Origin of the sequence: Cedecea selenatireducens (assembly GCF_042138895.1) — a bacterium.
Classification (GTDB): domain Bacteria; phylum Pseudomonadota; class Gammaproteobacteria; order Enterobacterales; family Enterobacteriaceae; genus Cedecea; species Cedecea selenatireducens.
Genome location: NZ_JBHIKW010000007.1, coordinates 173015 through 259395 on the forward strand (window position 1 = coordinate 173015; position 86381 = coordinate 259395).

74 protein-coding genes, 1 other RNA gene, 2 pseudogenes and 1 other annotated feature (1 of these 78 cut by a window edge) are annotated in these 86381 nt (G+C 55.3%); of the genes and pseudogenes, 29 read left to right on the forward strand and 48 right to left on the reverse strand.

Translation table 11 applies throughout. The annotated features are described in order from the left end of the window. The 13 genes from emrB to ACE38U_RS13680 all read right to left on the reverse strand — a co-directional run. Positions 1–397: the 5' portion of a multidrug efflux MFS transporter permease subunit EmrB gene (gene emrB, locus ACE38U_RS13620; protein ID WP_038479549.1), read on the reverse strand. 1142 nt of this gene lie to the left of the window's left edge; only the first 397 of its 1539 coding nucleotides appear in the window; it begins with the start codon at positions 395–397; its stop codon lies beyond the left edge, outside the window. A gap of 15 nt (positions 398–412) precedes the next feature. Then, positions 413–1585, reverse strand: a complete 1173-nt coding sequence (gene emrA / locus ACE38U_RS13625) for a multidrug efflux MFS transporter periplasmic adaptor subunit EmrA (protein ID WP_038479552.1) — start codon at positions 1583–1585, stop codon at positions 413–415. A 135-nt stretch (positions 1586–1720) separates the two neighbouring features. Continuing rightward, the gene (gene mprA, locus ACE38U_RS13630; RefSeq protein ID WP_038479555.1) at positions 1721–2251 is read right to left on the reverse strand and encodes a transcriptional repressor MprA; all 531 of its coding nucleotides are present in this window, start codon (positions 2249–2251) and stop codon (positions 1721–1723) included. Between the two features lie 455 nt (positions 2252–2706). Beyond that, on the reverse strand, positions 2707–3885 hold the full coding sequence (locus ACE38U_RS13635; RefSeq protein ID WP_038479558.1) for an MFS transporter: 1179 nt from the start codon (positions 3883–3885) through the stop codon (positions 2707–2709). 154 nt (positions 3886–4039) lie between these two features. Continuing rightward, a complete protein-coding gene (gene proX / locus ACE38U_RS13640) occupies positions 4040–5032 on the reverse strand; it encodes a glycine betaine/L-proline ABC transporter substrate-binding protein ProX (protein ID WP_375529926.1) in 993 nt (330 codons plus the stop codon). Between the two features lie 56 nt (positions 5033–5088). Next, positions 5089–6168, reverse strand: coding sequence for a glycine betaine/L-proline ABC transporter permease ProW (gene proW / locus ACE38U_RS13645; RefSeq protein WP_038479565.1), 1080 nt, complete (start codon positions 6166–6168; stop codon positions 5089–5091). After that, entirely contained in the window at positions 6165–7364 is a 1200-nt protein-coding gene (proV, locus tag ACE38U_RS13650) for a glycine betaine/L-proline ABC transporter ATP-binding protein ProV (protein WP_176981200.1), read from the reverse strand. The genes proW and proV overlap by 4 nt, the downstream gene beginning before the upstream one ends. Before the next feature lie 255 nt (positions 7365–7619). Further along, entirely contained in the window at positions 7620–8810 is a 1191-nt protein-coding gene (locus ACE38U_RS13655) for an alginate lyase family protein (RefSeq protein ID WP_375529927.1), read from the reverse strand. Between the two features lie 35 nt (positions 8811–8845). Then, on the reverse strand, positions 8846–9808 hold the full coding sequence (gene nrdF, locus ACE38U_RS13660) for a class 1b ribonucleoside-diphosphate reductase subunit beta (RefSeq protein WP_038479574.1): 963 nt from the start codon (positions 9806–9808) through the stop codon (positions 8846–8848). Positions 9809–9842: 34 nt separating this feature from the next. Beyond that, complete coding sequence (gene nrdE / locus ACE38U_RS13665) at positions 9843–11987, reverse strand: class 1b ribonucleoside-diphosphate reductase subunit alpha (protein ID WP_375529928.1); 2145 nt, start codon at positions 11985–11987, stop codon at positions 9843–9845. Continuing rightward, the gene (gene nrdI / locus ACE38U_RS13670; protein ID WP_008458227.1) at positions 11960–12370 is read right to left on the reverse strand and encodes a class Ib ribonucleoside-diphosphate reductase assembly flavoprotein NrdI; all 411 of its coding nucleotides are present in this window, start codon (positions 12368–12370) and stop codon (positions 11960–11962) included. The genes nrdE and nrdI overlap by 28 nt, the downstream gene beginning before the upstream one ends. Then, a complete protein-coding gene (nrdH, locus tag ACE38U_RS13675; RefSeq protein WP_038479580.1) occupies positions 12367–12603 on the reverse strand; it encodes a glutaredoxin-like protein NrdH in 237 nt (78 codons plus the stop codon). The genes nrdI and nrdH overlap by 4 nt, the downstream gene beginning before the upstream one ends. A 1010-nt stretch (positions 12604–13613) precedes the next feature. Beyond that, positions 13614–14045: a carboxymuconolactone decarboxylase family protein gene (locus ACE38U_RS13680; protein ID WP_038479583.1), complete on the reverse strand. Its 432-nt coding sequence runs from the start codon at positions 14043–14045 to the stop codon at positions 13614–13616. Between the two features lie 87 nt (positions 14046–14132). On the opposite strand from ACE38U_RS13680, the gene pdxR reads away from it, so the two are divergent. Continuing rightward, positions 14133–15509 carry a MocR-like pyridoxine biosynthesis transcription factor PdxR gene (pdxR, locus tag ACE38U_RS13685; protein ID WP_176983122.1) on the forward strand — a complete coding sequence of 459 codons (1377 nt, stop codon included), beginning with the start codon at positions 14133–14135 and terminating at the stop codon, positions 15507–15509. A 72-nt stretch (positions 15510–15581) separates the two neighbouring features. On the opposite strand, the gene ACE38U_RS13690 is transcribed toward pdxR, so the two are convergent. Next, complete coding sequence (locus ACE38U_RS13690) at positions 15582–15911, reverse strand: DUF883 family protein (RefSeq protein ID WP_038479586.1); 330 nt, start codon at positions 15909–15911, stop codon at positions 15582–15584. Positions 15912–16071: 160 nt separating this feature from the next. Between ACE38U_RS13690 and ACE38U_RS13695 the strand changes: the two genes are divergently transcribed. Continuing rightward, positions 16072–16416, forward strand: a complete 345-nt coding sequence (locus ACE38U_RS13695; RefSeq protein ID WP_038479590.1) for a DUF2002 family protein — start codon at positions 16072–16074, stop codon at positions 16414–16416. Between the two features lie 44 nt (positions 16417–16460). On the opposite strand, the gene ACE38U_RS13700 is transcribed toward ACE38U_RS13695, so the two are convergent. After that, complete coding sequence (locus ACE38U_RS13700; protein ID WP_038479593.1) at positions 16461–16916, reverse strand: L-alanine exporter AlaE; 456 nt, start codon at positions 16914–16916, stop codon at positions 16461–16463. A 351-nt stretch (positions 16917–17267) separates the two neighbouring features. On the opposite strand from ACE38U_RS13700, the gene ACE38U_RS13705 reads away from it, so the two are divergent. Beyond that, on the forward strand, positions 17268–17555 hold the full coding sequence (locus ACE38U_RS13705) for a DUF2623 family protein (RefSeq protein ID WP_038479596.1): 288 nt from the start codon (positions 17268–17270) through the stop codon (positions 17553–17555). A gap of 113 nt (positions 17556–17668) precedes the next feature. Here ACE38U_RS13705 and ACE38U_RS13710 read toward each other — a convergent pair whose 3' ends face one another. The 3 genes from ACE38U_RS13710 to ACE38U_RS13720 all read right to left on the reverse strand — a co-directional run bounded on the left by ACE38U_RS13710 (position 17669) and on the right by ACE38U_RS13720 (position 18774). Next, complete coding sequence (locus tag ACE38U_RS13710) at positions 17669–17848, reverse strand: GDFGVC terminal motif YodC-like protein (RefSeq protein WP_176983121.1); 180 nt, start codon at positions 17846–17848, stop codon at positions 17669–17671. Between the two features lie 90 nt (positions 17849–17938). Continuing rightward, on the reverse strand, positions 17939–18463 hold the full coding sequence (locus ACE38U_RS13715) for a rhodanese family protein (protein ID WP_375529929.1): 525 nt from the start codon (positions 18461–18463) through the stop codon (positions 17939–17941). Positions 18464–18471: 8 nt separating this feature from the next. Continuing rightward, a complete protein-coding gene (locus ACE38U_RS13720) occupies positions 18472–18774 on the reverse strand; it encodes an ArsR/SmtB family transcription factor (RefSeq protein WP_038479606.1) in 303 nt (100 codons plus the stop codon). A 67-nt stretch (positions 18775–18841) separates the two neighbouring features. Here ACE38U_RS13720 and ACE38U_RS13725 point away from each other — a divergent pair, with 67 nt between their 5' ends. Together ACE38U_RS13725 and ACE38U_RS13730 are read left to right on the forward strand one after the other, a co-directional pair. Then, a complete protein-coding gene (locus ACE38U_RS13725; protein ID WP_038479609.1) occupies positions 18842–19453 on the forward strand; it encodes a histidine phosphatase family protein in 612 nt (203 codons plus the stop codon). A 592-nt stretch (positions 19454–20045) separates the two neighbouring features. Further along, entirely contained in the window at positions 20046–24125 is a 4080-nt protein-coding gene (locus tag ACE38U_RS13730) for an autotransporter outer membrane beta-barrel domain-containing protein (RefSeq protein WP_375529930.1), read from the forward strand. A 70-nt stretch (positions 24126–24195) separates the two neighbouring features. Here the strand turns inward: ACE38U_RS13730 and ACE38U_RS13735 are convergent, their stop codons facing one another. Then, entirely contained in the window at positions 24196–25161 is a 966-nt protein-coding gene (locus tag ACE38U_RS13735; RefSeq protein WP_375529931.1) for an AraC family transcriptional regulator, read from the reverse strand. An 81-nt stretch (positions 25162–25242) separates the two neighbouring features. On the opposite strand from ACE38U_RS13735, the gene ACE38U_RS13740 reads away from it, so the two are divergent. Next, on the forward strand, positions 25243–26274 hold the full coding sequence (locus ACE38U_RS13740) for an SDR family oxidoreductase (RefSeq protein ID WP_375529932.1): 1032 nt from the start codon (positions 25243–25245) through the stop codon (positions 26272–26274). On the opposite strand, the gene ACE38U_RS13745 is transcribed toward ACE38U_RS13740, so the two are convergent. Beyond that, a complete protein-coding gene (locus ACE38U_RS13745) occupies positions 26246–26389 on the reverse strand; it encodes a hypothetical protein (protein ID WP_158399825.1) in 144 nt (47 codons plus the stop codon). The two genes, ACE38U_RS13740 and ACE38U_RS13745, sit on opposite strands and share 29 nt — an antisense overlap. A gap of 178 nt (positions 26390–26567) precedes the next feature. On the opposite strand from ACE38U_RS13745, the gene ACE38U_RS13750 reads away from it, so the two are divergent. Then, positions 26568–26969, forward strand: a complete 402-nt coding sequence (locus ACE38U_RS13750; RefSeq protein WP_375529933.1) for a type II TA system antitoxin MqsA family protein — start codon at positions 26568–26570, stop codon at positions 26967–26969. Here ACE38U_RS13750 and ACE38U_RS13755 read toward each other — a convergent pair. Continuing rightward, positions 26966–27898 carry a LysR family transcriptional regulator gene (locus ACE38U_RS13755; protein WP_375529934.1) on the reverse strand — a complete coding sequence of 311 codons (933 nt, stop codon included), beginning with the start codon at positions 27896–27898 and terminating at the stop codon, positions 26966–26968. The two genes, ACE38U_RS13750 and ACE38U_RS13755, sit on opposite strands and share 4 nt — an antisense overlap. Positions 27899–28020: 122 nt before the next feature. Here ACE38U_RS13755 and ACE38U_RS13760 point away from each other — a divergent pair, with 122 nt between their 5' ends. Then, entirely contained in the window at positions 28021–28701 is a 681-nt protein-coding gene (locus ACE38U_RS13760) for a nitroreductase (RefSeq protein ID WP_375529935.1), read from the forward strand. Positions 28702–28750: 49 nt separating this feature from the next. On the opposite strand, the gene ACE38U_RS13765 is transcribed toward ACE38U_RS13760, so the two are convergent. The 3 genes from ACE38U_RS13765 to cbpA form a co-directional block, all read right to left on the reverse strand. Further along, positions 28751–29110, reverse strand: a complete 360-nt coding sequence (locus tag ACE38U_RS13765; RefSeq protein WP_038479625.1) for a KPN_00521 family repetitive protein — start codon at positions 29108–29110, stop codon at positions 28751–28753. A 149-nt stretch (positions 29111–29259) separates the two neighbouring features. After that, positions 29260–29565: a chaperone modulator CbpM gene (gene cbpM / locus ACE38U_RS13770; RefSeq protein WP_038479628.1), complete on the reverse strand. Its 306-nt coding sequence runs from the start codon at positions 29563–29565 to the stop codon at positions 29260–29262. Further along, positions 29565–30485 (reverse strand): curved DNA-binding protein, encoded by a 921-nt coding sequence (cbpA, locus tag ACE38U_RS13775; RefSeq protein ID WP_375529936.1) that lies wholly within the window; start codon positions 30483–30485, stop codon positions 29565–29567. The genes cbpM and cbpA overlap by 1 nt, the downstream gene beginning before the upstream one ends. A gap of 285 nt (positions 30486–30770) precedes the next feature. On the opposite strand from cbpA, the gene ACE38U_RS13780 reads away from it, so the two are divergent. From ACE38U_RS13780 to oqxR, 3 genes are all read left to right on the forward strand, one after another. Further along, positions 30771–31040: a type II toxin-antitoxin system TacA family antitoxin gene (locus ACE38U_RS13780; RefSeq protein WP_375529937.1), complete on the forward strand. Its 270-nt coding sequence runs from the start codon at positions 30771–30773 to the stop codon at positions 31038–31040. A 3-nt stretch (positions 31041–31043) separates the two neighbouring features. Then, on the forward strand, positions 31044–31568 hold the full coding sequence (locus ACE38U_RS13785; protein WP_038479633.1) for a GNAT family N-acetyltransferase: 525 nt from the start codon (positions 31044–31046) through the stop codon (positions 31566–31568). Positions 31569–31834: 266 nt separating this feature from the next. Beyond that, on the forward strand, positions 31835–32314 hold the full coding sequence (oqxR, locus tag ACE38U_RS13790; RefSeq protein WP_008458195.1) for an efflux pump transcriptional repressor OqxR: 480 nt from the start codon (positions 31835–31837) through the stop codon (positions 32312–32314). Between the two features lie 103 nt (positions 32315–32417). Here the strand turns inward: oqxR and oqxB are convergent, their stop codons facing one another. Together oqxB and oqxA are read right to left on the reverse strand one after the other, a co-directional pair. Continuing rightward, entirely contained in the window at positions 32418–35570 is a 3153-nt protein-coding gene (oqxB, locus tag ACE38U_RS13795; RefSeq protein ID WP_375529938.1) for a multidrug efflux RND transporter permease subunit OqxB, read from the reverse strand. A gap of 23 nt (positions 35571–35593) precedes the next feature. Continuing rightward, on the reverse strand, positions 35594–36772 hold the full coding sequence (gene oqxA / locus ACE38U_RS13800; protein WP_375529939.1) for a multidrug efflux RND transporter periplasmic adaptor subunit OqxA: 1179 nt from the start codon (positions 36770–36772) through the stop codon (positions 35594–35596). Positions 36773–37107: 335 nt separating this feature from the next. On the opposite strand from oqxA, the gene ACE38U_RS13805 reads away from it, so the two are divergent. Beyond that, positions 37108–37458 (forward strand): helix-turn-helix domain-containing protein, encoded by a 351-nt coding sequence (locus ACE38U_RS13805; RefSeq protein ID WP_038479642.1) that lies wholly within the window; start codon positions 37108–37110, stop codon positions 37456–37458. An 88-nt stretch (positions 37459–37546) separates the two neighbouring features. On the opposite strand, the gene symE is transcribed toward ACE38U_RS13805, so the two are convergent. Continuing rightward, entirely contained in the window at positions 37547–37885 is a 339-nt protein-coding gene (gene symE, locus ACE38U_RS13810) for an endoribonuclease SymE (RefSeq protein ID WP_375529940.1), read from the reverse strand. Between the two features lie 287 nt (positions 37886–38172). On the opposite strand from symE, the gene ACE38U_RS13815 reads away from it, so the two are divergent. Together ACE38U_RS13815 and ACE38U_RS13820 are read left to right on the forward strand one after the other, a co-directional pair. Next, a complete protein-coding gene (locus tag ACE38U_RS13815; RefSeq protein ID WP_375529941.1) occupies positions 38173–38625 on the forward strand; it encodes a GNAT family N-acetyltransferase in 453 nt (150 codons plus the stop codon). 107 nt (positions 38626–38732) lie between these two features. Further along, positions 38733–39041, forward strand: a complete 309-nt coding sequence (locus ACE38U_RS13820; RefSeq protein ID WP_375529942.1) for a DUF3892 domain-containing protein — start codon at positions 38733–38735, stop codon at positions 39039–39041. A gap of 404 nt (positions 39042–39445) precedes the next feature. Here ACE38U_RS13820 and ACE38U_RS13825 read toward each other — a convergent pair whose 3' ends face one another. Both ACE38U_RS13825 and ACE38U_RS13830 read right to left on the reverse strand, forming a co-directional pair. After that, positions 39446–40057: a hypothetical protein gene (locus tag ACE38U_RS13825; protein ID WP_375529943.1), complete on the reverse strand. Its 612-nt coding sequence runs from the start codon at positions 40055–40057 to the stop codon at positions 39446–39448. Beyond that, positions 40047–41378 carry an AAA family ATPase gene (locus ACE38U_RS13830; protein WP_375529944.1) on the reverse strand — a complete coding sequence of 444 codons (1332 nt, stop codon included), beginning with the start codon at positions 41376–41378 and terminating at the stop codon, positions 40047–40049. Before ACE38U_RS13830 ends, ACE38U_RS13825 begins: the two co-directional genes overlap by 11 nt. Before the next feature lie 309 nt (positions 41379–41687). Between ACE38U_RS13830 and ACE38U_RS13835 the strand changes: the two are divergent. Next, positions 41688–42789 (forward strand): annotated as a pseudogene (locus ACE38U_RS13835) (IS3 family transposase). A 151-nt stretch (positions 42790–42940) separates the two neighbouring features. Here the strand turns inward: ACE38U_RS13835 and ssrA are convergent. From ssrA to smpB, 7 genes and pseudogenes are all read right to left on the reverse strand, one after another. Beyond that, positions 42941–43304: a transfer-messenger RNA gene (gene ssrA, locus ACE38U_RS13840) on the reverse strand. A 117-nt stretch (positions 43305–43421) separates the two neighbouring features. Next, entirely contained in the window at positions 43422–44612 is a 1191-nt protein-coding gene (locus tag ACE38U_RS13845) for an HlyD family type I secretion periplasmic adaptor subunit (protein WP_176982878.1), read from the reverse strand. Further along, positions 44593–46800 carry a type I secretion system permease/ATPase gene (locus ACE38U_RS13850; RefSeq protein WP_038479667.1) on the reverse strand — a complete coding sequence of 736 codons (2208 nt, stop codon included), beginning with the start codon at positions 46798–46800 and terminating at the stop codon, positions 44593–44595. Before ACE38U_RS13850 ends, ACE38U_RS13845 begins: the two co-directional genes overlap by 20 nt. Further along, positions 46797–48203, reverse strand: a complete 1407-nt coding sequence (locus ACE38U_RS13855) for a TolC family outer membrane protein (RefSeq protein ID WP_375529945.1) — start codon at positions 48201–48203, stop codon at positions 46797–46799. Before ACE38U_RS13855 ends, ACE38U_RS13850 begins: the two co-directional genes overlap by 4 nt. A gap of 81 nt (positions 48204–48284) precedes the next feature. Continuing rightward, positions 48285–53978 (reverse strand): BapA/Bap/LapF family large adhesin, encoded by a 5694-nt coding sequence (locus ACE38U_RS22425; protein ID WP_445986271.1) that lies wholly within the window; start codon positions 53976–53978, stop codon positions 48285–48287. Further along, positions 53973–60854: pseudogene (locus tag ACE38U_RS22430) on the reverse strand (Ig-like domain-containing protein); the annotation flags it as partial. The gene ACE38U_RS22425 and the pseudogene ACE38U_RS22430, both read right to left, overlap by 6 nt. Positions 60855–61636: 782 nt before the next feature. Continuing rightward, positions 61637–62119: an SsrA-binding protein SmpB gene (gene smpB / locus ACE38U_RS13865; RefSeq protein ID WP_038479670.1), complete on the reverse strand. Its 483-nt coding sequence runs from the start codon at positions 62117–62119 to the stop codon at positions 61637–61639. 153 nt (positions 62120–62272) lie between these two features. Here smpB and ACE38U_RS13870 point away from each other — a divergent pair, with 153 nt between their 5' ends. Next, complete coding sequence (locus ACE38U_RS13870; RefSeq protein ID WP_038479681.1) at positions 62273–62710, forward strand: type II toxin-antitoxin system RatA family toxin; 438 nt, start codon at positions 62273–62275, stop codon at positions 62708–62710. Beyond that, positions 62700–62990: an RnfH family protein gene (locus ACE38U_RS13875; RefSeq protein WP_375529947.1), complete on the forward strand. Its 291-nt coding sequence runs from the start codon at positions 62700–62702 to the stop codon at positions 62988–62990. Before ACE38U_RS13870 ends, ACE38U_RS13875 begins: the two co-directional genes overlap by 11 nt. 58 nt (positions 62991–63048) lie before the next feature. On the opposite strand, the gene bamE is transcribed toward ACE38U_RS13875, so the two are convergent. The 3 genes from bamE to nadK form a co-directional block, all read right to left on the reverse strand. Continuing rightward, on the reverse strand, positions 63049–63393 hold the full coding sequence (gene bamE / locus ACE38U_RS13880) for an outer membrane protein assembly factor BamE (protein ID WP_008458182.1): 345 nt from the start codon (positions 63391–63393) through the stop codon (positions 63049–63051). A 219-nt stretch (positions 63394–63612) separates the two neighbouring features. Then, positions 63613–65274, reverse strand: coding sequence for a DNA repair protein RecN (recN, locus tag ACE38U_RS13885; protein ID WP_375529948.1), 1662 nt, complete (start codon positions 65272–65274; stop codon positions 63613–63615). A 209-nt stretch (positions 65275–65483) separates the two neighbouring features. After that, positions 65484–66362 carry an NAD(+) kinase gene (gene nadK / locus ACE38U_RS13890; protein ID WP_008458177.1) on the reverse strand — a complete coding sequence of 293 codons (879 nt, stop codon included), beginning with the start codon at positions 66360–66362 and terminating at the stop codon, positions 65484–65486. Between the two features lie 123 nt (positions 66363–66485). On the opposite strand from nadK, the gene grpE reads away from it, so the two are divergent. Beyond that, positions 66486–67064 (forward strand): nucleotide exchange factor GrpE, encoded by a 579-nt coding sequence (grpE, locus tag ACE38U_RS13895; protein ID WP_138089243.1) that lies wholly within the window; start codon positions 66486–66488, stop codon positions 67062–67064. A 48-nt stretch (positions 67065–67112) separates the two neighbouring features. Here grpE and ACE38U_RS13900 read toward each other — a convergent pair whose 3' ends face one another. Together ACE38U_RS13900 and ACE38U_RS13905 are read right to left on the reverse strand one after the other, a co-directional pair. Next, complete coding sequence (locus tag ACE38U_RS13900; protein ID WP_038479696.1) at positions 67113–68399, reverse strand: HlyC/CorC family transporter; 1287 nt, start codon at positions 68397–68399, stop codon at positions 67113–67115. A gap of 25 nt (positions 68400–68424) precedes the next feature. Continuing rightward, entirely contained in the window at positions 68425–69213 is a 789-nt protein-coding gene (locus tag ACE38U_RS13905) for a cytochrome C assembly family protein (protein WP_038479699.1), read from the reverse strand. 167 nt (positions 69214–69380) lie between these two features. Here ACE38U_RS13905 and ffh point away from each other — a divergent pair, with 167 nt between their 5' ends. The 5 genes from ffh to rplS all read left to right on the forward strand — a co-directional run bounded on the left by ffh (position 69381) and on the right by rplS (position 72873). Next, positions 69381–70742, forward strand: coding sequence for a signal recognition particle protein (ffh, locus tag ACE38U_RS13910; protein WP_176982871.1), 1362 nt, complete (start codon positions 69381–69383; stop codon positions 70740–70742). A 113-nt stretch (positions 70743–70855) separates the two neighbouring features. Continuing rightward, positions 70856–71104: a 30S ribosomal protein S16 gene (rpsP, locus tag ACE38U_RS13915; protein ID WP_038479704.1), complete on the forward strand. Its 249-nt coding sequence runs from the start codon at positions 70856–70858 to the stop codon at positions 71102–71104. Positions 71105–71122: 18 nt separating this feature from the next. Beyond that, positions 71123–71671, forward strand: coding sequence for a ribosome maturation factor RimM (gene rimM / locus ACE38U_RS13920; RefSeq protein ID WP_038479707.1), 549 nt, complete (start codon positions 71123–71125; stop codon positions 71669–71671). 46 nt (positions 71672–71717) lie between these two features. Next, entirely contained in the window at positions 71718–72485 is a 768-nt protein-coding gene (gene trmD, locus ACE38U_RS13925; protein ID WP_375529949.1) for a tRNA (guanosine(37)-N1)-methyltransferase TrmD, read from the forward strand. Between the two features lie 40 nt (positions 72486–72525). After that, positions 72526–72873, forward strand: coding sequence for a 50S ribosomal protein L19 (rplS, locus tag ACE38U_RS13930; RefSeq protein ID WP_038479713.1), 348 nt, complete (start codon positions 72526–72528; stop codon positions 72871–72873). Positions 72874–72947: 74 nt separating this feature from the next. On the opposite strand, the gene ACE38U_RS13935 is transcribed toward rplS, so the two are convergent. From ACE38U_RS13935 to yfiR, 3 genes are read right to left on the reverse strand one after another with little or no spacing between them, the layout of a single operon-like run. Then, positions 72948–73433, reverse strand: a complete 486-nt coding sequence (locus ACE38U_RS13935; protein WP_038479716.1) for an OmpA family protein — start codon at positions 73431–73433, stop codon at positions 72948–72950. Then, the gene (dgcN, locus tag ACE38U_RS13940; protein ID WP_375529950.1) at positions 73430–74674 is read right to left on the reverse strand and encodes a diguanylate cyclase DgcN/YfiN; all 1245 of its coding nucleotides are present in this window, start codon (positions 74672–74674) and stop codon (positions 73430–73432) included. The genes ACE38U_RS13935 and dgcN overlap by 4 nt, the downstream gene beginning before the upstream one ends. Continuing rightward, positions 74667–75185: a regulatory sequestration protein YfiR gene (gene yfiR / locus ACE38U_RS13945; protein ID WP_375529957.1), complete on the reverse strand. Its 519-nt coding sequence runs from the start codon at positions 75183–75185 to the stop codon at positions 74667–74669. Before yfiR ends, dgcN begins: the two co-directional genes overlap by 8 nt. A 491-nt stretch (positions 75186–75676) precedes the next feature. On the opposite strand from yfiR, the gene aroF reads away from it, so the two are divergent. The 3 genes from aroF (at position 75677) to ACE38U_RS13960 (ending at position 78829) form a co-directional block, all read left to right on the forward strand. Beyond that, positions 75677–76747, forward strand: a complete 1071-nt coding sequence (gene aroF, locus ACE38U_RS13950) for a 3-deoxy-7-phosphoheptulonate synthase AroF (RefSeq protein WP_038479723.1) — start codon at positions 75677–75679, stop codon at positions 76745–76747. Between the two features lie 10 nt (positions 76748–76757). After that, complete coding sequence (gene tyrA, locus ACE38U_RS13955; RefSeq protein ID WP_176982869.1) at positions 76758–77879, forward strand: bifunctional chorismate mutase/prephenate dehydrogenase; 1122 nt, start codon at positions 76758–76760, stop codon at positions 77877–77879. A 77-nt stretch (positions 77880–77956) separates the two neighbouring features. After that, the gene (locus ACE38U_RS13960) at positions 77957–78829 is read left to right on the forward strand and encodes an SMP-30/gluconolactonase/LRE family protein (protein WP_038479729.1); all 873 of its coding nucleotides are present in this window, start codon (positions 77957–77959) and stop codon (positions 78827–78829) included. Between the two features lie 37 nt (positions 78830–78866). On the opposite strand, the gene pheA is transcribed toward ACE38U_RS13960, so the two are convergent. From pheA to bamD, 4 genes are all read right to left on the reverse strand, one after another. Further along, positions 78867–80027: a bifunctional chorismate mutase/prephenate dehydratase gene (gene pheA / locus ACE38U_RS13965; protein WP_038479732.1), complete on the reverse strand. Its 1161-nt coding sequence runs from the start codon at positions 80025–80027 to the stop codon at positions 78867–78869. Positions 80028–80048: 21 nt separating this feature from the next. Then, positions 80049–80173, reverse strand: a sequence feature (Phe leader region). Beyond that, positions 80125–80172, reverse strand: coding sequence for a pheA operon leader peptide PheL (gene pheL / locus ACE38U_RS13970; protein ID WP_193216298.1), 48 nt, complete (start codon positions 80170–80172; stop codon positions 80125–80127). (Overlaps the previous feature by 48 nt.) A 108-nt stretch (positions 80174–80281) precedes the next feature. Beyond that, positions 80282–80626, reverse strand: coding sequence for a ribosome-associated translation inhibitor RaiA (gene raiA, locus ACE38U_RS13975; protein ID WP_008458158.1), 345 nt, complete (start codon positions 80624–80626; stop codon positions 80282–80284). A 268-nt stretch (positions 80627–80894) separates the two neighbouring features. Beyond that, positions 80895–81632, reverse strand: coding sequence for an outer membrane protein assembly factor BamD (bamD, locus tag ACE38U_RS13980; RefSeq protein WP_038479735.1), 738 nt, complete (start codon positions 81630–81632; stop codon positions 80895–80897). A 133-nt stretch (positions 81633–81765) separates the two neighbouring features. Between bamD and rluD the strand changes: the two genes are divergently transcribed. The 3 genes from rluD (at position 81766) to clpB (ending at position 86178) form a co-directional block, all read left to right on the forward strand. After that, complete coding sequence (rluD, locus tag ACE38U_RS13985; RefSeq protein ID WP_038479738.1) at positions 81766–82746, forward strand: 23S rRNA pseudouridine(1911/1915/1917) synthase RluD; 981 nt, start codon at positions 81766–81768, stop codon at positions 82744–82746. After that, entirely contained in the window at positions 82743–83474 is a 732-nt protein-coding gene (gene yfiH / locus ACE38U_RS13990; RefSeq protein ID WP_038479741.1) for a purine nucleoside phosphorylase YfiH, read from the forward strand. Before rluD ends, yfiH begins: the two co-directional genes overlap by 4 nt. Before the next feature lie 130 nt (positions 83475–83604). Beyond that, positions 83605–86178 (forward strand): ATP-dependent chaperone ClpB, encoded by a 2574-nt coding sequence (gene clpB / locus ACE38U_RS13995; protein WP_375529951.1) that lies wholly within the window; start codon positions 83605–83607, stop codon positions 86176–86178. The last annotated feature ends 203 nt before the right edge of the window (positions 86179–86381 follow it).

The window sequence follows — 86381 nt, forward strand, 5'->3', positions numbered from 1 at the left end:
GAGGATAGTTGCTCAGCAACAGGCTCTGCGACAGCGGGATCAGCGGCCCGGCAACAATCCCCTGAATCACGCGGAAGAAGATAAGCATCGTCAGGCTGTTCGACATGCCGCACGCCCAGGAGGCAATAGCGAACAGCACGGTCGACCACAGGAACAGCTTCACTTCACCGAAGCGTTTTGCCAGCCAGCCGGTTATCGGGATTGAAATGGCGTTGGCCACCCCAAATGAGGTGATAACCCACGTGCCCTGGCTCAGGGATGAGCCCAGGTTACCGGCAATGGTCGGGATAGCCACGTTAGCGATGGTGGAGTCCAGCACCTGCATAAAGGTCGCCAGCGACAGGGCGATGGTCATAATGACCAGTTGGGCCCCTTCTAGCGGTTTTTGTTGTGCCATACGCCCTCCGCTCTATTAACCCGCATTGGCCTGAATAATCTGGTCAATAAGCTGGTTAGCTGGCGCCAGATTCAGCTCACGCGCGTTACTTTCGTACGCTGGCGTGCTGCGGGTCTGGGATGACAGCACGCTCCCGTCGCGGTTGCTGGTATCGACGTTCACCAGCGTGGACAGACCGATGCGCAGCGGATGCTGTTCAATCTGTTTGGCGTCGAGTTCGATACGAACCGGCAGGCGTTGAACCACTTTGATCCAGTTCCCGGTGGCGTTCTGCGCTGGCAGCAGCGAGAAGGCGCTGCCGGTGCCCATATCCAGGCCGACAACTTTACCGGTGTACTTCACTTCGTCGCCGTAGATATCACTGATGACGGTGGCAGGCTGGCCGATGCGCATATGTGCCAGCTGGGTTTCTTTAAAGTTAGCGTCCACCCACAATCCGCTGGCCGGCACGATGGCCATCAGCGGCGTGGACGGGCTGATTTGGGCGCCAACCTGCACGGCCCGGCGAGAAACATAGCCGGTCATTGGGCTGACGATTTTAGTCCGCTGCAGCGCCATCCAGCTGTTGCGAACTTCGGTGGCCGCCTGCTGAACGGCAGGCTGTTCTTCCAGCTTAGTGCCGAGGATCATTGCCTGGTTAGCATTGTATTGCTGAACGGCAACGTCCAGTTGAGCCTGAGCGCTGGTCACCGCATCACGGGCGTGCTGCAATTCTTCGCGGCCAATCAGGTTGGCGCTGCCCAGCGGAATACGGCGGTTCAGGTCGGTTTGTGCCTGAGCCAGCGCGGTTTTCTGCAGTTCGATGTTCGCCTGATACTGCTTGCTGTTGATCATCAGCTGGCGAGTCTGGCGCACGCTTGAGGCCAGCTGAGTTTTGGCTTTCTCAAACGCCTGCTCGGCATCGGCACCGTCGAGGCTGACTAGTACATCACCCTGTTTTACAAAATCGGTATTGTCTGCCCAGACTTTGGTCACGCTACCGGAGACCTGGGCCATGATCTGCACCTGATTTCCTGCGACATAAGCATCATCGGTCTCTTCAAAGTGACGCAGCACCAAAAACCAATAGATTCCATATGCCACGGCAATAATGACAAAGAGCAAGGTCAACAAGATCAGGGCACTCTTACGTTTGCCTTTCTTGTTAGCCGGTTGCTGCGGGGCTTGAGTCTCCGCATTTGCGCTCATGCTAATCTCCACCTGTTTATTATTATTTCCGGTCAGCTGAGCCGACCTGTTAGACCTGACAGGCCAGCAAGGAGATTGCTGGCCTGAGAGTAGTTGTGACATCGGATTGTTGTCGGACGTGCAGACGGTGACAGCTTAGCTCAGTGCTTCAAGGATCACTTTGTCCTCTTCCATCTGGTCGAGGCGGTTGAGCAGCTTACGGGTGATCATTTCCAGCTGCTCTTTTTCGCCGGCGTCGAGCGCGGACCACAGCTGATGCAGGCAGTTATGCTGCGGCGGCAGCACCTGGCGCAGGAATTCGTGACCTTTTTCGGTCAAATGCAGATGCAGGCAGCGGCGATCGTTATCGCTTTCACGGCGTTCGATCCAGCCGCGTTTTTCCAGCTCATCGGCGATACGGGTCGCGTTGGTGCGGGATGAACCCAGCGCGCAGCTCAGTTCAGAAGGCTGAATGCTGTGATTTTCCTGGGACTCAAGGGTAATGAGTGCCATGAATAAGGTCTCGTTGATCCCCTGCGCCTTTAGCATCTTATTGCGGTTTTCCAGCAGTTTACCCTGCATGTGCATACAAAGACGCGTCAACAGAACCTCCTGGTACGGGAACTCCTGATAACGTTTGGCGCGGAACTTCAGCATTTGTTCTATGGGCGTGAACGAACTATCCATTTTGGCATAACCTCATTAGTTGCAGCCGATATAGTAACGATGGTGACAAATAAAGTAAATGCATTATTTATACGTTTATATGCGCTTGTATACGTTTATATACGTTTGGTTGTTGCCACCATCGGCGTAAACCACGCTAAGCCATAGCCCAGAGCGCTAAGCAGCGTGGGGGAAGAAAATGGGTTTCGAGTAGGGTAACGACGTTTAACGGCATCGAAGCCGGAGGCTGATGCCTTGAGGACAGGAGAAATGGCGATGGAAAAGCTGCTTTTCAGTCTGACGAACAGTTTCGCCCTGTGGCGATTGTCGGCTGAAACAGTTGCGGGTCTATCCATATACGGTGTTAATAAATAACCTGCGTTAATGTCACTCGAATTAGTAAACGGGGACAACCTTAACAGACTGTCCCCGTCATTACATCTTCAATTTCCCTTACGGGCAGTGGCGATATCGAGCTAATCGGCCTGCCGCTGGTATCCGCGCCACCACACTACCAAATTTAGTAGGGCGACGCTGGCGCCGGCGATACACACGCCATTCCAGCCCGCATGTTGGTAAGCACTCGCTGAAATCAAAGAGCCCGCCGCGCCGCCGATGAAATAACTGGTCATGTAGCCGGCGGTCAGTCGGTTACGCGCTTCCGGCATCATGCGGTAAATCAGACTCTGGTTGGTGATGTGAACGCCCTGCACGGTCAGGTCCAGCACCAAAATACCAATAATCAACGCGATGGCCGAGAACTGACCGAAGGCGATCGCGACCCACGAGAGCAGCAGCAGCAGCAGGCCAATGGTGGTGGTGTGGTGTCCTTTGCCCTTATCGACCAACCCGCCAGCGGGGCGAGCACCGAGCGCGCCTGCGGCGCCTGCCAGACCGAACAGGCCGATAACGCCTTCGGAATAGTTAAACGGCGGCGAGGCCAGCAGGAACGCCATTGAGGTCCAGAGAATACTGAAGTTGGCGAAGGTCAGGCAGCCCAGCAGGGCGCGGGTGCGCAGCAGGCTATTTTTGATAAACAGACTGAAGATAGAGCTCAGCAGCTGCGGATAGTTGAGGTGGCTGTCCTGCTTCACCTGCGGCAATCCGCGCCACAGGGCGAGCGCCATCAGCGCCATCAGCACGCTGGCAACCCAGTAAACGGTGCGCCAGCCGCCAAGGCTTGCCAGCAAACCGGCCACGGTACGCGCCAGCAGGATCCCAAGCAGCAGCCCGCTCATAATCGTCCCGACAACTTTTCCGCGTTTTTCCGGTGCCGCGAGCGTGGCGGCAAACGGCACGAGAATTTGTGCCACCACGGAGAAAAGTCCGGTCAGCGCGGTGCCCAGAATCATCATCCACAGGGACTGGCTGGTGGCGGTGATCAGCATCCCGCCTGCCGCCAGCAGCGTCATAAAGACGATAAGCCCACGACGCTCAAACATGTCGCCAAGCGGAACCAGCAGCAACAGCCCGGCCGCATAACCAAGCTGTGCCGTTGTGACGATGAAACCTGCCTGGTTTACCGAGAGTGAGAAGGCGTTTGCGATGGTATCGAGCAGCGGCTGCGCATAGTAGTTGCTGGCCACCGCGAGGCCGGTCGCGACGGACATCAGGACGATCAGCGCCGGGCTGAGTCCGTGAGTATTGTTTTTCATTATTATCTTCAACTTGCCAAAGAGAGGTCTGAATAATAGCGAAAAATTATGTCAGCAGTAGGGAAGGTGGGTGTCGGATCGTGCGGTGATTGACCCTCACCCCAGCCCTCTCCCTGGAAGGGAGAGGGAGAAATAAAGGGAGGTGAGGGGAGATTTATTTCGCCGCCAGCGCCTCTTTCACCCAGCCGTCAAACTGCGCCTGGTGCGCTTTGATCCAACCGTCCACGTGGCCGTTAACATCGGCTTCGGAAGACTTGCCGTTATGCATCATCGCGTTCTGAGCATTAATGTCCGCCAGCGGCAGCTTCATGAGGGCAAACAGCTTCGCGGCCTGCGGGTTCTTCTCGGCCCATGCCTTGTTGGCGACAATGTGCATGGTGCTCACCGGGAAGCCGTAGTTCGCGCCGTTAGGCAGTTTGGTATCGATATCTTTCTGCACGCCCGGCAGGGAAGAGAACGGCACCTGCAGCCAGACCACGTCTTTACCTGGCTTCAGCACGTCGCTTACCCAATAGGGGGTCCAGGTGTAGTACAGCACCGGCTTGCCTTCTTTAAAGCGAGCGATAGTGTCGGCCATCATTGCCGAGTAGTTGCCGTGGTTGACGGTAACGGTGTTCGCCAGCTTGTAGGCTTCATTCTGGTGATTAATCACCGCCTCACAGCCCCAGCCCGGCGTACAGCCCATCATGTCGGCTTTGCCGTCGCCGTTGCTGTCGAACAGTTTGGCGATTTTCGGGTCTTTTAGCTGCTCAATGTTGGTGATGTGGTACTGGTCAGCGGTTTTCTTGTCGATGAGGTAACCCTGAGCCGCGCCGGTCACGAAGGTGCCTTCGCGGTAGAGTTTCTTGTCACCGCCTGCGGCGGCGTACATATCATCATGCAGCGACCGCCAGTTAACGGCGGTAAAGGTGGCGTCGCCGGCGGCGATAGAGGTGTAGCCGACGTTATAGTCCACTTCACTTGGCTTATTTACGGTGTAGCCCATTTTTTCCAGCGCGCGGCTCACCAGCAGCGTCTGGAAGCTCTCCTCAGAGATGGTGCTCTGTATCGGCTGAACGGTGATGCCTTTGCCCGGCAAGTCTGCCGCAAAAGCGCTGGTGGAAACGAGTGTCGCAAGAGCTGTGGCTAAAATAGCGTTGTGTCGCATCGTTATTCCTTTTTAATGGTGATGGGGCGAGGGGCGACCCGAGGCCGCCGCCAGGCTTATTTAATGAAGGGACGAGTCAGGAGACCCAGCGGGCCGGTGGTGTACCAGCGGCGGTTGCCACGGGAGCGGGAGTCGCGCCCTATAGACTGGGTCAGGCGGTCGAGAATAATGGCAAGGATAACAATCCCCACGCCACCGACCGTTGCCAGGCCCATATCGAGACGGCCAATACCGCGCAGAACCATTTGACCCAGGCCGCCAACGGCGATCATCGAGGCGATAACCACCATCGACAGCGCCAGCATCAGCGTCTGGTTAACCCCGGCCATAATGGTCGGCATTGCCAGCGGGAGCTGGACTTTGAACAGCATCTGGCGCGGGCTGGCGCCGAACGAACGTGTGGCCTCGACCAAATCTGCCGGCACCTGCTTAATCCCGAGGATAGTCAGGCGCACAATCGGCGGCAGGGCGAAGATAATCGTCACCACTACGCCCGGCACGTTACCGATGCCGAACAGCATTACGATAGGCACCAGGTAAACGAACGCCGGGGTGGTCTGCATCGCATCCAGCAGCGGGCGAATAATCTTCGCCGCCCGTTCGCTACGCGCCAGCCAGATCCCAAGCGGCAGGCCGATGACCATACAGAACAGCAGGGCGGTAAGCACCAGCGCCAGGGTAACCATCGCCTGAGACCACGCGCCAATCGCGCCAATGGCAATCAGGGAAATCAGCGTCGCGACGCCCATCCCGAGGCTGGACATCTGCCAGGCGATCAGCGCGAAGACGATAATCGCCACCGGCGCAGGCATACCTAACAGCAGCTGCTGGAAGCCGCTAAGAATGTAATCCACCGGCACGCGAATGCCCTGGAACACAGGGCGGAAGTGGATCACCACCCAGTCGATCCCCTGCGTCACCCAACTGTCGAGCGGGATCAGCGTTTTGTGGAACGGATCGAGAATATTAAAATGCTCTGGTGCCGCTGCCGGGGCGGAGTTCAGCCAGTCGGCACCCCCGCTGGTGGCTGCATCCGACGCCGGAGCGCCCCATGCGTCTGCAGAGCTTGCGGCCTGATTGGTTGCGGCGTCGGTCGCCGCGCTGCCGTTATCCCATGGATTAGTTGCGTCACTCATTGATTTGCCCCCTCACGATCTAATGCCTGAAGCAGCACCCCTTTTGAGATGATGCCCACGTACTGCCCCTCTTCACTGACTACCGGCACCGCACACGGGGCCTGGCCGACATGAGAGAGCAGATCGCTCAGTGAGGTTTCGGCGGAAACCGCCTCCGGGGAAGCCAGGTACGCATTGTCCAGTCCCTCGCCCGCAGCCAGTGCCGCTTTCAGCGAATCGGTAGAGACGATACCGAGGAATTTCTGCCCACGTTCAATGACATAGCCATATTCGCGGTCATCATCCTGCAGCAGCTTAAGCGCCGAGCGTGGCCCAAAGCCTGTGGTTTTACGCAGCAGGCCAGCCGGGCTACGGCGGGCAATATCTTTGGCGCTAAAGACCTGGCTGATGTCCACGCCGCGGAAGAAGGTGCGCACATAGTCGTTAGCCGGATTATTCAGAATTTCATCCGGTGTGCCGACCTGCACCACTTCACCGCCCTGCATAATGGCAATGCGGTCGCCAATGCGCATGGCTTCATCGAGATCGTGGGAAATAAAAACGATAGTGCGCTGGTGTTTCGCCTGCAGCTTAATTAATTCGTCCTGCATTTCAGTTCGAATTAGCGGATCGAGTGCCGAAAAGGCTTCATCCATCAGTAATATATCGGGATTAATAGCCAGCGCACGGGCTAAACCAACACGCTGGCGCATGCCGCCGGAAAGCTCATCGGGATACGCGTTCGCGTAATTCTCCAGTCCGACCTGACGCAGGGCATCCAGCGCTTTTTCCTGGCGTTCTTTGACCGGCATTCCTGCGAGTTCCATGCCGAATGCGGTATTATTTAATACCGTCATGTGTGGCATCAGAGCAAATGACTGGAAGACCATTGAGATCTTATTTTTGCGCACCTCACGGAGTTCAGATTCCGATATTTTGGCAATGTCGATGCCGTCAATCAGTACCTGTCCGCGGGTGGGTTCAATCAGGCGATTGAGAAGGCGAACCATGGTGGATTTCCCTGAGCCGGATAACCCCATGATGACAAAAATCTCGCCTTCTTCAATGGCCAGACTGGCGTCTTTTACGCCAAGCGACAGACCCGTTTTTTCCAGTAATTCACTCTTGGAAATGCCTTTCTCTATGTATTTGAATGCGCGCTGTGGATGTTCGCCAAATACCTTATATAAATTCTTCACTTCTAATTTAATTGCCATGCAATATACGGCTTCCTGTATTTGATTTATTTATAGATGTTTCCTGGTGGAAATATTGACCTGTATATACCCTAACATACTAAGAATCTGAGGCAACCCTCGGTTTTGTGATATGAAAATATCTATCCCTTGAATATGGGAGAAATTTCCCATGAACGCTGGGCTGAGCGTGGATTAATGTGGTGAGATATTTTTTGTCAATGTGGGGAATATTCAGCCTGAATGGGATGCATTCAGGCTGAAATGACGGGAATATTACGGTTTTGATATTAAGTTTATAACGGCGGTTTTATTTCGATTTAGCAGCCATTTTGCCTTGTCCTGTAAGGTATTATTTTCCCGCCAGGCATGTGCGGCAGTGACAATATTTTCCAGCGCTTCATCAGGCTTGAACGGCTCCATATTGGGGTAAGGCCACGGAGTCTGGCTATCGACAAACCCGGCGATATACAGGTAGCCATTTTGCAGGCTGTGCTCGCCGCTTTTCGCCTGCCAGACGTTGACCCCAACCTTTTCACCCAACAGCCCTAACGGGTTCCAGGCATCCAGAATAAAGTTGCTGTAATGCCAGGAGCGCGTGCGCTCAATTTCCGTCACCGGCACGCCTTTGGCGTCAAACTGAACCGGAATACGCTGAGTGGCAGAAATCAAACGCTGTTTTGCCGCGTCTTTATCCCCCAGCCACAGGGCAATGGCGGCGGCCTGAACGTCATACCAGGTACCGTGGTTATTTTCAGCGGCGGCCTCTTTCCTGCCGTTTTCGCTGGTGGTCAGCCACTGATAATAATCGCGATACCATTGCCTGAGCCCGTTCCAGGTTTTTTCGTCCAGCTGGCCGCCGTCTTGCAGCAGTTCAATGGCGTCGATCAGCCGCACAAAGCCACGCCCGTCGAGAATGCCGGTACCGCGCACGCCTTTTCGCCCCGGAATGCTCTGGGCGTTAGCGAGATTCGGCGTCATCCGGGTTTCCGGCGTGATAAACCAGTTCACCAACTGCTGGCGGGCTTTTGCCGCATACGCCGCGTTGCCGGAAAGCTGCCAGGCCAGCGCCAGATTCCAGACGTCGTTGGTCATGCCGTTTAGCCGGGCTTTGTCGCTTTGCTTGCCGACTGCAGCAGGGTTTATCTGGCCATCTTTTCGCACCCACGGCAGGCCGTCGGGGGCTTTTGGGTCAGGCCACCAGTAGTCCGAAAAGCTGTAATATTCATGAGGATCGCCCGCCGGAGATCCGGGGCTTTTTTGGGTGATGCTGTAGAGCGGATGAATAAGCGCCTGGTCGGCTTTATGTTTGAGGGCTTGCCAGGCGGGCATCAGAGCCGGGTTTTGCTGGCTGATTTCTTGCTTACTGTGCGCCAGCTGTGCCATATCCAGCAGCAGCGGCGCGCTAAAGGCTAACGGTGCGCTGCCGCAAAGCAGCGCGAAAAGAGAACAACGAAATAACGACATAGGCCACCTCGCAAAAAAGCTCAGCGGCCAGACTACTAGAAATCCCAGTCCTCGTCCTCGGTTTCCACCGCTTTGCCCATCACGTAAGAAGAGCCCGAGCCGGAGAAGAAATCATGGTTCTCATCGGCATTCGGCGACAGCGCGGCGAGGATGGCCGGGTTAACTTCCGCCATTTCAGCCGGGAACAGCGCCTGGTAACCCAGGTTCATCAGCGCCTTGTTGGCGTTGTAGCTCAGAAATGCTTTCACCTCGTCTTCCCAGCCCAGCTCGCGGTAGAGCGTTTCGCTGTACGCCAGCTCGTTATCGTAGAGATCCATCAGCAAATCGAGGGCAAAATTTTGCAGCTCGGTCTGGCGTTCCACACTCTGCTGGGCCAGCGCTTTCTGGTACTTATAGCCGATGTAATAGCCGTGTACCGCCTCGTCGCGAATGATGAGCCGGATGAGATCGGCAGTATTAGTCAGCTTGCCACGGCTGGAGTAATACATCGGCAGCCAGAAGCCGGAGTAAAACAGGAAGGATTCGAGGAACACGCTGGCAATTTTCTTTTTCAGCGGATCGTTGTCCCGGTAATGGCCCAGAATAATCGCGGCTTTACGCTGCAGGGCGTCGTTTTGCTCGCTCCAGTCGTAGGCGGCGTCCACGTCTTTGGTCTGGCAGAGCGTGGAAAATATCGAACTGTAGGAGCGGGCGTGCACCGCCTCCATAAAGCTGATATTCGACATTACCGCCTCTTCGTGTGGGGTCAGTGAATCGGCCATTAGCGCGGGGGCGCCTACGGTATTCTGAATCGTGTCCAGCAGCGTCAGCCCGGTAAACACACGGATAACGAGCTGCTGCTCCTGGTCGCTGAGCGATTGCCAGGCCGGAATGTCGTTAGAGAGCGGCACCTTCTCCGGCAGCCAGAAGTTGCTGGTCAGGCGGTTCCAGACCTCGAGGTCTTTCTCGTCCTCGATTTTGTTCCAGTTGATGGCGCTTACGCGCGTCAGTTGCGTCATTTTCTTTCCTTGTACTTTCGCGTGGTACTTCGCGTTATAGCGCGCAGGACACGCAGCCCTGCACCTCGGTGCCTTCCAGCGCAAGCTGCCGCAGACGAATGTAATAGAGCGTCTTAATGCCTTTCTTCCAGGCATAAATTTGCGCTTTATTAATGTCGCGGGTGGTGGCGGTATCGCGGAAGAACAGCGTCAGCGAAAGCCCCTGGTCAACGTGTCGGGTGGCCTCAGCGTAGGTGTCGATGATTTTTTCCGGGCCGATGTCGTAGGCGTCCTGATAAAACTCAAGATTGTCGTTGGTCATAAACGGCGCGGGGTAGTACACGCGTCCGGTTTTGCCCTCTTTACGGATCTCAATCCTGGACACAATCGGGTGAATGCTCGAGGTTGCGTGGTTGATATAAGAGATAGATCCCGTCGGCGGGATAGCCTGCAGGTTCTGGTTGTACAGGCCGTATTCGCGCACGTCGTCGCAGAGCTGCTGCCATTGCTCACGCCCCGGAATGGCGATGCCCGCCTGGGCAAATAACGCACGGACTTTCTCCGTTTTCGGCTCCCACGTTTGCTCCAGGTACTGGCAGAAGTATTCGCCGCTGGCATAGCGCGATTGTTCAAAGCCTGCAAAACGCTGGTTCCGCTCACGGGCTAATGCGTTGGAAGCACGAAGCGCGTGCCAGGTGATGGTGTAAAAATAGATATTGGTGAAATCCAGCCCTTCAGGAGAGCCATAGGCGATACCTTCACGCGCCAGATAGCCGTGCAGATTCATTTGCCCCAGGCCAATGGCGTGGGAGGCTGCATTACCCACCTCAATCGATGGCACCGAGCGAATGTGGCTCATGTCCGACACCGCCGTCAGGCCGCGAATGGCCGTGTCTATCGTGCGGCCAAAATCCGGTGAGTCCATGGTATGGGCGATGTTCAGCGAGCCGAGGTTGCAGGAGATATCTTTGCCAATCTGCGCGTAATCGAGGTTTTCGTCATAGCTCGAGGCGCTGTTCACCTGCAAAATTTCCGAGCACAGGTTGCTCATGTTGATACGCCCGGCAATTGGGTTCGCCCGGTTGACCGTGTCCTCAAACATGATGTACGGGTAGCCTGACTCAAACTGGATCTCCGCCAGCGTCTGGAAGAAATCACGGGCGTTAATCCAGCTTTTACGGATGCGGTCGTCGTCCACCATTTGCTGATAAAGATCGTTGACGCTGATGTCGCCAAACGGCTTGCCGTAGATTCGCTCTACGTCATAAGGCGAAAACAGCGCCATCTGCTGATTGGTTTTGGCGAGCTGGAAGGTGATATCCGGGATCGTGACGCCAAGCGACAGCGTTTTAATGCGGATCTTTTCGTCGGCGTTTTCCCGCTTGGTATCCAGGAAGCGCAGAATATCCGGGTGGTGAGCGTTGAGGTAAACCGCGCCTGCGCCCTGGCGAGCGCCAAGCTGATTGGCGTAGGAAAACGCGTCTTCCAGCATTTTCATTACCGGGATCACGCCTGATGACTGGTTTTCAATGCGTTTGATGGGCGCACCAGATTCACGCAGGTTGGAGAGCAGGAACGCTACGCCGCCGCCGCGCTTGGAAAGCTGAAGCGCAGAGTTAACCGCGCGGCCAATCGACTCCATATTGTCTTCGATGCGCAGCAGGAAACAGGAAACCAGCTCTCCCCGCTGCTTTTTACCGCAGTTGAGGAAGGTCGGCGTGGCGGGCTGAAAACGGCCGCTTAGCATCTCGTCCATCAGGCGTGCGGCGAGTGGCTCGTCCCCCTGAGCGAGAGTCAGCGCTACCATGCAAACGCGATCCGGAAAATGTTCCAGATACTGTTTCCCGTCCCAGGTCTTCAGGGTGTAGCTGGTGTAGTACTTCCACGCGCCTAAAAAGGTCTGAAACTGGAAGCCGCTGCCGTGGGCGCGGTCAAACAGCTCAAGGACGAACTGGCGGGAGTAGCGGGTCAGCACGGCTTCGTCGTAATACTGCTCGGTAACCAGGTAATCCAGCTTTGCCTGCAGGTTGGGGAAGCTGACGGTGCGCGGCAGCACATGCTGCTCGAAGAAGCTGGCTACGGCCTGTTTGTCTTTATCAAACTGGATATTTCCCTCTTTGTCATAGAGGTTGAGCATGGCGTTGAGCGCGTGGTAGTCCACGCTTTCCGTCGCTAAACGGACTGCTTCTGTCGTTGCCAAAATTCGCTTACTCCCTTACGCACGTTGTCGATGTCTTGCGGGGTGCCCAATAGCTCAAAACGGTAGAGGTAGGGCACCTGGCATTTTTGTGAAATGACGTCCCCGGCCCGGCAAAACCCTTCGCCAAAGCTGCGGTTGCCGCTGGCAATCACGCCGCGGATCAGCGCGCGATTGTTCGGGTTGTTCAGAAAGCGGATCACCTGAGGCGGTACCGCTCCGGCAATGCCGCCGCCGCCGTAGCTGGGCACGATTAAAATGTAGGGTTCCGTCACTTCCAGGCGCGCTTTTACCTCCAGGGGGATGCGCAAGGCGGGCAACCCAAGGCGTTCGATAAAACGCAGGGTGTTTTCCGACTCGCTGGAGAAGTAGACGAGGGTGCTCATACGCTGGCGGCAACGCAGAGGCGATTGATCATATCCGGGCGAAAACCGCTCCAGCTTTCCGCTTCGGTGACCACCACCGGCAGCTGGCGAAATCCTTTGGCTCGCAGGTCATCTGCCGCTTCCGGATTGAGGTCGAGATTGATCATCTCGAAGGCAAAACCGCGGCTCTCCATTGCCCGTTTTGTGGCATGGCACTGAACACAATCATCTTTAGTGTAAATAGTAATGCGCATGATTCGTATTTCCCTTTAGAATAATGGAACGCCGCAGTTTGCTGCCCGACGGGTGGTGTGTTCTTACTGAGAGAAATACTAGATGTTGATTTAATAATTTGCAACCACGCAACATATAGCGTTTTTGATGAGTTTCGTAGGGGGTTGAAAAGTGTAGGGGAAGCGAGGTGGAGAGTTTTATCTAGCGTCTTTTCTGGTGCTTGAAAGCTGCTTTTTCATCATAACCAGGCTTTGTATATGAACTAACGGCGGATATTCCGTTCACTTTCAGCTCTGTTTTATATGCAGCCACCGTACCGGTGAACGTCTCGGGAGAATCACCGTCATTCCCCCGAGACCCCGGACTCCCGGCCAAATAAATCGACCGCTAAAGCGGTAAACCTCCGTTTTATCTCCCAGTCCTGGGTCGGCTGAGATGCGTTCCCGACGCTCTCAGCCTCCGGCCGCTCCCGACGTCCGGACCCTGGCCAGTCGGAGAGAAAACGGAGGCGATTTAAGCCGGAACCGAGCCTCGCTTTAAACCCGCAGCAATTCTGAAAGTCACAGTCGCTTCCTACCCTCACCCTAACCCTCTCCCTGGAAGGGAGAGGGAATAAACAATGTTTCCCATAGCTGTTGTTTTCTCCCTCGCCCCTTTGGGGAGAGGGCTGGGGTGAGGGGAAGATTTGTCCCCGGCTCTCATCGCCCCCGGTTATGACCCAACTCAGGCGGGGTTGAGCTGTCGGGAACAGCGAAAGAGAGCGATCGTCGGGAACGAATCGCGAGCGACCCCGACTGTTTGGGTGATAGCCGGTGGGTTTACCGCTTCAGCGGCGATGAGCTTGCCGGGCGCCAGGGTTGCCAGGGAGATGGCGTAATCTCCCTGGCACGTTCACCGTGCTCTGAACGTGTAAAGAAAATTGATCTACGGGTGAACGGAAAAAATACGGATTAACAGAAGTCTTCCTATGAGCGGCTTCAAGGGAGGACTCTTACCAGAAACGTCCTCCACAGAGTGAAACACAACCCGCTTATTGCCGCATCCCAACCGCAACGCGGTTAAACGCATTCATCATGCTGGCCGCCAGCGTCAAATCGACAATCTCCTCGGCGCTGAAAAATTGCAGCAGCGGCTGATAAACATCGTCTTCGGCGTTGCTGTCGGCAATCAGGGTAATGGCTTCTGCCCAGGCCAGAGCCGCACGCTCTTTCTCCGTAAACTGATGGCTTACCTTCCAGCCCGCCAGTGAATCCAGCTTCACCTGCTCAACGCCGGATTTACGCAGCGCTTTAGAATGCATCTCCAGGCAGTAGGCGCAGCCATTAATCTGCGAAACGCGCAGGAAAACCAGCTCGATCAGCTCGTTGCTTAGCGGGCCGTTTTCCAGGCCCTGCAGCGCCTGCCGCATCGGTTTGATCACGTTGGGGGAAAGTTCATAGTAAGGCTGACGTAATTCGATCATGGTGTGGCTCCTCAGGTTGGTGTGAGGCAAATTTACCACTATGATGGACTATCAAAGAGAGCCATAAGTTAACTAATAAACCAGACCATGAAACAGAAGCCAGTCCCGCCGGTTGTTGCATCTCACCACACTCAGCCGCGCTATCAGCAGATTGCGCGCCAGCTAAAGCAGGCGATAAACAGCGGCGAGCTGACGGCGGGGAGCCGCCTGCCTTCCAGCCGGACTTTGGCGCTGGAGCTGGGCGTTGCCAGAGCCACGGTTGAAAATGCGTATGGCGACCTGGTTGCCCAGGGCTGGCTGGAGCGACGCGGGCAAGCCGGCACCTTCGTTAGCCCGTCGGTGAAAAGCGATGGCGGAGGCGAAAACGTCTCAGCCGCCAGGCCGCAGGGCGCACCCAGACCTTTCCAGATGGGGCTTCCGGCGCTGGATCTTTTCCCCCGTGCCATTTGGGCAAGGCTTATGGGGCGGCGCCTGCGCCAGCAAACTCGCTTTGACCTGATGCTTCCTGAACCCGGCGGTGAAGCCTCACTTAAGCAGGCGATTGCAGATTACCTGCGCTTTTCACGCAGCATCGACTGCCAGCCGGAGCAAATTTTTGTCACCTCAGGCTTCCAGGCTGGATTAGCCCTGGTGCTCTCTACGCTTGCGCGACCGGGGGATGGCATCTGGCTGGAAGATCCGGGCTACCGCTTCGTCCGCCCCGACTTTGCGAAGGCTGGAATGCAGGTCCGTGCTATCCCTGTCGATGGTGAAGGGATGCAGGTGGATTACGGTTTACGCCACTTTTCCGATGCCCGTTTTGCGCTTTTGACGCCCGCACACCAAAGCCCATCGGGCGTTGCGCTCTCTCTGCCGCGCCGACACGCTTTATTGGAATGGGCCAGCCGCGAGCAGAGCTGGATTATTGAGGATGACTACGACAGCGAATTTCGCTACCACGGTAAACCGCTGCCGCCGCTCAAAAGCCTGGACAGCCCGCAGCGCGTTATTTACGCGGGGACTTTCAGCAAGTCGATGTTTCCCGCGCTCCGTGTGGCATGGCTGGTGGTACCTCCCCATGCGGTGGAAGATTTTCAGCGGCAGGCTCGCAGGCAGCCTTGTACTGCACCAGTCCTTATCCAGCAGGCCATTGCTGATTTCTTGCGGGAGGGGCATTTCTGGCGGCACCTAAAAAAAATGCGTCAGTGCTACGCCGAGCGTCGGCTATGGCTCGAGGAGGCGCTGCGTGCGCAAGGGTTTGCGGTTGTGCCGCAGGAAGGCGGCATTCAGATGGTCATGGAAGTCGAAGGTGATGACCTGGCCGTGGAAGGCAAAGCGAGAGCCGCGGGGCTTGCGGTCCAGGCGCTTAGCCGCTGGCGAATAGAACATGCCGGGCGGGGCGGTTTACTGCTGAGCTTTACCAACATCAGCTCGTATGAACTTGCACAGCGCTATGCGTTACGGCTGCGGCTGGCCATAACGTAAAAACCCCGGCGAAAAGCACCGGGGTTGTAACACGCATTTAGTCTCATTTATCGACTGTTAAACACTCAGGGGTTAGCGGCGTGACACCAGCAAAGCCCCAAGGAAAATACCCACCGCCGCGCCAATACCCACGCTCTGCCAGGGTTTGTCACGGACATAGGAATCGGCGCAGCCTACGGCATCACGTGCGGCCTGCTTAACGCGACCCTGGTTGCCGTTAATACGCGCACGGGTCTCTTTCAGAAGGGCTTCGGCTTTTTTACGTGCGGCATCAACTTCATCTTTCGCATCGCTACCGAAGGACTTCAGTACATCTTCCAGCGTATCCGCAAGCTGGCTGACATCGTTATTGATTTCGTCTACCTGATCGTCAACGTTATTTCTGTTTGCTCGGCTAGCCATTGTTGTCTCCCTTTCTAAGATGTAAGGCTAAGTGTAGACCATGGATTTTAGTTATGGGGCGGCTCACGGCTATTGCCGGGCTTTCTGGACAATTCCGAAAGCGTTGCCGATGCTGCTTAATGTATGGTTGCGATGCAGTAAATGATGACGAGGAAAATCTATGTATTTACGACCGGACGAGGTGGCCCGAGTTCTTGAGAAATCGGGTTTTACCATGGATGTGGTAACAGCAAAAACCTACGGCTATCGTCGTGGCGAGAATTACGTGTATGTGAACCGCGAAGCACGCATGGGGCGCACCGCCCTGATTATTCATCCTACCCTGAGAGAGCGTAGCCAGTCGCTGGCCGATCCGGCTTCAGAAATGAAGACCTGCGATCATTATCAGCAGTTCCCGCTCTATCTGGCCGGTGAAACGCACGAACACTATGGCATTCCGCACGGTTTCAGCTCCCGTATTGCGCTGGAAAGGTATCTGGCAGGGTTATTTGGCGAGACTGAATAAGTGAACGACTGGCTTTCAGGCCAGTCGCCCTTGCAAACCGGGACTCAGGCTCCCGCCTTCACGCCTATCTGGCCGCTGACGCGAAACAGGCGGCGGCAAAAATCTAAAAAGTAGCCGTAAGCGGCACCCATCATCATCGACACCAGCAGGTTCGACGTCACGGCAGCCACAATCTGGTGCCAGTCCGCGCCTACGCTCCATAAAATCACCACATAGACCGGGGACTGGAAGGTTACGTAGGCCAGCACGTCAGCCAGGTTTTTCGCCCAGCTTGCCGGGGTGATACGACGAGCCGCACGCATAAAGGCATCGCGGTAGAAGCCGTATGGCCAGGCGATAAGAATATTAACCGGCACGGCGACCAGGCGAGAAGAGAGTGACTGTTCGAAAGTCATGCCTGAGAGGAAGATCTCAATCATCATGTTCACGACCGAGCAATACACTACCATCGCAAAAATATCTGCGGCTGCATGGCGTAAGCGTGACTCACGGGAAAACATAATGTTGACTCCGATTTAAAAGCAGTGTGTTGAGCTGCTTTTATGGCTGATTGGCAGTGTTATGAATCATGTAATTTATCCTGCGTAGGGTATGTTACTGGATTGATTTCATCAATTAGCTAAAAATTTTTATTTATAGGTTTTTTGTCGATAAAGTGCGATGAAACACACTTTGCCGCTGGCATTTCCTGATTTTGTGGTCTCTTTTTTATTTTTCTATTTATTATCAACGAGATGAATTAATCGTGCCCAAAAGCACAGTATCCCCCAAAAACCCTGGGTTTTAGGGATACCCATCACGTTTAAAATCGTTATATAATTATTTATATAGCGAGTGATGAGGAGTCGCTGATGGATAACCATTTTGGTAAGGGCCTGATGGCCGGAATGAAAGCCCGGCAGGCCGACAGCGCGGTCAACGTTGAGCGTTTTTGTTCTGATTACAAGCGCGGCTTCGTGCTGGGTTTTGCTCACCATATGGCCGAGCAAACCGGCGATCGTCAGCGCGCAGCCTGGGAAGCCGGGGTGCTGACTCGTCGCTATCAGCTGGATAAAGAGTCGGTGGCTGACTTCCTGAAAGAGGTCAACGCGGACGTTGCGGTTCGATGTTTCTTTGCGGGTTATGAGAAGGGCTACTGATTGCTGGCCTGGATTGCCGCCGTGCCCGGTTGTTTATGAATGGCGACGACAAGGATAGGGGCACTTTTATTGATAAGAACGGCGTGATTAACCTCACGCCGTTTTTTTATGGCTCAGCAAACGCCGAAATCGCCTTCTTCCTTGTACAGCGAGACAGAATCCGCTTTCAGCGTCAGTTTATCCGCGCCTAAGGTTGAGGCCGGGACGCAAATCAAATCCTCTCCCTGAACCTCGACGACCTGCAGCTTAGGGCCGCCCTGGTTTGGCTGAACCACATCACCTGGTTTAAACATAGAAAAACCTCTGAATGCTAAGGGAATTTAGTGCGGTTATGCCGCCAGATAACCATAGATCAGAAATCGAGGCGGATAAAGCAGGATACGCTAGCGGCGGTTCCACGGCAGCCAGGCGAGTAAACGCGCCATGCCGCAAAATCCGCTGATCCCGGCAAACAGTAAACCTGCGCCCACAAAGCCTGAAATCAGGAAAAAACCTTGATTGATGGCGTATCCCAGTACGACACCGAGCAGGATCAACGAACCTGCGACGATCTGCACCTGCCGCATGATGGGCATGGGCTGGCTTTTATCCGCCAGAACTTCCTGCCCGCCTTTTTTCCACGCCTCAAGCCCGCCTTCCAGCAACATGACCTGAGCCGGTTCGGCAAGCTTAGCCAGTTTTTGAGCATGCTGAGAGGAGCGCATCCCGGACTGGCAGTGGAAAATCACCACATCGTGCGGGTCCAGTGGCCCCAGTCGGGCGCCGTTTTCAATCGCCGAGAGCGGCAACAGATGCGCTTCAGGAATGTTTTCGCGGGCATGTTCATCCGGCTCGCGGATGTCTATCAGCGCTGCTCCGCTGGCAATGAGCTTTTTCGCTTCTTCTGCCGTGATGGTTGGTATGGTCATGATGTTCCTTAAGGGCAATAAATGGCTTTCAGCGTCGCGATCACCTCGCGCACTGAGCTATCTTTGATGAAATAGAGCACTCGCTGGGCGTTACGCTGGTGCTCAATGAGTCCTTCATCCTTCATTTTCGCCAGGTGTTGGGAGGTCGCGGATGGGCTTAATCCTGCGGCAGCTGCCAGTTCTCCGGCGCTGGTGCCGGGGGAGTCGAGCAGCAGGCACAGAATCAGCAAACGCCGCGGGTTGCTCATGGCTTTCAGTAGTTTTGCTGCTTCATCCGCGCTGGACTGAAGCTGAGAAAGGTCTGGTTTCATCGTACCTTATTTTAGATTTTTCTAAATTTAGTAAATGCTAAATTAAATTTTCAACAAAGGAAAGAGCATGCGGGTAATTCTGGTACGGCATGGCGAAAGTGAGGGGAATCAACAAGGCATTATTCAGGGAAGGCTGGACAGCCAACTCACGGCGCGGGGGCTCCGGCAAAGCTTTGCGCTGGCTGCCGCGTTGGCCGATTTAACCGTCGCGCATATTTACACGTCACCAGCCCTGCGTGCACAGGGCACAGCGAATGTGCTGGCTAGCAAATTAGGCAGCCGGATAAGCGTGGATGAACGTTTACAAGAACGTGATTTTGGGCGGCTTCAGGGGATAAATGCGATGGAGGCGCAAAAACAGCATCCTGAGTTATTTGATGCCCTGCTATCGGGCGATCCTCTGCGGGTTAGTTCTCAGGGTGAAAGCCTGAATAACGTGAGTCATCGCCTGTTTTCTTGCCTGAAAACGCTAAATATACATCACCAGAAGGATACCGTTATTATTGTGAGCCACGGCCATGCTTTGGAGATTGCCATTTGGGAATTGAAAGGTGCTTTAATTACCGACGATCTCAGACAATATGGTCATCAAAACTGCAGTTATAGCATCATGAATATCGAAGATGAATGTATCCAATTGGTTAAATGGGGTGTTGCGACGCATTTACGTGATATCTGAAAGCGATTGTTGATGCTGTTTAAGCTTGTTGAAGACTTATTTGTTGCACCTGAAGTAGGGTTTTTCATGTGTTTTTTTCAATGACAAAATTAATTTTTTACTTTCAAAAATAAAATTAAGGTTAATTCCCTAATAGGATTAGTCTGTAAATCCATGTTTTTTAATATTTCATCTCTGTAAGTTTTGTTTTTATTTAACACCAACAAAAACAATTAGTTGTGTTGTATTTTTGGTCTGAAGATATCAGTTTATATCCTCATCTAAATTCCCCTTATTATTCATTCCATGCGCCAGGTCAAATTGTAATACAATTTAATTTCACTTAAGGCTATTTTCATGGTGTTAAAATTAGTCACCGAAATGAATTTTTTCTCTGAAAGAAATAGCCGTGAAAGGTTAATTTTATCGCCGCTTGGGTGTTTTGTAATTACATTGTTTTAACACGAGAGTGACTTTTAAATGAACCCAGCTTTCATTTGATGGTTGTTTTCGCTCGTCTTTTAAAACCCTAAGGCAATTTTAAATAAATTGTTGCGCGCCTGTTTCTGATATTTCGAATCAACATAACTCCGCAGAGTTAAAGAGGACGGAAATGCCCCATTTATTACAGACCCCCGGTAAGCGACATTTGATTGCCACCGCAATCGGCGCCGCGTTGTTAAGCACCGCCCCACAGTATGTGCTCGCCGCTGACGGCCAGACAGGCGCACCTTCAACCGTTTCTGACAGCGCTCAGGGTGGCGGTGGCGGCACAATGGACACCACAACGGGCATCGGCGGTAACGGTGGTACCGGGGGGGCCGGTGAGCGTGGGCAGGGCAGTAGCCAGGGGGAAAATGGCGGCGCCGGGAGCGTGGATGGCGTGGATAATTCGTTGCCACCGGGTACCGCAACCGGGGGCGTAGGCCAGCAGCCTAACGGCACGGCCACCAACGGCAGCGGTTCTGCCGGCGGCGGCGGCGGCGGTGGTTCAGCGGGTGAAGTTGTCGGCGGCAATAACCAGAGCAGCAACAGCGGCGACATCAAAGGCGGTAATGGTGGGCGCGGGGGCAACGGCGGCAGCAACGCCACCGATGTTGCCGATGCAGGTAACGGCGGCAGCGGTGGCGATGGTGGTGAAGGTGGGGCTGGCGTTCTGATTACCGGGTCGGGCAGCTATAGCAACAGTGGCTCCATTACCGGGGGCGACGGGGGCACCGGCGGTAATACCGGGAGCGCAACGGCTAACAGCCAAACCACGCCGGGCGAAGAATTACACGGCGGGAGCGGCGGTGCCGGTGGGGCCGGAGGCGACGGCATCATGTCGACTCAGGGCGGCAATATCACCAACGACGGAACTATCACCGGCGGGCGTGGTGCTACGGGCGGCCTGGCGGCAAACGCGGACACCAAAGACAACGCTGATGTTACCGGTTTTGGCGGCAAAGGCGGTGAAGCTGCAGAGGGCGGAAACGGCGTATTGCTGAGCGGCACCAGCGCCATCACTAACAACGGTAATATCCACGGCGGCGACGGCGGCGACGGCGGTAACGGCGGGGCCGTTGAGTCCGGCCAGGGAACCGGCATCGTAGGTTATGGTTCTGCGGGCGGCAACGGCGGCAGCGGCATCACCGTCAAAGGCAGCGGCAAGGTCATTAACAGCGCAGGCGGTCATATTGTGGGCGGCAACGCCGGGACAGGCGGCGGCGGTAACTCCAACAGCAGCGGGGATAATCTCACCGGTGGCGACGGCGGCGATGGCGGTAAAGGCGGCAGCGGGATCTCGCTTGAGGGCGGCGGCAGCGTCAGTAACTTCGGTGAAGTAACCGGCGGCCTCGGCAATCGCGGTGGCGGTAGCGGCAATTTAAGTACCTCGCAGGGGGGGGATTCTGGTGCGGGCGGTATTGGGATTGAAATCAACGGCGGGGGCGATGTTGTTAACGAATCCACCGGCGTAGTGACCGGCGGTAAAGGCGGCGATGATTCTGCCGGCGGCGGTGGTGTCGGTGGCGCTGGGGGTGATGCTGTCTCCATTATTGGCGCCGGGAGCGTCACTAACCAGGGCTCGTTTGTCGGCGGCAACGGCGGCGCGGGCGCCAACGGCAGCAGCCCAACGTCAGACGGCGGGACCGGGGCAAAAGGCGGTAACGGCCTGTCCATTGACGGCCAGGGTACGCTGACCAACGATACCGGCGCCAGTATCACCGGTGGGCTAGGGGGAACCGGCGGCGGCAGCGGTGGCAATGCCAGCCACGGCGGTAGCGGGGGCGAAGGCGGAAGCGGCGTCCTGATTGGTGCCGGCGGCATGGTCGTCAATAACGGTGCAATTCTGGGCGGGACGGGCAATCGCGGCGGCGGCGGTGGCGGTGATGCCGGCGGTGCAGGCGGCGCGGGGATCAACATTACCTCCGGCGGTGGTAGCGTCGTCAATACCGGCACGATATCCGGGGGCAACGGTGGCGAACCGGGTACGGCGGGCGGCAATAACGGCGTAGGGGCCGTGGGCGTTGGCGGGGTGGGTATCAGCGGTAGCAATATGACCATCGTCAACAGCGGTACCCTTAGCGGCGGGATGGATTTCGACGGGCAAAATCGTTCTCAGGCCGTTTTGTTTACCGGCGGGACCAACTCGCTGGAGCTGCGCGACGGCTATAACGTGCTGGGTAACGTGCAGGCCACGGCCGGGGACGATACGCTTATCCTGGGCGGAGCGGCGGACAGCCAGTTTGATGCGGCCAGCATTGGCGATACTGCTCAATATGAAGGTTTCGAGCATTTCCATAAAACGGGTGCCAGCACCTGGGTGCTGAACAACACCACGGCTGCCACAACGCCATGGACTTTGTATGAAGGTATCTTACAGGTCGCTGAAAACGGCGCGCTGGGCTCTGCCGCCAGCCTGCTGACTTTTGACGGCGGTACGCTGCAGTTGAGCAATAGCTTTGATTTAGAACGTGCCATCACGCTGGAAAGCGCGGGCGGCACGCTGGATACCCAGGCATTTAACACGACCATCAGCCAGGGCGTAACCGGCAGCGGCAGCCTGACCAAACTGGGCAGCGGCGCGCTGACAATGGCCGGCGACAGCACCTACACAGGCACCACTACGCTGGCGGAAGGGAGCCTGGATGTCACGGGAACTCTGGTCAGCGACGTGACGGCCAGGAGCCTGACCGAGCTTTCCGGGACCGGCAGCATAGGCGCAGCCACGCTGGAAACCGGCAGCAGCTTAACCGTTGGCAGCCCGCTGCAGAACAACGATGCTGCAGCCAGCTTTACCGTGAACGGCGCTCTGAATAACAGCGGCACCGTTAATCTTTCCCGGAACGCTAACATTGCCGGCAACCGTCTTAATGTTAGCGGTGATTATATCGGCGGGGCCAACAGCCAGCTGAACGTTAACACCGTGCTGGGGGACGACAGTTCGTTGACCGACAAACTGGTTATCCATGGTGGCACTTCTGGTTCAACCGTTCTGACTGTCAATAACGTTGGCGGCCAGGGGGCGCAAACCGAGCAGGGCATTGAAGTGGTGACCGTTGACGGGAACTCCGCGGCGGGCGCGTTTACCCAGTCCGGGCGTATCGTTGCCGGGGCATGGGACTACAGCCTGGTGCAGAAGGGGCAGAACTGGTACCTGACCTCTATGAGCAACCTGCCTCCGGAGCCGCCGGTTATCCCGGTTACCCCGATTATGCCAACGCAGCCAGATCCTGTACGGGTTTATCGCCCTGAGGTCGGCAGCTACCTGGTGAATCTGGCGGCGGCAAATACGCTGTTTAACCTGACGCTGGACGATCGTGAAGGGGCCACCGAATACCGTGCTCCACTGGACGAGCACGGTCTGACCCGCAGCACTTTCTGGCTGCGTCAGGAGGGCGGGCAAAACCGCTTCCATACCGGGGAAGGCCAGATAAGCTCCAGCGCTAACCGCTATGTTGCACAGATGGGGAACGAATTCTTACACGGCACCAGCAATCAGACCGACCGCTGGGGCGCTGGCCTGATGGCCGGTTACGGTAACGTTAGCGGCAACTCACGTTCGAATCTGACCGGCTATCGCTCTGAGTCAGAGATGGACGGCTACAGCGTCGGCGCATACGGTACCTGGTATCAGAACGCCATCTCCCGCGAAGGCGTCTATGTCGATGGCTGGGTGATGTACAACTGGTTTAACAACCGAGTAAGCAGTGACGATTTGCCGAACGAAGACTACAAGAGCCGGGGCTTCACCGCGTCGCTGGAAAGTGGCTATAACATGCTGCTTAGCGAAAGCGAGCGCCAGGCAGTTTATCTTGAACCTCAGGCGCAGCTGACCTGGATGGGCGTACACAGCCCTGATCACACCGAGGTTAACGGCACTCGCATTCAGGACAGCGGGCAGGGCAACCTGCAGTCTCGTCTGGGCGTGCGGCTGTACCTGCGTGGTCACAGGAAAGAGGACGACGGCAAAGGGCGTGAATTCAAACCTTATGTCGAGGCTGACTGGCTGCATAACAGCAAAAACTTTGGTGTGAAAATGGGGGATACGCAGCTCAATGAAGAGGGGGCCCGCAACATCGGCCAGCTCAAGCTTGGCGTGCAGGGGCAGATTTCCCATGACCTCAATATGTGGGGCGGCGTCGCGCAGCAAATTGGCGATAAAGGCTACCATGACACGTCAGCAATGATTGGCGTGAAATACGGGTTCTGATAAACCGCATAAACCGGCCGTGAAGTTTGCGGCCACTCAAACGCCGCCACTGTGCGGCGTTTTTTTATTCTCAACTTACCGTGTTGCGGGCGGCGTTACGCCATGCTTTGGGCGACAGCCCGGTTTCGCGCTTAAAGGCGTTGCTAAAGGCGCTTTCGGAGGTGTAACCGAGGGACTGGGCCACCATGGCAATTTGGTCTGCCTGCTCGCGCAACGCTTTCTCCGCCAGCCGCATACGCCACTGGGTCAGATAAGCCACGGGCGTAATACCCGATACGTTACGGAAATACTCTGCAAATGTGGTGCGCGACATGGCGCAGGCTTTGGCGAGATCTTCCAGACGCCAGTTCCGAGCCGGGTTGGCGTGGATAAGCTGCAGCGCCGGGGCAAGGCGGGCATCTCCCAGTGCGCGCAGTAAACCTGCCGGAAGCGAACTGCTGGTTTGCAAATGGGCACGCAGGATCTGAATAAACAGCAGCTGCGAGAGCTGCGCGGAGGCGAGCTGGGTGCCGGGCTGGGCCGTTTCTCTTTCGGCAATCAGCTGATCGAGCAGCCAGCGGAAAGACGCCGCCTGCGGGGATGCGGCCGGGATGTGAATCCACTGCGGCAGCACCTGCGTAAGCATTTGCCCGCGGTTGGGGTCCAGCAGGACGTGGCCGCCCATATACTCAAACTCTTTCCCTTCCCCCAGCGCGGCGTAGTTCCGCTCTCCGGCCTTAAAAACGCTCATGGCATCGACCGGCTTGATCTCCGGCGAGCTGGCGACAATAAACGCCCGCCTGGCATTCAGCAGGCCGACGTCGCCGGTGCAAAAATGGATCGGTTCCGGATGGCCTTCGAGCATCACCCAGCAGCTGCCTTTGACGATGGCGAAGAACTTGATTTTGTCCGGCGGGGGGAAGTGAAGCGCCCAGTCGCCGCCCGCGGTAAAGCCGCCGGTGACCAGCGACTCGGCGTCGGCAAACTTGAGGATTTCAGAAAACGGATCGGTGCGCATTGCCGTACTATCACGCAAGTATAACGGACTTTCAAGCATTCAAAATCCAGAGGTCGGGCTTTATTCTGTGCAGCAAATGAACGCATTGTGCCTGGTTGCCAGGCCGCAGAGGACGAAAGCATGACGCAAGACATCGTATTGGTTACCGGTGGCACCGGATTTATCGCGCAACACTGCATTATCGCGCTGCTGGCGAAAGGCTATGAGGTTCGCACCACCGTGCGTTCCGCTGACCGCAAAGCAGAAGTGCTCAAAAACCTGAAAGAGGGCGGCTGCGAGCCGGGGGATCGTCTCTCCTTTTTCGTCGCTGATTTAATGGCGGATGAAGGCTGGGCAGATGCTATGGCCGGGTGTAGCTATGTGATGCACGGCGCTTCCCCGACGCCTTCTGGCAACCACGCCACCGACGATGACTGGATCAAACCCGCGGTGGACGGCAACCTGCGAGTGCTCCGCGCCGCAAGCTTTGCGGGCGTTAAGCGCGTGGTGCTTACCTCTGCCTTCGGGGCCGTAGGCGTCGGGCACCCGGCAAGCCATCGCCGCCCGTTTGATGAAACGGACTGGAGCGACGTCTCCGGTAAAGTCTGGCCATATCAGAAGTCGAAAACGATGGCTGAAAAAGCGGCATGGGCGTTTATCGAAAAAGAGGGGCGCGGGCTTGAGCTTTCGGCGGTGAACCCGGTGGCGGTGATGGGGCCGGTATTAGGGCCTGATTTTTCCCACTCCACGCGGCTGGTGAAAAACATGCTGGACGGGCAAAAGGGCAACCCGAACATCAACTCTTGCTTTGTGGACGTGCGCGACGTGGCCGATTTACACTGGCTGGCGATGACGCACCCTGCCGCCAACGGAGAGCGCTTCCTTGCCAGTTCCGGCCACAGTCTGCTGATGGTTGAGGTGGCGAAAATCCTGCGCAAACACCTCGGCGAAGCCGCCAGCAAAGTTTCTACCCTCGCGCTGCCCGACTGGATGGTGCGCCTGGCGGCGCACAAAAATCCGGGTATGAAAGGGTCGCTGACTCTGCTCGGGGTGGACATGAATGTGACCAACGCGAAAGCGGTAAACCTGCTCGGCTGGGCGCCGCGCTCCCCGGAGGAGGCTATTGTCGCCACCGCCGAAAGCTTTATTCGCCTGGGTTTACTGGAGAAATAAACCCTGGCAGCGTGTGGCCTTCAGCCGTGGCCACGCTAAGGCTATCTGAAAGCGCCTGCCTCATCAGGGCTTCTCCGCCCTGCGTCGCCAGAATATCGCCCACGCTGCCGGGCATCGGTCATTTCTGAAGATGTCTCGAGGATTTGAATCTGGTCAATTTACACACATGCCAAACGAAATTAACCTATTTGCATATTTTGCAAATAGGTTAATTTTCATGGAGAAGAGAACGGCCCACACCCGTCTGAGTGTTATTCACTCTATAGTCAGAGCAAATACTAAGGAGTCCTGATATGAAATGCCCAGTGTGCGGTGGCAATCATGCCGTTCATGAAGCCCGTGATATTCATTATGAATACAAAGGCCATTCAAAGATGTTTCCAGGCCTGACCGGACTGCATTGTCATGATTGCGGCGAAATTGTTTTCGCCGACGGGGAAGGTGAAGAGTATTTAGCCGGTATGCTGGCATTTAACCGTGAAGTGAACGCTCAGGAGGTCGACCCTGCTTTTATCGCGGCGGTGCGGAAGCGTTTAAAACTGAACCAGGCGCAGGCTGCGGAGTTTTTTGGCGGGGGCGCAAATGCCTTCAGCCGCTATGAAACCGGGCGTATTGTTCCGCCACGTCCATTAATCCTCTTATTTAAAGCCCAGGATAAACACCCTGAGCTTTTCGAAGAACTCAAAACAAGTTAAACGTTCTGCCAGTAGGGCGGTGAACCAAACTTCCCCATAAAGAAGTCGATGACGGTGCGGGTGTTGAGCGACGGAAAGCGGCCGCCGGGGTACAGCATATAGAGTGAATGATCGGTGGCGCTGTAAGACGCGGTGTAATCCGTCATCAACGGAATCAGCCGTTGAGTCCGCAGCGAGTCGCTTATCTGCCAGTCCGGGAACAGCACGATACCCGCGCCGTCTTCCGCGGCTTTCACCAGCATCTCCGCATTGCCGGAAACGATTTTAGGCTCCGGCAGGAGCTGTAGCTTCTCTTCGCCCTTCGTAAAGTACCAGCGCTGCAGCCCCATCAGGCCGCGGTAGGCCAACAGCCTGTGGCCGTGCAGGTCTTCCGGCGTTTGCGGCAAGCCGTAGCGTTCGAGGTAGGCCGGGCTGGCGACCAGATAAGCACGCTGCCGGGTAATGAAGCGCCCGTGAAGCGAGCTGTCCTGCACCGGGGCAATGCGCAGCAGCAGGTCCGTACCGTCCGCCAGCGGGTCGATGTAGTTATCGGTCAGGTTTAGCTCCAGCCGCAACGCCGGGTAGCGCTCGCTGAGTTCGGCAATCCACGGGGCAATGTGGCGCAGCCCGAAGGAGACCGGGGCGTTAAAGCGAAACACGCCGCCGGGCTGCTGGCGACGCTCGCCAATCTGGGTTTGCGCCTGCTCAAGCTGGCTGAGCATTTCCCGGAACGCGGCGGCGTAGATATTCCCCGCATCGGTGGCGGCCACCGCTCGTGTATTGCGGTAAAGCAACTGGGTCTCCAGAGACTGCTCGAGCTGAATCACGGTGCGCGAAACGGAAGAGGGGGACAGATTTTCCTGGCGGGCCACTTCGGAAAAACTGCCTTCGCTGATGACCGCCAGGAAGAGGCGTATCGAGCGGGCGTTTATCTGGCTAAGATCTTTCATTTGTGCAGTTTCCGCAAAAGTCTTTAAGGGATTATACGGTTTTTCGCTATGCCCGGCAGCGCTAACATCCTCGGCAGCAAATCTTTCCGGCACATTGCCGGGTTATAAACAGAGAGGATGGTATGAGCAATCAGGTTCTGGCTTTTGACGAGGCCGTGCGCCAGCGTTTTTCATCGCGAGCGTTTCTGTCTACGCCGCTGACCAACGAGCAGATTCAGGCCGTTTTGCAGGATGCGCAATATTCCCCGTCCAACTGCAATACGCAGCCGTGGAACGTGCATATTGTCTCCGGCGCAACCAAAGACGCGCTGCAAAAGATGATGATTGAGAACGATACGGCGGGCAACGTCACGCCGGACTTCAGCTTCAGCTATGACGATTTTCACGGCGATTACTACGAGCGCAGCCAGCGCCAGGCGAAGGTTTATTATGATGCGCTAGGCATTGCCCGCGATGATAAAGAGAAACGCCGCGAAGCCTACCTGCGTAACTTCAACTTTTTCGGCGCGCCACACGTGGCCTTCCTGTTTATGCCGTCGTTTGGCGACAACGTGCGCGTGGCGTCAGATATCGGTATGTACGGCCAGAGCTTCCTGCTGTCTCTTGCGGCACGCGGTTTTGCCGGTATTCCGCAAACGCTGCTGGGCTTCCATGCTGACGCGACGCGTAAAATTCTGGGCGTGTCGGATGACTATCGCCTGCTGTTCGGCATCTCTTTTGGTTATGCCGACCCGGATGCACCTTCCGCTGGCGTACGCATGTGGCGTCAGAGCGTGGACGAAAGCGTAACGCTGCATAACTAGCGGGCATAAAAAAAGCCGCTTTCGCGGCTTTTTCTTCAGAGAAGGCGAATTATTCGCTGACTTTTTTCTTCAGGTCAGAAGCGCCTTCTTTGGTTTTATTCCACCCTTTTTCAGCGCCTTCTTTGGTTGCGTCCCAACCTTTCTCGGTGCCTTCTTTGGTTTTATGCCATGCCTTCTGGGAGCCTTCGCTTATCTTGCTGCCCGTGCTGTCGCTCTTCCCTTCGACGGCATGTTTAGACTTGAGCTTCAGCTCTTCGCCTTTGTTCTCTGCCTGGTGCAGTTTCTCTTTGGCGGTGTTAGCGCCTTCGTGCGCCGCGGCGACGGTGTCATCTGTTGCGTGTGTGGTGGTCGCGGCAAAAACAGGAGCAGCCAGCAGAATTGCAGATAAAGCGATGATCGTTTTTTTCATAATATCCTCAACAAACGTTATCAGTCCTTATGACCGTGAATAAGCCTGGCACAGCGAAGCGGAAGTTGCCTTAGGTAATAATCCTAAATGAATCAGGACATTCACGGCTGGTGGATATATTTCTCTGAATAATCCACCAGGTTATGTGCCTATGGATGGCGGATGAAACGCCCTATCCGCTGTCTGAGCAGGCGATTCTCCTGGCGCAGGCGTTCGTTCTCCTCGAGCAGCGTGAGCGCCACGGCGATGCCCGGCCAGTCCAGCGCTAATTCTCGTCGTAACCGCAATGCCCGCTGCGCGACGTTGATCGCGTGGTCGTCAAACTGCCACGGTTTGACCTCAAAATCGTAAGGTTCGACGACGCCAAGCCCGACGATTTCATTGAGTTCCTCTGCCTGAATGCCGGTGTGCAGGCAGAACTCGGTGATGGTAAAAGTGACGGTGACGTTAGCCATTATTTTTTCCCCCAATCTTTGCGCGGATTGAACGCCGACTGGGCGTCTGCGAGCTGCTGCCAGAGCGCCGCAGCGTTTTCGTCTGGCTTAGGCGGCATCACGATTTTAATTACCGCGAACAGGTCGCCGGTATGCTGCTTACTGACCAGCCCTTTGCCCTTGATGCGCAGCTTCTGCCCGGCCTGGCTGCCCGCTGGAATGGTCATCAAAATGCTGTCTTTGAGCGTTGGAACCTCGACTTTGGCGCCCAGCGCGGCTTCCCACGGCGCCAGCGGCACCACAACTTCCAGATTGTGGCCGACAATGTCGAACAGCGGGTGCGGCGCGATGTGCATCACCAGCCACAGGTCACCGTTTGGCCCACCGTTTTCACCCGGCGTGCCCTGGCCTTTGAGCCGGATGCGCTGCCCGTCGCCGACGCCCGCCGGAATTTTCACGTTCAACGTTTTCGGGATTTCCCGCTCGACGATGCCAAAGACGTTGTAGACCGGCAGCTTGTAGCTGATGGTGCGGCTGTGCTCGGCCAGCGTTTCTTCGAGGAAGACCGCCACTTCAATCTCTACATCGTGGCCGCGTGCGGCGTGCGGCTGGCGAGACTGCCTGGCCTGCTGGCCGAACATAGAAGAGAAGATATCTTCGAAGTCCTGGGCGTTGTAGCTCTGCTCGCCACCCTGGTGGAACTGCTGGTTAAACTGTGGGTCGTTGCGGTGCTGCCACATCTGGTCGTATTCGGCGCGGCGCTGCTCGTCGCTCAGCACTTCCCAGGCTTCAGCCACTTCCTTAAAGCGGGCTTCTGCGTCGGGCTCTTTGCTGACATCGGGGTGATATTTGCGCGCCAGGCGGCGGTAAGCGGTTTTGATGGTTTTGAGTTCGTCCGTCGGTTTCACGCCCATGATGGCGTAATAATCCTTTAATTCCATATCGTTATCTCGCATAAATCGGTGCATGCAGAACAGAACGTGCGGAAAGTGTCGCCAATAAGTATAGGCCCGTTAGGGGACGGTGGGGCGGTGATAACGGGATTTTTAGGTGCGACTATCTGGCAGGATTTGAGGACGGTCGAGATTAGTTGTTGAAAATTTGCGCCAATGAGCATATCGTCATTGTACGGAATGTTTCCGTACATATTTAAGTGGCTAGCCTTAAGTTGTTCATTGATTTTATCGTACTGCTGACACCTGCGGCAGTACGGGAGTAAATACAGGATGCCAGCTTTAAAAAAACAGCGTATCGATCTTAGATTAAGTGACGACGACAAAAGTATGATCGAAGAGGCTGCGGCAATGTCCAACCAGACGATCACTCAGTTTATGATTGCCTGTGCGTCTGCGCGCGCTGCGGAAGTGATCGAGCAACATCGCCGCCTGGTCCTGAATGAAGCATCATGGAACCTTGTGATGGATGCTATCAGCAACCCGCCTGAACCGGATGACAGGCTCAAACGTGCAGCAAGGCGTCTGAAAGACATGGAGTAAGCCGTGGCAGACCTGATGATTGAATTATTTTCAGAACAAACTGCGTATGATTTTCGCGGCTTCGACTGCGGTGAAGCTTCTCTGAATGCATTTCTCTCCGAGCACTTTGTCCGGCAGCATAATGGCCGCTTTTTACGCGGCTATCTTCTTGTGACAAAGGACGCCAATCCCAAAGTGCTGGGTTACTACACTTTGTCCGGCAGCTGCTTTGAAAAAGAGGCGCTGCCGTCAAACACCCAGAAGCGAAAAATCCCTTATGCCAATGTCCCCAGCGTGACGCTGGGGCGGCTGGCGATCCACAAAGATCTGCAGGGTCAGGAATGGGGTTCAACGCTTGTGGCGCATGCGATGAAGGTGGTTTATTTAGCTTCGCAGGCGGTGGGCGTTCATGGGATTTTTGTCGATGCCATTAACGACAATGCGAAGCGCTTTTATCAAAAATTAGGGTTTATTCCGCTGGTGGGGAAAAACAACAATTCGCTTTTTTACCCGACCCGCTCGATTGAGAAATTATTTGAGCAAGAATAAGCGATCTATTTGATCTTCTGTGACATGACTTATTATTCAGTATGGCAAATACTTGAATTAATTAACCGACCTGACAGAATTTGTTTTTTTTGAATAGTTTAGTTCCGTAACTTATTAAAATTGAGCTTTCGGTTATTTTGAGCTGGCTCCCAGCTAAAGCTCAGATTGCTTCAAAAAAAACGCTACATTTGTTATATTGTTGCTCATTGATTATTCACCTAGCGGTGCCAAAAAGAACAAGATTCACCGCGACCCAGGAAAATGAAATGTTAGATTACCGCTTCCCGACAGCTTTGCAGATGGTTCTCAGCGTAGCGATGGCGGAGCAAATGGGTGAACGCTCGACCAGCGCCATCCTGGCCTATGGCCTGGAAGCCAACCCGAGCTTTATCCGTAAACTGATGGTTCCCCTCACGCGCGACGGCATTATTGTCTCGACGCTGGGGCGCAACGGTTCCATTCATCTTGGCCGCCCGGCCGAAGAGATAACCCTGCGAGATATTTACCTGTCGGTGATTGAAGACAAAAAGATTTGGGCGTCCCGCCCGGACGTGCCTGCCCGCTGCGTGGTCAGCGCCAACGCCTGCTGGTACTTCAAAACGATTGCAGAAGAAGCCGAAGAGGCTTCGCTGGCGGTGTTGGCTCGCCATACCGTGGCAAGTGCGCTGGAGAAAGTGAAAAAGAGCGATACCAGCGGCTGCCAGCCGGTGCCCGAGCTTGAGGCGCTGTACAAAAAAGGCCACTAAGCCCCGCAATCACCTTTTCCCAGAAATAAAGAAACCGCCTCTTTGAAAGGCGGTTTTTTGTTGGGCTAATCGGGCGGCTTTTACACCGCCCTTATTATCTGGCTCACGCCTCGATAGTTTTGGCCTGGGATTTGCCGCGCGTAACGAGCTTACGCAGCGTGACGTAAAACACCGGCGTCAGGAACAGACCAAACAGCGTCACTCCCAACATGCCCGAGAACACCGTCACCCCGGTCACGCCGCGTACTTCCGCCCCTGCGCCGTGGCCCAGAATCAGCGGAATAGTCCCGGCGATAAAGGCGATGGAAGTCATCACGATAGGGCGCAGACGCAGGCGGCACGCTTCCAGCGCAGACTCCATAATGCCTTTGCCCTGCATCTCCAGCTCGCGGGCGAACTCGACGATCAGGATGGCGTTCTTACAGGCCAGGCCCATCAGCACCACCAGCCCGACCTGCACGAACACGTTGTTGTCGCCCCCGGTCAGCCAGACGCCGAACAGCGCCGACAGCATGGTCATCGGCACAATCAGGATCACCGCTAGCGGCAGCGTCCAGCTTTCATACAGCGCGGCGAGCACCAGGAACGCCAGCAGCACCGCCACCGGGAAGACGATCATCGCCGTGTTGCCCTGGGTTGCCTGCTGGTAGCTCAGATCCGTCCATTCGATGTTCATCCCGTTCGGCAGCACCTGGCCGGACATCGCGGCCAGTTTTGTCATCGCCTGAGCGGAAGAGAGCACGCGTGGGTCCGCATCCCCGATGAGATCCGCCGCCGGATAGCCGTTGTAGCGGATCACCGGGTCCGGCCCGTAGGTGGTGGTGATTTTTACCATACTGCCGATCGGCACCATTTCGCCCTGATTGTTGCGGGTACGCAGGTTACCGATGTCTTCGATGCTGTCGCGGAACTGCCCGTCGGCCTGGGCCATCACGCGCCAGGTACGACCGAACTCGTTAAAGTCGTTCACGTAGGACGAGCCTAAATAGGTTTGCAGCGTGCCGAACAGGTCGGTCAGCGACACGCCCTGGGCTTTGGCTTTGTCGCGATCTACCTGCACATCAAGTTGCGGCACGTTCGCCTGGTAGGTGGAGATCGGGAAGTGCATCCCCGGCGTTTGCATGATTGCGCCTGACATGGTGTTCACCGCGGTTTGCAGCGCGCCATAGCCTAAGCCCGCCCGGTCCTGGATATACAGCGAGTAGCCGGAACCCTGGCCCAGCCCCAGAATTGGCGGCGGCAGAATAGAGAAGCCGAAGCCTTCCTGGATTTGCGAGATTTTGGCGTTGATCTCGGCGTTAATTTGCGCGGCGGTATGTTTCCGCTCGCCGAACGGCTTCAGGCCGAAGAACACCGTGCCGGTATTCGGCGTGTTGGTGAACTGCAGCGCGTTGAGGCCTGGGAACGCCACCGCGTAATCCACGCCCTCGGTATTCATGCCGATTTCGCTCATCTTACGGATCACCGCGTCGGTGCGTTCCAGCGAGGAGCCTTCCGGCATCTTCACGCCGCCGATCAGGTAGAGCTTATCCTGGGTAGGAATAAACCCGCCCGGTACGGTTTTGAACATCACCCCGGCAGCACACAGCAGCAGTACGTACACCGCGAACACCGCGCCACGGCGGCCAAGCGTTTTGCCGACCAGCCCCTGGTAACCTTCCGAAATGCGGTGGAAGAAGCGGTTGAACGGCCGGAACAGCCAGCCGAACAGGCGGTCGATCAGCCGGGTTGGCATGTCCTTCGGCGCGCCGTGCGGCTTCAGCAGCAGCGCCGCCAGCGCAGGGGAGAGCGTCAGGGAGTTAATCGCCGAGATCACCGTCGAAATGGCGATGGTCACCGCGAACTGCTTGTAGAACTGCCCGGTCACGCCGGAAAGGAACGCCATCGGCACGAACACCGCGCACAGCACCAGGGCGATAGCGATAATCGGCCCGGACACCTCGCGCATGGCCTGATGCGCCGCCTGCAGCGGGGCAAGCCCTTCCTCAATGTTACGCTCGACGTTCTCCACCACCACGATGGCGTCGTCCACCACGATGCCGATGGCGAGCACCAGCCCGAACAGACTCAAAGTGTTCAGCGAGAAGCCAAGCAGGTAAAGAATGCTGAACGTCCCCACCACCGAAACCGGGACGGCAATCAGCGGGATAATCGATGCGCGCCAGGTTTGCAGGAACAAAATAACGACCATCACAACCAGCACCACGGCTTCCAGCAGGGTTTGCACCACCGCCCGGATGGAGTCGCGCACGAAGACCGTTGGGTCGTAAGGTGCCGCCCACTTCATGTCTTCCGGGAAGCGCGTGGACAGCTCGGCCATCTTGGCGCGCACGGCGTTAGACAGGTCGATGGCGTTGGCGCCAGGCGCCTGGAAGATACCGATCCCGACCGCATCTTTGTTGTTCAACTGGGAGCGCAGGGCGTAGCTGCCGGAACCCAGCTCGATACGCGCCACGTCGCGCAGGCGAACCAGCGAGCCGTCCGGCGAGGTTTTCAGGATGATGTTGCCGAACTCTTCTTCGCTGTGCAGGCGGCCCTGGGCGTTAATCGAGATCAGGAAATCGCTCGCTTTCGGCAGCGGCTCTGCGCCGAGCTGACCGGCAGAGACCTGGACGTTCTGCTCCTGCATCGCGGTGACCACGTCAGAAGCCGTCAGGCCACGCGCCGCCACTTTGTTCGGATCTAACCACACGCGCATGGCGTATTCGCCGGAGCCGAAAATCTGGATCTGCCCGACGCCCGGCAGGCGCGCCAGCTCGTCTTTTACCTTCAGCGTGGCGTAGTTACGCATATACAGCGAGTCGTACTTGCCGTTCGGCGAGAACAGATGCACCACCAGGGTGAGCGTCGGCGACTGTTTCTGCGTGGTGATGCCGAGGCGGCGAACGTCTTCCGGCAGGCGAGCTTCGGCCTGGGAAACGCGGTTCTGAACCTGAACCTGCGCTTGATCCGGGTCGGTGCCCGGGCGGAAGGTCACGGTCGTCACCAGCACGCCGTCGGAACCGGCGACCGATTTCATGTACATCATGTTTTCGACGCCGTTGATCGCTTCTTCCAGCGGCGTCGCCACGGTTTCAGCGATCACTTTCGGGTTGGCGCCAGGGTATTCCGCCCGGACCTGCACGCTTGGCGGCACGACGTCCGGGTATTCACTGATCGGCAGCAGCGGGATCGCGATAAGCCCCGTAATAAAAATCAGAATCGACAGCACCGCGGCAAAAATCGGCCTGTCGATAAAAAAGCGGGAAAAGTCCATGCGTCGGATTCTCTGGTAAGGGATCAGTTAACGGCAGCGCTGGTGGCGACCATGTCGACAGGTTTGGCATTCACCGGCATGCCCGGCATAAACACTTTTTGCAGCCCGTCGACGATGACTTTATCGCCAGGGTTCAGCCCCTGCTGCACGATGCGCAGCCCGGAAGCCAGGCGGCCCGGCGTGATGTCGCGGCGCTGTGCCTTGCCGTCTTTATCCACGATGTAAACGTATTTTCTGTCCTGGTCGGTCAGTACCGCTTTGTCGTTGATCAGCAGGGCCTGGAACTCCGCGCTGCCCGGCAGGCGAACGCGGGCGAACAGCCCCGGCGTGAATTGACGCTGGGCGTTATCCAGCAGGGCGCGCATGCGGATGGTGCCGGTGCTGGCGGTGAGCTGGTTATCGAGGAAGTCCACTTTGCCCTGGTGCGGGTAGCCTTCTTCCCCGGACAGGCCAATTTCTACCGGCAGCGCCTGATGGTTGCTTGACGCGCCCTGGCCGCTGCGGGCGAGGTTCTGGTAGTGGAGATAGGTGGATTCATCGACGTCGAAGTAGGCGTAAACCGTCTTCTGAGACACCACGGTGGTGAGCACGCTGGCGCTGTCGCCCGCCGTGACCAGGTTGCCGCTGGTGATCAACGCGCGGCTGGCGCGGCCGTCGATCGGGGCGGTGACTTTGGTGAAGTCGAGGTTAAGCTGCGCCGCGTCAACCGCCGCCTGGGCCGCACGAATATCGGCGTCGGCCTGGGTGGCGGCAGAACGGCGCTGTTCCCACTCTTCGCGGGAAATCACGTTGGTGCCGATCAGCTTGTCGGTGCGGCTGGCTTCGCTGCGGGCGAGGCTGGCCTGGGTTTTGGCTCTCATCAACGCCGCCTGCGCCTGTTCCAGCGCGGCGCGGTAGGTTCTGTCGTCGATGGTGAACAGCACTTCACCTTTCTTCACTTCCTGGCCGTCGGTGTAGTTCACTTTGTCGATGTAGCCAGAGACGCGGGGGCGGAGCTGAACGCTTTCCACCGCCTCGATGCGGCCGTTGAAGCTGTCCCACTGGCTGACGGGTTTCACCACCACGTCGGCGACGCTGACGGCAGGTGCCTGCGGTACGGCGTTTTGTGCGACTCCCCGGTCGCATCCGGCGAGAAGCGCGGCAAGCAGTACCGGGCCTAACACGCGCAGATGAAGGCTAACCCAATGTTTTTGCAGGCTCATTATTCTTATTCCGATAGTTGAAGTCGGCCGGGCAAGACGCAGCGGAGGGTGCCGCGCCACTTCCTTTGTCCGGGCTGACCTGAGGCCATTTGTGTCGCTCATCGGCACAAAATGTGTATCAATTACGAATACAGTATCGCGGCGATTGTAGGAAGGCGTAGAACTAAGTGCAAGAATAATTGTTGCACTTTATGTGCTATTTGTGCCCTTGCAAAAAGGCCCATTTGTAACGGGGATTTAATGTAACAATAAAACTTGCAATTTTTGTCAAAGCAGGTCAACTTTAAATGCAACTGATAAAGATGCTTTTAACAAACCCGCAGGGGAGAGACACGATGAGCACCGATGCCTTCATGCATGATTTACTCAACTGGATAGATAATCACCTGGACAGCCGCCTCGACATCAACACCGTTTCCGAGCGGGCAGGGTACTCGAAGTGGCACCTGCAGCGGATCTTCAAGCAGCACACCGGCTACAACCTGGGGGAGTACATCCGCGCGCAGAAGCTGAAGAAATCTGCCGAGCGCCTGAGCCACACCGAAGAGCCGATCCTGAACGTGGCGATCTCCCTGGGCTTTGACTCGCAGCAGTCTTTCAACCGCAGCTTTAAGCGCCAGTACGGCATCGCGCCGGGCGTGTGGCGCAGGCAGCTGGCTCACGACGGGAACCGCTATGGAGCCTGAGGCTTTCTCCGCGCGGGCAACCCGCTTTATGCTTTGGCATATACCCGACGATAAACCCCGGCGATGAAACCGGGGTGGGCGTCATCCGCTAGACTCCGCGCGGCTTCGGCGCGATAACGTCCTCGATAAACGCTTTGATCTGCTTCTGCCTGCGGGCGGAAAGCTTACACACCTTGCGCAGCGTCTGCATGATCTCCGGCTCTTCCTCCAGCGGCTGCGGCTCTTTGGCCGTTAATATCAGGCAGCCCGGCAGAACCCGCACCTCCACGCTCGTGCCCGTATCAAAACCCGCTTCCGCAAGCCAGAACCCATTTAACGTTATGGCGGGTGAGGGCTGGAGTTTTTTCGAATCTCGAATGTAGCCCACAGTATAAGTCCTTGTTGTTGTGGGGATGTGCTTCTCTGGCTTACTATGCTCTTCAGTCATGATCAACTCCTGTTAAGTTGGTTGTGATTAGCGGTTAGGGCGGGTTGCCGCCTGCCTTAATCGCGCTTTCTTTGCTTTAGCTTGTTACTGCTCTCTTACTTCTACTCTTACTGCTGATACCTGCTTACTTCATGCGGGTATTATACCTTGCGGGCTGGTTTGGCTGGGAAATCGGTGGGGTAAATGGAATGCGCCTCCCAAAAAATGGTAGGGGGAAAATATCTTTTATTCGCTTACTATTTCTTCTCTATAGCTGTTGTCGGTTATGGATAAAAACAGGTGCATTCTTGGTTAATTTGTCGCTAACAGATCTGAATATTTACTCTGCTTCCCCCGGTGATGCACAGATGCTGGCTGATATACGCGTTGAATCAATGCGGCCCAGCCTGGAAGCGCTGAACAGGTTTGATCCAGCCAGAGCGCGAGATCGTTTTCTTTCGACGTTTGAGGCAAATGATACCTTCATTCTTTCTCTGGGGAATGAAATTGCGGGTTTCTATGTGCTCAGAACCTACCCTGAATATTTCTATCTGGATCACTTCTATATTAAAAACCAATTTCAGGGGAAAGGAATCGGAAGCATTGTGATGAAAGGCCTGAAGGCACAGGCCAGCGCTTCGGCGAAACCCATCCGATTGATAGCCCTAAAAGAAAGCCCGGCTAATGCATTCTATCTCTCTCAGGGTTTTGTTTTTGAGCGTGAGGAGGGGGTTGATAGGCATTATTTTTGGGGGGCCTGAAGGTATTGGGACTACCAAATTTCAGAGTAAGCTTGGAATAGGAAATTTTTGCTCTGATGTGTATAACAGTATTGCAGGAATTTTCCTGTTCAAACCTCTGGTGAAACATGACTGTTAAATGGGCTGATTACCTTATTTCTAAAGTTCGATATAACGATAAACATACCCATATTACTGATGTGTATGTACATGAAGATAAAGGCGACAGTGTAGGCACTGGGACATCGGAAACTCGGCAATGGGTAGTAGGCAAAATCGATAGTGGGTACACGTTCTACACTATTGTTGAAGGTAATGATGGGAAGTGGCAAAAAGGGCAGAAAGTGGTTAAGGATCGTGTAAATGGCACTGATTACATTACCACAAAGCCAAATAGTACAGCTAAAGATAACCTAGAAAACTTGCCTGAGTATTAACATATTGAAATGTAAGAGCCAAAGCATCAGATTCATTCTGGTGCTTTTGTTTGTTCACTCAATTTTGTATAAACATATTGACCTGCCGCCGGAAGAGTACCGCCTGATGGCTGAAAAACCGGAACTCTCAAAAAGTGCGTGGACCTAAAACAGGTGTGCTTACACTTGGACCTGTAAATGTTCGCGGAAAATAAGTGGGTCTCAGGTTTCGTGCGAAAAATTTAGAATGAAAAAGCCCGCAGGACTTATTCCATGAGGGCTTTATAGGATAACTGAATATTATTGATGAATAAGTTTAATAAATTGTCTAAATTTTATCTGAGGTTGAATTTTATGGTTTTTTTAAATTTGATATTCATCATTATTTAAGTGAAGAGAGTTCACATCAATAAATTTATTGTCGATTATTGAATCATATAATCAGTTAATCTGCTATTATCTGGTGAGTTAATTTGAATTCTGTCAATTCGTCCTGCGCTAACTTGATGTAAAAATTCCATAATTCTCTGCGGAGAGTCTTTGACAAGAGCTTTAGTTACTAAAAATCCTTCCAGATTTTTTAGGTTGAATTTATTAGAGATAGCCTCCAAGTCTTGTAAAAAGCCTTCTCGACCTTTTTCTCTGAAGTCTCTCATAATTACAGTGTAACGAATGTCTAATTTAAAGAAATCATCACGAGTAATAGTTGGAACATGTTTAAGTATAAAACAAAATAATGTTGTAATTCCTTCATGGATTTTCATTCTAATATCATCTTTTTTAGCTTTGCCTTCTTTAAATTCTACAAAATAAAGAATTTCACCAACTAAAAATAAACAGTCTGGAGACTTTTCTTTTTTGCCATCTGGATGGCAAGAAGCCAAATTATATACTTTATCAAAATTAAAACCTAATTCATTAGATAAAATAAAATTTTTTTCTCCATCAGAATTAAAGCTGAGAGTCGAAACTGTCTCCAAGGCTGTTGGGTAAATTTCGCACAGTTTGTCATAAATTGTTTTAGCATTAGAAATCATCAAAATCATCCTTGCTGAGTACTCTTAATGGCTCTGCCAATAAATCTATAGCGTGTGAAACATCATCTGTAATGTTCAAAAATGAAGTTAAATTTTCGTTAGGGAATTTTGTGGCTAAATAAAAGCTATGTTCAATTCTTTTCTTATCAGAAAAATGTTTAAGCGCATCAATTATATAAGGACTATGCGTTGTTATGATGATATCAACCCCAGAGTAAACCAAATCACAAATTAGCTCACAATAAAGAATTTGCCATTTAGGATGCAAGTTAACTTCAGGTTCATCTAATATAAGTAACTGGTTATTCTCGGCATGGCCGCCTTTTAATAGCATATCCAGTATGCCAAGAGATTTAACGCCAGAAGCAACATTAGATGATGAAATTGAATAATTTTCACGAGTTAATAGAAAATCAAATTTTTCGTTATCGTAGATTATTTCGCCATCGAATGCGCTATTTATTCGAGAAGATATCTGACTATGCAAATCTGGTTCGACTTCTACAAATAAATCATTAAAGGCATAAAGATTATAAATCGAGTCACTTAGTTTATTGCTCAGATCTTTAATATGCAATGGAACTGTTGCTCTACCAGTGGAACCTTCTTTGATTTCAAAGAGGGTCTTAGACATTTGAGCCAAATTATGATATTGAATTATTGCTGGTGACTCAACATATGTTGCATCGTTGTAACCAAGTTCATCATTGAAGTCAAATTTAAACTTAGTATCACTAACCCAGTTTATTTCAATTAATGGCGTTGCACCGTCATTAACTCTTACTACAGTTTTTAAAAGAGACTCATTTCCTCGAGGAATAATTTCACCTCTAAACTCAGAGAAAAATGCTTTGCCAATCGCTCGGTTCATCACTGATAAACGATCGTCAGGTTCTTCAATTAATTGTCTAATTTCTTCAAGTTTGGAACTGGCACTCGAAAACATCATTTCGGCTATATCACCGCGATCTAATAGATCGTTGAGAATGCGATATCTTTCATTCAAAGCAGAGATAGGATCTATTTTAAGCTGGCTAATGAATTTTTTAGGATGGAATAGATCTCTAATTTGAGTGTTGGTTGTTATGTTGATAGTGCGTCGAATTATAGAGAAGTAAATAACTTCTGCAAGAGTAAGTAAACGAGCATCTTTATCTTCCTCTAAATCGAATTCATAGCGAGCGATAGCCTTTACTATTGAAAATAATATTTTACCAACGGTGCTTTTACCGGTATCGTTTTCGCCAGTAATCACCGTTAGACCACCTATGTGTACATGTGCATCTGAAATTGTACCAAAATTTCTAATCTCAATATCCATAAGTAGCTCTTTTCCTAGGAGTTAATACACAGATTCTAGCACTTATTTTGGGCTCGAAGAAAGTGTAGATATACAAATAAGAGCACTATTTACTATAAAAAATTACTATCTCGATATAGTTTAGTTTGCAATTCACTTTATGCTAGTGGAGGTCATGCAAGCATCTCTGACATCAGCGCCATTCACTTTTAGAGATTATCCAACACACTGATTATGTCTCTCGAGGAGAGTGTAAGCATCCCGGCAAACCGAACCATTCACTTTTAGAGATCTTCCGACATACTGATTATGTCCCCTGAGGAGATCGCCATGCGTAAAGCCCGATTCACCGAGCACCAAATCATCGCCGTGCTAAAGTCCGTCGAAGCTGGCCGGACCGTCAAAGATGTCTGCCGTGAAGCCGGTATCTCAGAAGCCAGTTATTACAACTGGAAAGCGAAGTTTGGCGGTATGGAAGCCTCTGATATCAAAAAAATGAAAGATCTCGAGGACGAAAATCGTCGTTTCAAACAGATGTTTGCCGATCTCAGTCTTGAATGCCTGGCCCTGAAAGACGTTATCGAAAAAAAGCTTTAAAACCAGCGATAAAGCGGTAGCTCGTCAGCTATCTGACGGCGCAATTTGCCATGAGCATCCGCCAAGCGTGCAGGATATTATCGTTGAGCAGGACGGTGTATTTTTATCAGCCCGATACCCGGCGTGATGAACCGGTGATCCATGTGCTTACTGAGCTGGCAGAACGCTATCCGCGCTACGGTTTTAAGAAGTTGTTCCAGCTGCTGCGCAGGCAGGGCAATACCTGGAACCATAAACGCGTTCACCGGATTTATTGCCTGCTGAAATTGAATTTACGCAGCAAGGGAAAGCAGCGTTTACCGGTACGTAACCCGGCGCTACTGGTGACGTCTGAAGCAGCTAACTGGAGTTGGTCGATAGACTTTATGCATGATGCGTTGGTCTGCTGCAGACGCTTCCGGACCTTAAATGTAGTGGATGATTTTAACCACGAAGCCCTTGCAATAGAAATTGATCTGAATATCCCGGTGCAGCAGGTGGTCGGAGTGCTGGACAGGAAAGTGGCGAGCTGGAGGTATCTGCTGAAACTGCGGATGGACAACGGCCCGGAACTAGCCCCGATGACACTTGTGTAGTGGGCTGAATAGCATGATGTGGCACTGGAGTTTATCAGGCCGGGTAAACCGACGCAGAATGCATTTTTCGAACGGTTCAACTGGACTGAAATTTTGGATTTCACCTGTTCAGAACGCTGAATGAAGCACGGGAAATCACGGAACTCTAGCTGGATGAATACAACAGCGGGCATCCCCATGAATCCCTGAATAGCCTGACACCAGAGGGATATCGGCTGATTGCTGAAAAACAGGAGCTCTCAAAAAGTGCTTGGAACTAAAACAGGTGTGCTTAGATAAAAGGTTTTAATTTAACTCGTTCTCTTCGGACTTCGCGGGACAAATTGTAGACACAAAAAAGCCCGCATAGCTTGAACCATGCGGGCTTTCAGGACTTCGTATCGGGCTCTGGTAACCGTCAACAAAGGATTTTGGTGGAGCTGGCGGGAGTTGAACCCGCGTCCGAAATTTCTACATCCTCGGTACTACATGCTTAGTCAGTCTTTACATTCGCCGGGCAACTGCGGACAGACACGCCATTACCAAACTATCCTGATTAGTTTTAATGCTTCAACCCCAGGCAAGGCATCCACACGATCTCTTTTGGGTTTGACCTCTCTTTGATCCCCGTCTTAAGAGCGGAAGCTAGGGAGAGAGGGCTCAGAGCAGGTTATTAAGCTGCTAAAGCGTAGTTTTCGTCGTTTGCGACTATTTTTTTGCGGCTTTTTACGAGGCCAACCGCCCCTCGGCATGCACCTTGGGTTTCGCAAATCCCGTCGAATCCAGAATCAGCCCCAATGTGTACCGGCGAGTATAACAGATTTATTACGCGCGTGACCAGCCGTCTAAAGAGAAATCCCGCCGAGTGCTGTTCGTACAAAATTCCTTCAGCACCAGCGGGATAGGTGGTCAATTAACGTTCGCGCAGCGCCTCGCGGGCGCGGTTGAACGGCTTAATCAGGTACTCAACGATGGTTTTCTGCCCGGTTTTAATGTCCACGGTCGCCACCATCCCCGGTGAGATGGAGAAATGGTGGCCGACTTTGTTCACCAGGTAGTCCTGGTTAGTGCGGATAAACACCCGGTAGTAGACGATTTCCGGCTTCACCTTGTCCTGAATGGTGTCCGGGGAGATGGTTTCCACGGTGCCTTCCAGCCCGCCGTAAATGGCGTAATCGTAGGCGGTGATTTTCACCAGCGCGCGCTGCCCTGGGTGAATAAAGGCGATGTCGCGAGGGGAAAGCCGGGCCTCAATCAGCAGGTGATCGTCCACCGGCACAATCTCCATCATCTCGCCGTTCGGCGGAATAACGCCGCCGATGGTGGTCACCTGAATGTTCTTCACGATGCCGCGTACCGGCGAGCGCACGGTCATGCGGGTCACCGAATCCTCACGCCCTTTGATGATGGAGGTCAGCATGTCCACTTCGGCATTGGCTTTCGACAGCGCCTCACGTGCCTGCACGTAATACTGCGAGCGCAGGTCGGTTATTCTCAGGCCCAGGTCACTTTTCTGTCGCTGCAGGCGCAGCACTTCCACGTGGCTCGCCGCGCCGCTTTTCACCAGCCGCTGGGTGATATCCAGCTCTTTGTTGACCGACGTCAGCGCGTCCCGCAGCTCGGATTCGGAGTCGTTCAGCTGCGCCCGGCGGGTTTTATACAGCCGGGTTTCGGAGGCGACAAGATCGGGCGAGGCCTTGAGCGAATCCGGGAACTTCAGCGGCTGGTCGTTCACCTCTGCGTAAAGCCTGGCGCTGGAGGCGAGCGAGGCGCGGTAGCGAGCCGCGCTTTCGCCCACGTTGGACTCGGAGCGCGTCGGGTCGAGGCGGGCGACAATTTGCCCGGCCTGCACCTTATCGCCTTCGTGAACCAGCAGCTCGGTGACTATCCCGCCGTCCAGCGACTGCAAGATTTGCTCGCGGGAACTCGGCACCACTTTCCCGGTGCCGGTAGATACTTCATCCAGCGTGCCGAACCACGCCCACACGCCAAATAGAATAAACAGCAGCGTGATGAGCAGGATGATGCGGCTCGCTCCGGAAAATTCGCTTTCGCGCTGGATGTCCGGGTCATCGTTGGTGACGTCATGCTGACTGGTTTTCATTGTTCCACTCCCGCGGTGGTGTCTGGGCGGCGGCCGGGGCCTGAGCCGGTACCGGTCTTGCGGCGCCGAGCGCCTGGGCCTTCGGTGCATCCATTACCAGCTGGCCGTCTTTGAGCACCAGCACGCGTTCGACCAGTTCGAGTACCGGCACGCGGTGGGTGGCGACCACCAGCGTGCGGTGGCCGAGCCACTGGTTAAGCCGCTGAATAAATTCGCGTTCGGTGTGGTCGTCCAGCGAGGCGGTCGGTTCATCGAGCAGCACGATGTTGGGCGAGCGCAGCAGCATACGCGCCAGCAGGATCGACTGACGCTGCCCGCCGGAAAGCCCGCTGCCGCCTTCCATGATCGGGTGATCCAGCCCCTTCGGCAGATGCTTCACGAAGTTGCTCGCGCCGCTGACTTCTAACGCCTCGAAGATCGCGTCGTCGCTGGCGTGTGGCGCGCCAAGGGTGAGGTTTTCCCGCAGCGTGCCGTAGAACAGCCGGGCGTTCTGACTCAGGAAGCCGATGTTGCGGCGCAGATCCGCCATGTCGATTTGGGTCATCGCCAGATCGTCGAGCCTGGCTTCGCCGCTGGCCAGATCGACGCCGCCGGCAAGCGCCTGCAGCAGCGTGGATTTGCCCGCACCGTTGCGCCCAAGCACGGCAATGCGTTCGCCGCGCTGGATCTCAAGGCGGGCGATACGCAGCGGAATGCGCGGATCTTCGCTGTGGTATTTGAACTGGGCGCTTTCAAACAGGTAGTGGCCGTGGAAGATGTCTTTGTGGATGAGGTTTTCATCGCGCTGGGTTTCCACCGGCAGCTGCATGATGCTGTCCAGCCCCTGTTTGGCGGCTTTGACCTGCTGCCAGCGCGCAAGCACGCCGCACAGGTTTGCCATCGGCGCAATCATCCTTGAGGCCAGCATGGAGGCGGCGACCATTGCCCCGGTGGTCATCTCGCCTTCAATGACCAGCGGCGCCCCGAACAGCACCACCACCACAAACACCAGGCTCTGAATGGTGATCCCCCAGCTGATTAAGCCCTGGGTCAGTTCGCGAGTTTTCAGGCCGGATTCGGCAGTAATGCGGATGTAGCTGTTCCACTGCTGGAGGAAACGGTTCTCCGCCTGCATCAGCTTGATGTCCTCCAGCCCCTGCACGCTTTCTACCAGCACGGCGTTGCGCAGGGTTGATTCGTGCGCGGCCTGGTTTGCCAGCGTGGCGAGCTTTTTCTGCAGCAGCAGGCCAGGTAGCACCATCACAATGGCGGCAACCGGGGCGATCCATGCCAGCTGCGGGGCGATGATCGCCAGTACGCCAACAAACAGCAGGAAGAACGGCAGATCGACGATCGTGGAGATGGTCGAGGAGGTGATCATCTCGCGGATCTGCTCCAGCTCGCGCAGCTGAGAAATAAAGCTGCCGGTGGAGCGGGGCACGGCGCTGTTGCGCAGCCGCAGGGCGTGGCTGAATACGCGATCGGAAATGCGCATATCGGCCCGCTTGCCCAGCACGTCCATGATGTTGCTGCGCGTGACTTTCAGGATGAAGCCGAACACCACGGCGATCAGCACGCCGGTCGCCAGCACGTACAGCGTCGGGTACGACTGGGCGGGGATCACCCGGTCGTATACCTGCATCGAGAACAGGATCCCGGCCAGCGACAGCACGTTCACCCAAAAGGCCGCCAGCATCACCGGGCCATAAGGGCGAACGTCGAGCATGATCAGCTCTTTCATCCAGTCGGGGCTGAAGCGTGAGATATAGGCGTCGACGCGGCTGTCTTTCAGGGCCGAGAGCGGGCGCAGGGCGGCCACAAAGCGAATTTCCGGCAGCAGTTTGCTGAGCGACTGGCGGTTGGTGTGGCGTTCGTCGTCAAAGTAGCAGATATCTACGGTGTCCTCGCCGTCAAACTGTTCGATCACCGCGATCTGGCCGCTGGCTAAGTCCACCACTACCGGCAGCCGCCACTGGGCAATGGCTTTTTCGGTGTTGCCGAGCAGGTGGAAGGAAAGCCCGGCCTGGCGTGAAAGCTGGGTCAGCGCGGCGACTTTGGTTTTGTCTTTGAACCACGGGGCGTTGGCCTGAATGGTGCCGGGCGAGCAAACCACGCGGTAATGCCCGGCAACGTGACTGATGGCGTGGGCCCATTGGGTCAGGGCCTGTTCGCTTAAATACTCCCCGGCGGGAGAGGCTGTCTGGCTCATGGCTGAATCTCCAGGGACTGGATGTTGCGGTGTTCCAGACCAAATGCGTTGCGTAGTCTGCCGGTGTTGTACAGGCAGTTAAGCTGCAGTTGATGGAGCTGGCTCAGCGTTTGTTGTTGGGCGAATCGCGCCTGGTAGACTTCCTGCTCGGCGTTGAGCACGTCCAGCAGCGGGCGGGAACCCAGGTCGAGATATTGCTGTTGGTAAAGCTCGCGGGTGCGGGCGCTTAACTGTTCCTGGCGCTGCAGAACCTGGAGCGCGGTGACCAGGCTCAGCGCCTGGCTGCGTGACTCCATAAGCTTTTGGCGCACGTCGAGGCGAACCCGGTCGATGCCGGACTGTGCGGCTTCCACCGCGTGGCTGGCGGCGTTGCGTCTCGCCGTCAGGCCGCCGCCCTGGTAAATCGGCATTTCGACGCGGATATACGCCGAGTATTGCGTGCGGTCCAGCACTTCACTCCCGGAGTAGTTCTTGTTCAGGTAGTGCTGGACGGAGGGTTCCAGCGAGATCGTCGGGGTCATCTGCGCATTGGCGTAGTCGAGGTTTGCCTGCGCGACGTTGGCCTGCGCCCAGGCCGCCAGCACGGCAGGCACCAGGCGGTCGTCCGGCTTAGCCACGTCGCAGCTGTTGTTCAGCTTCTGCGGGAAATCAGGGCTGATTTTGTTGAGGCTGGTCCAGCCGAGCTGGCTCATTAGCGTGGCCTGGGTGCTGTCGAGATTCGACTCGTACTGGATGAGCTGCGAGCGGGCGGACTCGATACGCGCGTCGGTTTGCACCACGTCTGACATCGAGGTTGCGCCCTGATCGTTGCGCTCTTGAGTCAGGCGGCCAACGGCGGTCAGCGCATCCAATTGTTCTTTGGCGATGTCGACCATTTGCTGCCAGAGCTGCACTTGTACCATCGCCGAAGCGGTGTCGTGCCCGACGGTATCAATACTTACCAGCACGTTGGCCTGGGCCTGGGCTTCCCCGGCGGTTTCGGCGCGAACCTGGCTGGCGACTTTGCCAAAGTCATACAGCATCTGGGACAGGGAAAGCACCAGCGACGGGCTGTAGCCGCTGTTGCTGTAGGTATTGGTGTAGCCGTTATTCATCCCGGCGCTGATTTGCGGATAGTACTTAGATTTGGCGACGTTTATCTGTTCGGACTGACCGTAAAGTTTGCCGATGGCTTCACGAATGCCGGGATGCCAGCTGACCGAGCGGTTGACCGCATCGTTCAGGGTTAAGATCCCGGGCGCAGGGGCATTGAGCGGGAGGGCGGTTGGGCCATCGAGTGAGGGCAGCTCTTGTTGCTGAGCGAGGCCCTGAGTCGTAATAGAAGCAGGTTTGTCGTCGGCCCAGGCCTGGAGTGAAAACAGACCGCAAGCCAGCCATAACGCAACAGGCTGTAATTTTCCCATGTTCTTTCCCTAATAAATGGCACTGCGTTTTTGTCTTATTCCCCGGGCGTCTGTGCGCCCGGGGATTTTTCGCTTCTACTATCAGGCAACAATGTGGTTGTTCTGGATCAGCTCATCGAGCGTGGTGTGTACGTTCTCCAAAGTAACGAGAGTGGTTGAATGGAACGTGCCGGCGGAGCCATCACGGTCGATGGAGATGACCGTGTTGTTGCCGACGGTAGCCACGCTCAGGTAGTTACCTAACGTTGAGGCCTGGCCGTTCCAGCCGACCAGCAGGTCGTGGACGTTGATCTGGTCGCCCTGGGCGAGCGAGAAGTTCTTCCAGACGTCTGCGCCGTTGCCGCCCGTGCCGTCGTTCGCCCCGCCAGCAAGGACGTGGTACACCAGCGTGTCGGCGTAGGCCGACGAACCGTTGATGATGTCCCCATAGGCGGTGCTGACGAACTGCGGGTTCATGTTGATGGTCAGCGTGGCAGTGTCCGAATGCCCGTTCTGGTCGTTCAGGGTGTAGGTGAAGGTCTCCTTGTTGACGATCGATCCCGGCGCTACGCCCGCTTTCAGGGTGTAGGTATAGTTCCCGCTGATGTCGATGGTCAGCGTGCCGTACTGCCCCTGAATCGTCGCTACCGCGCTGCTGTTGGTGAGCGGGTTCAGGGTAGCCGTGCTGCCGTTCACGCCGTTGATCGTCAACAGGGTGTGGACGCTGCCAAGCTGGTCTGACGCACCGGCAGAGTCGCTACCGTCGTACAGATTGCCGTGTACGACGGTGCTCTGTGCCGTGAAGCTGTCCAGCAGGTGCGAAGTCCCGGTGACCGTTGGGGTAATGGTAATGTTCCCTACGCTTAGCGGCCCCATGTTGCCAACATAGCTCAGCGTCCAGGTGCCCGAATGCAGGTCCGTGACCGGAATAATGGCCGTGCCGCCCAACAGCGCGCTGCCGCTAAAAGTACCGGTGTAGGTATGGCCCTGACCGTCGCTCAGCGTCCAGGTCACAGACAATCCACCCAACGCCAGACCGGAAGCCACTTTGAACACCAGGGCGGCTCCGCCCAGGGTGGTGTTGTCCGCAATGGTGAACGTACCGCTGCCGTTGCCGTGGCTGGATGCCAACAGCGCAGTAGTCCAGGTCGCTGAACCGACGTTGGCACTCGTGTAAGCCGCAGTGTTCTGCGTTGACGCGATAGCCATAATCGAACTGATGTCGTTCACGGCATCCACGGTGTGCGGCGTGGCGGTGATGTTCAGGGACGCGGTACCGGTGTCTCCGTTTGGCGCGGTGACGGTATAAACGAAGCTGTCTGGCGTATTGATGCCGTCGGCACCCACGCCTGCTTTCAGCGTATAGGTGTAGTTGCCGTGGGCATCAATGGTCAGCGTCCCGAACTTGCCGACGATGGTGGTGGTACCGGTCGCCGACACTGCGACGCCGTTCACCGCCGTCAGCAGGCTGCCCGCCGGAGCGATATCGTCCTGCATCACGTTACCGGTAGTTGTTGCCGCCAGGCTGTCTACCGCGTAGGTGTGATCCTGCAGGATATTCAGCGTGTAACTGGTCAGCAGCGAGACGCCGCTGGCGTTCATCAGCAGGAACAGGTAATCCCCGCCGCCGAGTGTGACGGTCAACTGACCTGACGAACCGCCGAGCAGCGGCGCCGTCAGCCAGGTTTTCTGCACCTGGAACTGTTCATACTGCTGGGTGGCCACGTTGAACTTGTAGATATACAGGTCGAAGGTGGACAGCAGCGCCACCCCGCCAACGCTCGCCTGCAGCGTCATGGTACGAGTTGACCCGTCTGCGACATCAAACAGAATCGGGTTGCTCATATTGGCCAGCAGGTTGAGGTTAACCACGTTGCCCAGGCCTACGCTCAGCACCGACAGGCCGGTTTGCTGAGATGCGCCGTGGTCAACGGCGACAACGTCCGTGCCGTAAGTCAGCGACCCGGTGTTATCCGTTGCCGTAACCGTGCTGGCCGGCGCGCCGTTACCCAGGGAGACAATCAGCTGTGCAGAGTCGCTGACGCCGTTGTGGGTAATGGTGTAGGTGAAGTTCTCCGTGCGTCCCAGCACCGTGGCCGATGTATTGGTTAAGGTGTAGGTATAGCTGCCGTCCTGGTTGATATGCAGGGTGCCGTATTTACCCTGAATATCCAGCCCGCCAGCGCCCACGGTGTGGCTGACGCCGTTGGCATCGGTAATCGCCGTCACCACGGTGCCGGTAGGCGCGTTATCCACCGCACCGCCAGGGCCTGCATCGGTAATCACGTTCCCGTTGGAGGTGGTAGTGCCGCTAACGACGCCTGCGCCGGTTTGCTCGACGGTGACCGCAAGGTTCGTCGTCGCCCCGGTCGCCAGCAGGCTGGTGTTGTAGCCGAGTACGCGGTATTGCCCTTCGCCCAGTCCGTCAAGGTTCAGGGTCACGCCCGTCGCGCCCAGGGTTAACAGGTTAAGGAACTGCGGCAGAGAAGAGTCGACGACCGTGGTCCACGAGTTGGTGGCCGCGTCATATTTCTGAATGGCGATTTCCAGCGTATTCAGCAACGACAGCACCACGCCGGTGGCGGCGGCATTAATGGTGATATGCCCGGTAGCGCCGCTGCCGATGGTGAAGCCAACCTGCGCGGTATTGCTGCCCAGCACCGAAGCCACGCTCCCCAGGGCGCCAATCAGCAGGCTGCCGTAGCCGCTGTAGTGCTCGGTGGTAATTTCTGCGTTACTGGTCAGCGCTAAATCGACTACGTTGCTGCTCGCTGCCAGAGGCAGGACCGGCGCGGTAATCGACAGCGACGGCGAAACGTTCCCGGCGGCGTCGACGGCAGAAATCGACAGCGACTGGCCTTCAATCTGGCGAGTCGGCAGCGTGATGCTGAAGGCGCCAGAAGCGTTAGCCGTACCGGTGACGGTGATCCCACCCGGCAACGTAATGGTCACGGTGCTGTTAGCTTCAGCTACGCCGGTAATTGTTGCCCCGTCGGCGCTGATAACCCCGGTTGGGATCAGCGGTGGAATGGTATCGACAATTACCGAGGTTGCCAGAGACGCAGCGCCCGTCCCGTTGGCGTTGGTTGCCGTGGCGGTAAAGGCATGAACGCCATCACCCAGCGCGCCGGTCGGGGTAAACGTCCAGACGCCGCTCGCATTGGCGGTTACCGTGCCGAGCAACGAACCGTTGTCGTAAATCTTAACGGTGGCGTTGGCTTCGGCGGTGCCGTTAATCGTCGGCCGGGTATCGTTGGTGCTCTGGCCGTTGCCCACAATGCCGGTCTTCGGCAGTACATCGTCAACGATGCTGGTGATAACCGGCAGCCCCGGCACGCCGGTGAACGGTGCGGTGAAGCCTGCCGACACGCCGACGTTCCCCGCCGCATCCTGAGCAAAAGCAAGCAGAGACTGGCCGCTGGTTTGCGCAGGCGAGAGCGTAATGCTGAAGTTGCCGCTACCGTCCGCTTTCGCCGTACCCAGTACCGTTCCCGTTGCAGAGGTAATGGTGACGGTGCTGTTGGCTTCGGCAAGGCCGGTCACCACCGAGCCGGTGGCGTTGACGGTCAGGCCGGTTGGCGCCAGCGGCGGCACGGTATCGACGACGATACCGGCAGGCACGGAGGTGACGCTGACGTTACCTGCCGCATCCGTTGCCGTGACGGTGAACGAATGGTTGCCCTGGAGAAGCGGCAGCGTTGGCGTAAACGTCCAGACGCCGCTGCCGTTCGCCGTCGTGGTGCCCAGCAGCACGCCGTTATCAAAGATATTGATAGTGGCGTTGGCTTCTGCGGTACCGTTCAGGGTCGGGCGAGTGTCGTCCGTTGGCTGGTTGTTGCCCACCGGGCCGGTGATTGGGCCGATGTCATCTACCACCGAGGTAATCACCGGCTGGCCAGGCGCCACGGTATCCACAACCACGGTGAAGCCAGCGGTTGGGCTGCTGACCACGCCTGCGCCGTTGGTGGCGGTAATGGTAAAGGTGTGCGAGCCGTTTGCCAGCGCGCTCGGCGGCGTAAATACCCAAATGCCGAGGACGTTAGCGGTGACGGTGCCAATCAGGTTGCCGCCATCGTAAATTTTGATGGTGCTGTTGGCATCGGCCGTCCCGTTGAGGGTCGGACGCGCATCGTTAGTGGCCTGGCCGTTAGTCAACGGACCTACCACTCCGCCGACAACGTCATCCACCACCGAGGTCAGCACCGGCGTATTCGACACGCCGCTGACGATGTTCAGGGTGAAGTCGGCCGAGGCGACGCTGGTGTTACCGGCGGCATCGGATGCCGTGACGGTGAACACATGCTGGCCCGGGGTTAATGCGGTGCCCGGCGTGAAGCTCCAGACGCCCAGCGCGTTAGCGGTGACGGTGCCAATCAGGTTGCCGCCATCGTAAATCTTGATGGTGGCGTTAGCTTCCGCAGTGCCGCTGAGCACGGGCAGGGTATCGTCGGTACTTGAACCACTCACCAGCGGCCCCTGAACCGGGCCAACGTCGTCAAACGCCTGAATCACAATCGGCTGGGTTGGCGCGATGGTATCCACTACGACGTTAAACGGTGCTGAAGGCAGACTGACGTTGCCAGCGGCGTCTGTGGCGGTGACGGTCAGCGCATGGCCGCCGTTAATCAGCGGCGTACCCGGCCTGAAGCTCCATGCTCCGCCCGCATCTGCCTGTACGGTGCCAAGCAGAACGCCGTTGTCGTACACGCTGACGGTGGCGTTGCCCTCGGCGGTACCGGTCAGCACTGGACGGGTATCGTCGGTGGTCTGGCCGCTGGTCAGGTTGCCGGTGATTGGCCCTACCGCATCCGCAACGGTACCGATCGCTGGCGCATTCGGTGCAATGGTGTCGACGGTCAACGCGAAGCCATTCGACGGATTACTGACGTTGCCCGCTGCATCGGTGGCGGTCACGGTTAACGTATGCGAACCGTTGCCGAGCGCTGCGACTGGGGTCAGACTCCATGCGCCAGAACCGTTGGCAACGGTGGTGCCTATCAGGTTGCCGTCGCTGTATACCTTGATGATGGCGTTAGCTTCAGCTGTCCCGCTCAGTGAAGGCCGGGTTTCGTTGGTGGCCTGGCCGTTGGTGATTGGCCCCAGCACCGGCGCGGTGTTGTCCAGCACGGTGACGATCGCCGGCGGATTTGGCGCAACCGAGTCAATATTCACGCCAAACGAGGCCGTGTTACTGACGTTGCCTGCGGCATCGGTCGCCGTGACGTTCAGGGTATGCGTCCCCTGGCCCAGCGGCCCGGTTGGCGTGAACGTCCAGTTGCCCAGTCCGTCTGCCTGAGTCGTACCCAGTACGTTATTGCCGTCTTTCACTGTGATAGTGGCGTTAGCTTCTGCCGTCCCGCTCAGGGTTGGCTGGGTGTCCTTCGTCAGTTGACCGTTAATCAGCGGCAGGTTAGTGCCTGGCTGCGTCTGGTCGTCTATTACCGAGAGGATAATCGGCACAATCGGCGGCACTGTATCCACCACCACGTTGAAGCCGACGCTTGGGCCGCTGGCGTTACCCGCCGCATCCGTAGCGGTCACGGTGATGTTATGACTGCCGTCCAGCAGCGGAGCCGTTGGGGTGAATGTCCAGCTTCCGCCCACCGGTACCGTGACCGTCCCGATAACGACATTCCCGTCCTTAAAGGTCAACGTTGTACCTGCCTCGGCGGTGCCGCTGAAGGTTGGCGTATTGTCGTTAGTTGGCTGGCCGGAGGTGATTGGCTGCGCGGTAATGTCGTTGGTGACCGCCAGCACGACAGGCGTACCCGGCGCGACGGTATCCACGTTCACCACAAATCCGCTGGAAGGCGGGCTGACGTTACCGGCGGCGTCGGTCGCCGTGACGGTAATATTGTGCGCACCTTCGCCAAGATTGGTTATCGGCGTATAAGTCCAGATGCCCAGTGCGTTCGCGGTGACGGTACCGATAACGGAACCATTATCGAGAATGTTCACCGTAGCCCCGGCCTCTGCGGTACCGCTGAGCGTTGGTTTGGCATCGTTAGTGGCCTGGCCGCTGGTCAACGGCCCGAGGGCACCACCCACTACATCGTCCACCACGGAAAGGATAACTGGCTGTGCTGGTGGCGTGGTATCGACAATGATGTTGTAAAGCGGTGACAGACCGCTGGTCTCGATACCTACCGTCTGGCTGACCGCAAAGGTGTGTGGTCCATTACCCAAGGGATCGGTAACGGTCCAGGTCCATTTTCCATCGACATCGGCCGACACTGTGGTAATCAGCACCCCGTCGACATAAATGTGAACCGCAGCTCCGGCAGTCGCACCAGAGCCGCTCAACGTTGGCAGCGTATCATCGGTGGTTTTCCCGTTGCCGACATTACCGGTTATCGTGCCAACGTTGTCGTCCACCAGATCGATGGTTGGAGGGTGAGGGATAATCGAGGTCGTTGCGTTAAAGTTCACGCCACCACTCTGGTTACCCGCTGGGTCCTGTGCCACGGCAGTAAGCTGTGCGCCAGTCGTCTGGGCTGGTGAAAGCGTTACGACCCAGGCACCGGTTATTGGCGCCGCGACTCCCGTTCCCAGGACGTTGCCGCTGGAATCTTTGATAATCACCGTCGCCCCGGCTTCAGCGGTACCGGAGACCAGGGTCCCGGTCGGGTCAATGACCAGAACCGTAGGATTTCCTGGCGCAGTGGTATCGACGTCAATCACAATTGGCGCAGATGGCCCAACGCTATGGCCGACATCATCGGTCGCTTGGATGGTAATGCTGTGCGGGCCTTCCGACAGCGCGGAAGTGGTTATGCTCCATTTGCCGTCCTGGCCTACGGTACCGGTACCCAGAATGGTTGTGCCATTAGTGTCGTACAGCGTAACTGTGCTGCCGATTTTTCCGGTGCCGGTAAATGTTGGCGTTGTGTCATCGGTGACGCTGCCGTTAACCAGCGGCGTCTTGATTGGGCCAACGTCATCAATGATTTCAACGACGACCGGCGCGGTAAGCGGTACGGTATCGACGGTCAGTACGTAATCGGTTGACGGCCCGCTGACGTTACCTGCCTTGTCGGTTTGAACGGCGGTGAGGGTATTTTCGCCATTGGCCAGGGCGATATCTGGCGTGATGGTCCAGTTACCCGTGCCGTCCACGACCGCAGAACCTATCGCCGTGGTGCCGTTGTACAGCGTGACGGTTGCACCGATTTCCCCCGTACCGTGGAACACTGGTTTCGGGTCGTCGGTGATCCCGTTGGTGATAGCGCCGGTGACCGGGCCAACGTTGTCATCCACGGTGCCAATAGTCGGTGCCCCAGGCGCCGTAGTATCTACGGTAATGGCGATCGGTGCTGACGGCAGGCTGGTGTTGCCCGCCGGGTCGGTCACCTGCACGGTAATGTTATAGGTCGTTTCGCCAAACGGCGTGGCAGGCGTCACGCTCCAGGTACCGTCAGAACGCACGGTGGTGGTGCCGACCAGCTCGTTCCCGTTGTTGTAGACGTTGATGGTAGAGCCCGCGACGCCGGTGCCGCTAAAGGTCGGCGTCGTGTCGTTGGTGCTGCCGCCAGGGGCGACGGTGCCCACTACCGGCGGCACGTTGTCAGTCACCGTAGGTGCAACAGGCTGAGCCGGAGGTGTCGCGTAAACCGACAGCGTAAATCCGCTCGACGGTGCCCCGACGTTGCCCGCCGCATCCGTTGCCGTGGTTGTGAAGATATGAGTCCCGCTACCCAGCGGAGAATTTGGAGTAATACTCCAGTTGCCGTCGGCGTCAACGACCGCGCTGCCGATTGGCGTTGTTCCGCCGTCAGCGTACAGCTTGATGGTCGCGCCCACTTCGCCCTTACCGGAGAGCACCGGTTCGGTACTTTGGGTGCTGCCGCCGTTAGTCAGGGTGATTGGCGTGCCGGCGACGTTGCCCAGCGCACCGTCAATGGAAGGCGCTCCCGGAGGTGCGGTGTCGATAATCACAATCTGCGTTGTGGCAGAGCTGGTGTTTCCGGCCGCATCCGTCACGTAGACATTAAGCGTATGCGAGCCTTCGCTCAGCGGCTGAGTGGGCTGGAATGTCCATGCGCCGGTGCCATCCGCCGTGACGGTACCGATAAGCGTTGTGCCATCGTATATTTTGACGACCGCATCAGCGGCCGCTGTCCCGTTGATAACGGGTTGCGGATCGTTGGTTGAGCCGCCAGGCAGTACCGGGCCAAGATCCGGGTTAACGTTATCCACTATCTCGCCGATCGTCGGCGCGTTTGGCAGGGTGGTTATTTGTTCAACGTTCCACGGCGTGGAATGCGCGGTGACGTTTCCTGCGGCATCTGAAGCCGTGACGGTAAAGGAGTGAGGTCCATCCAGCAACGGCGTGGTTGGCGTAAATGTCCAGGTGCCGCTGCCGTTCACGGTGGTGGTGCCCAGTACGTTCAGGCCATCGTAAACCGTGATGGTGGAACCTGGTTCACCGCTGCCGCTAAGCGTTGGAGTAGGATCATTGGTCGCTCCCCCATTGCTAATCGGGCCGGTAACCGTGCCGACGTCATCGTTCACCAGGGTGATGGTCGGTGCTGTTGGCGCAATCGAATCAACGTTGATGTTAAACGCGGCACTTGGCTGGCTTACATTGTTTGCGGCGTCGGTAGCGGTGACGGTCAGGTTATGAGAACCCTGGCCGAGAGCGGTTGTTGGCGTAAACGTCCATGCCCCTGTCCCGTCGGCATTGACGGTGCCAATCAGATTACCGTTGTCGTAGATCTTCACGGTTGAGTTAGCTTCGGCCGTGCCGGAGAGTGTCGGTTTATCGTCGTTGGTCAGGTCGCCGCTATTTAGGTTACCGGTATGGTCCGGCACGTTATCGACGACTGAACCGATGACCGGTATGTTCGGCGGGGTGATATCCGGCGCGGTAACCGGGGCGTCAGGGCCGATGTTCCCTGCTTTATCCGTGGCGTTTACTTCCAGATGCTGGCCGTTAGCCTGCGGCGTAGTCAGGGTGATGGTAAAGCTGCCGTCCGGCCCGGCGACTGCCTGGCCCAGCGGGTTACCCTGGTCATCGGTAACTTTTACCGTGCTGCCTGCCTCCGCTTTACCGGTCACAATCGTGCCGTCTTCGTTAACCTGCAGATTAGTTGGTGCCAGTGGAGGAGTGTGATCCTGGGCAATAACGGCCGCTGGCGAGCTGATATTGTTCGCGGCATCCCTGGCGGTGACCATCAGCGTCTCGCCGTTAAGCTGCGGTGGCGTGAGCGGGGAAATATCAAATGTGCCGGTGCCGCTGGCGACACCGGTGCCAATCGCGTTGCCGTTACCATCCCAAATGGTGATGGTACTGTTTGGCTCTGCGGTGCCGGTTACGTGCAGGCCATCCGCGCTGACGGCAAGCCCTGTCGGTGCATTCGGTGCAGTAAGATCCGGCGCAGGCACGGTTGCACCCGGGCCGGTATTGCCCACCGCATCGGTGGCTTTCGCGGTCAGATCTTCACCGTTCAGTTGAGCCGGGGAAAGCGTGACGCTGAAGTGGCCCGTCCCGTCTGCCGTAGCGGTGCCGAGTACGGTGCCGCTGGCGTTAGTGATGGTGACCGTGCTGTTCGCTTCAGCTGTCCCGGTGAGCGTTGTCCCGTCGTTGGAAACGGTCAGGCCGGTCGGCAATCCAGGAGGAACAGTATCAACCACTACGCCAAACGGTGCAGATATGCCGCTGTTACCTAAGCCGTTGTTGGCGCTCACGGTGAAGGAATGCGGGCCATCAAGCAGCGGCAACGTTGGGGTAAAACTCCAGCTGCCGTCAGGATTAACCGAAGCAACACCAATCGGCAGGCCGTTATCAAAGACAGCAATAGTGGAACCGACTTCAGCTGTACCGCTGAGGGTCGGGCGGTTGTCATCCGTTGCCTGGCCGTTGGTCAACGTCCCTTTAATTGCGCCGACATCATCGGTCACCGAAATAAGAACAGGGACGGTTGGGAAGCCGGAGTTTGAGGCCTCGAATGGCGTATTTGGCCCCTGGTTTCCAGCGGCATCGCTAATTTTCGCGATAAGGTCTTCACCGTGGGTTTGCGCAGGCGTCAGGGTGACGGAAAAGTTGCCGCTGCCATCAACTTGAGCGGTGCCTAATACGACCCCAGAGAGGGTGGTAATGGTGACTGTTGCGCCAATTTCCCCTGTGCCGGTCACGGTCGTCCCGTCCGGGTCACGCGGATTAAGCGTAACGGCGTTCGGTGGTGTGAAATCAATGGTGAAGGTTGGGCCGGCGGTAATGGTACTGATGTTGCCCGCAGGGTCGGTCTGCTGCAGCGTAATCGTGTGCGGGCCTTCACCCATCGCGTTGGTTGGGGTAAATGTCCATTTACCGTCATTGCCGACGGTGACCGTGCCAATCGGAAGACCATTATCAAAGAGGGTGAGCGAGCTGCCAGGTTCTCCGGTGCCGCTGAAGGCTGGTTTTGTCTCATCGGTGACGCCGTTGTTGCCGATAGGGCCAGTGATGGAGCCAGTATTATCTTCAACCAGGATGAGTACCGGTGCATCGACAACGGTATCAACCGTAACGCTGTAGCCAGCAGAGCTGCCGCTGTCGCCGCGAATGTTAGAGGCGGTGGCGGTGAAGTTATGCGGGCCGTCGAGCAGATTTACGCCTGGCGTAAAGCTCCATGTACCGCCGGGAAGCACAACGGTGGTGCCAATCTCAAGCCCGTTATCAAAGATATGGATGGTTTCACCGGCTACGCCTGTCCCCTGAATAGTCGGGGTCTGGTCATTGGTTGGCTGATTGTTTGGTACTGTGCCAACGATTGGCGGTGCGTTATCAATGATGGCGGTGATCGTCGGCACCGTGGGTAACGGGAAGAATGGCGCAGTCGCCTCACCTGGCAGGCTGACGTTGCCTGCCGCATCGGTCGCCGTGACGCTAAGCTTGGAGCCGTCCAGCTGCGGCGTGGTCAGGATAATATTAAATATACCGGTCACAGGGGCGGCGGTGCCGGTACCAATCACGTTGCCGTTAGCGTCTTTGATGGTGACGGTGCTACCCGGCTCGGCAAGCCCCGTCACTGTATCACCATCAGCGCTGACTATCAGGCCGGTGGGTTCGGCTGGCGCGCTAGTATCCACGGTAACGGTGTAGCTACCGGAAACGCTGCTATCACCCCGGACGTTGGAGGCCGAGGCGGTAAAGGTGTAGGTGCCTTCGCCCAGCGGGCTCTGTGGCGTAAAGCTCCAGGTACCGTCCAGCCCAACTTTGGCGGTACCAATCTCGCCGCCGTTAGACAGAATATGGATGGTATCGCCGGGCTGGCCTGTGCCCTGCAGCGTTGGGGTGGTGTCGTTGGTGGTCTGGTTATTCCCTACGTTGCCGGTGTTGGGCGCCGCATCGTCAATGATGGCGGTAATCACAGGCTCTACCGGCGGCAGAACGTTTGGCGCCGTCGCCGTGGCCGGTGGGCTGGTATTCCCTGCCGGATCGGTGACGACCACGGTCAGCGTTTCGCCGTCTACCTGAGGCGTTGTCAGAGTGATGGTGATGTTACCGTTGTTATCGGCAGTGCCGGTGCCCACGATCGCGCCATTCGGATCTTTAATGGTTATCGAGCTACCGGCTTCTGCGTGCCCGGTAAGAACTTCGCCATCCGGGCTGACGACCAGGCCCGTTGCCGCCGCTGGTGGGGCGGTATCAATGGTGACGGTGTACGCCGGGGAAGTGGCGCTTTCGCCTCTTTCGTTAGTCGCCACAACGGTGAATGCATGGGAGCCGTCCGGCAGGGCGGTGCCCGGCGTAAAGCTCCAGGTGCCGTTAGCGCCGACAACCACGGTGCCAATCTGCACGCCATTGTCGTAGATATGAACGGTTGTGCCCGCCTGACCGGTACCCTGCAGGGTTGGAGTATTGTCGTTGGTTGGCGAGTTATTACCTATGTTGCCACCGTTTGGCGCATTCACATGATCGTTAGTGAGGCCGGTAATGCCTGGCTCGCCGGGCAGGGGAATATTAGGGGCGGTGACGGTGGCACCCGGCCCGGTGTTGCCTGAAGGATCGGTCGCCGTGGCGGTTAGCGTTTCCCCGTCCAATTTCGGAGAGGTTAATGTGATGGTAAAGCTGCCGTCGCTGCCCGCGGTGCCGGTACCGATGACATTTCCGTTGGCGTCTTTGATGGTGACCGTGCTGCCCGCTTCGGCGTTACCGGTGATGGTTTTACCGTCCGCCGATACGGCGAGGCCGGTAGGGGCTGCCGGTGGCGTGGCGTCTGGTCTGCCCGGATTCCCCGGGTTGCTGCCGCTGTCCGAATGGCCGCCGCCGCCGCTTGATGCGGCGGCAATGGCTCCGCCGGCAGCAACCGCCAGTCCACCCAATATCCATGGCCATGCTGCCCCGCCTTCAGCGTGGGCGCCTGTGGCGGCCATAAGTGCGTCAATATTGGCAATTTGCTCATAGTGAGCCGCAGCCTCTGGATCCTGAACCCACCAAAGCACGCCGTCGTGGCCTTCCAGTACCAGCTGATTGCCGCCCTGGTCGGCAAAGGAGTAGTAGTTTTTGATGGTAATGGTTTCGCCGGAATGGAGTTTGATCACCAGGTCCTGGCCTGAACGAGTGAAGCTGGCGACCTCTTCACGTTCAATTTTTAGCTCGACAATTGAGGGACCTTTTAAGGTGATTTCAGAGGCTTCGACGTTATTTTTTACGCCGGTTAATTTAGAGATAATTGAAATTGAACGCATTGTTATCACTCCATTCGCGATGAACGTGGTGGTAGTCTGATGCCCGGCATAAGGTGTTAATTACCGATAGCAAAATGTTTAACTGAGCGGGGTCCTTCGCTATGAAGAAGCGAAAAAGGAATCCGGCATCAAAAAATTGATGACAGTGATTATTAATAAATAGAGCGTTTCCGTTGCGGAATCGAAATTAGTTAATTCTCAGGGTCATAGGCTCGTCGTTTAATAAATAGAGACTATTGATGATATAGACAGGAAAAAATGAAAGCGCAACTTAAGCCATGTTTAACAATATGTAAGTAACTCTAAAGTACCAGCGTTGGCAGAGACCTCACCCAAACGGCTGACGTCAACTGGCCTGCAAGTTGGAGATTGACGGTAACTTTATCGCATTGAAAAGTTTAGGGTAAGTTTTGAAGGGCGATCGCGTGATGGGGTATTTTGCTATGACTGTAGATATGAAAGACCTTGTGTCATATATGGGTATGGTGATTTTTTTAGTGAGGTATTTTCTGTTGTAAGTCAGAAATTAATAGAAGGGATTGTCTATTTTGTGAGGGGCGTTAGGTCAGGACTGGCGCTAGCAGAAATATTATATATTTGAGATTTATTATTTCTGAGAGAATCGATAATGGTGAAGGAAAGTAGCATATATCATTTAGCATAGCTTAATTAACGGCGATGCGTCCTTTTAGACCGCGCAATAATAGCTGATAATTAAAAATGCGTGAATATTTTTATACTGGCCCTTCGCATGAAGAGCCAGTGAGGGAGCAAACCGCGCCTTAACGGCCAGCGTTCTTCATGATACGGGCTTTATCAACCGCCCATTCGCGATCTTTAACGTCGGTACGCTTATCATGCTGCTTCTTACCTTTCGCCACGCCAATTTTCACCTTGCACCAGGCGTTCTTCCAGTACAGGGACAGGGCGATGACGGTGTAGCCGTCCCGGCTAACGCTGCCGAAGAGGTTATCCAGCTCGCGCTTGTTCAGCAGCAGTTTACGGGTACGCGTTGGATCGCAGACTACGTGGCTCGAGGCCACGTTCAGCGGGGTGAAGTTGGCGCCAAAAAGATAAGCTTCGCCATCTTTAAAGATAACGTAGCTGTCGCCGATGTTCGCCTTCCCGGCGCGCAATGATTTTACTTCCCAGCCCTGCAGCGCAAGGCCCGCTTCAATCTCTTCTTCGATAAAGTATTCGTGGCGGGCACGCTTGTTTAGCGCAATGGTGGCTGAGCCTGGTTTGTGTGCTTTTTTCTTAGTCATAGTGCTGCTCAGTATACGTAATCCAGGAGTTCAAAGACACCCCGCAGCCTGCGCGAGGAGGAAGCGCTTATCTTAGCATGAGCGGCAGAGAGTTTTTGTTTGCGCGGTGATAAATGTTATTATTTGTCCGATTTATGACTCCCAGGAATTGTTATGCCGCAGATTAGCCGTACTGCGTTGGTGCCCTACAGCGCCGAGCAGATGTACAAGTTAGTGAACGACGTGAAGTCCTACCCGGAATTTTTACCTGGCTGTACCGGTAGCAGGGTGATAGACGCCTCGGCTAATCAGATGACGGCGGCGGTAGACGTTTCAAAAGCCGGGATAAGCAAAACGTTTACTACCCGTAATACGCTTACCGACAATCAGACCATCCTGATGCAGCTGGTGGACGGGCCGTTCAAGAAACTGATGGGCGGCTGGAAGTTCACCCCGCTGAGTGAAGACGCCTGCCGGATTGAGTTCCAGCTTGATTTTGAATTTACCAATAAGCTGATTGAGCTGGCCTTTGGCCGCATCTTTAAAGAGCTGGCGGGCAACATGGTTCAGGCATTCACTACCCGCGCCAAAGAGGTTTACCGTGTCGCGTGAGATTCAGGTAGAGGTAATTTATGCCCTGCCGCAGAAGCAGTACCTGCGCCAGGTTAAGCTTGAGGAAGGCAGCACGGTGGAGCAGGCGATTATCGCCTCCGGCCTGCTCGAGCTTCGCGACGATATCGACCTGAAGAAGAACAAAGTGGGTATTTACAGCCGTCCGGTGAAGCTGGGCGATAAGGTGAATGACGGCGATCGGGTTGAGATTTACCGCCCGCTGATTGCCGACCCTAAAGAGCTACGTCGCCAGCGAGCAGAGCGCTCCGCCCAGAAATAATCCTGCTTTCAAGCATAAAAAAGCCGCTTTCGCGGCTTTTTTTGTCCATTGAGTAAACCTACTCCCCTTTGGTCAGGGCTGGTTTGTTGTCAATGTTGGTCAGCACGCCGCTGCTGTTGAAGGTCAGGGTCAGCGTCTGCTGAGTCACGTTCTCGTGGCCTGGCTGCTGGCGGAAGACGTAGAACCAGGTATTGGTGCCGAACGGATCGGACATCATTGGCGTACCCAGCGTGTAGGCAACCTGCTGCTGCGTCATACCGACGCGGAGCTTGGAGACGTCATTCGGTGCCAGATAGTTACCCTGGTTGATGTCTGGGCGGTAAACCACTCGCTCCAGAGTGGAACAGCCTGCGGTCAACATCAGAAGAACCGCTGCGGCAGCAGTCAGCATTTTACAACGCATAGTGATTTGATTCCTTTTCGGGCCCGAGTAGTGCGTGGCTCATTCGTATTATGCCGATGATAATAGACCTTTAAGCAGTTTAAAACCTTAAGGCGCTCAACTCTGACAGTGGGAGCGTAAAAAAGTTGGCTGAAAAGGGGGCAGAAAGGCAGATTACTGAATGGGGTGGTCGTTTTTTGCACGATGCGCGGCATGCAATATACCGCGCATCGTAAAGCGTTATGCGGCCAGCAGCTCTTTGGCGTTCGCCAGAGTATTGCGGGTCACCTCGCTACCGCCGAGCAGACGGGCAAGCTCCTGCAGGCGAGAACGTTTGTCCAGCGGCTGCATATGGGTTTCCGTCATTTCGCCATCGGTTTCCTTGCTGACGAAGAAGTGATGGTGACCACAGCCGGCAACCTGAGGCAGGTGAGTGACACACATCACCTGCGTAGATTCGCCCAGCTGGCGCAGCAGTTTACCTACCACCGCGGCGGTAGGGCCGCTGATCCCCACGTCTACTTCATCGAAGATCAGCGCCGGCGTTTCCATTTTACGAGCGGTAATCACCTGAATTGCCAGCGCAATACGAGACAGCTCGCCGCCAGATGCCACTTTCGCCAGCGGCTGAAGCGGCTGGCCGGGGTTGGTGCTGACGCGGAAATCAATGCGGTCCGCACCCTCGGCGGTCAGGTGGTTTTCGTTAAAGTCGACATTTATGGCAAGTTTACCGTGCGGCATCGACAGGGAATGCATGCTCTCGGTGATCAGCTGGCACAGTTCATTGGCGTGTTTTACCCGACTTTGGTGCAGCGAGCTGGCTACGGAAAGCGCCTGCTGGTGGTGCAGCGCAACGGCCTGCAGTAATTCTTCCAGCGAGCCGGTCTGGTCATCCAGTAGCTGCTGTTCATCGAGCAGTTTCTGATGGAAGGCCGGCAGTTCTTCTGGCGTGATGTGGTGCTTACGCGCCAGGGAGATCTGGCGGGAGATACGTTGTTCCAGTTCGTACAGGCGGTTTGGATCCAGATCCAACCGATCGCAGTAATGACGCAGTTCGTCGCTGGCTTCGGAGATCTGAATCGCGGCTTCTTCCAGCATATTCAGTACGCCAGAGAGCTTATCGTCCATGCTCACCAGCTCGCCCATTAGATGGCGCACGGTGTGCAGCTGGCTTTGTAAATTCGTTTCTTCGCCGTCGGCCAGCACGTCAAGCGCCTGCTGGCTGGTAGAGAGCAGCTGGCCGCTGTTGGCGAGGCGTTTGTACTCTTCGTCGATCAGCTCAAACTCACCGGCGACGGGGGAAAACTCGTTCAGCTCTTTCAACTGATAGTGCAGCAGTTCCGCTTTGGCTGAGCGCTCCTGCGCCAGCTGTTGGTGCTGCGCCAGCGTGCGGCAGCTCTGGTGCCATTCACGATAGCGCTCTGCCATTTGCAGGGTCAGCGCCTGTTCACCGGCATAGCCGTCCAGCAGCGTTTTTTGATGCTCGGGTTTGAGCAGCAGCTGGTGGGCGTGCTGGCCATGAATCTGGATGAGCAACTGGCCGAGATCGCGCAGTTGGGAAAGGGGAACAGCCGTGCCGTTGATGAAACCGCGGGAGCGTCCATCGCTGCTGATGACGCGACGCAGCAGGCATTCACTGCCGTCTTCCAGCTGGTTTTCTTCCAGCCAGCGCAGCGCCGCCGGAGTGTCTTTCAGAGAGAAGCGGGCGCAGAGATCCGCACGGTTTGCACCAGAACGCACCATATCCGCTTCCGCGCGACCGCCCAGGCACAGGCCCAGCGCATCTATGGCAATAGATTTACCGGCACCGGTTTCCCCGGTGATGGCCGTCATCCCGTGATGAAAGTCGATTTCGAGTTCACGAACGATAGCGAAGTTACTGATGGTGAGTTGAGCGAGCATAGCCACCTTCCTGTATGAACTCGTCATACTTCAAGCTGCAGGGGTGTTGGCTGCTTTCACTTACCCCAGTCACTTACTCAAGTAAGCTCCTGGGGATGCACTCTCTTGCCGCCTACCTGCAACTCGAATTATTTAGAGTTCGATTTGGTTACTGTGTTTTCATACAGTATAAACTGGTTTTATATACAGTAAAGTGGCCAGGCGGTTTTTTAGAACAATTTTTTCGACCAGCCGAGTTTCGAGCTTAATGTGTTGAAATAGCTGTAATCTTTCGGGTGAATCAGATTGAGGTGGTAGTCGCAGCGGCGAATGAGCACGTCCTCACCTTCCTGTATTGGCAACGCAATCTGGCTGTCACAGCTGATTTCAAGGTCGCTGCGCATGTGGGAAAAACGCAGACGAATGGTGCTGCTGCTGTTGATGACCAGCGGGCGAGCCGAAAGCGTGTGCGGGAACATCGGCACGAGCGTTATCGCATCCAGCGACGGCGTCAGGATTGGGCCACCGGCTGAAAGCGAATAGGCGGTTGAGCCGGTCGGCGTGGAGATAATCAGCCCGTCAGAGCGCTGGGAGAAGGCAAAGATTTCGTCGATGTAAACTTCGAACTCAATCATATGCGCGACTTTACCGGGGTGCAGCACCACTTCGTTTATCGCCGTACTGAGGCGCGTGGGCGTATCGTGCTGGCAGACCTGAGCCTCCAGCAAAAAGCGGCGTTCGGTAATGTAGTGCCCCTCAAGAACGTCCGCCAGCTGCTGCTGGGCGTTGTCCGGGTCGAGGTCGGTCAGGAAGCCTAAATTGCCGCGGTTGATGCCGATAACCTTGATGTCATAGCGAGCCAGTACTCGCGCCGCGCCCAGCATGTTGCCATCCCCGCCAACCACCACGGCCAAATCAGCCTGCTGGCCAATCTCCGCCAGCGTGCCGGTTTTTACCTGCTTGAGGTTAAGCTCCTGGGCGATTTGCTGTTCCACCATCACTTCATAACCTTTGGCGCACAGCCAGCGATAGAGCATTTCATGCGTGGTCAGGGCGGTGGGGTGGCGCGGGTGCCCGACGATACCGATGCAGTTGAAATGTTTGTTCATTATCCTGGTGGTCCTTATTCGCAGAGGTTCCTGCGACAATATGACAGGTTCCCTTGAAACCCTGAAACTGATCCCCATAATAAGCGAAGCAGCGAGATGAATGCTAAAAACGCGGAGAATTTCATGAGTAGTAAAGAACAGAAAACACCTAACGAGCAAGCCCCGGAAGATATCGCCATGGATCAGCACGAAGAAGTCGAGGCCGTAGAAGGTGCCGATGTCGTGGATCCGCGCGACGAAGAGATTGCCAATCTGCAGGCTCAGCTGGCTGAAATGAAGCAGCGCGAGCGCGAGATTGAGCCTCGCCATCAGGCTGACTTAGCTAACCTGCGTCGCCGCACCGAACAGGATATCGAGAAAGCGCACAAGTTCGCCCTGGAGAAATTCGTGAACGAACTGCTGCCGGTTATCGACAGCCTGGATCGTGCGCTGGAAGTGGCCGACAAGTCCAACCCGGATTTAGCCCCAATGATCGAAGGCATTGAGCTGACCCAGAAGTCGATGCTGGACGTGGTCCGCAAGTTCGGCGTGGAAGTGGTTGGCGAGACGAACGTGCCGTTTAATCCGGACGTGCATCAGGCCATTGCGATGGTTGAATCTGCCGACGTTGCGCCAAATAACGTGCTGATGGTGATGCAGAAAGGCTACACCCTGAACGGCCGTACTATTCGTGCCGCGATGGTTTCCGTAGCGAAAGCCTGATTCGTTGCCGCAAGTAAAAAGCCAGCCCTGCGGCTGGCTTTTTTACGTCTATTGCTCAACGCTTTGCCGCAACGGCTTCACCGGCGTGACGCGTACCTGCTTAATCATGTTGTCCTGAACGTCGAGAATATCGATGTCGTACTGGCTCAGGCGGATACGGGTCCCGGCCGCCGGTATTTCCTGAATCTCTTCCAGGATCATGCCGTTGACCGTACGCGCGTCGTCTTCCGGCAGCGTCCAGTTGAAGGCTTTGTTAAGTTCACGGACGTTGGCACTGCCTTCGATAATGACCGAGCCGTCGTTTTGCGGTGTCACTTCTTCAGCAAGCGAGGGGGACATTGAGGTGGTGAAGTCACCCACAATTTCCTCCAGAATATCCTCTACCGTGACCAGCCCCTGAATATCGCCGTATTCGTCCACGACCAGGCCGACTTTCTTTTTGTTGCGCTGGAATTTCACCAACTGCACGCTCAGCGGCGTGCCTTCCGGCACGAAGTAAATCTCGTCGGCGGAGCGCAACATCACCTCTTTGGTGAACTCTTTCTTCTCGGTCATCAGGCGGTAGGCTTCACGTACGCGCAGCATGCCGATGGCATCATCCAGGCTGTCGCGGTACAAGACGATGCGGCCGTGCGGGGAGTGGGTCAGCTGGCGGACGATGGATTTCCAGTCGTCATTAATATTGATGCCGACGATTTCGTTTCGCGGCACCATGATGTCGTCAACGCTGACTTTTTCCAGGTCCAGTACCGAGAGCAGCATGTCCTGGTTTCGCCGTGAAATCTGCGAGCGTGATTCATGCACGATGGTGCGTAGCTCATCTTTGCTGAGCGCGGTGCTGATGATGTTATCGACCTTAATTCCGACCATGCGCATCAGCAGGCGGGTAATGGTGTTGAGCAGCCAGACCAGCGGCATCATAAGGATCAGCAGCGGGCCGAGCAGCCAGCTACTTGGGTAAGCGACTTTTTCCGGGTACAGCGCGGCGATGGTTTTAGGCAAAACTTCGGCAAACACCAGCACGACGAACGTCAGTACCCCGGTGGCAATCGCCACGCCCGCGTTGCCGTAAAGGCGAATGCCGACGATGGTTGCCAGCGCGGAAGCAAGAATATTGACCAGGTTGTTCCCGATTAACACGAGGCTAATCAGGCGGTCCGGTTTACGCAGCAATTTTTCAACGCGCTTCGCTGCCCGGTTGCCCTGTTTGGCGCGGTGACGCAGGCGGTAGCGGTTTAGCGTCATCATGCCGGTTTCTGAACCGGAGAAGTACGCTGACACCACCACCATGATGATCAGGGTGACGATCAGCGTGGTGGTTGAAATGTGTTCCAAAAGAGGTTCCTTTAAAGAGAAGGGGTTAGCTAACGAACTGCTGCAGGACGCGGCTGCCGAAATAGGCGAGCGTTAGAATGCCCGCGCCGGCAACGTTAAACCAGACAACGCGACGGCCGCGCCAACCTTCATGATAGTGTCCCCACAGCAAAACGACGTAGACAAACCAGGCAAGAATCGACAGCACGGCTTTATCGACGTTCTCCATGCTGAACAGATTCTTCATGTAAAACAGGCCGGTGCATAGCGTCAGGGTCAGCAGAACCACGCCAACCTGGGTGATGTGAAACATTTTACGCTCGATAACCATTAGCGGCGGCATTTCTGCGCTGAACGCCAGTTTTTTGTTTTTCAACTGGTAGTCAATCCACGCGAGCTGTAAAGCGTACAGGGCGGCGATGATAAGCGTCGCGTAGGAGAAGAGCGACAGGCCAATGTGCACCATCATTCCCGGCGTCGCTTCGAGATGGGTGATAAATTCATTGGGCATAAAGGTCGCCAGCGCCAGATTTATCAGCGCGAAGGCGTAAACAATTGGCAACAGCAGCCAGCCGCGATTGCGGGAGGCGACAATCGTCATCACCGTACAAATCATCAGGCTGACGAGAGAACCCACGTTCAGTAGGCTAAGATTTTGCCCGCCGTCGACGGTGAAGAAACGGGCTTCCAGCGCCAGCGCATGGCTAACCAGCGCGATAGCTGCGGATAAAATGGCAAAGCGTCGCCACCCGCTGTTCTTCCGCAGAAGACCGGGAATGATCAGCGCGAGGCTGACGGAGTAGGCTACAAGCGCAAGAATGGCGAAAACGGGCATATTAAGGTGTCGGTCAAATTGGCCAGAGAACGAAAAAGTCAGTATAACGTTACCTGTCGCCTGCTCCAACCGTTGGATCACACCCGAGGCGGCTTCATGATATAATCCGCCAAATTCAGTTTTGTGTCGCGAGCTGCGGCCCCAGTTACCACGTTAGGCAAAATACCATGTTTGATAATTTAACAGACCGTCTGTCGCGTACCCTGCGCAATATTAGCGGCCGTGGGCGGCTAACCGAAGAAAACGTTAAAGAGACGCTGCGCGAAGTGCGCATGGCCCTGCTGGAAGCGGACGTTGCGCTGCCGGTGGTGCGTGATTTTATCAGCCGCGTAAAAGAAAAAGCGGTTGGTCATGAAGTCAACAAAAGCCTGACGCCGGGCCAGGAGTTCGTCAAAATCGTTCGCGCTGAACTGGTTTCCGCGATGGGCGAAGAGAACAGCAGCCTGAATCTGGCGGCGCAGCCACCGGCCGTTGTCCTGATGGCGGGCCTGCAGGGCGCGGGTAAAACGACCAGCGTCGCTAAGTTAGGTAAGTTCCTGCGCGAAAAGCAGAAGAAAAAAGTGTTAGTGGTTTCGGCGGACGTTTATCGCCCGGCGGCGATTAAACAGCTGGAAACTCTGGCCCAGCAGGTTGAGGTGGATTTCTTCCCGTCCGACGCTCAGCAAAAACCGGTCGACATTGTTAACGCCGCGCTGAAAGAAGCGAAGCTGAAGTTCTACGACGTGCTGCTGGTGGATACCGCCGGTCGTCTGCACGTCGACGAAGCAATGATGGACGAAATCAAACAGGTTCATGCCGCGATTAAACCGGTAGAAACGCTGTTTGTGGTCGACGCAATGACCGGTCAGGATGCGGCCAATACCGCGAAGGCGTTCAGCGAAGCGCTGCCGCTGACCGGGGTAGTACTGACCAAAGTAGACGGCGACGCCCGCGGTGGTGCTGCGCTGTCGATTCGCCATATCACCGGTAAGCCAATCAAGTTCCTCGGCGTTGGCGAGAAAACCGAAGCGCTGGAGCCGTTCCACCCGGACCGTATCGCTTCCCGTATTCTCGGCATGGGCGACGTGCTGTCGCTGATTGAAGATATCGAAAGTAAGGTTGACCGAGCGCAGGCTGAAAAGCTTGCCACCAAGCTGAAAAAAGGCGACGGCTTCGACCTGACCGACTTCCTCGAACAGCTTAAGCAGATGAAAAATATGGGCGGCATGGCGAGCATGATGAGCAAGCTGCCGGGCATGGGCCAGCTGCCGGACAACGTCAAATCCCAGATGGACGACAAAGTTTTGGTGCGCATGGAGGCGATTATCAGCTCGATGACGCTGAAAGAACGTGCCCAGCCGGAAATCATTAAAGGTTCCCGCAAGCGCCGTATCGCGCAGGGTTCCGGCATGCAGGTGCAGGACGTTAACCGCTTACTGAAGCAGTTTGACGACATGCAGCGCATGATGAAGAAAATGAAGAAAGGCGGAATGGCCAAAATGATGCGCGGCATGAAAGGCATGATGCCGCCAGGTTTCCCAGGCCGTTAAGCTCTTTTCGATTGCTTTTTACGCCGAAATGAGTAAAATTTTCGGGCTTTTAATATGACTCCGGGCTCCATCCCTCGATGGGGCCCGGCGTTTTATTCACTAAAGAGGATGTTATGGTAACTATTCGTTTAGCACGTCACGGCGCTAAAAAGCGTCCGTTCTACCAGGTTGTCGTTACTGATAGCCGTAATGCACGTAACGGTCGCTTCATTGAGCGCGTTGGTTTCTTCAACCCTATCGCTAACGAGAAAGAAGAAGGCGTTCGCCTGGATCTGGATCGCGTAGCTCATTGGGTTGGCCAGGGCGCAACCGTTTCTGATCGCGTTGCTGCGCTGATCAAAGAAGCTAAGAAAGCAGCTTAATCTGTCACGGTGGTCATGATGAGCAAGCAACTCGCCGCACAGGCTCCTGTTAACCCAATCGTGTTGGGCAAGATGGGCTCCTCCTACGGTATTCGTGGTTGGCTCAGAGTGTTTTCCTCCACCGAAGACGCCGAAAGCATTTTTGACTACCAGCCCTGGTTTATCCAGCGCGGCGGTCAGTGGCAGCAAGTACAGCTGGAAAGCTGGAAGCACCACAATCAGGATCTGGTCATCAAGCTGCAAGGCGTTGACGATCGGGATGCCGCGAATCTTCTGACCAATTGCGAAATTGTCGTGGATTCAACGCAACTGCCGGCTCTTGACGCAGGTGACTATTACTGGAAAGACCTTATGGGCTGCCAGGTAGTGACCACTCAGGGGTACCAGCTCGGTAAAGTCATCGATATGATGGAAACCGGCTCGAATGACGTTCTCGTCATCAAGGCAAACCTGAAGGATGCATTTGGCATCAAGGAGCGGCTGGTTCCGTTCCTCGATGGGCAGGTTATCAAGAAAGTCGATCTCGCTACTCAAACCATTGAAGTAGATTGGGATCCTGGTTTTTAAAACTCCGAAATCATACGGTAGTCGTTAGCATAGTGGGGATTGGCTTGTGTTTATTGGTGTCGTTAGCCTGTTTCCTGAGATGTTCCGCGCAATTACCGATTACGGGGTAACTGGCCGGGCAGTAAAAAATGGCCTGCTAAGCATTCAAAGCTGGAGTCCGCGTGACTTCACCTATGACCGGCACCGTACCGTGGACGATCGTCCTTACGGCGGCGGACCGGGAATGCTGATGATGGTGAATCCTTTGCGGGAAGCCATCCACGCAGCGAAAGCGGCGGCAGGAGAAGGTGCTAAGGTTATCTATCTTTCACCTCAGGGGCGCAAGCTTGATCAAGCGGGCGTCAGTGAACTGGCAACGAACGAGAAGTTAATTCTGGTTTGCGGCCGTTACGAAGGGATCGATGAGCGCGTGATCCAAACCGAAATTGACGAAGAATGGTCAATCGGCGATTACGTTCTCAGCGGCGGTGAGCTGCCAGCGATGACGCTGATTGACTCAGTCTCCCGGTTTATTCCGGGCGTGCTGGGACATGAAGCTTCGGCAACCGAAGATTCGTTTGCTGAAGGGTTGCTGGATTGTCCTCACTACACCCGTCCTGAAGTGTTGGATGGCATGGAAGTACCGGCGGTCTTACTGTCGGGGAACCATGCAGAGATTCGCCGTTGGCGCCTGAAACAGTCGCTGGGCCGTACCTGGCTTAGAAGACCTGAACTTTTGGAAAACCTGGCTCTGACTGAAGAGCAAGCAAGGTTGCTGGCGGAGTTCAAAAAAGAACACACGCAACAGCAACATAAACATGATGGGCAGGCGTAAGCCCCCAAATATCAGTTTACCCAGGATAAGAGATTAAATTATGAGCAACATTATTAAGCAACTTGAACAAGAACAGATGAAACAGGATGTACCTTCCTTCCGTCCGGGCGACTCCGTGGAAGTGAAAGTATGGGTCGTTGAAGGTTCTAAAAAACGTCTGCAGGCATTTGAGGGCGTGGTTATCGCTATCCGTAACCGCGGTCTGCACTCTGCATTCACTGTTCGTAAGATTTCTAACGGCGAAGGTGTTGAGCGTGTATTCCAGACTCACTCCCCAGTAATCGACAGCATTACTGTTAAACGTCGTGGTGCCGTTCGTAAAGCTAAACTGTACTACCTGCGTGAGCGTACTGGTAAGTCTGCTCGTATCAAAGAGCGTCTTAGCTAAGATTCGCTTAGGCGACATCCAAATAAAAGGGCTGCCATCTGGCAGCCCTTTTTTATGCGCTGAATTTGTTTAGATTATGGGGCGGTAATCACGACCGCGACGCGGCGGTTTTCGGCACGCCCCTCGCCGGTACTGTTGCTGGCAACCGGGTATTTCTTACCCAGTCCTTGCGTGGTGAGGTTACTGCGCGGGATTTTAGCGCCTTCGGCCCAGGCATCCGCGACGATGTTCGCGCGCTTGAGAGAGAGCTGTTCATTGTAGCCGTCTTCGCCGTAGTTATCGGTGTGGCCATCAAGACGGGCGTGCTTCAGGCCGGTTGCTGAGAGCTTAGCGGCCATCGACTGAATGGTTTGATAGCTTTCAGGCTGTAGCTTGTACTGGTTTTTACCGAACAGAATTTTATCCGACAGCCCAAGCGACCAGCCGTCGTTTGACTCTGAGAAGCCGTAGGAGCGCATGGCGGCAACTTGCTCAGGGGAGAAGGTTGACGGTGGTGCCTGACAGCCGGTTAACAGGAATGAAAAGAGCATTGCTGGTGCAAATAAGCGCGAAGCTATCATAATGAATCCCTTTGGTGCTGTTTTGTAAGCAACTCACGCTGCTTGTGTTTTTCTATGTACATGTTGCGATCGGCCGTTTCCATGAGGGTTTCTGCTGACGTAATGTCTTTCGCGAGCGCGACGCCAACGCTTAGAGTCATGGTGACCCAGTGTTCGCCCGGTAAGAGAATCGGCTGCTCAACAATTTCCTTTAGCTGCTTTAGCACTCCCGTGGCCTGCCCTTCATTGCTGACTGCGTGAAGCAGCATGGCAAATTCGTCTCCGCCGAGACGGAACGCCAGATGGCGGGTACTGGCAAACATCAGCAGCCGTTTTGCGACCTCAATAAGTACTGCATCGCCGGCAGCGTGCCCCCAGGTGTCGTTAATAAATTTGAAATTGTCGCCGTCCATAAATAGCAGCGCGCTGTTCTGGAGCGCATCGGCGTCCTCAATTAGCTTATCCAGCGCCGTGCGGAAGGCTGCGCGATTTGCCAGTCCTGTCAGCGGATCCTGAAGGGCAGTTTTTTGCAGCGACGCGTTCTTCAGCTGCAGCTGTCTTTGCCACTCTTCCATCTCGTCCAGCAGACTATTGAAGTCCAGGGCAAAAAGGTGAAACTCTTCAATCTTTTCCGGCGACACGCGGCGAGAAAAGTTACGGTTACTGCGGACGTCGTGAACAACGTCGGTAATATTCTGCAAAGCGGCGTCGATATCACCGTGCAGATGGCGTGAAATACCCAATGCGATAATGGAGGCAAGCAAAATGCAGGCCGTCAGCACGCCTAGCGAAAGCCAGACGAACAGGGTAACGGTGGCATCTGTGCCTATGAGGCGCATTTCACCGATGATTTTGCCGTTGTGCCAAATCGGCTGTCTTATAGGGTGAGGGTAAAGCCACCGCGTGACCAGGCCGCCAACCATGTCATGTTGAGACGGCTTATCTGCCTGCCAGTGGGTCAGTTCCCTGCCTTCAGAATCTACCACCTTCGCGGCGGTGAATTGCCCTTGCCTGCCCAGCACCGAAAGGGTTTCATTGGCGGAGGCACTGTCGCGGAAAACAACGGCAGCCTCCAGGCTGTGGCTCACGGTTACCGCCAGTAACTCGAGGTTTTTTTGAGCGTATTGTTTTAGCGTCAGCATCGAGGCGACGGAAAGCAACAGCCAGACAATCAGCATGGCGATAACCACGCTAATGATGCTGATTCTGCGTAATGTTCCTTTAAACGTCGGACGTGACGAGGGGGTCAAATCCTTATTCATGACTATTATTCCCTGGCCGAGCCAGCAGTAATACATCCGGGCTAACCCTGACGCCGCTGCGCGTAAGGGCATCAAGGTTTACCGAAAAAGAAACTGCGTCATTATGAATATTCAGGCAGAAAGCGCTGCCAATTATGCATTGCGGGTTCTGCTCGGCAATTAACAATAAAGGTCGAGATTGATAACGTTCTATTAATTGCAACTGCTGTTGTGGTGACTCGTTACCAAAATAGATCCCGTCGCACTGGGCTCGTAATGCCTCTTCGTCAGACTTAACGAGCAACGGTTGGAACGATATATCGCTATTTTTATCGCTTAGCGTGGCGGCATAGGCGGCGGTTGAGAAGATACACAGCTTGGGAAGCCCCTGCGTCTGGGGCCAGCGCGTATAGCTTACAATGCCGGAAACAATGGTGCGAACCTTGTCGGACAGTACCGGACTTGCCGGCGGTGAGGCCAGCGTTCTGGATATAAATAGCAGGCAGACGAAAAACGTCGTAAATAAAGGCATCCCGCGAAAAATAGGCGAAGTTTTCACGCGCCACCAGCCCTAAAGCACAGTAGACGCTGCAAACAGCTTTTATTATTTATGATGTCGCCGTTGAGCATATCACTCCTGCATAATCCCGTCATTCATTCCTGAGTGTGATGATATTCCTGATTATCAAAAATAATAACGAGAATAGCCCTGGAATGATGGCGTAAATCGTTATCCTTCTCCTCTTAAAAAATGTTCTCACGAGGATAATATCAGCATAGAAGGGGGAATGAATTTTTACGCGCTGTTTTGTATGTTAATGCAATTTTGCCCACAAAATACGCACTTTTATGCTGCATGTAATTTAATGTTTACGGTTGTTGCGCTTTTAAGCGCTATTAAATCATTAGTGTAACGATTAATTTACGTATAATGGATTGCAATCTTTACTGTTGGCGGTTACAGTAAGTCCTCCTCCACGAGGAAACGACTATCGCAAACGAGCTAAACACAGGACTGCCATCATGCAAAAAGACGCGCTTAACAATGTTCATATCTCTGACGAACAAATACTCATCACTCCGGATCAGCTGAAAGCAGAGTTTCCACTCACCGCAGCGCAGGAAGCGCAAATTGAGCAATCACGTCAAACGATTTCCAACATTATTGCTGGCCGCGATCCGCGCCTGTTGGTTGTCTGTGGACCTTGCTCGATCCACGATCCGGAAGCCGCGATTGAATACGCTCGTCGTTTTAAAGCTCTGTCTGAACAAGTTAGCGATAGTCTGTACCTCGTGATGCGCGTCTATTTTGAAAAGCCTCGTACTACCGTTGGTTGGAAAGGGCTTATCAACGACCCGCATATGGATGGCTCGTTTGATGTGGAAGCAGGGCTGAAAATTGCGCGTCGCCTGCTGGTTGAGCTGGTTAGCCTTGGTCTGCCGCTGGCAACCGAGGCGCTGGATCCGAATAGCCCACAATACCTGGGCGACCTGTTTAGCTGGTCCGCAATCGGGGCTCGCACCACTGAGTCCCAGACTCACCGCGAAATGGCTTCTGGCCTTTCTATGCCGGTTGGTTTTAAAAATGGTACAGATGGCAGCCTGGGGACGGCGATTAACGCCATGCGCGCTGCCGCTATGCCGCACCGTTTCGTGGGCATTAACCAGGCCGGCCAGGTTTGCCTGCTGCAAACTCAGGGTAACCCGGATGGGCACGTGATTTTGCGCGGTGGCAAAGCCCCTAACTACAGCCCGGCGGACGTTGCCCAGTGTGAAGCCGAAATGCAGAAAGCAGGCCTGCGCCCGTCCTTGATGATAGATTGCAGCCATGGCAACTCAAACAAAGACTTCCGTCGTCAACCGGGCGTGGCAGAATCCGCCATTGCCCAGATTAAAGATGGTAACCGCTCTATTATTGGCCTGATGATTGAAAGTAATATCCACGAGGGTAATCAATCGTCAGAGCAGCCGCGTAGCGAAATGAAATACGGCGTGTCCGTGACCGATGCATGCATCGACTGGGAAACTACGGACAGCCTGCTGCGTGAGATCCACAAGGATCTGAGCGGTGTGCTGGCGGCTCGTCAGGCATAAGAGGTTTACTATGGTGGCTGAATTGACCGCGCTGCGCGATCAAATCGATGAAGTGGATAAAGCGCTACTGGATTTGCTGGCTAAGCGGCTGGAACTGGTAGCGGAAGTCGGCGAAGTGAAAAGCCGCTTCGGTTTACCGATTTATGTGCCGGAACGCGAAACTTCAATGCTGGCGTCGCGCCGTAAAGAAGCCGAAGCCTTAGGGGTTCCACCGGATTTAATTGAAGATGTTCTGCGCCGCGTGATGCGCGAGTCGTACTCCAGCGAGAACGACAAGGGTTTTAAAACCCTGCATCCTTCACTGCGTCCTGTGGTGATTGTGGGCGGTGGCGGCCAGATGGGGCGTCTGTTTGAAAAAATGCTGACGCTTTCTGGCTACCAGGTTCGCATTCTTGAAAAAGAGGACTGGGACAAAGCGCCTGAGCTGTTGGCCGATGCGGGCATGGTGATTGTGAGCGTGCCGATTCACATCACCGAGCAGGTTATTGCCAGTCTGCCTCCGCTACCTGCGGACTGCATCCTCGTGGATCTGGCTTCGGTGAAGAATGGCCCACTGCAGGCGATGCTTGCCGTGCACTCTGGCCCGGTATTGGGTTTGCACCCGATGTTTGGCCCGGACAGCGGCAGCCTGGCAAAACAGGTTGTGGTGTACTGCGACGGCCGTCAGCCTGAAGCGTATCAATGGCTGCTGGAGCAAATTCAGGTTTGGGGCGCGCGTTTACACCGTTCCAGCGCCGTGGAGCACGACCAGAATATGGCATTCATCCAGGCGCTGCGTCACTTTGCGACCTTCGCATATGGCCTGCATCTGGCGGAAGAAAACGTACAGCTGGAGCAGCTGCTGGCGCTGTCATCGCCGATTTATCGCCTTGAACTGGCGATGGTTGGCCGACTGTTTGCCCAGGATCCGCAGCTTTATGCCGATATTATTATGTCGTCAGAAAGCAATCTGGCGCTGATCAAGCGTTATTACAAACGCTTCGGCGAGGCGATTGGCCTGCTGGAACACGGCGACAAGCAGGCGTTTATCGACAGCTTCCGTAAAGTGGAGCACTGGTTCGGGGATTACGCTCAACGTTTCCAGAATGAGAGCCGCGTCCTGTTACGCCAGGCAAATGATAACCGCCAGTAAGTGGCAAAAGGTTTTATAATCAAAAGCCAGTGGGAGTTTGCCCGCTGGCTTTTTTGTTTGCCAAAAGGATACCTGAAATGGCTGAGCCGCAGCTGCTGTTCGACTATACCGGTCACTTACCCGAATGCCCTACGTGGAGCGCAGAAGAAGGCAGCCTCTATTGGACGGACATTCTTGAGAACGAAATCCACCGCTACCATCTTGCCAGCGGCAAACATGACGTTATTCAGTTTTCTGAAGAGGTGGGCTGCTTTGCCCTGCGTGAGTCCGGCGGGTTTATCGTGGCGATGCGCAGCGGAATCTGGCTAACCAATAAAACCGGGCTTATCGTGGGCAAAGTCTGTGATAACCCAAGTAACCCGGATTTGGCCCGTTTCAACGACGGCGGTACCGACAGGCAGGGGCGTTTTTACGCCGGCACGTTTTGGGGCCCCGGTGACTATAATGGCGCGTTACTTTGCCGGGTGGATAACGACCTGACGCCGCATGTGATTCAGCATGATATCCACGGCGCTAACGGGCTGGCATTTAGCGCGGATGGAAAATGGATGTATACCTCGGACACGCCAAATGCCGTGATTTACCGCACGCCGCTGGATGCCCATGGCGAGCCGGGCATACGTGAAGTCTTTAAGCGATTTGCCCAAGGCGAGGGCATGCCTGACGGCGCGGCGATGGACAGCGAAGGGCATTACTGGACGGCGCTGTTTGATGGCTACCGCATAGCGCGTATTTCTCCACAAGGGGAAATAGTGGAAGAGCACCGCTTGCCCGTGCGCTGCCCAACGATGGTCTGTTTTGGTGGCGATGATATGAAAACGCTATTTATCACCACGACCAGAGAAAACATGGACGATGAAGAAGTGGCTCGGTTACCGCTGTCTGGGGCGCTTTTCACCCTCCGCGTTGAAGTGGCCGGAATGGAAAAGCTGAAGTTTCGGGAAATGTGATTTATCCAGCCCGGTTGAAGCCGGGCTGGCATTGTTATCAGGCCGGGTCGACCGGTACTACGTTTTCGCTTGGGTAGCTGCCCAGTAGCTTCAGGGAGCGGGTGATTTCGCCCAGCTCTCGTAGCGCCTTACGCATAGCCTCATCTTTCAGGTTGGCCTGAATATCCAGATAAAACATCTCTTCCCACGGGTTGCCGTTGATTGGGCGTGATTCCAGCCTGGTCATGATCAGATTGTGGTTGCGTAAGACCAGTAACGCCTCTACCAGCGCACCGGCCTGCTGGCCAGTTGCCATCAGCAGAGTGGTTTTCGCGGGTACCTGATCGGACACTTCAACGGCCTTACGCGCCAGCACGATAAAGCGAGTAATGTTCTGGGTCTGATTTGCAAGGTTGCGTTCCAGCACCTGCAGGCCGTAAAGAGCGCCACCGGCTTCACTGCCCAGCGCGGCGACGTGAGGCGAGTTAGCCTGTGCGACTTTTTCCATCGCCGCAGAGGTGCTTTCCGTGTATTCAATTTTCCAGTGAGGATAGCGATTAATGAACTGGCTGCACTGCTGGAAAGGCTGAGGGTGACTGTAAACAGTCTGGATCTGCTCGAGGTCGGTAGAGCCGGAAACCAGCACGCAGTGGTCAATCGGCACCGTCATTTCGGCCACGATCGACAGGCTGGTGTGCTGCAACAGGTCGTAGACGTCGTTGATAGCCCCCGAGCTGGTGTTTTCAATCGGCACGACGGCGTAATCCGCCTGGCCGGTTTCCACCTGGTTGAAGATATCGTGGAATTTGGCGCAGCCGCTTTCGATGAACTGTTCAAAGTGTCGAGCGGCGTACTGGCGAGCGGCCAGGTGAGAGTAAGAGCCTTTAGGCCCAAGGAAAGCGACGCGGGCAGAGTGAGGGTTAGTTTTATTCAGGTGCTGCTGCAGCAAGGTCTGCTGGGTAAGAACTGAGTCTTCAATAATGAGCTGGAACAGGCGCGTGATGTAGTGGGCATCGAGATGGTGGTCTTTACCGAGGGTAATCAGGCGTTCCAGTAAGTCTCTTTCTCGATCGATATCGCGTACCGGGCGGTGAGAAGCGAGCTTTGCTTTGCCAACCTCAACCGCCAACAGGCGGCGCTCTGCCAGCAGGGCTAACAGCTTTTCATCCAGTGCGCTGATTTTATCGCGCAGGGCCAGCAACGGATTAATTTCGGTCATAACGCTACCTTTTCGATGTCCATAAAAAAAGCCTCCCGCTTGGGAGGCTTGTTTGTTCGTCTTCGCATTCTTTATCACACGACGAATTGCCTCCCAGTCAGGGGAAGGTAAAAAAGAATGCGAAGAAAAACGGGAAAAGTTTCATGTCAGGTTTCCTGAGGAATCTGAGAGGTAAAGTACCTGCTCTGTTTTCGTTCTGTCAATAAAAAACGCGCCCGAAGGCGCGTTGCGGTGAGTGGAAGGAGAGTGATGTATTACTCTTCGTCAGCTTCTGCTTCTGCGAAGGACACGTCTTTCACTGAACCTGCTGCGCGACGTGCTTCACCTTTGTGTTGCACTTTATTTAACTGCCGCTCCAGTTTGTTGATTAAATCGTTGATAGCCGTATACATATCTTCATGTCTGGCACTGGCTACGAGGTGCCCATTCGGTGTGTTAATCGTGGCATCGGCCACAAAACCCTGAGGCTCTTTGGACAAGATAATATGTGGATTAATTAGATGAGTTTGCCACTTGTCCAGCTTACTGAGACGGTCGGCGACATGCTGGCGAATAGCTGGGGTGATTTCCATTTGCTTGCTGGTAATGTTCATTGTCATAAAGTTACCTCTTGTCTTTGCCGTCTTGGTAACTTCAGCATACCGTTCCTAATGTCAAAATGTGTGATGTAAATCACATTATTTTGTCACTTTTTGTCAAGGAAGGCTTTTTGTGAGGCAGAACAGGATATGTATTTTTAAGGCTTGTGGTTATCGGAAATCGCGTCCATATTTGATGGGATGACCTGACGCTAAACCGTTTCAGTTTTTGCGTCGGCAGATAAAAAAACGGCAGCCGAGGCTGCCGTTTTTCTTGCGATATCGTCGATCAGGTATTGCTGCTATTGGCGGCAATAATCTTCGCAACTTTGTCAGCCTGACCCGGCATCTGCATCTCGCGGTAGGCATTTTCCATCAGCTTCAGGCCGTCACGAGTGGCCTGAGTGTCCGGATAATCACGCAGCATACCTTCAACGCGATTAACTACTGCAACCCAGGCGCCGCGTTTCGTGTAATATTGCGCCACGGAAAGCTCATACTTCGCCAGGCGATCTTTGAGGAACACGAGGCGTTTGGTCGCATCGGTGACGTATTGGCTGTTTGGATAGCCGCGAACCAGCTTCGAGAAGTCGTTGAATGCGTCGCGAGCGTGCTGCGGATCGCGGTCAGAACGATCAACGCCGAAGAAGCCTTGCAGCGCACTGTCATCCAAAGCCATGTCCGTCAGGCCACGCATGTAAAGTACGTAGTCGATGTTTGGATGAGTCGGATTAAGGCGCATGAAGCGATCGATCGCCGCCTGAGCCAGCGGTAAGTCCGCATTTTTGTAGTAGGCGTAGATCAGGTCGAGCTGCACTTGCTGAGAGTACGGGCCGAACGGATAACGGTTATCCAGCGCTTCCAGTTGCGTTATCGCCGCTTTAAAGTTACCGTCCTGCAGCTTTTGCTGGGCAGTCGCATAGATCTCAGAAGGCGGATTATCAGGAACCTCATCCTTGGAACTGGAGCAACCAGCCAAAGCCAGGCTCAACGTGGCCGCTGCCACCAGATATTTCATGCGCGTCATGACGTTTGACTTTCCTAAGTAATTTTATTTCCGGGAGAGTTCGTGTTCCAGCTCCCGATAAAGACCAGCTACAATAGCACATTATATTAAACGGCATTGCCGTAAAACCCAACGTTAACGAAAGAAGCTGTCTATGGCACAACTAGTACAACTCACCGAAACGGTGTCCGATTCACAACTGGGTCAACGCTTAGATCAGGCATTGGCCGAATTGTTCCCGGATTATTCGCGTTCGCGCATAAAAGAATGGATTCTTGACCAGAAAGTCACGGTCAACGGCGTTGTCTGGGACAAGCCGAAAGAGAAAGTGTTGGGTGGCGAACTCGTTGCTATCAATGCAGAAATTGAAGAAGAAGCGCGCTGGGAGCCTCAGGACATCCCGTTGAATATCGTTTATGAAGATGAAGATATTCTGGTGATCAATAAGCCGCGTGACCTGGTAGTGCATCCTGGCGCAGGCAACCCGGACGGCACGGTGCTGAATGCGCTTTTGCATTACTATCCGGCGATTGCGGATGTACCGCGTGCGGGCATCGTCCACCGTCTGGATAAAGACACCACCGGCCTGATGGTCGTGGCGAAAACCGTTCCTGCACAGACTCGCCTGGTTGAAGCACTTCAGCTGCGTGAAATTACCCGTGAGTACGAAGCCGTTGCGATTGGTCATATGACCGGCGGCGGTACGGTGGAAGAGCCTATCAGCCGCCATCCAACCAAACGTACCCACATGTCCGTGCACCCAATGGGAAAACCTGCGGTGACTCATTACCGCATTATGGAACACTTCCGCGTTCATACGCGTCTGCGTCTGCGTCTGGAAACCGGGCGTACTCACCAGATTCGCGTACACATGGCGCACATCAGCCATCCGCTGGTGGGCGATCAGCTGTACGGTGGCCGTCCTCGTCCGCCGAAAGGGGCTTCGGAAGAGTTTGTCAGCATACTGCGCAAGTTTGACCGCCAGGCGCTGCATGCCACCATGCTACGTCTTTACCATCCAGTCAGCGGCATTCTGATGGAATGGAGCGCGCCGATCCCGCAGGATATGGTTGATCTTATCGAAGCCCTGCGCGTCGATACCGAAACCCATAAGGATCAACTGGACTGGCTATGACCAAAACGATCGTCCCGCAGTGGCCCCTTCCTGAAGGGGTTGCCTCCTGTAGCTCAACCCGTATCGGCGGTGTTAGCGTCGCGCCATATGACTCGATGAATCTGGGCGCCCATTGCGGCGATGATTTGGAGCATGTCGAAGAGAACCGCCGGCTGTTTTACACCGCGGCAGGCTTGCCTTCCCGGCCGGTCTGGCTTGAGCAGGTTCACGGCAAAACGGTGTTGAAGCTGACGGGCGAGCCTTATGCCTCAAAGCGTGCGGATGCTTCTTATAGCAATACGCCGGGGACGGTTTGTGCGGTGATGACGGCAGATTGTCTGCCGGTACTGTTTTGTAATGAGGCGGGAACCGAGGTTGCCGCAGCACATGCCGGCTGGCGAGGCTTATGTGAAGGCGTACTAGAAGAAACAGTTGCCTGTTTCCAGGACGATCCGCAGAACATTCGTGCCTGGCTTGGGCCGGCGATTGGCCCCCTGGCGTTTGAAGTCGGGCCTGAAGTGCGTGAAGCTTTTATGGCAAAAGACGAGAAAGCGGTGAGCGCTTTTCGTGCCGCCGGTGAAAAGTACTATGCTGATATTTACCAGCTTGCAAGGCAGCGGCTGGCAAACGTAGGCGTCACGCAGGTGTACGGCGGCGACCGCTGTACCTGGACCGAAAGCGGCGATTTCTTCTCTTACCGCCGCGACAGAACCACAGGTCGTATGGCAAGTTTCATCTGGCTGATATAACCTATCGAATCAAGACGATCCAGTGCGTGTCGCTCGCGCTTCATATATTTCAGGTCATTAACCTTGAATAATTGAGGGATGACCTCATTTAATCTCCAGTAGCAAATTTGACCTGTTTATGGGAGGAGTTATGCGTCTGGATCGTCTTACCAATAAATTCCAGCTTGCTCTCGCCGATGCCCAATCTCTTGCGCTTGGGCACGACAATCAATTCATCGAACCTCTTCATCTGATGAGCGCTCTGCTCAATCAGGAAGGAGGATCCGTGCGTCCGTTACTGACCTCTGCGGGGGTGAACGCGGGCAAACTACGTACCGACATTGAGCAGGCCCTAAGCCGTTTGCCGCAGGTGGAAGGCACCGGCGGTGACGTTCAGCCTTCTCAGGACCTGGTGCGTGTATTAAACCTGTGCGACAAGCTGGCACAAAAACGGAACGATAACTTTATATCGTCAGAACTCTTTGTTCTGGCGGTGCTTGACTCACGCGGCACTCTGACTGACCTGCTGAAAGCAGCGGGCGCAACGCCAGCGAACATAACCGCCGCGATTGAGCAAATGCGTGGAGGGGAGAGCGTGAACGATCAGGGTGCCGAAGACCAACGTCAGGCATTAAAGAAATACACCGTCGATTTAACCGAACGGGCTGAGCAAGGCAAACTGGATCCGGTCATCGGCCGTGATGAAGAAATTCGTCGTACCATCCAGGTACTGCAGCGCCGTACCAAAAACAACCCGGTGCTGATTGGTGAACCGGGCGTTGGTAAAACGGCCATCGTTGAAGGGCTTGCGCAGCGCATCATCAATGGTGAAGTGCCTGAAGGCTTAAAAGGCCGTCGGGTTCTCGCGCTTGATATGGGCTCGCTGGTGGCTGGGGCTAAATACCGCGGTGAGTTCGAAGAGCGTCTGAAAGGCGTGCTGAACGATCTCTCTAAGCAGGAAGGTAACGTCATTCTGTTTATTGATGAGCTGCATACTATGGTTGGTGCTGGTAAAGCAGACGGCGCAATGGATGCCGGGAATATGCTCAAGCCGGCGCTTGCTCGTGGTGAACTTCACTGCGTTGGCGCGACCACGCTCGATGAATATCGCCAATATATAGAGAAGGATGCTGCGCTCGAACGACGCTTCCAAAAAGTTTTCGTGGCGGAGCCTACTGTAGAAGACACCATTGCGATTCTACGTGGGCTGAAAGAACGCTATGAGCTGCATCACCATGTACAAATTACCGATCCGGCAATTGTGGCGGCAGCCACGCTGTCTCATCGCTATATTGCCGATCGTCAACTGCCGGATAAGGCCATCGACCTTATTGATGAAGCCGCATCCAGCATTCGTATGCAGATAGATTCCAAGCCGGAAGAGCTGGACCGTCTCGATCGCCGCATTATCCAGCTCAAGCTGGAGCAGCAGGCGCTGAAGAAAGAGTCTGATGAAGCCAGTCAGAAACGACTCAGCATGCTGAATGAAGAACTGGAAGATAAAGAACGCCAGTACTCTGAGCTTGAAGAAGAGTGGAAGGCGGAGAAAGCCTCTCTGTCAGGTACGCAGACCATTAAGGCTGAACTTGAGCAGGCGAAGATTGCGATTGAGCAGGCTCGACGCGTGGGCGATCTTGGGCGTATGTCCGAGCTGCAGTACGGTAAAATCCCTGAGCTGGAGAAACAGCTGGCCGCGGCGACCCAAAGTGAAGGGAAAACCATGCGCCTGTTGCGTAATAAAGTGACGGATGCAGAAATCGCCGAAGTCCTGGCGCGCTGGACCGGGATCCCGGTTGCCCGAATGCTGGAAGGCGAGCGCGACAAGCTATTACGTATGGAAAAAGATCTTCATCAGCGCGTCATTGGCCAGGATGAAGCCGTCGAAGCGGTATCCAACGCTATTCGCCGTAGCCGCGCAGGGCTATCGGACCCGAATCGCCCAATCGGTTCGTTCCTGTTCCTGGGGCCAACCGGGGTAGGTAAGACCGAGCTGTGCAAAGCGTTGGCGAACTTTATGTTCGACAGCGACGATGCGATGGTGCGGATCGATATGTCCGAGTTTATGGAGAAACACTCCGTATCGCGGCTGGTGGGTGCGCCTCCGGGCTATGTGGGTTATGAAGAAGGCGGTTATCTGACGGAAGCGGTACGTCGCCGTCCTTATTCGGTGATTCTGCTGGATGAGGTCGAGAAAGCACACCCGGATGTGTTTAACATCCTGTTGCAGGTGCTGGACGATGGTCGCCTGACCGATGGTCAGGGCAGAACCGTTGATTTTCGTAATACGGTTGTCATTATGACTTCAAACCTCGGTTCCGATCTGATTCAGGAACGCTTTGGTGCGCTCGACTATGGTCATATGAAAGATTTGGTGCTGGGTGTTGTTAGCCAAAGCTTCCGGCCGGAGTTCATTAACCGTATAGATGAAGTCGTGGTGTTCCATCCGCTGGGTGAGCGTCATATTGCTTCTATTGCGCAGATTCAGCTGCAGCGGTTGTACAAACGTCTGGAAGAGCGTGGCTATGGCGTGAGCATCTCTGATGAAGCGCTGAAACTGATAAGTGAGAATGGCTATGACCCTGTTTACGGAGCACGTCCGCTGAAACGAGCTATCCAGCAGCAAATTGAGAACCCACTGGCTCAGCAAATCCTTTCCGGAGAGCTGATTCCTGGGAAAACTATTAAGCTGGAAGTAAAAGACGATCGCATTGTGGCAGTGCAGTAAGTCACACAACGTAAAAAACGAGCCCTTTTGGGCTCGTTTTTGTTTGTAAAATAACCATTCCTGGCCAGGATTTATACTCTTAGCCTGGAAAGTGAGCGGTCGGCAATTATTTTGTATTTTATACTTGTCAGGCTCTGAGAACTCCCTATAATGCGCCTCCACTGACACGGCAAAGCGGCTTCGAAAGCGGCTTAACAAACCGG

Bases quoted from the DNA above. Each gene is read 5' to 3' on its own strand.
- nrdI (WP_008458227.1), bottom strand. From the start codon at position 12,370: ATGAGCACCCTCGTCTACTTCTCCAGCGAGTCGGAAAACACCCTGCGT.
- ACE38U_RS13695 (WP_038479590.1), top strand. From the start codon at position 16,072: ATGTATTTACGACCGGACGAGGTGGCCCGAGTTCTTGAGAAATCGGGT.
- rpsP (WP_038479704.1), top strand. From the start codon at position 70,856: ATGGTAACTATTCGTTTAGCACGTCACGGCGCTAAAAAGCGTCCGTTC.
- ACE38U_RS13750 (WP_375529933.1), top strand. From the start codon at position 26,568: ATGAAATGCCCAGTGTGCGGTGGCAATCATGCCGTTCATGAAGCCCGT.
- rimM (WP_038479707.1), top strand. From the start codon at position 71,123: ATGAGCAAGCAACTCGCCGCACAGGCTCCTGTTAACCCAATCGTGTTG.
- clpB (WP_375529951.1), top strand. From the start codon at position 83,605: ATGCGTCTGGATCGTCTTACCAATAAATTCCAGCTTGCTCTCGCCGAT.
- yfiR (WP_375529957.1), bottom strand. From the start codon at position 75,185: ATGCCTTTATTTACGACGTTTTTCGTCTGCCTGCTATTTATATCCAGA.
- ACE38U_RS13700 (WP_038479593.1), bottom strand. From the start codon at position 16,916: ATGTTTTCCCGTGAGTCACGCTTACGCCATGCAGCCGCAGATATTTTT.
- ACE38U_RS13825 (WP_375529943.1), bottom strand. From the start codon at position 40,057: ATGATTTCTAATGCTAAAACAATTTATGACAAACTGTGCGAAATTTAC.
- mprA (WP_038479555.1), bottom strand. From the start codon at position 2,251: ATGGATAGTTCGTTCACGCCCATAGAACAAATGCTGAAGTTCCGCGCC.
- ACE38U_RS13735 (WP_375529931.1), bottom strand. From the start codon at position 25,161: ATGCTTGAAAGTCCGTTATACTTGCGTGATAGTACGGCAATGCGCACC.
- ACE38U_RS13635 (WP_038479558.1), bottom strand. From the start codon at position 3,885: ATGAAAAACAATACTCACGGACTCAGCCCGGCGCTGATCGTCCTGATG.
- ACE38U_RS13730 (WP_375529930.1), top strand. From the start codon at position 20,046: ATGCCCCATTTATTACAGACCCCCGGTAAGCGACATTTGATTGCCACC.
- ACE38U_RS13705 (WP_038479596.1), top strand. From the start codon at position 17,268: ATGGATAACCATTTTGGTAAGGGCCTGATGGCCGGAATGAAAGCCCGG.
- nrdH (WP_038479580.1), bottom strand. From the start codon at position 12,603: ATGCGCATTACTATTTACACTAAAGATGATTGTGTTCAGTGCCATGCC.
- smpB (WP_038479670.1), bottom strand. From the start codon at position 62,119: ATGACTAAGAAAAAAGCACACAAACCAGGCTCAGCCACCATTGCGCTA.
- dgcN (WP_375529950.1), bottom strand. From the start codon at position 74,674: ATGAATAAGGATTTGACCCCCTCGTCACGTCCGACGTTTAAAGGAACA.
- bamD (WP_038479735.1), bottom strand. From the start codon at position 81,632: ATGACGCGCATGAAATATCTGGTGGCAGCGGCCACGTTGAGCCTGGCT.
- ACE38U_RS13870 (WP_038479681.1), top strand. From the start codon at position 62,273: ATGCCGCAGATTAGCCGTACTGCGTTGGTGCCCTACAGCGCCGAGCAG.
- yfiH (WP_038479741.1), top strand. From the start codon at position 82,743: ATGACCAAAACGATCGTCCCGCAGTGGCCCCTTCCTGAAGGGGTTGCC.
- bamE (WP_008458182.1), bottom strand. From the start codon at position 63,393: ATGCGTTGTAAAATGCTGACTGCTGCCGCAGCGGTTCTTCTGATGTTG.
- ACE38U_RS13850 (WP_038479667.1), bottom strand. From the start codon at position 46,800: ATGAGCCAGACAGCCTCTCCCGCCGGGGAGTATTTAAGCGAACAGGCC.
- ACE38U_RS13755 (WP_375529934.1), bottom strand. From the start codon at position 27,898: ATGAAAGATCTTAGCCAGATAAACGCCCGCTCGATACGCCTCTTCCTG.
- oqxR (WP_008458195.1), top strand. From the start codon at position 31,835: ATGTTAGATTACCGCTTCCCGACAGCTTTGCAGATGGTTCTCAGCGTA.
- pheA (WP_038479732.1), bottom strand. From the start codon at position 80,027: ATGACCGAAATTAATCCGTTGCTGGCCCTGCGCGATAAAATCAGCGCA.
- ACE38U_RS13805 (WP_038479642.1), top strand. From the start codon at position 37,108: ATGAGCACCGATGCCTTCATGCATGATTTACTCAACTGGATAGATAAT.
- ACE38U_RS13780 (WP_375529937.1), top strand. From the start codon at position 30,771: ATGCCAGCTTTAAAAAAACAGCGTATCGATCTTAGATTAAGTGACGAC.
- raiA (WP_008458158.1), bottom strand. From the start codon at position 80,626: ATGACAATGAACATTACCAGCAAGCAAATGGAAATCACCCCAGCTATT.
- ACE38U_RS13745 (WP_158399825.1), bottom strand. From the start codon at position 26,389: ATGCCCGGCAGCGTGGGCGATATTCTGGCGACGCAGGGCGGAGAAGCC.
- nadK (WP_008458177.1), bottom strand. From the start codon at position 66,362: ATGAACAAACATTTCAACTGCATCGGTATCGTCGGGCACCCGCGCCAC.
- ACE38U_RS13680 (WP_038479583.1), bottom strand. From the start codon at position 14,045: ATGATCGAATTACGTCAGCCTTACTATGAACTTTCCCCCAACGTGATC.
- cbpM (WP_038479628.1), bottom strand. From the start codon at position 29,565: ATGGCTAACGTCACCGTCACTTTTACCATCACCGAGTTCTGCCTGCAC.
- oqxA (WP_375529939.1), bottom strand. From the start codon at position 36,772: ATGAGCCTGCAAAAACATTGGGTTAGCCTTCATCTGCGCGTGTTAGGC.
- ACE38U_RS13740 (WP_375529932.1), top strand. From the start codon at position 25,243: ATGACGCAAGACATCGTATTGGTTACCGGTGGCACCGGATTTATCGCG.
- ACE38U_RS13935 (WP_038479716.1), bottom strand. From the start codon at position 73,433: ATGATAGCTTCGCGCTTATTTGCACCAGCAATGCTCTTTTCATTCCTG.
- recN (WP_375529948.1), bottom strand. From the start codon at position 65,274: ATGCTCGCTCAACTCACCATCAGTAACTTCGCTATCGTTCGTGAACTC.
- ACE38U_RS13725 (WP_038479609.1), top strand. From the start codon at position 18,842: ATGCGGGTAATTCTGGTACGGCATGGCGAAAGTGAGGGGAATCAACAA.
- cbpA (WP_375529936.1), bottom strand. From the start codon at position 30,485: ATGGAATTAAAGGATTATTACGCCATCATGGGCGTGAAACCGACGGAC.
- ACE38U_RS13765 (WP_038479625.1), bottom strand. From the start codon at position 29,110: ATGAAAAAAACGATCATCGCTTTATCTGCAATTCTGCTGGCTGCTCCT.
- proX (WP_375529926.1), bottom strand. From the start codon at position 5,032: ATGCGACACAACGCTATTTTAGCCACAGCTCTTGCGACACTCGTTTCC.
- ACE38U_RS13830 (WP_375529944.1), bottom strand. From the start codon at position 41,378: ATGGATATTGAGATTAGAAATTTTGGTACAATTTCAGATGCACATGTA.
- ACE38U_RS13960 (WP_038479729.1), top strand. From the start codon at position 77,957: ATGGCTGAGCCGCAGCTGCTGTTCGACTATACCGGTCACTTACCCGAA.
- proW (WP_038479565.1), bottom strand. From the start codon at position 6,168: ATGAGTGACGCAACTAATCCATGGGATAACGGCAGCGCGGCGACCGAC.
- ACE38U_RS13655 (WP_375529927.1), bottom strand. From the start codon at position 8,810: ATGTCGTTATTTCGTTGTTCTCTTTTCGCGCTGCTTTGCGGCAGCGCA.
- pdxR (WP_176983122.1), top strand. From the start codon at position 14,133: ATGAAACAGAAGCCAGTCCCGCCGGTTGTTGCATCTCACCACACTCAG.
- rplS (WP_038479713.1), top strand. From the start codon at position 72,526: ATGAGCAACATTATTAAGCAACTTGAACAAGAACAGATGAAACAGGAT.
- ACE38U_RS13710 (WP_176983121.1), bottom strand. From the start codon at position 17,848: ATGTTTAAACCAGGTGATGTGGTTCAGCCAAACCAGGGCGGCCCTAAG.
- ACE38U_RS13845 (WP_176982878.1), bottom strand. From the start codon at position 44,612: ATGAAAACCAGTCAGCATGACGTCACCAACGATGACCCGGACATCCAG.
- symE (WP_375529940.1), bottom strand. From the start codon at position 37,885: ATGACTGAAGAGCATAGTAAGCCAGAGAAGCACATCCCCACAACAACA.
- oqxB (WP_375529938.1), bottom strand. From the start codon at position 35,570: ATGGACTTTTCCCGCTTTTTTATCGACAGGCCGATTTTTGCCGCGGTG.
- ACE38U_RS13690 (WP_038479586.1), bottom strand. From the start codon at position 15,911: ATGGCTAGCCGAGCAAACAGAAATAACGTTGACGATCAGGTAGACGAA.
- ACE38U_RS13905 (WP_038479699.1), bottom strand. From the start codon at position 69,213: ATGCCCGTTTTCGCCATTCTTGCGCTTGTAGCCTACTCCGTCAGCCTC.
- ACE38U_RS13760 (WP_375529935.1), top strand. From the start codon at position 28,021: ATGAGCAATCAGGTTCTGGCTTTTGACGAGGCCGTGCGCCAGCGTTTT.
- ACE38U_RS13715 (WP_375529929.1), bottom strand. From the start codon at position 18,463: ATGACCATACCAACCATCACGGCAGAAGAAGCGAAAAAGCTCATTGCC.
- emrA (WP_038479552.1), bottom strand. From the start codon at position 1,585: ATGAGCGCAAATGCGGAGACTCAAGCCCCGCAGCAACCGGCTAACAAG.
- grpE (WP_138089243.1), top strand. From the start codon at position 66,486: ATGAGTAGTAAAGAACAGAAAACACCTAACGAGCAAGCCCCGGAAGAT.
- tyrA (WP_176982869.1), top strand. From the start codon at position 76,758: ATGGTGGCTGAATTGACCGCGCTGCGCGATCAAATCGATGAAGTGGAT.
- ACE38U_RS13720 (WP_038479606.1), bottom strand. From the start codon at position 18,774: ATGAAACCAGACCTTTCTCAGCTTCAGTCCAGCGCGGATGAAGCAGCA.
- ACE38U_RS13820 (WP_375529942.1), top strand. From the start codon at position 38,733: ATGACTGTTAAATGGGCTGATTACCTTATTTCTAAAGTTCGATATAAC.
- aroF (WP_038479723.1), top strand. From the start codon at position 75,677: ATGCAAAAAGACGCGCTTAACAATGTTCATATCTCTGACGAACAAATA.
- nrdF (WP_038479574.1), bottom strand. From the start codon at position 9,808: ATGACGCAACTGACGCGCGTAAGCGCCATCAACTGGAACAAAATCGAG.
- ACE38U_RS13855 (WP_375529945.1), bottom strand. From the start codon at position 48,203: ATGGGAAAATTACAGCCTGTTGCGTTATGGCTGGCTTGCGGTCTGTTT.
- rluD (WP_038479738.1), top strand. From the start codon at position 81,766: ATGGCACAACTAGTACAACTCACCGAAACGGTGTCCGATTCACAACTG.
- proV (WP_176981200.1), bottom strand. From the start codon at position 7,364: ATGGCAATTAAATTAGAAGTGAAGAATTTATATAAGGTATTTGGCGAA.
- ffh (WP_176982871.1), top strand. From the start codon at position 69,381: ATGTTTGATAATTTAACAGACCGTCTGTCGCGTACCCTGCGCAATATT.